The organism is Sulfitobacter sp. BSw21498, from assembly GCF_006064855.1.
In the GTDB taxonomy this organism is placed as follows: Bacteria; Pseudomonadota; Alphaproteobacteria; order Rhodobacterales; family Rhodobacteraceae; genus Sulfitobacter.
Genome location: NZ_CP040753.1, coordinates 1 through 109,733, shown reverse-complemented (window position 1 = coordinate 109,733; position 109,733 = coordinate 1). Strand labels below are relative to the sequence as shown.

126 protein-coding genes, 1 tRNA gene and 1 pseudogene (1 of these 128 running past the window's edge) are annotated in these 109,733 nt (G+C 58.2%); 37 read left to right on the top strand and 91 right to left on the bottom strand.

Annotated elements, in window-relative coordinates:
• Positions 1-850, top strand: the 3' portion of a protein-coding gene (locus E5180_RS00640) for an acetyl-CoA C-acetyltransferase (protein ID WP_093731875.1). It extends 326 nt beyond the left edge of the window; 850 of the gene's 1,176 nt are visible here — the last part of the coding sequence; the start codon falls outside the window, past its left edge; its stop codon occupies positions 848-850.
• A gap of 182 nt (positions 851-1,032) precedes the next feature.
• Positions 1,033-1,755 (top strand): acetoacetyl-CoA reductase, encoded by a 723-nt coding sequence (gene phbB, locus E5180_RS00635; protein ID WP_138922701.1) that lies wholly within the window; start codon positions 1,033-1,035, stop codon positions 1,753-1,755.
• A gap of 93 nt (positions 1,756-1,848) precedes the next feature.
• Here the strand turns inward: phbB and E5180_RS00630 are convergent, their stop codons facing one another.
• The 3 genes from E5180_RS00630 to E5180_RS00620 form a co-directional block, all read right to left on the bottom strand.
• Complete coding sequence (locus E5180_RS00630; RefSeq protein WP_138922700.1) at positions 1,849-2,013, bottom strand: YdcH family protein; 165 nt, start codon at positions 2,011-2,013, stop codon at positions 1,849-1,851.
• A gap of 112 nt (positions 2,014-2,125) precedes the next feature.
• A complete protein-coding gene (locus E5180_RS00625; protein WP_138922699.1) occupies positions 2,126-2,875 on the bottom strand; it encodes a tRNA1(Val) (adenine(37)-N6)-methyltransferase in 750 nt (249 codons plus the stop codon).
• 5 nt (positions 2,876-2,880) lie between these two features.
• Positions 2,881-3,102 carry a putative signal transducing protein gene (locus E5180_RS00620; protein WP_093731946.1) on the bottom strand — a complete coding sequence of 74 codons (222 nt, stop codon included), beginning with the start codon at positions 3,100-3,102 and terminating at the stop codon, positions 2,881-2,883.
• A gap of 59 nt (positions 3,103-3,161) precedes the next feature.
• Here E5180_RS00620 and E5180_RS00615 point away from each other — a divergent pair, with 59 nt between their 5' ends.
• The gene (locus tag E5180_RS00615; RefSeq protein WP_138922698.1) at positions 3,162-4,160 is read left to right on the top strand and encodes a polyprenyl synthetase family protein; all 999 of its coding nucleotides are present in this window, start codon (positions 3,162-3,164) and stop codon (positions 4,158-4,160) included.
• On the opposite strand, the gene E5180_RS00610 is transcribed toward E5180_RS00615, so the two are convergent.
• The 3 genes from E5180_RS00610 to E5180_RS00600 form a co-directional block, all read right to left on the bottom strand.
• Complete coding sequence (locus tag E5180_RS00610; protein WP_138922697.1) at positions 4,157-5,014, bottom strand: 4-(cytidine 5'-diphospho)-2-C-methyl-D-erythritol kinase; 858 nt, start codon at positions 5,012-5,014, stop codon at positions 4,157-4,159. The two genes, E5180_RS00615 and E5180_RS00610, sit on opposite strands and share 4 nt — an antisense overlap.
• Positions 5,011-6,729 (bottom strand): tetratricopeptide repeat protein, encoded by a 1,719-nt coding sequence (locus E5180_RS00605; protein ID WP_138922696.1) that lies wholly within the window; start codon positions 6,727-6,729, stop codon positions 5,011-5,013. The genes E5180_RS00610 and E5180_RS00605 overlap by 4 nt, the downstream gene beginning before the upstream one ends.
• A 166-nt stretch (positions 6,730-6,895) precedes the next feature.
• Positions 6,896-8,545, bottom strand: a complete 1,650-nt coding sequence (locus E5180_RS00600) for an electron transfer flavoprotein-ubiquinone oxidoreductase (RefSeq protein ID WP_138922695.1) — start codon at positions 8,543-8,545, stop codon at positions 6,896-6,898.
• A gap of 318 nt (positions 8,546-8,863) precedes the next feature.
• Here E5180_RS00600 and greA point away from each other — a divergent pair, with 318 nt between their 5' ends.
• Positions 8,864-9,334, top strand: a complete 471-nt coding sequence (gene greA / locus E5180_RS00595) for a transcription elongation factor GreA (RefSeq protein ID WP_138922694.1) — start codon at positions 8,864-8,866, stop codon at positions 9,332-9,334.
• Positions 9,335-9,349: 15 nt separating this feature from the next.
• Positions 9,350-10,381 (top strand): hypothetical protein, encoded by a 1,032-nt coding sequence (locus E5180_RS00590; protein ID WP_138922693.1) that lies wholly within the window; start codon positions 9,350-9,352, stop codon positions 10,379-10,381.
• A 3-nt stretch (positions 10,382-10,384) separates the two neighbouring features.
• Here E5180_RS00590 and E5180_RS00585 read toward each other — a convergent pair whose 3' ends face one another.
• Genes E5180_RS00585 through E5180_RS00570 form a run of 4 tightly spaced genes read right to left on the bottom strand, consistent with a single transcriptional unit; the run spans position 10,385 to position 14,431 of the window.
• A complete protein-coding gene (locus E5180_RS00585; RefSeq protein WP_171048878.1) occupies positions 10,385-12,460 on the bottom strand; it encodes a molybdopterin-binding protein in 2,076 nt (691 codons plus the stop codon).
• On the bottom strand, positions 12,457-12,948 hold the full coding sequence (gene mobB / locus E5180_RS00580; protein ID WP_138922692.1) for a molybdopterin-guanine dinucleotide biosynthesis protein B: 492 nt from the start codon (positions 12,946-12,948) through the stop codon (positions 12,457-12,459). The genes E5180_RS00585 and mobB overlap by 4 nt, the downstream gene beginning before the upstream one ends.
• Positions 12,945-13,547, bottom strand: a complete 603-nt coding sequence (gene mobA, locus E5180_RS00575; protein WP_138922691.1) for a molybdenum cofactor guanylyltransferase MobA — start codon at positions 13,545-13,547, stop codon at positions 12,945-12,947. Before mobA ends, mobB begins: the two co-directional genes overlap by 4 nt.
• Entirely contained in the window at positions 13,544-14,431 is an 888-nt protein-coding gene (locus E5180_RS00570) for a formate dehydrogenase accessory sulfurtransferase FdhD (RefSeq protein ID WP_138922690.1), read from the bottom strand. Before E5180_RS00570 ends, mobA begins: the two co-directional genes overlap by 4 nt.
• Positions 14,432-14,479: 48 nt before the next feature.
• Between E5180_RS00570 and E5180_RS00565 the strand changes: the two genes are divergently transcribed.
• Together E5180_RS00565 and E5180_RS00560 are read left to right on the top strand one after the other, a co-directional pair.
• A complete protein-coding gene (locus E5180_RS00565) occupies positions 14,480-15,214 on the top strand; it encodes an AzlC family ABC transporter permease (RefSeq protein ID WP_138922689.1) in 735 nt (244 codons plus the stop codon).
• On the top strand, positions 15,214-15,546 hold the full coding sequence (locus E5180_RS00560) for an AzlD domain-containing protein (protein ID WP_138922688.1): 333 nt from the start codon (positions 15,214-15,216) through the stop codon (positions 15,544-15,546). Before E5180_RS00565 ends, E5180_RS00560 begins: the two co-directional genes overlap by 1 nt.
• Here the strand turns inward: E5180_RS00560 and E5180_RS00555 are convergent.
• The 5 genes from E5180_RS00555 to E5180_RS00535 all read right to left on the bottom strand — a co-directional run bounded on the left by E5180_RS00555 (position 15,535) and on the right by E5180_RS00535 (position 19,646).
• Positions 15,535-16,137, bottom strand: coding sequence for a hypothetical protein (locus E5180_RS00555; protein WP_138922687.1), 603 nt, complete (start codon positions 16,135-16,137; stop codon positions 15,535-15,537). The two genes, E5180_RS00560 and E5180_RS00555, sit on opposite strands and share 12 nt — an antisense overlap.
• Before the next feature lie 31 nt (positions 16,138-16,168).
• Entirely contained in the window at positions 16,169-16,303 is a 135-nt protein-coding gene (locus tag E5180_RS00550; protein ID WP_005849635.1) for an aa3-type cytochrome c oxidase subunit IV, read from the bottom strand.
• An 89-nt stretch (positions 16,304-16,392) separates the two neighbouring features.
• Positions 16,393-16,878, bottom strand: coding sequence for a DUF6173 family protein (locus E5180_RS00545; protein ID WP_138922686.1), 486 nt, complete (start codon positions 16,876-16,878; stop codon positions 16,393-16,395).
• A gap of 3 nt (positions 16,879-16,881) precedes the next feature.
• Positions 16,882-17,931, bottom strand: coding sequence for an MBL fold metallo-hydrolase (locus E5180_RS00540; protein ID WP_138922685.1), 1,050 nt, complete (start codon positions 17,929-17,931; stop codon positions 16,882-16,884).
• A complete protein-coding gene (locus tag E5180_RS00535) occupies positions 17,931-19,646 on the bottom strand; it encodes an acyl-CoA dehydrogenase (protein ID WP_138922684.1) in 1,716 nt (571 codons plus the stop codon). Before E5180_RS00535 ends, E5180_RS00540 begins: the two co-directional genes overlap by 1 nt.
• Before the next feature lie 151 nt (positions 19,647-19,797).
• Here E5180_RS00535 and E5180_RS00530 point away from each other — a divergent pair, with 151 nt between their 5' ends.
• Complete coding sequence (locus E5180_RS00530; RefSeq protein ID WP_138922683.1) at positions 19,798-20,742, top strand: L-threonylcarbamoyladenylate synthase; 945 nt, start codon at positions 19,798-19,800, stop codon at positions 20,740-20,742.
• A gap of 15 nt (positions 20,743-20,757) precedes the next feature.
• Here the strand turns inward: E5180_RS00530 and E5180_RS00525 are convergent, their stop codons facing one another.
• The gene (locus E5180_RS00525; RefSeq protein ID WP_138922682.1) at positions 20,758-21,318 is read right to left on the bottom strand and encodes a YqgE/AlgH family protein; all 561 of its coding nucleotides are present in this window, start codon (positions 21,316-21,318) and stop codon (positions 20,758-20,760) included.
• 129 nt (positions 21,319-21,447) lie between these two features.
• Between E5180_RS00525 and E5180_RS00520 the strand changes: the two genes are divergently transcribed.
• Positions 21,448-22,245: a protein-disulfide reductase DsbD domain-containing protein gene (locus E5180_RS00520; protein WP_254700501.1), complete on the top strand. Its 798-nt coding sequence runs from the start codon at positions 21,448-21,450 to the stop codon at positions 22,243-22,245.
• Here E5180_RS00520 and E5180_RS00515 read toward each other — a convergent pair whose 3' ends face one another.
• The 5 genes from E5180_RS00515 to E5180_RS00495 all read right to left on the bottom strand — a co-directional run bounded on the left by E5180_RS00515 (position 22,246) and on the right by E5180_RS00495 (position 29,172).
• Entirely contained in the window at positions 22,246-25,647 is a 3,402-nt protein-coding gene (locus E5180_RS00515; protein ID WP_138922680.1) for an efflux RND transporter permease subunit, read from the bottom strand.
• 3 nt (positions 25,648-25,650) lie between these two features.
• Entirely contained in the window at positions 25,651-27,111 is a 1,461-nt protein-coding gene (locus tag E5180_RS00510) for an efflux RND transporter periplasmic adaptor subunit (protein ID WP_138922679.1), read from the bottom strand.
• 147 nt (positions 27,112-27,258) lie between these two features.
• Entirely contained in the window at positions 27,259-27,801 is a 543-nt protein-coding gene (gene moaB / locus E5180_RS00505; RefSeq protein WP_138922678.1) for a molybdenum cofactor biosynthesis protein B, read from the bottom strand.
• Positions 27,798-28,406, bottom strand: coding sequence for a LysE family translocator (locus E5180_RS00500; protein ID WP_138922677.1), 609 nt, complete (start codon positions 28,404-28,406; stop codon positions 27,798-27,800). The genes moaB and E5180_RS00500 overlap by 4 nt, the downstream gene beginning before the upstream one ends.
• A complete protein-coding gene (locus tag E5180_RS00495; RefSeq protein WP_138922676.1) occupies positions 28,399-29,172 on the bottom strand; it encodes a uracil-DNA glycosylase in 774 nt (257 codons plus the stop codon). Before E5180_RS00495 ends, E5180_RS00500 begins: the two co-directional genes overlap by 8 nt.
• Before the next feature lie 156 nt (positions 29,173-29,328).
• Between E5180_RS00495 and E5180_RS00490 the strand changes: the two genes are divergently transcribed.
• The 7 genes from E5180_RS00490 (at position 29,329) to E5180_RS00460 (ending at position 34,085) form a co-directional block, all read left to right on the top strand.
• Complete coding sequence (locus E5180_RS00490; RefSeq protein ID WP_138922675.1) at positions 29,329-30,276, top strand: aspartate carbamoyltransferase catalytic subunit; 948 nt, start codon at positions 29,329-29,331, stop codon at positions 30,274-30,276.
• Positions 30,273-30,713 (top strand): hypothetical protein, encoded by a 441-nt coding sequence (locus E5180_RS00485; RefSeq protein WP_138922674.1) that lies wholly within the window; start codon positions 30,273-30,275, stop codon positions 30,711-30,713. Before E5180_RS00490 ends, E5180_RS00485 begins: the two co-directional genes overlap by 4 nt.
• On the top strand, positions 30,710-31,225 hold the full coding sequence (locus tag E5180_RS00480) for a hypothetical protein (RefSeq protein ID WP_138922673.1): 516 nt from the start codon (positions 30,710-30,712) through the stop codon (positions 31,223-31,225). Before E5180_RS00485 ends, E5180_RS00480 begins: the two co-directional genes overlap by 4 nt.
• A complete protein-coding gene (locus E5180_RS00475; RefSeq protein WP_138922672.1) occupies positions 31,222-31,758 on the top strand; it encodes a hypothetical protein in 537 nt (178 codons plus the stop codon). Before E5180_RS00480 ends, E5180_RS00475 begins: the two co-directional genes overlap by 4 nt.
• A gap of 155 nt (positions 31,759-31,913) precedes the next feature.
• On the top strand, positions 31,914-33,194 hold the full coding sequence (gene pyrC, locus E5180_RS00470) for a dihydroorotase (protein ID WP_138922671.1): 1,281 nt from the start codon (positions 31,914-31,916) through the stop codon (positions 33,192-33,194).
• 2 nt (positions 33,195-33,196) lie between these two features.
• On the top strand, positions 33,197-33,808 hold the full coding sequence (plsY, locus tag E5180_RS00465; protein ID WP_138922670.1) for a glycerol-3-phosphate 1-O-acyltransferase PlsY: 612 nt from the start codon (positions 33,197-33,199) through the stop codon (positions 33,806-33,808).
• 4 nt (positions 33,809-33,812) lie between these two features.
• Entirely contained in the window at positions 33,813-34,085 is a 273-nt protein-coding gene (locus tag E5180_RS00460) for a hypothetical protein (RefSeq protein WP_138922669.1), read from the top strand.
• On the opposite strand, the gene E5180_RS00455 is transcribed toward E5180_RS00460, so the two are convergent.
• The 3 genes from E5180_RS00455 to E5180_RS00445 all read right to left on the bottom strand — a co-directional run bounded on the left by E5180_RS00455 (position 34,082) and on the right by E5180_RS00445 (position 36,860).
• Positions 34,082-35,452, bottom strand: a complete 1,371-nt coding sequence (locus E5180_RS00455) for a glutamate--cysteine ligase (RefSeq protein WP_138922668.1) — start codon at positions 35,450-35,452, stop codon at positions 34,082-34,084. The genes E5180_RS00460 and E5180_RS00455 overlap by 4 nt on opposite strands.
• A 60-nt stretch (positions 35,453-35,512) precedes the next feature.
• Positions 35,513-36,040: a hypothetical protein gene (locus tag E5180_RS00450; RefSeq protein WP_138922667.1), complete on the bottom strand. Its 528-nt coding sequence runs from the start codon at positions 36,038-36,040 to the stop codon at positions 35,513-35,515.
• A gap of 97 nt (positions 36,041-36,137) precedes the next feature.
• Complete coding sequence (locus E5180_RS00445) at positions 36,138-36,860, bottom strand: 16S rRNA (uracil(1498)-N(3))-methyltransferase (RefSeq protein ID WP_138922666.1); 723 nt, start codon at positions 36,858-36,860, stop codon at positions 36,138-36,140.
• A 12-nt stretch (positions 36,861-36,872) separates the two neighbouring features.
• Here E5180_RS00445 and ubiA point away from each other — a divergent pair, with 12 nt between their 5' ends.
• The 3 genes from ubiA to E5180_RS00430 all read left to right on the top strand — a co-directional run bounded on the left by ubiA (position 36,873) and on the right by E5180_RS00430 (position 40,137).
• Entirely contained in the window at positions 36,873-37,847 is a 975-nt protein-coding gene (gene ubiA, locus E5180_RS00440) for a 4-hydroxybenzoate octaprenyltransferase (protein WP_138922665.1), read from the top strand.
• A gap of 63 nt (positions 37,848-37,910) precedes the next feature.
• Positions 37,911-39,809 (top strand): OmpA family protein, encoded by a 1,899-nt coding sequence (locus E5180_RS00435; protein ID WP_138922664.1) that lies wholly within the window; start codon positions 37,911-37,913, stop codon positions 39,807-39,809.
• A gap of 1 nt (position 39,810) precedes the next feature.
• Entirely contained in the window at positions 39,811-40,137 is a 327-nt protein-coding gene (locus E5180_RS00430) for a hypothetical protein (protein WP_005849689.1), read from the top strand.
• Positions 40,138-40,153: 16 nt separating this feature from the next.
• Here E5180_RS00430 and E5180_RS00425 read toward each other — a convergent pair whose 3' ends face one another.
• The 10 genes from E5180_RS00425 to E5180_RS00380 form a co-directional block, all read right to left on the bottom strand.
• Positions 40,154-40,597, bottom strand: coding sequence for a molybdenum cofactor biosynthesis protein MoaE (locus tag E5180_RS00425; protein WP_138922663.1), 444 nt, complete (start codon positions 40,595-40,597; stop codon positions 40,154-40,156).
• Position 40,598: 1 nt separating this feature from the next.
• A complete protein-coding gene (moaD, locus tag E5180_RS00420; protein WP_138922662.1) occupies positions 40,599-40,844 on the bottom strand; it encodes a molybdopterin converting factor subunit 1 in 246 nt (81 codons plus the stop codon).
• Positions 40,844-41,509, bottom strand: coding sequence for a CDP-diacylglycerol--glycerol-3-phosphate 3-phosphatidyltransferase (gene pgsA / locus E5180_RS00415; protein WP_093731835.1), 666 nt, complete (start codon positions 41,507-41,509; stop codon positions 40,844-40,846). Before pgsA ends, moaD begins: the two co-directional genes overlap by 1 nt.
• 121 nt (positions 41,510-41,630) lie before the next feature.
• Positions 41,631-43,496 (bottom strand): excinuclease ABC subunit UvrC, encoded by a 1,866-nt coding sequence (gene uvrC, locus E5180_RS00410; RefSeq protein WP_138922661.1) that lies wholly within the window; start codon positions 43,494-43,496, stop codon positions 41,631-41,633.
• Positions 43,497-43,780: 284 nt separating this feature from the next.
• Positions 43,781-44,560 (bottom strand): SDR family oxidoreductase, encoded by a 780-nt coding sequence (locus E5180_RS00405; protein ID WP_138922660.1) that lies wholly within the window; start codon positions 44,558-44,560, stop codon positions 43,781-43,783.
• Between the two features lie 11 nt (positions 44,561-44,571).
• Positions 44,572-45,525 carry a calcium/sodium antiporter gene (locus E5180_RS00400; protein WP_138925075.1) on the bottom strand — a complete coding sequence of 318 codons (954 nt, stop codon included), beginning with the start codon at positions 45,523-45,525 and terminating at the stop codon, positions 44,572-44,574.
• A 173-nt stretch (positions 45,526-45,698) separates the two neighbouring features.
• Positions 45,699-46,496 (bottom strand): S49 family peptidase, encoded by a 798-nt coding sequence (locus tag E5180_RS00395; RefSeq protein WP_138922659.1) that lies wholly within the window; start codon positions 46,494-46,496, stop codon positions 45,699-45,701.
• A 52-nt stretch (positions 46,497-46,548) separates the two neighbouring features.
• Complete coding sequence (locus E5180_RS00390; protein WP_138922658.1) at positions 46,549-47,310, bottom strand: ABC transporter permease; 762 nt, start codon at positions 47,308-47,310, stop codon at positions 46,549-46,551.
• Positions 47,307-48,236 carry an ABC transporter ATP-binding protein gene (locus E5180_RS00385; protein ID WP_138922657.1) on the bottom strand — a complete coding sequence of 310 codons (930 nt, stop codon included), beginning with the start codon at positions 48,234-48,236 and terminating at the stop codon, positions 47,307-47,309. The genes E5180_RS00390 and E5180_RS00385 overlap by 4 nt, the downstream gene beginning before the upstream one ends.
• A 65-nt stretch (positions 48,237-48,301) precedes the next feature.
• Positions 48,302-48,826, bottom strand: a complete 525-nt coding sequence (locus tag E5180_RS00380; RefSeq protein WP_138922656.1) for a CoxG family protein — start codon at positions 48,824-48,826, stop codon at positions 48,302-48,304.
• Positions 48,827-48,931: 105 nt separating this feature from the next.
• On the opposite strand from E5180_RS00380, the gene E5180_RS00375 reads away from it, so the two are divergent.
• Entirely contained in the window at positions 48,932-49,912 is a 981-nt protein-coding gene (locus E5180_RS00375) for a DMT family transporter (RefSeq protein WP_138922655.1), read from the top strand.
• On the opposite strand, the gene E5180_RS00370 is transcribed toward E5180_RS00375, so the two are convergent.
• The 6 genes from E5180_RS00370 to E5180_RS00345 all read right to left on the bottom strand — a co-directional run bounded on the left by E5180_RS00370 (position 49,909) and on the right by E5180_RS00345 (position 55,652).
• Entirely contained in the window at positions 49,909-50,871 is a 963-nt protein-coding gene (locus E5180_RS00370) for an NADPH:quinone oxidoreductase family protein (protein ID WP_138922654.1), read from the bottom strand. The two genes, E5180_RS00375 and E5180_RS00370, sit on opposite strands and share 4 nt — an antisense overlap.
• 115 nt (positions 50,872-50,986) lie before the next feature.
• Complete coding sequence (locus E5180_RS00365) at positions 50,987-51,097, bottom strand: DUF2474 family protein (RefSeq protein WP_093731825.1); 111 nt, start codon at positions 51,095-51,097, stop codon at positions 50,987-50,989.
• Positions 51,097-52,104 carry a cytochrome d ubiquinol oxidase subunit II gene (cydB, locus tag E5180_RS00360; protein ID WP_138922653.1) on the bottom strand — a complete coding sequence of 336 codons (1,008 nt, stop codon included), beginning with the start codon at positions 52,102-52,104 and terminating at the stop codon, positions 51,097-51,099. Before cydB ends, E5180_RS00365 begins: the two co-directional genes overlap by 1 nt.
• A 10-nt stretch (positions 52,105-52,114) precedes the next feature.
• The gene (locus E5180_RS00355; protein ID WP_138922652.1) at positions 52,115-53,530 is read right to left on the bottom strand and encodes a cytochrome ubiquinol oxidase subunit I; all 1,416 of its coding nucleotides are present in this window, start codon (positions 53,528-53,530) and stop codon (positions 52,115-52,117) included.
• A gap of 110 nt (positions 53,531-53,640) precedes the next feature.
• A complete protein-coding gene (locus E5180_RS00350) occupies positions 53,641-54,984 on the bottom strand; it encodes a sensor histidine kinase (protein WP_138922651.1) in 1,344 nt (447 codons plus the stop codon).
• The gene (locus E5180_RS00345; protein ID WP_093731821.1) at positions 54,981-55,652 is read right to left on the bottom strand and encodes a winged helix-turn-helix domain-containing protein; all 672 of its coding nucleotides are present in this window, start codon (positions 55,650-55,652) and stop codon (positions 54,981-54,983) included. The genes E5180_RS00350 and E5180_RS00345 overlap by 4 nt, the downstream gene beginning before the upstream one ends.
• 157 nt (positions 55,653-55,809) lie before the next feature.
• Between E5180_RS00345 and E5180_RS00340 the strand changes: the two genes are divergently transcribed.
• Positions 55,810-56,928, top strand: a complete 1,119-nt coding sequence (locus E5180_RS00340) for a Do family serine endopeptidase (RefSeq protein ID WP_138922650.1) — start codon at positions 55,810-55,812, stop codon at positions 56,926-56,928.
• A gap of 156 nt (positions 56,929-57,084) precedes the next feature.
• Here E5180_RS00340 and E5180_RS00335 read toward each other — a convergent pair whose 3' ends face one another.
• From E5180_RS00335 to E5180_RS00305, 7 genes are all read right to left on the bottom strand, one after another.
• Positions 57,085-58,230: an iron-containing alcohol dehydrogenase gene (locus E5180_RS00335; protein ID WP_138922649.1), complete on the bottom strand. Its 1,146-nt coding sequence runs from the start codon at positions 58,228-58,230 to the stop codon at positions 57,085-57,087.
• Between the two features lie 5 nt (positions 58,231-58,235).
• A complete protein-coding gene (locus E5180_RS00330) occupies positions 58,236-59,612 on the bottom strand; it encodes an aldehyde dehydrogenase family protein (protein ID WP_138922648.1) in 1,377 nt (458 codons plus the stop codon).
• A gap of 3 nt (positions 59,613-59,615) precedes the next feature.
• Positions 59,616-60,977, bottom strand: a complete 1,362-nt coding sequence (locus E5180_RS00325) for a glutamine synthetase family protein (RefSeq protein WP_138922647.1) — start codon at positions 60,975-60,977, stop codon at positions 59,616-59,618.
• 73 nt (positions 60,978-61,050) lie between these two features.
• A complete protein-coding gene (locus E5180_RS00320) occupies positions 61,051-62,088 on the bottom strand; it encodes a TRAP transporter substrate-binding protein (RefSeq protein WP_138922646.1) in 1,038 nt (345 codons plus the stop codon).
• Positions 62,089-62,155: 67 nt separating this feature from the next.
• Positions 62,156-63,481 carry a TRAP transporter large permease gene (locus E5180_RS00315; protein ID WP_138922645.1) on the bottom strand — a complete coding sequence of 442 codons (1,326 nt, stop codon included), beginning with the start codon at positions 63,479-63,481 and terminating at the stop codon, positions 62,156-62,158.
• Entirely contained in the window at positions 63,471-63,992 is a 522-nt protein-coding gene (locus E5180_RS00310) for a TRAP transporter small permease subunit (RefSeq protein ID WP_138922644.1), read from the bottom strand. The genes E5180_RS00315 and E5180_RS00310 overlap by 11 nt, the downstream gene beginning before the upstream one ends.
• Positions 63,989-64,756, bottom strand: a complete 768-nt coding sequence (locus E5180_RS00305; protein WP_138922643.1) for an N-formylglutamate amidohydrolase — start codon at positions 64,754-64,756, stop codon at positions 63,989-63,991. Before E5180_RS00305 ends, E5180_RS00310 begins: the two co-directional genes overlap by 4 nt.
• Positions 64,757-64,870: 114 nt before the next feature.
• On the opposite strand from E5180_RS00305, the gene E5180_RS00300 reads away from it, so the two are divergent.
• From E5180_RS00300 to E5180_RS00290, 3 genes are all read left to right on the top strand, one after another.
• Positions 64,871-65,731, top strand: a complete 861-nt coding sequence (locus E5180_RS00300; RefSeq protein ID WP_138922642.1) for a MurR/RpiR family transcriptional regulator — start codon at positions 64,871-64,873, stop codon at positions 65,729-65,731.
• A 132-nt stretch (positions 65,732-65,863) separates the two neighbouring features.
• Positions 65,864-66,958 carry a carboxynorspermidine decarboxylase gene (locus E5180_RS00295; protein WP_138922641.1) on the top strand — a complete coding sequence of 365 codons (1,095 nt, stop codon included), beginning with the start codon at positions 65,864-65,866 and terminating at the stop codon, positions 66,956-66,958.
• 30 nt (positions 66,959-66,988) lie between these two features.
• Positions 66,989-68,236 carry a saccharopine dehydrogenase family protein gene (locus E5180_RS00290; RefSeq protein ID WP_138922640.1) on the top strand — a complete coding sequence of 416 codons (1,248 nt, stop codon included), beginning with the start codon at positions 66,989-66,991 and terminating at the stop codon, positions 68,234-68,236.
• Between the two features lie 208 nt (positions 68,237-68,444).
• Here the strand turns inward: E5180_RS00290 and E5180_RS00285 are convergent.
• From E5180_RS00285 to E5180_RS00270, 4 genes are all read right to left on the bottom strand, one after another.
• Positions 68,445-68,521: transfer RNA gene (locus tag E5180_RS00285), tRNA-Arg, on the bottom strand.
• A gap of 68 nt (positions 68,522-68,589) precedes the next feature.
• On the bottom strand, positions 68,590-69,984 hold the full coding sequence (locus E5180_RS00280) for a sensor histidine kinase (protein WP_138922639.1): 1,395 nt from the start codon (positions 69,982-69,984) through the stop codon (positions 68,590-68,592).
• 11 nt (positions 69,985-69,995) lie between these two features.
• On the bottom strand, positions 69,996-71,414 hold the full coding sequence (locus tag E5180_RS00275; RefSeq protein WP_138922638.1) for a dihydrolipoyl dehydrogenase family protein: 1,419 nt from the start codon (positions 71,412-71,414) through the stop codon (positions 69,996-69,998).
• Positions 71,411-72,145, bottom strand: a complete 735-nt coding sequence (locus E5180_RS00270) for a TVP38/TMEM64 family protein (RefSeq protein ID WP_138922637.1) — start codon at positions 72,143-72,145, stop codon at positions 71,411-71,413. The genes E5180_RS00275 and E5180_RS00270 overlap by 4 nt, the downstream gene beginning before the upstream one ends.
• 298 nt (positions 72,146-72,443) lie before the next feature.
• Here E5180_RS00270 and rpmH point away from each other — a divergent pair, with 298 nt between their 5' ends.
• From rpmH to E5180_RS15850, 11 genes and pseudogenes are all read left to right on the top strand, one after another.
• On the top strand, positions 72,444-72,578 hold the full coding sequence (rpmH, locus tag E5180_RS00265; protein ID WP_093731806.1) for a 50S ribosomal protein L34: 135 nt from the start codon (positions 72,444-72,446) through the stop codon (positions 72,576-72,578).
• 46 nt (positions 72,579-72,624) lie between these two features.
• Positions 72,625-73,035 (top strand): ribonuclease P protein component, encoded by a 411-nt coding sequence (rnpA, locus tag E5180_RS00260; RefSeq protein WP_138922636.1) that lies wholly within the window; start codon positions 72,625-72,627, stop codon positions 73,033-73,035.
• Positions 73,032-73,253: a membrane protein insertion efficiency factor YidD gene (yidD, locus tag E5180_RS00255; protein ID WP_138922635.1), complete on the top strand. Its 222-nt coding sequence runs from the start codon at positions 73,032-73,034 to the stop codon at positions 73,251-73,253. The genes rnpA and yidD overlap by 4 nt, the downstream gene beginning before the upstream one ends.
• Before the next feature lie 112 nt (positions 73,254-73,365).
• On the top strand, positions 73,366-74,193 hold the full coding sequence (gene ttcA / locus E5180_RS00250) for a tRNA 2-thiocytidine(32) synthetase TtcA (RefSeq protein WP_138922634.1): 828 nt from the start codon (positions 73,366-73,368) through the stop codon (positions 74,191-74,193).
• Positions 74,194-74,538: 345 nt separating this feature from the next.
• Positions 74,539-75,363, top strand: a complete 825-nt coding sequence (locus E5180_RS00245) for an EAL domain-containing protein (protein ID WP_441351453.1) — start codon at positions 74,539-74,541, stop codon at positions 75,361-75,363.
• Positions 75,364-75,477: 114 nt separating this feature from the next.
• The gene (gene yidC / locus E5180_RS00240; protein WP_138922632.1) at positions 75,478-77,286 is read left to right on the top strand and encodes a membrane protein insertase YidC; all 1,809 of its coding nucleotides are present in this window, start codon (positions 75,478-75,480) and stop codon (positions 77,284-77,286) included.
• Positions 77,286-78,026, top strand: a complete 741-nt coding sequence (locus E5180_RS00235) for an MOSC domain-containing protein (RefSeq protein WP_138922631.1) — start codon at positions 77,286-77,288, stop codon at positions 78,024-78,026. The genes yidC and E5180_RS00235 overlap by 1 nt, the downstream gene beginning before the upstream one ends.
• Positions 78,027-78,029: 3 nt before the next feature.
• Positions 78,030-78,680 (top strand): ribosome biogenesis GTP-binding protein YihA/YsxC, encoded by a 651-nt coding sequence (yihA, locus tag E5180_RS00230; protein WP_138922630.1) that lies wholly within the window; start codon positions 78,030-78,032, stop codon positions 78,678-78,680.
• Between the two features lie 29 nt (positions 78,681-78,709).
• On the top strand, positions 78,710-79,573 hold the full coding sequence (gene argB, locus E5180_RS00225; RefSeq protein ID WP_171048877.1) for an acetylglutamate kinase: 864 nt from the start codon (positions 78,710-78,712) through the stop codon (positions 79,571-79,573).
• Positions 79,574-79,667: 94 nt separating this feature from the next.
• A pseudogene (locus tag E5180_RS15855) lies at positions 79,668-79,895 on the top strand (SixA phosphatase family protein); the annotation flags it as partial.
• A gap of 36 nt (positions 79,896-79,931) precedes the next feature.
• Positions 79,932-80,165, top strand: a complete 234-nt coding sequence (locus E5180_RS15850; RefSeq protein WP_254700585.1) for a hypothetical protein — start codon at positions 79,932-79,934, stop codon at positions 80,163-80,165.
• Between the two features lie 36 nt (positions 80,166-80,201).
• Here the strand turns inward: E5180_RS15850 and E5180_RS00215 are convergent, their stop codons facing one another.
• The 27 genes from E5180_RS00215 to rpmC all read right to left on the bottom strand — a co-directional run bounded on the left by E5180_RS00215 (position 80,202) and on the right by rpmC (position 99,822).
• Positions 80,202-80,972, bottom strand: a complete 771-nt coding sequence (locus tag E5180_RS00215; RefSeq protein WP_093731797.1) for an amino acid ABC transporter ATP-binding protein — start codon at positions 80,970-80,972, stop codon at positions 80,202-80,204.
• Positions 80,973-80,987: 15 nt separating this feature from the next.
• Positions 80,988-82,283 (bottom strand): amino acid ABC transporter permease, encoded by a 1,296-nt coding sequence (locus E5180_RS00210; protein ID WP_138922627.1) that lies wholly within the window; start codon positions 82,281-82,283, stop codon positions 80,988-80,990.
• A gap of 1 nt (position 82,284) precedes the next feature.
• Positions 82,285-83,499: an amino acid ABC transporter permease gene (locus tag E5180_RS00205; protein WP_138922626.1), complete on the bottom strand. Its 1,215-nt coding sequence runs from the start codon at positions 83,497-83,499 to the stop codon at positions 82,285-82,287.
• Positions 83,500-83,623: 124 nt separating this feature from the next.
• Entirely contained in the window at positions 83,624-84,640 is a 1,017-nt protein-coding gene (locus E5180_RS00200; protein WP_138922625.1) for an amino acid ABC transporter substrate-binding protein, read from the bottom strand.
• Positions 84,641-84,825: 185 nt separating this feature from the next.
• Positions 84,826-85,539, bottom strand: coding sequence for an ATP12 family chaperone protein (locus E5180_RS00195; protein WP_138922624.1), 714 nt, complete (start codon positions 85,537-85,539; stop codon positions 84,826-84,828).
• Entirely contained in the window at positions 85,536-86,585 is a 1,050-nt protein-coding gene (locus tag E5180_RS00190; RefSeq protein WP_138922623.1) for an RluA family pseudouridine synthase, read from the bottom strand. The genes E5180_RS00195 and E5180_RS00190 overlap by 4 nt, the downstream gene beginning before the upstream one ends.
• Positions 86,582-86,962, bottom strand: coding sequence for a fluoride efflux transporter CrcB (crcB, locus tag E5180_RS00185; RefSeq protein ID WP_093731791.1), 381 nt, complete (start codon positions 86,960-86,962; stop codon positions 86,582-86,584). Before crcB ends, E5180_RS00190 begins: the two co-directional genes overlap by 4 nt.
• A gap of 31 nt (positions 86,963-86,993) precedes the next feature.
• On the bottom strand, positions 86,994-88,301 hold the full coding sequence (locus E5180_RS00180; protein ID WP_138922622.1) for a replication-associated recombination protein A: 1,308 nt from the start codon (positions 88,299-88,301) through the stop codon (positions 86,994-86,996).
• A gap of 4 nt (positions 88,302-88,305) precedes the next feature.
• Positions 88,306-89,676, bottom strand: a complete 1,371-nt coding sequence (locus tag E5180_RS00175; protein WP_138922621.1) for a trypsin-like peptidase domain-containing protein — start codon at positions 89,674-89,676, stop codon at positions 88,306-88,308.
• Positions 89,677-89,814: 138 nt separating this feature from the next.
• Complete coding sequence (gene rplQ, locus E5180_RS00170; protein ID WP_005849785.1) at positions 89,815-90,234, bottom strand: 50S ribosomal protein L17; 420 nt, start codon at positions 90,232-90,234, stop codon at positions 89,815-89,817.
• Positions 90,235-90,366: 132 nt separating this feature from the next.
• Positions 90,367-91,383: a DNA-directed RNA polymerase subunit alpha gene (locus E5180_RS00165; RefSeq protein ID WP_093731788.1), complete on the bottom strand. Its 1,017-nt coding sequence runs from the start codon at positions 91,381-91,383 to the stop codon at positions 90,367-90,369.
• A 116-nt stretch (positions 91,384-91,499) separates the two neighbouring features.
• Positions 91,500-91,889 (bottom strand): 30S ribosomal protein S11, encoded by a 390-nt coding sequence (rpsK, locus tag E5180_RS00160; RefSeq protein WP_008226467.1) that lies wholly within the window; start codon positions 91,887-91,889, stop codon positions 91,500-91,502.
• 15 nt (positions 91,890-91,904) lie between these two features.
• Entirely contained in the window at positions 91,905-92,273 is a 369-nt protein-coding gene (rpsM, locus tag E5180_RS00155) for a 30S ribosomal protein S13 (RefSeq protein WP_138922620.1), read from the bottom strand.
• 311 nt (positions 92,274-92,584) lie between these two features.
• Positions 92,585-93,232 (bottom strand): adenylate kinase, encoded by a 648-nt coding sequence (locus tag E5180_RS00150; protein WP_138922619.1) that lies wholly within the window; start codon positions 93,230-93,232, stop codon positions 92,585-92,587.
• Positions 93,229-94,593 carry a preprotein translocase subunit SecY gene (gene secY / locus E5180_RS00145; RefSeq protein ID WP_138922618.1) on the bottom strand — a complete coding sequence of 455 codons (1,365 nt, stop codon included), beginning with the start codon at positions 94,591-94,593 and terminating at the stop codon, positions 93,229-93,231. Before secY ends, E5180_RS00150 begins: the two co-directional genes overlap by 4 nt.
• 120 nt (positions 94,594-94,713) lie before the next feature.
• Positions 94,714-95,196, bottom strand: a complete 483-nt coding sequence (gene rplO, locus E5180_RS00140; protein WP_138922617.1) for a 50S ribosomal protein L15 — start codon at positions 95,194-95,196, stop codon at positions 94,714-94,716.
• Between the two features lie 245 nt (positions 95,197-95,441).
• Positions 95,442-95,630 carry a 50S ribosomal protein L30 gene (gene rpmD / locus E5180_RS00135; protein WP_005849797.1) on the bottom strand — a complete coding sequence of 63 codons (189 nt, stop codon included), beginning with the start codon at positions 95,628-95,630 and terminating at the stop codon, positions 95,442-95,444.
• Between the two features lie 2 nt (positions 95,631-95,632).
• On the bottom strand, positions 95,633-96,214 hold the full coding sequence (gene rpsE, locus E5180_RS00130; protein ID WP_093731783.1) for a 30S ribosomal protein S5: 582 nt from the start codon (positions 96,212-96,214) through the stop codon (positions 95,633-95,635).
• Between the two features lie 109 nt (positions 96,215-96,323).
• Complete coding sequence (rplR, locus tag E5180_RS00125; RefSeq protein WP_138922616.1) at positions 96,324-96,683, bottom strand: 50S ribosomal protein L18; 360 nt, start codon at positions 96,681-96,683, stop codon at positions 96,324-96,326.
• 11 nt (positions 96,684-96,694) lie between these two features.
• On the bottom strand, positions 96,695-97,228 hold the full coding sequence (gene rplF, locus E5180_RS00120; RefSeq protein WP_093731781.1) for a 50S ribosomal protein L6: 534 nt from the start codon (positions 97,226-97,228) through the stop codon (positions 96,695-96,697).
• Positions 97,229-97,238: 10 nt separating this feature from the next.
• Entirely contained in the window at positions 97,239-97,631 is a 393-nt protein-coding gene (gene rpsH, locus E5180_RS00115) for a 30S ribosomal protein S8 (protein ID WP_138922615.1), read from the bottom strand.
• A 12-nt stretch (positions 97,632-97,643) separates the two neighbouring features.
• Complete coding sequence (gene rpsN, locus E5180_RS00110; protein ID WP_007118851.1) at positions 97,644-97,949, bottom strand: 30S ribosomal protein S14; 306 nt, start codon at positions 97,947-97,949, stop codon at positions 97,644-97,646.
• 19 nt (positions 97,950-97,968) lie between these two features.
• Entirely contained in the window at positions 97,969-98,532 is a 564-nt protein-coding gene (gene rplE / locus E5180_RS00105; RefSeq protein WP_093731779.1) for a 50S ribosomal protein L5, read from the bottom strand.
• Positions 98,525-98,836, bottom strand: coding sequence for a 50S ribosomal protein L24 (gene rplX / locus E5180_RS00100; RefSeq protein ID WP_138922614.1), 312 nt, complete (start codon positions 98,834-98,836; stop codon positions 98,525-98,527). Before rplX ends, rplE begins: the two co-directional genes overlap by 8 nt.
• A complete protein-coding gene (gene rplN / locus E5180_RS00095; protein ID WP_093731777.1) occupies positions 98,836-99,204 on the bottom strand; it encodes a 50S ribosomal protein L14 in 369 nt (122 codons plus the stop codon). The genes rplX and rplN overlap by 1 nt, the downstream gene beginning before the upstream one ends.
• A 156-nt stretch (positions 99,205-99,360) precedes the next feature.
• Positions 99,361-99,600, bottom strand: a complete 240-nt coding sequence (gene rpsQ / locus E5180_RS00090) for a 30S ribosomal protein S17 (RefSeq protein WP_008224956.1) — start codon at positions 99,598-99,600, stop codon at positions 99,361-99,363.
• Positions 99,601-99,615: 15 nt separating this feature from the next.
• Positions 99,616-99,822, bottom strand: a complete 207-nt coding sequence (rpmC, locus tag E5180_RS00085; RefSeq protein WP_093731776.1) for a 50S ribosomal protein L29 — start codon at positions 99,820-99,822, stop codon at positions 99,616-99,618.
• Positions 99,823-99,983: 161 nt separating this feature from the next.
• Here rpmC and E5180_RS00080 point away from each other — a divergent pair, with 161 nt between their 5' ends.
• Positions 99,984-100,604, top strand: a complete 621-nt coding sequence (locus E5180_RS00080) for a TIGR02466 family protein (protein ID WP_138922613.1) — start codon at positions 99,984-99,986, stop codon at positions 100,602-100,604.
• On the opposite strand, the gene E5180_RS00075 is transcribed toward E5180_RS00080, so the two are convergent.
• On the bottom strand, positions 100,601-100,813 hold the full coding sequence (locus E5180_RS00075) for a hypothetical protein (protein WP_138922612.1): 213 nt from the start codon (positions 100,811-100,813) through the stop codon (positions 100,601-100,603). The genes E5180_RS00080 and E5180_RS00075 overlap by 4 nt on opposite strands.
• Positions 100,814-101,027: 214 nt before the next feature.
• Here E5180_RS00075 and E5180_RS00070 point away from each other — a divergent pair, with 214 nt between their 5' ends.
• Positions 101,028-101,492, top strand: a complete 465-nt coding sequence (locus E5180_RS00070) for a hypothetical protein (RefSeq protein ID WP_138922611.1) — start codon at positions 101,028-101,030, stop codon at positions 101,490-101,492.
• Between the two features lie 105 nt (positions 101,493-101,597).
• Here E5180_RS00070 and rplP read toward each other — a convergent pair whose 3' ends face one another.
• From rplP to tuf, 12 genes are all read right to left on the bottom strand, one after another.
• Positions 101,598-102,011: a 50S ribosomal protein L16 gene (rplP, locus tag E5180_RS00065; protein WP_138922610.1), complete on the bottom strand. Its 414-nt coding sequence runs from the start codon at positions 102,009-102,011 to the stop codon at positions 101,598-101,600.
• Positions 102,012-102,024: 13 nt separating this feature from the next.
• Entirely contained in the window at positions 102,025-102,732 is a 708-nt protein-coding gene (rpsC, locus tag E5180_RS00060) for a 30S ribosomal protein S3 (protein ID WP_093731771.1), read from the bottom strand.
• A complete protein-coding gene (gene rplV, locus E5180_RS00055) occupies positions 102,732-103,112 on the bottom strand; it encodes a 50S ribosomal protein L22 (RefSeq protein WP_093731770.1) in 381 nt (126 codons plus the stop codon). Before rplV ends, rpsC begins: the two co-directional genes overlap by 1 nt.
• A 3-nt stretch (positions 103,113-103,115) precedes the next feature.
• On the bottom strand, positions 103,116-103,394 hold the full coding sequence (rpsS, locus tag E5180_RS00050; RefSeq protein ID WP_005849833.1) for a 30S ribosomal protein S19: 279 nt from the start codon (positions 103,392-103,394) through the stop codon (positions 103,116-103,118).
• A gap of 3 nt (positions 103,395-103,397) precedes the next feature.
• A complete protein-coding gene (gene rplB, locus E5180_RS00045; RefSeq protein ID WP_138922609.1) occupies positions 103,398-104,240 on the bottom strand; it encodes a 50S ribosomal protein L2 in 843 nt (280 codons plus the stop codon).
• Positions 104,241-104,512: 272 nt separating this feature from the next.
• The gene (locus E5180_RS00040; protein WP_138922608.1) at positions 104,513-105,388 is read right to left on the bottom strand and encodes a DUF1206 domain-containing protein; all 876 of its coding nucleotides are present in this window, start codon (positions 105,386-105,388) and stop codon (positions 104,513-104,515) included.
• A gap of 204 nt (positions 105,389-105,592) precedes the next feature.
• Positions 105,593-105,889, bottom strand: coding sequence for a 50S ribosomal protein L23 (locus E5180_RS00035; RefSeq protein WP_093731768.1), 297 nt, complete (start codon positions 105,887-105,889; stop codon positions 105,593-105,595).
• Complete coding sequence (rplD, locus tag E5180_RS00030) at positions 105,886-106,503, bottom strand: 50S ribosomal protein L4 (protein ID WP_093731767.1); 618 nt, start codon at positions 106,501-106,503, stop codon at positions 105,886-105,888. The genes E5180_RS00035 and rplD overlap by 4 nt, the downstream gene beginning before the upstream one ends.
• Entirely contained in the window at positions 106,500-107,342 is an 843-nt protein-coding gene (gene rplC, locus E5180_RS00025; protein WP_138922607.1) for a 50S ribosomal protein L3, read from the bottom strand. The genes rplD and rplC overlap by 4 nt, the downstream gene beginning before the upstream one ends.
• Positions 107,343-107,360: 18 nt before the next feature.
• A complete protein-coding gene (rpsJ, locus tag E5180_RS00020; RefSeq protein ID WP_005849850.1) occupies positions 107,361-107,678 on the bottom strand; it encodes a 30S ribosomal protein S10 in 318 nt (105 codons plus the stop codon).
• A gap of 207 nt (positions 107,679-107,885) precedes the next feature.
• Positions 107,886-108,416, bottom strand: coding sequence for a hypothetical protein (locus E5180_RS00015; RefSeq protein WP_138922606.1), 531 nt, complete (start codon positions 108,414-108,416; stop codon positions 107,886-107,888).
• A gap of 137 nt (positions 108,417-108,553) precedes the next feature.
• Entirely contained in the window at positions 108,554-109,729 is a 1,176-nt protein-coding gene (tuf, locus tag E5180_RS00010) for an elongation factor Tu (RefSeq protein WP_138925245.1), read from the bottom strand.
• Positions 109,730-109,733: the final 4 nt, after the last annotated feature.

Below are 109,733 nucleotides of genomic sequence, written 5' to 3'. Positions count from 1 at the left end.
CGTGGCCGCAGGTGGGCAGGAAAACATGTCGATGAGCCCCCACGCGCAAAACCTGCGTCCGGGTCAAAAAATGGGCGACATGCAGCTGATTGATACGATGATCCGCGACGGCCTGTGGGATGCGTTCCATGGCTACCATATGGGCCAAACCGCAGAAAATGTTGCAGCAAAATGGGAAATCAGCCGCGACGCCCAAGACGAGTTTGCAGTCGCCTCGCAAAACAAGGCCGAGGCTGCGCAAAAAGCCGGTAAGTTCCAAGACGAGATCGTGCCTTTCACCGTCAAAACTCGAAAGGGCGAGATTATCGTCGATCAAGACGAATACATCCGCCATGGTGCCACCATGGAAGCCATGCAAAAGCTGCGCCCCGCTTTCGCCAAAGACGGATCTGTCACAGCGGCCAACGCGTCGGGTCTAAACGATGGGGCGGCAGGCGCGTTGCTAATGTCGGCAGATAATGCTGAAAAACGGGGTATCACCCCGTTGGCGCGCATCGCATCCTATGCCACCGTCGGCCTAGACCCAACGATCATGGGGGCCGGTCCGATTTACGCGTCGCGCAAAGCATTGGAAAAAGCCGGCTGGAAAGCAGAAGATCTGGACCTCGTCGAAGCCAACGAAGCTTTTGCCGCTCAGGCCTGTGCAGTTAACAAAGACATGGGCTGGGATCCTTCGATCGTGAACGTCAACGGCGGCGCAATTGCTATCGGTCACCCGATCGGCGCATCCGGCGCGCGCATTCTCAATACGCTTTTGTTTGAAATGCAGCGTCGCGGCGCGAAGAAAGGGCTCGCCACTTTGTGCATTGGTGGCGGCATGGGCGTCGCGATGTGCCTTGAGCGCCCATAACGCTCCATAATCAAGCTCTCGTGGCGCGCGCTAAGCGACTTCACGCGCCACGAGAAAAACAAATGCTCTTTCCTTGCGTAAACTGTTGCAAAGAAATCCAAGCGTGACTACAAATTCCTCACGTAATTTAATTACGAATTTACTACGGCAAACGAAACAACATTGCCACTAGGGAGAGTTTTATGTCACGTGTTGCACTTGTAACCGGAGGGAGCCGCGGGATCGGGGCGGCTATTTCCACAGCATTGAAAGACGCCGGATATACTGTAGCGGCGACTTATGCCGGCAACGACGATGCTGCCGCGCAATTCACAGAATCAACCGGGATCAAAACCTATAAGTGGAACGTCGCAGACTACGAGGATTCCAAAGCCGGAATCGCCAAAGTCGAAGAAGATCTAGGCCCCGTTGAGGTGGTTGTTGCGAACGCGGGCATCACACGCGACGCGCCTTTCCACAAAATGACACCCGACCAATGGAACGAAGTCGTTGGCACAAATTTGACCGGCGTTTTCAATACCATTCACCCAGTTTGGCCCGGTATGCGCGACCGGAAATTTGGTCGGATCGTGGTCATAAGCTCGATCAACGGGCAAAAAGGCCAATTCGCACAGGTAAACTATGCGGCGACCAAAGCGGGTGACCTCGGCATTGTGAAATCCTTGGCTCAGGAAGGCGCGCGCGCCAATATCACTGCGAACGCAATCTGCCCCGGCTATATCGCAACGGATATGGTGATGGCCGTGCCGGAAAAAGTGCGCGATTCCATCGTGGCGCAAATTCCGACAGGCCGCTTGGGCGAACCGGAGGAGATCGCGCGCGCTGTTGTATTCCTTGTCAGCGATGACGCGGGCTTTATCAACGGGTCGACAATTACCGCGAATGGTGCCCAGCACCTGGTCTAGGTACCCGTCGTAGAAACGCGAAAGACCAGTGCATTCAGCACTGGCCTTTCTGCCGTCGGCCCATCGGGCACGCCGGTCAAACGTATAATTATATCAGCTGGAAAGCCGGGTAATTTCCTCTTTCAAACGCAGCTTTTCTTTTTTCATATTCGCAACCTTCAGGCCGTCGATACTCGGCGATCGTTGAGCCTGTTCTACAGCGTTACTCATTGCCAAATGCTTGCGTTTCAGAGCATCCAGATGTGCGTCAAAAGACATGTAACTCTCCTTAGGTTATGTTGCGTAGGAGGAGTGAAGCACGAAATATTTCACCTGTCACGCGGCACCGCAGCAAAACTATCGACAAGTTGAGATATCGGCGGGAGGTTGCTTAGAACGGCAGCGCCGCGCCCTCGCGCAGGACCGCCCGGATTTGCAGCACATAGCTGTCGCCATCCGCCATATGCCGAGGACCCTCGTGCATCACGAGCGGCGCATTCAACCGAAATGCACCCCGCCCGCTTTTGCGTGCCCGTAAGATCACCAGCTCGGCCAGCCGTCCGATGCGCGGCGCGATCGGCAGCACTTCGATACTGCCCATATCATGAGGTAACGCGCGGATAAGATCGGGCAGCCGTTCGGCGCGATGGATGAAATGTGCCTGCCCCTTGGGGGCCAGGCGTTTGGCCGCAATCTTGACCCATGTTTCCAGCGGAGTAGCCTCGCCCAGTGCCGTCTCGCGACCTAAATTCGTCGCAGCAATAGAAGCGTGACGATCGAAATACGGCGGGTTGGCAAGCACGTGGTCAAATTGTCGCTGCCGCAGCGCCAAGGGCATGGCGTCGATGTCGGCTTCGACCACTTCGAATGTAGGATCGTTCAGCCGTGCGAGCGCGGCATAGGCCGGCTGGATCTCGACTCCTGTCAGCTGCAACCCCGATACACGCGCGCCCAAACAAAGCGACGCAGCCCCCACCCCGCACCCAAGCTCCAGCACGCGCTGGCCTGCCCGCGCAGGGATGGTTGCAGCCAATAAAACAGGGTCCACACCCGCGCGATATCCTTTGCGTGGCTGCCACAAGCGCAATTTCCCGCCAAGGAAAGCATCCCGCGTCAGCGTGTCTGGGCCGAAGCTATCCATCGTCGTTAGTCGGGCAGTCCGGTGGGGATGTCATTATCGCGCAGCACCCGTGTCGCGGCACCGTGATCATCGTCATGCACCATCAAACGACGGGGGAAAATACCGATCCCGCCCTCAAGCACGCTCATGTTTACGTCGAGCGGAAAGCAGTCTATATCCTCGCCCTGAAGAAGGGCGCTGGCAAAGGCGATTATTGTCGGATCGGTTGTGCGTAAAAGTTCCTTCATAACAGAGATGTAAGGGCAATCGACGTTGATTGTCGAGCCTTCCAATTAAGGTCGTGTAGATGACGAGCGAAAACACCCAGAAACCGCATGATCAAATGGCGGCCTATCTGAGCGCAGATATGACTGCCGTGAATGACCTGATCCGCGACCGCATGGCGTCTGAACATGCACCGCGCATCCCGGAGGTCACCGCCCACCTGGTCGAAGCAGGCGGCAAACGGTTGCGCCCGATGCTCACGCTCGCGGCGGCGCGGCTGTGTGGCTATGACGGCCCTTACCATGTGCATCTGGCAGCCACGGTAGAGTTTATTCACACGGCAACGTTGCTGCACGATGACGTGGTCGATGAAAGCGCGCAGCGGCGCGGACGACCGACGGCGAACCTGCTTTGGGATAACAAATCTTCGGTGCTGGTGGGCGACTACCTGTTTGCGCGCAGTTTCCAGCTGATGACCGAAACCGACAATATGCGCGTGCTGGCGATCCTTGCGAATGCCTCTGCCACGATTGCCGAAGGCGAAGTGCTGCAACTGACGGCGGCCCAGAATTTGGCGACGGACGAAGGTATCTACCTGCAGGTCGTGCGCGGAAAAACCGCGGCGCTGTTCTCGGCGGCGACGCAGGTGGGCGGGGTCATCGCCTCAGCCCCCGACGCGCAGGTCCAAGCGCTGTTCAACTACGGTGACGCCTTGGGCATCGCGTTCCAGATTGTCGACGATTTGCTGGATTACCAAGGCGATCCGAATGCGACCGGCAAAAACATCGGTGACGATTTCCGCGAGCGCAAGCTGACCCTGCCGGTGATCAAAGCGATTGCCAAAAGCGATGCCGAAGAGCGCGCCTTCTGGGCCCGCACCATCGAAAAGGGGCGGCAGGAGGAAGGCGATCTGGACCACGCCCTGTCGCTGCTGCACAAACATGGCACGCTGGACGAGACCAAATCAGAGGCGCTGGCGTGGGCGGAGAAGGCCAAGACCGCGCTCGACACCCTGCCCGATCACGACCTGACCCGGATGCTGCGCGATCTGGCCGATTACGTCGTGGCGCGTATCAACTAGCCTAGCACCGGCGCGGCGACCACCCACCAACCGGGATGCTTGTCCGCGACACGGGCGGCGGCGCGTTGTGCAAACGCTTGGGTCTCGTACAGGCCGAAACAGGTGGCTCCGGATCCAGACATACGGGCCAGCAACGCATCCTGAAGGCTGTGTAGGCACGTCGCCACCTCTGGCACCAGTTGGACCGCTGGAGCCTCGAGGTCATTGCGCTGCGTCGCCAGCCATGCGGCGAATGCGGTGGCACTGGCGAATTCGGGCAGCTCTTTCGGCATCGGCGCATTGGCGCGGGCTTCGAGTCGCGAGAATACTTCGGGTGTGGCGGCAGATTTATTCGGGTTGATCAACACCAGCCAACAGGGCGGCAACTTGGGCGCAGGTGTCAAAACCTCGCCGATCCCCTCCATCCGCTGGGGCGTGTCATACAGGCAGACCGGCACATCCGCCCCAAGCCGGGCGATATCATCGGGTACGGGCAGCCCCCAGTGGGCCGATAGTAAATGGAGCATCGCGGCGGCGTCTGCTGATCCACCGCCGATCCCCGCCGCAGCAGGCAGATTTTTCGTCAGGTGCAGCCGCGCCCCTCTGCCAGCGCCAGCGTCGAGCAGGCGCGCAGCACGCACGACGAGGTTGCGGTCATCATTGGGGGCAGCGGCACCATATGGGCCATCGATGAACAGCTCAAGCTGGTCGGACGGCGTTACCGTGATCCGATCACCGACGCCGGCCCGTACCACAAGGCTGTCGAGCAAGTGATACCCGTCACCGCGCTGCCCTGTGACGTGCAGCGTCAGGTTCACCTTGGCCCAAGCGCTCCGGTTGCTGGCAACCCCGAGGGATGCGGCCTTGGCGGTCATTTTTCAGCGGAGGCTTTGCTAAGCGGTTCGGCCCCTTCTTCGGCCAATACAGCATCCAGTCCGACCTCGAGCTTGCGCCGCATGCGTTTCGGGTCCGCCTCGCTGTCCTGATCTTCGGGATCGACGAAAGACAGGGCGCGGCGCCATTGGAATTCGGCCTCGCGTTGACGACCCACGGACCAATAGACATCACCCAAGTGGTCGTTCAGCACCGGATCCACCGCAACGAGCTCTACCGCGCGTTCCATCTGGTCTACGGCCTCTTCGTAGCGTCCCAGCCGGTAAAGCACCCAACCAAGAGAATCGACGATATAGCCGGAGTCCGGGCTGGCTGCGACGGCGCGCTCAATCATGTTCAGCGCCTCGTCCAGATTGCGACCTTGTTCAACCAACGAATACCCTAGGTAGTTCAGTACTTGCGGTTGGTCGGGATTGATCTCGAGCGCGGTGCGGAAATCGCGTTCGGATGCTTCGCCGTTGCCCAGGCGTTCTTCGGCGATGCCACGCGCATAATACAATACCCAGCGTTGCGGGTTGCTGTCAGGTGTCAGTTCAATCGCCTTGTCGTAGGATTTTATCGCGGCCTTGAAATCGTCCTGTGCCCGCAGCGCATCGCCCAAAGCGGAATGGACCGACGGGAGCGTCCCATGGCTACGCGTCAGTTGTTGCAGCACCTCGATCGCCTGCTCAGGCTTGTTAGACCGCCGCAACGCCGCCGCGCGGCCCAGTTCAGCCGCATGGTAAGCGGGGTTGTCGGCGGGCACGTCTTGCAGTTCCTGAATTGCCAGCTCGTACTGGCCGATGTTTTCCAGCAGGTCCGCCGTCAGCAACAGATCGTCGATGTGATCGGGGCGCAGGTAGCGCGCGATGCGCGAATACAGCAGCACATAGTAGTCACCGGCGCTTTCGTTGCGCAGCACAGCTGCGAAGGTAAAAAACACTTCGGCGATTCCGGCCTTAGCATCGGGGATCTGGGTAAAGGCAACCTGCCCGTCCCCTTGCAAGGCCGCGACCAGATCATCAAGTTCAGGGTCACTGTTGGCACCGAAACTGTCGGTCAGCAGCGCGAGCGCTTGTTCGTTCCGCCCCAACTGGCCCAGAATTTCGACCCGCGCGATCACCCCGCGTCGGGTCTGCCCGGCGGACCCCGCTTGGCTCGCGGCAAAGATTGCCTCTGCCCCCTCATAATCGCCGACAGACGCCAACGCCAAAGCCTTGTGGTACATCACAAACCCCTGCATCCCAGCCTCTGTGCTCAGGGCATCGAATTGGGCAAGGGCGGCGGTCATATCGCCGACGCCCATTTGTGCCCAGGCTTTGACCAGCCCGTCGACCCAAGGGCCAATCCCACCTTCGTCTGCCGATTGCGCGATCAGGCCGGCATAGTCTTCTTCTTGTGCCATGCCTGCGGTGGTTACCAGATAGGCAATTTGCCCGGGTTGATCCGACGCCGCCATGACCCGCGCCAAGGGCAAAGCGCGTTCGATATTTCCGAGCGACAAAAGCGCCAGTACCGTGCTTTCAAGGAATTCAGGGTTTTTGGGATCAAGCGCCAATGCCTCGCCATAGTATCTCGCGGATTCCGCAAAATCGCTACGTACCGCAGCATGTCTCCCCGCGAGATAGGCACCGGCTGCCGATTGCGCCTGTGCGGGCATCGAAACAGCACCGGTCAGCGCCAAAACGCTAGCGGTCAACAATAGGTTACGGATCATACTGGCACGCCTCATTTATATTTAGGCGCAAGGCTAACAGGTTCGCGTCCAAGCGCAATGCCGCCTATCCAAAGGAGCATACCGCTTACCCTCTATCGGCGGAACCTCGCATGAAAAAAGGCGCGCCGAAGCACGCCTTTGATCGAATTCGTCCCGTAAGCGACGCTTACATGTTGGGGTAGTTCGGGCCATCCCCACCCTGCGGCGTGGTCCAGACGATATTCTGCGTCGGGTCCTTGATGTCGCAGGTTTTGCAATGCACGCAATTCTGGAAGTTGATGACAAAGCGCGGGTCCTTGCCGTCTTCCTCGACGAATTCATACACCCCCGCAGGGCAATATCGCGCCGAAGGGCCCGCGTATTCTGGCAGGTTGATGTTCACCGGCACCGATGGGTCCTTGAGCGTCAAATGCGCAGGCTGGTTTTCATCGTGGTTGGTGAACGAGAACGCCACGTTGGTCAGACGGTCAAAGCTCAGCTTGCCATCGGGCTTGGGGTAATCGATCTTTTTGTGCTTGGCGGCCTTTTCGGTCGCCTCGGCATCAGATTTCCCATGCCCCAACGTCCCCAACAGCGAGAAGCCGAATGTGTTGGTCCACATGTCGAACCCACCCACGGCGAGCGACGTCATGAGGCCGTATTTGCTCCACAATGGTTTGACGTTACGGACCTTTTTCAGGTCTTGGCCGATTTCGCCGTTGCGTACATCGTCCTCGTAGGCGGTCAGCTCGTCGCCTGCGCGGCCTGCCTGAATGGCTTCATAGGCGCGTTCGGCTGCGGCTTTGCCCGACAGCATCGCATTGTGGTTGCCCTTGATGCGCGGCACGTTGACCATGCCGACAGAGCAGCCCAGCAACGCCACACCCGGTGCAACCATTTTGGGCATGGACTGATAGCCGCCCTCGGTGATCGCACGCGCGCCATAAGCGATACGTTTGCCGCCTTTCAGCAGCTCGGCTACCATGGGGTGATGCTTGAACCGCTGAAATTCCATGTAAGGGAAGACATGCGGGTTCTTATAGCCGAGGTGAACAACGAAACCGACATACACCTGATTGTTTTCGATGTGATAGATGAACGACCCGCCGCCCGCGTTCTTGCCCAAGGGCCAGCCCATCGTGTGCGTGACGGTGCCCTCTTTGTGCTTGGCGGGGTCGATCTCCCAGATTTCTTTCATGCCAAGGCCGTATTTCTGCGGCTCTTTTCCGGCATCCAGATCGTATTTCGCGATCACCTGTTTCGACAGGCTCCCGCGGACGCCTTCAGAGAGGAACACATACTTACCGTGAAGCTCCATACCGGGTTCATAGCCGTCGCCCTTGGTGCCATCAGCGCTGATGCCGAATTCACCGGCCACGACGCCTTTGATCTCGCCGTTGTCACCATACACCAGTTCAGAGCACGCCATCCCGGGGAAGATCTCTACGCCCAAGGCTTCAGCCTGCTCGGCCATCCAACGACAGACGTTGCCCATGGAAACGATATAGTTGCCGTGGTTATGCATCAGCGGCGGCATGGGGAAGTTCGGCACGCGGATCTTGCCCGCCTCGCCCAGCATATAGAAGTTGTCTTCTTCGACCTTGGTCTTGATCGGCGCGCCTTTTTCTTTCCAATCCGGCATCAAAGCGTCCAGACCGACCGGATCCAGAACCGCGCCGGACAGAATATGCGCGCCCACTTCGGAGCCTTTTTCCAGCACGACCACATTGCAGTCGGCGTCCAGTTGCTTCAGACGGATCGCGGCGGACAGCCCGGCAGGGCCCGCACCGACGATAACGACGTCATATTCCATTGCTTCGCGTTCAACTTCGGCCATTTGGGGCTCCTCTTCGGGCAGAAAACGGTTTGGATTTCGCTAAACCAGCACAGTAGGTATTGCAATCGCAACACAGCGTAAATTAGCGCACCCACGACAGTTTGCATCATATATATTGCAGGTGCAGCAATATTGTTTCGCCACGTAAAATAGCGCTTCCCAACGGCTTGCCAATATGGACGTGCGGATTGCCGCGCTCCGGCAGACACCCCCTTGCATTCGCAGGGCAGTTTGGGTCAGGTAAGGATCAATTCAAATCGGTTGCACCCTCGGACATCAATTCGCGGGCTGTGACCCTCATTGCGTGGACGCCCCCCGATGGAAAAAATCCCCATGACCCGCGCCGGTCACACGGCTTTGGAAACCGAACTGAAGCACCTGAAGTCGGTTGAACGCCCTACCATCATCAAGGCCATCGCCGAAGCCCGCGAGCACGGCGATCTGTCCGAAAACGCAGAATACCACTCTGCCAAGGAAAAGCAGTCGTTCATCGAAGGCCGCATCAAAGAGCTTGAGGGTGCGATTTCCCTTGCTGACGTGATCGACCCTAAAAAGATGTCCGGCGCGATCAAGTTCGGCGCGAGGGTGACTTTGGTTGACGAGGACACCGACGAAGAAAAGACCTATCAGATTGTCGGTGAATACGAGGCCAATATTGAAAAAGGCCTGCTGAATATTAGATCCCCCATCGCCCGTGCCCTGATCGGCAAGGAAGAAGGCGACAGCGTCGAAGTGCGGACGCCGGGGGGGGACAAATCCTATGAGGTTCTCAAAATCGTCTACGCATAAGCCGGGGACAAACTGATGACCGAAAAACTGCAGCTGAACCCGAACGCACCGCGCCAATCCGCGCGGTCGACCCCGTTCGGCGTTTATTCGCGCCCCAGCGACGGCGGTGGCTTTAACATCGAGATCATCGCAGCCGCGCTCACAGTGGTCTGGCTACTAGGCTCCGTGATTTTCTTCATGGTGCTGCCGTCGGACGAGGCTTCTGACAGTGGGGCCGGTTTGCGCGTATTGATGACCATGCTTGCGGTCGTCATGCCCGTGGGCATGATCTGGGTTGCCGCCATCGCTGCCCGCTCCAGCCGCGTCATGCGCGAGGAAAGCAAACGGTTGCAGACTGCAATTGATGCGATCCGACAGGCCTACATTTCGCAGCAGCAGGGGCAAAGCCCTGGTGCCGATGCGACCGTCGCGCGCAAGCTCGATGAAATTGCCGCCGCCGCGCGCAAGACCGAAAGCACGCTGGCCACCTTCCAAAGCCGCCGCGACGCAACCACCCGTCTTGCGCCTCTTAAGCCCGTCGTCGTTGACGATCAGCCTGTTTTGGCGCTTGGCACGTCGGCAGCGGATATGACGCAGCCGCTCTCGCACGAGGATTTCATCCGCGCTTTGAACTTCCCCGAAACGGCAGACGATACCGAAGGCTTTTCTGCGTTGCGCAAGGCGTTGAAGGACCGCAATGCATCCCAGCTGGTTCAGGCGTCCCAAGATGTGCTGACGCTGCTGAGCCAGGACGGCATCTATATGGATGACCTCGCCCCCGACCGCGCCCGCCCCGAAATCTGGCGTCAGTTTGCGCAAGGTGCACGCGGCCGTCCAATTGCGGCATTGGGTGGCATCCGTGACCGGTCTTCGCTGGCGCTGACAAGTGCGCGTATGAAACAAGACCCGATCTTTCGCGATGTTGCGCATCACTTCCTGCGCCGCTTTGACCGCGCCTTTGCTGCCTTTGAAGCAGAAGCATCTGACGCGGACATCTCTGCGCTGACAGACACACGCACAGTGCGGGCCTTTATGTTGCTCGGGCGTGTGGCAGGGACGTTCGACTAGGGCCTAGGTGACCCCGAAGGATCCATAGGGGATATAGCGCACCAGATCGCCCGGCTGAACGTCGGCTGCGGCGTCTGGTAATTCTATCAGACCCTCGGCCCAAGACAGCCCGCTGATCCGGCCCGACCCTTCAGAGGCAAACACCTGTACCCGACCGTCGCGCATCCGCGCGCGCAGATACTCGCGTCGGCCCGGTTTCTTGCGTTTGCTGAAATCTGCGGGCACGTCAAAGCCTTGTGGCACAGGCCAGTCCTGCCCCGCCAACCGCGCCAACGCAGGGCGCGCGAATATCAATGTGCAGACCATTGCGGCCACGGGGTTACCCGGCAAGCCAAAAACAGGCGTGCCCTGCCACATGCCAAGCGCCAATGGCCGCCCCGGTTTGACCGCGATACGCCACAGATCCAGTGCTCCGGCTTCTGAAAGCAAGGCGGACACGTGATCCTCGTCGCCCGCCGACGCACCACCGCTGGTCAGGATCGCATCGACCTCGCCCTGCGCCGCATCAAGCCGTGCGCGCAGCGCCTCACGGTCGTCGCCTACATGGCCCAGATCGACGCCCCGATGCCCGAACTGCGCCAGCAACCCCAACAGCATCGGGCGGTTCGCATCGAATATCTGCCCCTCCGCCGCGGTTTGCCCCGCCTCGACGATCTCGTCGCCTGTCGACAGCACGCCAACCCGCAACTGTTTATGAACCAACACAGATGCGGTGCCGGTGGCCGCCAACAAGGCAATATCCGCCGCCGTGATCCGCCGCCCTGCGGCAAGCGTCACCGCGCCTGCCGTGACGTCCTCGCCTGCTTTGCGTGTGTTAGCGCCTTGCTTGACCGGTCCATTGAACCGCAGCGTGTCACCAACAATCGTCACGTCCTCTTGCAGCACCACGGTATCGACACCTGCGGGCAGCGCGGCCCCCGTCAGCACACGTATCGCATAACCGGCGGGCAATCTCCCCGGCGCATCCCCCGCGGCTGCGCGGCCTTCGGCCAGCGGCAGCGCATGCGCACCGGCAGCACGTCCGCCCGCGAACCCGTAGCCGTCTACTGCGGTATTCGGCAGTGGCGGGTTCGCACGCTGCGCCAGCACGTCGGCTGCTGCAATCCGCCCCAACGCATCGCCAAGGCGCACCTCTTCGGCAGGTAGCACCGGATGCAGACGCGCGCGTAGCTGTTCCAGCGCATCGTCCACGGGCGTCCAATGCACGCCCGGCGGCAGGGCAAAACAATCATTGCGCAGCGGCGGTGGTGCCTTGAGCAGGTGTTCGACCCCCATCCCCAAGATCCACCCTTCTTCCGGTGCCTGCACGTCAAGCACCTGCGCCAGTTCAGCAGGGGCCAAAGCCGAGACCTGCCGCGCAAGTTCCTGCACCTGCCACGCATCCTTGATCATCTCGTCCGGGGCAGGCCCGACGGTCAGTGACGGCCAGACTTCAACAAACGCAACCGGGGCATCAGGCTTCTCGAACGGCCAGACCGCGACGCGCCCGGCAAAACGGGCACGCAGGCGCGAAAGGACAGGCAGACCCATGACCACCTGCGACCCGACAGCCCCTGCCCCCGCCAGTTGCCAGCAGGTAAAGCTGCCCTTGGCCTGCACTTCAGCTGCACGTTTCTCGGCAAAGGGATTTGTATAATCGGCCTTGGTACGGGGCAGTCCCGTGACGTCACGGTTCGGCAGGCCATTGGCCCAAAACGGCCCCAGACCGTCGCCCAGACCCAGATTAATCTCTCCGGCCAGATCGAAACGGTTGTTGGCTTTTGGCGCGTCTTCAACCCGCGCCTCGAACCATTCCCACACAGCGAATGGATCGGTACTGCCCGTCAGCGCTTCGGCAAAGCCTGCGGGGTAGCCAAAAGGAAAATCGAACCCGACCATCACACGATGGCCCTGCGCCAGCTCTGCGTCGATCAGCGTGGCGATCCAAGCCTCTGCCTCTGACCGGTTGCGCAGATAGACGGGGGCATCTGATACGCCCCCCCGCGACACACCCAACCAGATCGCGTCCTTGCGCGGGGTCGGGCCGGTGTCGTTGCCGCCGGACCAATCGACCATGACGATGGTGTCAAATGCGCTCACAGCCCGACCTCGGACAGGATGAAATCGGCGATGGTGCCTGTGTCATTCAGATCGAACACGGGGCGATCCAGTGTCATTGGTGTATCGCTGGCAATGGCCTTGATCGTCGGATCCTCCGGCGCGATCAACGCGTTGCCCGTTTCCGCCCGATGCGCTTCGACCTTGGCGTGACCGTCACGCTTGTATCCCTCGACCAAGACCAGATCGACAGGGGCCAGCTTGGCTAGCAGCGCGTCGAGGGACGGTTCGTCCTCGCCGTGCAATTCGTGCATCAGGGCAAAGCGGTTACGCGATGCCAGCAGGACTTCGCGGGCACCCGCGACACGGTGACGGTGGCTGTCCTTGCCCGGATGATCGACGTCGAAACTGTGATGCGCATGTTTCACGGTAGACACTGAAAATCCGCGCCCCGTGATTTCGGTCACAAGGCGTTCCATCAACCCTGTTTTGCCTGCGTTCTTCCAGCCGACAACGCCGTAAACTCTCATAGCATCTCCTGTGCACGGGCCAGATCCTCGGGGGTGTTGATGTTAAAGAACGCGTCTTCGTGGGGGAACAACGCCTCGCGGCCATCATGGATCTGTGTCCACATCACGACCTTGCGCAACCCGCCCTGCAAGGCGGCACGCAGATCGTCACGCAAGGCCACAGGCCAAAGGCCAAAGGTCGGATGCCGCGCGGTGCCGCGCTTGGCATCGGGCGTGGCGGCCAACACCAGCGGGTGGGTCATTCCCTCGCTTGCCAGCAACAGTTGCGGGACCAGATCACCGGGGAAGAACGGCGTATCGGCGGCAGCAGTCACAATCGTATCAGCGCCATGTGCGGCAGCCCAATCCAGCCCAGCCAACACCCCCGCCAGCGGTCCGGCAAAGCCGTCGATACTGTCGGGCAACACCGGCAGTTTCAGCCCCGCAAACCGCGCGGCATCGCCATTGGCATTCAACGCCACACGCGCCACCTGCGGCGTTAGCCGTTCGATCACATGGTCCAGCACGCTTTGACCGCCAAGCTGCAGCAGCCCCTTGTCGCCGCCGCCCATCCGCGTCGCCTGCCCCCCTGCAAGGATCACCCCAAGTGGCTGTTTCATGCGCTGCCCTTTCGGCCTGATCGTTTAGGTTCATCCCTGATCTGGTCGGGGTCTGCATCGCGGATCAGCCGGTCTTCGCCCGCAAGGCAGATAAAGCGTTTGCCCTTCATCCGCCCGATCAACGTCAGCCCGACCTGCTGCGCGATCTCTACCCCCCACGCGGTAAAGCCGGAACGTGACACCAGCGCGGGGATCCCCATCATCGCGGTCTTGATCACCATCTCAGAGGTCAGCCGCCCAGTGGTATACAGTAACTTATCCTCGGCAGAGACCCCTTCCGAGAGCATCCAGCCGGCGATCTTGTCCACCGCGTTATGACGCCCCACGTCCTCCATATAGACCAGCGGACGGTTGCCCTGACACAGCACCGTGCCGTGGATCGCCCCCGCCTCTAGGTACAGGCTCGGCGTGCGGTTGATCTGTGCACTTAGGTCATAGATCCACGAGGTCCGCAGCGGGGTCGACGGCAGGGTCACGCCCTCAAGACCCTCCATCATATCGCCAAAGACAGTGCCCACAGCGCAGCCACTGGTGCGGGTCTTCTTGCGCATTTTGTCTTCGTAGTCGGTTTTGCGGGCGGTGCGGACGATGACGACTTCAAGCTCTTCGTCATAGTCGACGCTGGTGATATCCTCGCCGTCGCGCAGCATACCCTGATTGCGCAAGAACCCGAGCGCGAGGTATTCGGGGTAATCGCCAATCGTCATCGCGGTGACGATTTCCTGCGCATTCAAAAAGATCGTCAGCGGGCGTTCCTCGACGACGTTGATCGTTGTCTCGGTCCCCGAATGATCCCGTCCGACGACGGCGCGTGTCAGCCGCGCCAATCCCGGCTGCGGTGCGATCAAATAAGCATCGGTGTCTGTCTTGACGGACAATTGCATCCCCCCAAAGCGGCAGTTAAGCATGTCCCGGCAATCTAGGGGGAACGCATGGCCATCACCACCACGAAATCGGCCTTTCGCAAAGGTCTTGCCGACGCAGCACCCTTTATTCTGGTGATGATCCCGTTTGCATCGCTGTTCGGCATTCTTGCCACCGAAGCAGGGCTGAACGTGTTCGAAACTCTCGCCTTTTCGGTCGTGGTCATTGCGGGCGCTGCGCAGTTTACAGCGCTGCAACTGATGCAGGAACATGCGCCGACGGCGATCGTGCTGGCCTCTGCGCTGGCGGTAAACCTGCGGATGGCGATGTATTCGGCGTCGCTGACACCCTACATCGGGTCCGCGCCTTTGTGGCAGCGCGCGCTGGCCGCCTATCTGACAGTTGACCAATCCTACGTCTGCGCGATGGCGCAATATGAGAAAGAGCCGGATATGACCATCCCGCAGCGGATGGCCTATTTCTTTGGCTGTGTGACCCCGATTGTGCCGTTGTGGTATCTTTTCACCCTGGTTGGCGCGATGGTCGGGGCACAAATTCCTGACAGCTGGGCGTTGGATTTTGCCCTACCCATCACCTTTCTCGCAATGATCGCGCCGATGTTCCGCACCTCGGCACATATCGTCGCGGCGCTGGTGGCATCCCTCGCGGCGCTGTTGACGGCGGGTGTGCCCTATTCGCTGGGGCTGATCCTGGCGGGGCTGGCGGGCATGATCGCCGGTGCCCAAACCGAACTTTGGCTGGAACGACGCCAGCCCCACCACCCTGAACAGGACGCGGCATAATGAATGATATCGACACCGGCACGCTTTGGTTCGTGATCATCGCCCTTGGTCTTGGCAGCTTTGGGCTGCGCTTTGTCTTTACCGGACTGGTGGGGGACCGCGAAATGCCCGCGTGGCTGTTGCGACACCTGCGCTATACGGCGGTGGCGATCCTGCCCGCCCTTGTGGCCCCGCAAGTGATCTGGCCCGCGGCCACGGACGGGCAGCTTGATTTACCGCGTATGGCAGCTGCGGCAGCAGCACTGACTGTGGGGGTGCTCACCAAAAACGTGCTGCTCGCGATTATCAGCGGCGCAGCAACGCTTTATGGTTTGCTTTGGTTACTGGGCTAGAAGCGAAGCCTGTACGGCATCAATCACGTCGCCTTCGTCGTTTTCATAGTATTTCGTCGTCTTCACGCCGGGCAGGCTGGCGAATTGTTCGCTGAGCTTGGCAGGGTAGAACGTCTTCGAGATGCTCTCAAAGCCCTGAACCTGCGTCAGGATATCAGAGGTCGCATTGGCGCAGAACGCCCCCGCTACCTGACCGTTTGACATCACAAGCTGCAATATCTGTTCTGCCTGTGCGTCGCTGACCTGCAATTCCTGGCTGACGACATGGTAGGTGCTGCGCGCATGAGAGGATTTGTACCCCTGTATCCACTGGGGCGTCATGCCGTAAAGCACATCACCGCGTTCGATCACACGAGGGTCGCGGAACGATCCGGCGGGGTCAAAGATCACCTGCTGCGACCCGTTGACCACCAGTGCCGTATGGCCGCCGCTGCCGGTGCGGTTGTTGATCATCGTCACCAACGTGATGGATTTTGGTCCCGGTGCCACATAGGCAGCCGCCGCGACCTCTGCGGGGGTATTGTCGATACCGGTATCATTCGCACAGGCCGCAAGCAGCCCGACGCAGGCCAGAGCCATCCAAACGCGCATAGAAATATCCTGTCGGTTAAGTGTGCGTGCCTTAGCGCGCGAAGATCGCCATAAAGACCAGAATGGCAATAATCACGATGCACGACCATTTGACGAAGTTCATGAAGCTGTCAAAAGTCTTCTCGTGCGTGCTGGTGTCCATCGAGCCGTGTTCATGTTTGGCCATTTGCGCGATCCTTGTCTTAACGTGCGTATGATTTGGTCTGGGGAATACTGTATTCATTTGCCTATGTCACGGCATCAAAATGCGCGTGGTCAGGTGTTTTCGCCTGCGGGAGGCTGCTCTTGTGTCTCGAGGTCTTCGATCAGACGAAAACCGATGCGATTCGCGGGGGCTTCTTGCACCGCTTTGGGCAGCGCCCTCAGGGCCACGTTCAACTGTGTGACATGCTGCACAAGCTGCATCCGCGCGCCGGTGTTGTCCTTGCCATAAAAGGTCACGATATCAGGATCGAAATAGCCCATCCCCTCGATCCGCAGCACGCCGGCGTCACCGCCTGCAAAACCCATAGCGACCTCGTGATCACCGTCGAGCTGTTCTTCGAAGTTCTTGAGGTACAGCACAACACGCTCGTAGGCCCATTGCGCAGCTGATTTCTGCGCGGCAGGTTTCTGAGTGATCCCTTTGGGCACAGGCTGGTCCGAGGCGTTGCGGCTAGAGGGGTCCGAATGCACCTCGTAAAGCCGTGGCAACGCGTCTGCTTCGATGGCTTCGGCAGCAGTCTTGATCTCGTTATCCATCGCTCAATCCTTTGACTGATATACCCACGCCCCGTCCTGCGCACGCAAGCTGCGCGTGGCGCGGCCCGTCTGGTACAGATGGCTAAGATGCGCCACCGCTTCGACCAACGCCAGACCGTATTCGCCCTCGCCGATGTTGCGTTTGAACAGGGTCGAAAAACATTCGGAAGCAGATTTGGGCTCTGCAATCGCTTTTTCCAGACGGCGCAGGGCGCTGTGGTGGTTCTCGATCAGCTGGCGCATGCGGGTGGGCAGACCGGTAAACGGCAGCTTGTGCCCCCCCAATACCAGGTGATCTTCGCGTGATAGCAGTGACAGCCGGTCGCATGCCTCGATCCATTCGCCAATGGGATCGGCCATGGGTTCGGTGGCATAGACCCCGACGTTGGGGCTGATCGATGACAGGATCTGATCGCCCGCAATCACGAGGTTGTCGTCACGGCTCCAGAAGGTAGCGTGTTCGGGGGCGTGACCGTTGCCCATATGTACATCAAAGACGCGGCCACCGATGGTGATCTCGTCGCCCTGCTTGATCCGCGTGAAGCCCAAAGGCAGCGGCGAGACGATGTCGGCAAAGTTGAAGGGCCGCTCGGAGGCGCGTTTTTCATACAGCGCGGCGTCCATACCCGACAGCTTGTAGAACGCCAGCGCTTCGGCCGACGGTGTCTCTTGCGGGTCCAGCGTCAGCATCCGCGCGGTAAGCCATGCGGTGCGCGTCGTCACCAGCTCTGCCCCGTGTTCGGTCTGGAACCAACCCGCCAATCCGATGTGATCGGGGTGGTGGTGGGTCACGATCACCCGCGACACCGGCTTGCCGCCCAACGGCCCCGCGATCAGGTCCGTCCACAGCGCCTTGGACTTTTTCGACGCAAAGCCGGTGTCGATGATCGTCCAGCTGTCGCCTTCGTCGAACGCATAGACGTTGACGTGATCCAGCTTCATCGGCAGCGGCAAACGCAACCAAAGAACGCCGGGGGCGACCTCAATCGCTGCATCATGGGCGGGCGGCGTTTCCCAAGGGAAACGCAAACCGGTGGGTGCGGTATCCGGCATCAGGCGGCCAGTTCGTCAGCGGAAAGCGCGAAAAGATCGGCCTCGCCCGCTTGGGCATGGGCCAGCAGACCGATGTGTTCTGGCAGCAACCGCAGGATATAGAAACGCGCCAGCTTTTCACGCGCGCCGCCTTTGTCGGCCAAAGCGGCCTTGAGGTGCAGATGCGCCCCAAGCACCCGCGCAAAGGCCCGCAGGTAAGGCACCGCTCCGGCAAAGCGCGTGTCCATGTTCGATTGCTCGTTCAGCCAATCGGTCGCTTCGCGCAGCGTCTCGGACGCCTGCCACAGGGAGTCCGCCATATTCGGGAACGTCTCGCGGGCCGCTTCGGCATCGGCTTCGATTTCATCCAGCAGACGGTTCGCTGCCTCGCCGCCGTCCATCATCTTGCGCGCCACCAGATCCATTGCCTGAATGCCATTGGTGCCTTCGTAGATCGCGGTCACCCGCACGTCACGGCTGTACTGCGCGGCCCCTGTTTCCTCGATAAAGCCCATGCCGCCATGCACCTGAACACCCATTTCGGCGACGGCCATACCTGTGTCGGTTCCAAAGGCCTTGGCGATCGGAGTCAAGAAGGCCGCCCGGGCTTTCCATTCGGACTGACCGGTGGCGCTCGTCATGTCGATCGCCTTGGCACAGCACAGCGCAATGGCGCGGGCGGCAAAGGTTTCGGCCTTCATCGTCATCAACATACGGCGCACATCAGCGTGATCCACAATCGTGCCGGTGCCATCGGGGCGCGATGTTTTGCCCTGTTTGCGGTCCAGCGCATAGGCCAGCGCGTGTTGATAGGCCGCTTCGGCGATGCCGATGCCCTGCCCGCCCACACCAAGCCGTGCGTTGTTCATCATTGTGAACATGGCTGCCATACCGCCCTGTTCGGCCCCAACCAGCCAGCCCGTCGCCCTGTCATACTGCATCACGCACGTCGGAGACCCATGAATCCCCAGTTTGTGTTCCAGACTGACGACGTTCAGCGTGTTGGCATTCCCAAGGCTGCCGTCCTCATTGGGCAGGAATTTCGGAACGAGGAACAGGCTAATGCCTTTCGTGCCGGCGGGCGCACCGGGCAGACGCGCGAGAACCAGATGGCAGACATTGCCGCCAAAATCATTGTCACCCCATGTAATATAGACCTTCTGGCCCGAAATCGCATAGGTGCCGTCGCCGTTGTCTTCGGCCTTGCTTGCCAGCGCACCCACGTCCGAGCCCGCTTGCGGTTCGGTCAGGTTCATCGTGCCGGTCCATTCGCCGCTGATCAGCTTGGGCAGATACAGTTCCTTGATCGCGTCGCTGGCGTGATGTTCAAGCGCTTCGATCTGGCCTTGGCTCATCAAAGGCGCAAGCTGCAAGGACAGGCAAGCCCCGCTCATCATTTCATTCACGGCAGTCGTCAGGGTCATCGGCAGGCCCATGCCACCGTATTCAGGGTCGGCGGACATGCCGATCCAGCCACCTTCGGCCACGGCCTTGAACCCGTCAGCGAAACCGGGCGACGTGCGCACAACACCGTTCTCAAGCTTGGCGGGCGTCTGGTCGCCTGCGCGTTGCAGCGGGGCCAGAACATCATTTGTCATCTTGCCCGCTTCTTCGAGGATCGCGCGGGTGACGTCTTCGCTGGCATCTTCAAAACGTTCGGTCTGACGCACAGCGTCCAAACCTACGACATGATCAAACAGAAAGGCAAAATCTTCGACAGGGGCGCGATAGGGCATAGTTTTCCTCCGTTAACGCGTTCGTCTGCTTGGCAAACCGAACAGCGACCTGATAAGCCCAAGACGATACTTCGGGCTGTTGCGGCGAGAATGTCGCTCAAGTCTGCGCACCGCAACCCAAAACGCGGCGTCATCCCCATAAGAGAAGCCCATGACCGACATTCTACTTCCCGACCCCTTAGGCATTTCCCGCGCCGCCGCCCTGCTGCAGCAAGGTGCACTGGTCGCTTTGCCAACTGAAACGGTCTATGGCTTGGGCGCGGATGCGCGCAACGGGACCGCAGTGGCAGGGATTTACACGGCCAAGGGACGGCCCAGCTTTAACCCGCTCATTATCCATGTCGCCGATGTCGATCAGGCACGCCAATATGGGCGCTGGTCCGACACAGCAGAGGTTCTGGCCAGCGCATTCTGGCCCGGTCCAATGACCCTCGTGCTGCCATTGGCCGAGGGGCACGGGTTATCGTCCTTGGTGACAGCGGGGCTGGACAGCATCGCCATCCGCATCCCCGCACATTCCACGGCCCGCGCCATATTGCGGGCGTTTGGCGGGCCGGTGGCGGCCCCGTCGGCCAACCCCTCGGGCAAGATCAGCGCCACCACGGCGCAGCATGTCCTGTCGGGGCTGCAAGGGCGTATTGCGGCCGTTGTCGATGACGGGCCCTGCACGGTCGGGCTGGAAAGCACGATCATCGGGCTGAACCAGCCACGCCCTACCCTCCTGCGCGCAGGCGGTCTGCCGTCCGAAGCGATAGAGGCGGCGCTTGGGGGGCCGCTGGATGTGGCCGACGGCGCAGAAATTATCGCCCCCGGCCAGTTGGCGTCCCACTACGCGCCCCATGCCAGCGTGCGGTTGAACGCCCAAGCGGCAATGGATGGCGAGGTCTATCTTGGGTTTGGCGCGGCGAAGGGGACTGGCGCGGATGATCTAACCCTGTCGGCCAGCGGCGATCTGGTAGAGGCCGCGGCGCAGCTATTCGACCAGCTGCACGCGCTTGACCGGCTGCGCAAACCCATCGCAGTGGCCTCGATCCCTGAAACGGGGCTTGGCCGCGCCATCAACGACCGTCTGCGTCGCGCAGCCGCTCCGCGTTGATCCATCTTGCGTTTGTCAGGCCCGCCCCGCTGTCGCGCTCAGCCCCAATGGGTCCACCCCGATAGAGGTCAGCGCCGCTTCCCATTTGCGTGCATCGGGCAAGGTGAACAGGATGTCGGTATCGCAGGGGCAGGTCAGCCAGCCGTTCTGCGCGATTTCGCCTTCCAGCTGGCCTGCGTCCCAACCGGCATAGCCCAGCATCATCATCGCCTGTCGCGGGCCCTTGCCGCGGGCGATGTCTTCGAGAATATCAAGCGTTACAGTCATCGCCACGCCCTGCGCGATATCGGTCGTCTTCATCACTGACCGGTATTCGGCGCTGTGCAGCACAAAGCCACGCTCTGTCTCGACGGGACCACCGACATGCACCCCCAGACCGGTGATGTCGTCCATGTCCACATCACTGAGCCGGTCAAGCACGTCGCCCAGCTTGAGATCAGCGGCAGGTTTGTTGACGATCAACCCCATCGCGCCCTCGTCGTCATGCGCACAGATAAAGATCACCGAATGATCGAACCGAGGATCGCCCATGCCGGGCATGGCCACCAAAAGCTGGCCGGTAAGATCCATTGTCATGCTGTCGTTCTTTTGCGTCATCCCCATAGCATGGCGTGCGCCCCTGCCGCTTACAACCCCTGCGGCTGCAACGTTTCATAATGCAAACGTGACTTGGCAAACGGGGGGCAGTTGGCCCATGAAAGCACCATGACCAGAAAACTCCTTGGCCTGATGGCCGCTGCCCTTCTCGCCCCGTTGCCTGCTTTTGCGATGGAGGTAATCCACGGGGAAATCCTGCAAGGTTGGGTGCTGCCCGATGGCAACCGCATGGCCGCGATCCGCATGACAGTTAAACCGGGGTGGAAGACCTATTGGCGCGCGCCCGGTGATATGGGCATCCCGCCCAGCTTTGACTGGTCCGGTTCACGCAACCTGTCGGCGGTGGACGTTGAATGGCCCGCGCCTACGGTGTTTCGCGAAACCAACCTGACGACCATCGGGTACAAGGATCAGGTGGTATTGCCGTTGCGGATTACGGTGCCGGAAAAAGGTGCCCCTGTGACCATGAACACCACGATTGATCTGGGCGTGTGCAGCGACATCTGTGTGCCCGCCTCGCTTGAGCTCAGCGGCGTTATCAGCACAACCACGACCCGCGCCGATCCTGCCATCGCGGCCTCGCTTGCGCAGCGCCCGTATTCGGCGAAAGAGGCCCGCGTATCGGATGTGACCTGCACCATTGGCAGAACCGGCGAAGACCTGACACTGGACGCTGCTATCACGGTGCCGCCCTCGGGTGGGCAAGAGCTGGTGGTGATTGAAACCGGCAACCCCGATCTATGGGTCAGCGAGGCCGATACGACGCGCAAAGGCAACACGCTGCACGCGCGCGTGGACGTAGGCCATGTCAGCGGCGGCCCTGTGGCGCTGAACCGGTCGCATATCCGAATGACGGTTTTAGGCCGCAATCAGGCCATCGATATCGTCGGGTGTAACGCGGGCTGATCAGCCCGCTGCTTTCCTGCGCGACAGCGCATAGATCACGGCCCCCATGGCATAGCCCGCCAGCGCGATCGCTGCGGCACCTGCCAGAAACAGCAGCAGTGCTGCGCTTCGTTGTGACAGCGCCCCCATCGTGGGCAACATCTTAGCCAGCGCGGGATGCAAGCCACCAGTCACCGCGACCCACCCCAGCGTAGCCCCGCCCCAGAGCAGCATCAGTAGCCATAGCCCCAAAATACCGGTCCTCAGCCCCCCAGCCCGCGCCCGCATGGCGCGGCGCATCGCACGGATTTGACGGCCGATATCATGCTGTGCCGCGACCAGCGCAGGCACGACCAGCAGCACCAGGAACATGCCAAAGCCCAGACCATAGACCAGCGTGATCACAGTGGGTTTCAAAAATTGCGCCTGCTGGCTTTGTTCATATAGCAGCGGCGCCATCCCAAGGACCGTCGTCAACGTGGTCAGCATCACCGGACGCAACCGATCCGCAGCGCCGTCGATGATCGACGGGATCACCCCGCGCGTGGCACCATATTCGTCGATTGTCCCCACCAGCACGATGGAATCGTTGATGATGATCCCCGTCATCCCTAGCAGGCCAACAACTGTGAACATGCTCAACGGGACCTCCCACAGGGCGTGGCCATAGATCGTGCCCACCAAGCCGAACGGGATCACCGCCATCACCACCATGGGGCGCGTCCAGCTGCCGAACACCCAAGCCAGCACAAGATAAATACCCGTCAGCACAAGGATCAGCCCGGTCAGCGCATCCGACAGGAATGTGTTTTCCTGCTCGCTCAATCCGCCGATGCGGAAATCAACCTGACGTTCAGAGGCGATGCGCGGCAGGATATCCTCGCGCAGGGCCGTCGTGATCTCGGTCGCGCGGACGGGGTCATCTTCTGAAATGTCGCCGGTTACGGATATCAGCCGGATACCGTTCTCGCGCCGTACCGTGCTGAACCCCGTACGCCGGTCCACGCTGACGATATCGGCCAGCGGCACATATTGCCCGCCCGGCGTACGCATCTGGGTACGCTCAAGGAAATCCGCCGTCAGCTCGCCCTCGGGTAGTTCCACGCGAATGGTGGCCGATCGAGGGCCATCGGGATAGGTCGCGGCCTCGATCCCGCCAAGACGGTGTCGCAACACCCGCCCCAACATATCAATCGTGAACCCGAGCGCTTGGCCCTGCGGTGTCAGATCGAGGATCAGCTCTTCTTTGTCATAGGCTAGATTGTCCTGCACAGCGCTGACTTCGGGATATTGCCGTAGCGCATCCTGCAAATCCTGCGAGGCGGTTTTCAACACCTGTGTGTCGGCCCCATAGAACTGCACATCCAGCGCATCGCCGCCAGGACCGGAACGCCAGCCGCGAAAGCTTACGGTTTCTGCAAGCGGATGGTGGACCACGGCATCCTGCAACGCCGCCACGAAGGCAAAGCTGGAATAGGGCCGCAGGTCCGCGTCGATCAGCTCGATCGAGATACCGCCCAGCAGATCACCGTCCTTGCTGTCAGCCCCGTCGAGCCCGCGACCCGCGTTGCCCCCGACCTGCGCAATGACATAATCGATCGGATTGGTGCCATGCTCCTCGGCATATTCCGCGCCCAGCGCTTCTGTCGCGCGTTGCATTTCGCGCATCATCGCCAGCGTATCGGCACGGGTGGCCCCATCGACCATGGCGAAGTTACCCGTTACCGACCCACGTTCGGGCGCGTTGAAAAAGCGCCATTGAACGTCGCCCTGAATGAACAGCGCCACCTGAGACGCCAGCACTGCGACAACGCCCGCCAGCACCACATAGCGCGCGCGGATAACTCCTGCTATGAAAGGGCGGAACAGCCGCTCGCGCCCCCAAAGGAACCCGCGATTGACCACACGGCTGGGCAGATCATACCACCGTTTCTTTGCCCCTGCGGCCATCGCATGCGCCATGTGGTTTGGCAGGATCAAAAAGCATTCGACCAGTGACGCCGCCAGCACTGCAATGACGGTCAGGGGAATATCTCCGATCAGGCTGCCAAAGCGCCCGCCAACGGCCAGCAGGCCGAAGAACGCAATGATCGTCGTCAGGGTTGCGGCAAAAACTGGCATCGCCATGCGCCGCGCGGCGTTCTCTGCCGCTTGCATCGGTGGCTCGCCCAGTTCGTTATGCCGGTAGTCGGCATGTTCCCCCACAACGATCGCGTCATCTACAACGATCCCAAGCGTGATAATCAGACCGAACAAAGAGATCATGTTAATCGTGATCCCACCCGCATACATCAGTGCAATTGCCGCGGCCATCGACGCCGGAATACCCGCGGCCACCCAAAAGGCCGTGCGCGCGTTCAGGAACAGGAACAGCAACCCCACCACAAGCGCGAGGCCCATCAAACCGTTATCAATCAGCAAATCCAGCCTGCCGGTAATTGCCTCGGCGCGCGTGCGGATCAGGTTGATCGCCACCCCCTTGGGCAGCATCACCGCCATATCGGCAGCGACCCCTTCGACGCTTTGCTGAATACCAATGGCATCCCCCCCGTCAGAGCGGTCAATGCGCACCGATATTGCCGGATCGTCGCCGACAAAATACCCCACCTCGCGGTCAGAGCCCTGTTCGATCACCCGCGCCACATCGCCCACCAACAGTGACGATCCATCGGCATTGCTGCGCAAGACGACACGCGACAAGGCGTCGGCACTGCGCTTGGCGGTCCCGGTGCGCACGCGGGCATTGGCACCTGTTACGTCACCAGCGGGGCTGGCATCGACCTCAGCAGCGATCGCCGCCGCGATCTCGGCCATGGTGATATTATAACGGATCAACCGGAGCGAGGGGACCTCGATCAAGGTCTGCGGCGCAGCGACCCCCTGAATGGTGCTGCGGGTGACCCCCGCCGCGAAAAGACGCGTGACAAATTCATCTGCAAAACGGCCCAGCTGTTCCGCACTGATCGGGCCGGTGATCACGACATCGGTGACGCGGTCACGCCAGATGCCACGGCGCACCACAGGGTCTTCGGCATCTTCGGGTAGTGTGGTGACGGTATCCACGGCGGTTTGCACATCGGTCGCAGCGCGGGCCATATCCCAGTTCGGCTCGAACTCCAGCGAAATGGTGGCACTGCCCTCACGCGACGCGGCGGTAGAACTCTCCACCCCTTCCACAGCCAGCAAGACAGGTTCAAGCACCTGAACGATGGCGTTGTCGACATCATCCGCGCCGGCCCCCTCCCAAACGGTCGAAACCGAGACACTGTCGATAACCACATCGGGAAAGAATTGCGCCCGCATGTTGGGCGCAGCAGCCGCCCCGCACACAAGCAGCACCACGAGCAACAGGTTCGCCGCCGTCCGGTGACGCGTGAAATACGACAGGATTCCGCCTGCGGGGCCGGACATGCTACGGGCCATAGATCAGCCCCCCATCCGGCTTTCGATGCGTTCGATCACCCGCGCAGGGACCTGTGGCTCAGCCAGTTGCGCCAGAACCCGTGCTTTAGCATCCTGCGGCATCCGCGTGTTCCCCTCGACAAAGGCGACAAGCTTTGCCCGACGTTCCTTTGTCAGCGCGATCATTGCGGGCGCATCTACCTGCGCCGTGTCCCGAGCCCCCGAGCGCAACGGCTTTACCGCAATACCGGCCCCCAGCAGTGGCGAACGGGCCTCGACGACATCGCGGCCCTCGATTGGTCCCCGCACCAAGACCTCATCCCCCACGCGACGCAACACAGAGACCTGAACGCTTTCAAGCCGGTTTTCCGGATCCAGCACCAACACCGCCCCCTGCGCATCCAGCGCCGAGCTGGGCAGCCGAATGACGTCGTCCAATGCCGGTTCGCCCACCCGTACCATCGCGAAATCCCCCGGCTTGAACCCCGGTGCTTGCGTCAGCGTAGCAAAGATCAACCGGCCACTGGCCCCCTCACCCGCCGCAGCACCTGCACGGGTAATCTGTCCATGTGCGTCAAGGTCGGCCCCCGCAACGTCAAGGCTTGCCGTAACATCCGCCTTGATCAACCGGCCCTGCGCATCCAGCAAGCGCGCGTATTGTGTGGTGGAAATGCGAAAAGAAATCTCGAGATCATCCGGGGCAATCAACTCCGCCAGCCGTTCGTTCGGTGAGACAAGGCGCCCCTCAACAACTGAAGTCTCGCTCAGCGCCCCATCGAAAGGCGCGGTGATCGTGGTTTCCTCTAACGCGCGCTGTGCATCGGCCAACGCGATCTGCGCATTGGACAACAAGCGCACAGCCTGATCCACGCGGGCCTCGGTTTGGGTCACCACCTGACGTCGCGCCAGAACGGCTTGGCGGGCGCTTGATGCCGCAAGCTCTGCTGTCTCTGTCGCCGTCGCGGTCCCGACACCCCGTTCACCCAAATCGCGTTGGCGTTCAAAGGCACCGATGCGCAAGGCGGCCTGTTCTTCGGCGACAGCCAGTTCGTCCCGCCCCAAGGCCAGCGCACGGTCGGCATCAGGCCCCTCTGCCTCTGCATTGCGCACAGCGCTTTGTGCCCGTGCGACTTCGGCCAAAGCGTCCGATCGATCAAGACGGACGAGAACCTGCCCCGCGACAACCCGGCCGCCGACCTCGAATTCAGGCGCAAGCTCGACCACGCGCCCCCCGACGGCGGCGCGCAGCTCAAGTGTCCGGCGGCTTTGCACGGCCCCAAAGCTTTGCAAGATAGGCACTTCGGTGCCTGACACGGCGCGCACAACATTGACCGAAAACACCCGTTCACGCGGGGCGCGGTCAGGCGGCGCGTCGGTCAGCCGTTGCTGGACAGCCCCGCCGATAAGGTCCGCTGCCAGCAGCAAGAACCCTAACGTCGCGGCCGCCAGAAACAGCCCAATCATGCTTTGCCGTAGAAATCGCATCTTGCCCCGATCTTATCCATCTGTGGCAGCAGTTTACCCCGCACGCCCACAAAGAACAAAATCACAGTTGAGACAACCACGCACGGCCTATCATACGCAGGCCCAGGCGGTTTCCATCGTTCTTCGTCCTAGAAATCGCAAAGGCCGCTATTTCCGGCGCTGGTGTTCGTCTAGCCGGGGCATGATTTCGACAAAATTACAGGGCCTATGGCGGTAATCGAGCTGCTTGACTAAAATCTCGTCCCACGCATCCTTGCAGGCACCCGGCGATCCGGGCAGCGCGAACAGATAGGTGCCTTGCGCGACCCCGGCAGTGGCGCGGCTTTGCACCGCAGAGGTGCCGATCTTTTGCATCGAGACGATGGTGAATACCGTACCGAAGGCGTCGATCTCTTTCTCGTAGACATCCCGATGCGCCTCTACGGTGACATCGCGGCCTGTCAGCCCCGTGCCACCGGTACTGATCACCACATCAATCTCGGGGTCGGCACACCAGTCGCGCAGTTGCGCTGCTATCTCGGCCTGTTCGTCCCGTATGATGGTGCGTGCGGCAAGCGCGTGACCTGCATCGGCAATGCGCGCAACCAGCACATCACCTGACCGATCCTCGGCCAGGCTGCGCGTGTCTGACACCGTCAGCACGGCAATGCGCACAGGAATAAAATCAAGCTTGTCGTCGATCCGGCTCATGTCCGCTCCAATACTGCTAGCCGTGCGGCGAGGGCTATGAAAATACCGCTACTGATCCAGCGCAGAGTTTGCCCGCCCCCGACCATCCGGCGGCCCAAACCGCTGGCAAACACACCGACCAAAGCGTTGATGATAAACCCGCCCAGCGACAGCACCGAGCCGAACATCAAGAACTGCAGCAGCACCGGTCCCGCCTCTGGGACCACGAATTGCGGCACAAAGGCCAATACGAACAAGATCACCTTAGGGTTGGTCAGGTTCACGATCAAACCGCTGCGAAACGCCGATTTCGGCGCAAGCGAGACCGCAGGTGCCACCCCGCTACTGCGCCAGGTCTGCACAGCCAGCCACAGCAGATAGCAGACCCCGATCCAGCGGATCACGTCAAAGGCCCAAGGCAGCGCAGCGACCACCGCACCCAAGCCCAGACCGGCCAGCGTGACATGTACCATCCCGCCAAGCGCGACCCCGGCACTGGCCGCGACCGACGCCCGCGGACCAAAGCGCACGCCCTGCCCCAGACAGAACATCATATCCGCACCGGGCGTGAGGTTCAGCGCCAGCGCAGCGGGTACAAAGGCCAGCACCGTAATCGGATCAACCATTCTTTAATTTCGCTTTCAGTGACAGCAAATCGGCCCAGGCCTCGCGTTTGAACTCGGGGCTTCGCAACAGATAGGCGGGGTGGAACATGGGCAGTGCGGGCAGACCCTCGGCCTGCGTCCACTGCCCGCGCAATCGGGTGATTCCACGTTTGCCCAGCAACGCCTGCGCTGACCAATTACCAACGATCACCAGAACCTCTGGCTTGGCCAAGGCGATATGCCGTGCAAGAAACGGCTTCATCATCGCGATTTCATCAGGCTTAGGGTCGCGGTTCTGCGGCGGCCGCCAAGGCAGCACATTGGTGATATATACCGGCGCAGTCTCATGATGCCGCCCCATATCGATCGCCGCCAACATCTTGTCCAACAGCCCGCCGGCGCGCCCGACAAAGGGTCGCCCCTCGCGGTCTTCGTCGCGGCCCGGAGCCTCGCCAACAATCATGACGCGGGCCCCCGGCGTGCCGTCCGAAAATACCAGGTTGCGGGCCCCACGCTTGAGCTCGCAATGCTCGAACGCCGTCATCGCGGTGCGCAATTCATCTAGCGTGGTTGCTGCCGCTGCGGCACGTGTGGCTTCCGCGACCCCATCAGGGCCAGAGGACGCAAGCGGCACAGGCCCCGTCTTGCCCTTTTGCGCCTTCGGTTTCTCGACCGCTGCGGGCACTTCGTAGCGGTTCACCGGCGCGTCACAAATCGCCTCGGTCGCGCCAAGTTCAATCTGCCAGTGCAAAAGTGCAAGCGCCTGATGATAATCCACTGATTCCATGTGCCCAACTTACGCGCTGACGCGGGCAATAAAAATGCCAAGTTCCAAATGGCCTTAAATCCAACTCCACCCCCGCCTCGGGATGACGCCCCCCGACGACTTGCCCCGCCCTGCGCTGCCGCCTATAACGCCAAAAATAACGTGGGGTCCGCCGTCATGAGTTTCGCACACCGCCATCTTCTGGGCATTGAACACCTGTCCCAAGACGACATTACCACCCTTCTTGATCTGGCGGACACATACGTCGATTTGAACCGCCAGCCTCATAAACACAGTGATGCGCTGAACGGGCTGACGCAGATCAACATGTTCTTCGAAAACTCGACCCGCACGCAGGCGAGCTTTGAGATCGCGGGCAAGCGGCTTGGCGCGGATGTCATGAACATGGCAATGCAGGCGTCGTCGATCAAAAAGGGCGAGACGCTGATTGATACGGCGATGACACTAAACGCGATGCACCCCGATCTTCTGGTTGTGCGCCATCCCCAATCTGGTGCTGTCGATCTGCTGGCGCAGAAGGTGAACTGCGCCGTGTTGAACGCGGGCGACGGGCGTCATGAACACCCAACCCAAGCCTTGCTGGACGCGTTGACGATCCGCCGCGCCAAGGGGCGTCTGCACCGCCTGTCCATTGCCATCTGCGGCGACATCGCACACAGCCGCGTGGCACGGTCCAACATCATGCTTCTTGGCAAGATGGAAAACCGCATTCGCCTGATCGCCCCCCCGACCCTGATGCCGGCGCAGATCGGCGAATTTGGCGTCGAGGTGTTCGACGATATGAAAGAAGGGCTGAAAGACGTCGATGTCGTGATGATGCTCCGCTTGCAAAAAGAACGCATGGATGGCGGCTTTATCCCCAGCGAACGTGAATATTATCACAGATATGGTCTGGATGCTGAAAAACTGGCCCACGCCAAGCCCGACGCGATTGTCATGCACCCCGGCCCGATGAACCGCGGCGTAGAAATTGACGGAACGTTGGCAGATGACATCAATCGCAGCGTTATTCAGGACCAGGTAGAGATGGGCGTGGCCGTGCGCATGGCGGCGATGGACCTGCTCGCGCGCAACCTGATCGACAGCCGCAAGGCAAACGCATGACCGCACTCCCGCCCGAAGAACACGACCTGCTACACTGGCGTATTTCGCCGCGGGCGTTCTTTCGGCGGTGCATGGCATTGGCTGTGCTGACCATGCTGTTCTGTCTGCCGCTGCTGATCTGGCTGGACCCGATTACGTGGCTGCTCGCCTCGGTTCTGATCGCGGTTTTCTACATGTGGGTGTTTGACGAATTCCAGATCTGGTACAGCAACCGCAAGACGGTTTGGCGTCTCACCGACCGCGCAATCCACATCAACACCCCCGACACCGCAGAGCCGCTGGTACTGCCGCTGACCGATATCCGGTCGATCGGGAAACTGTCGCTGTGGTCGATCACCCTTGGCTTGCCGGACGGCCAGCGCGTCACCCTGCCGCTGGTGCCGCAGCTGCGCGAGACCAAGGCGCGTCTTGTCCAAGCGATAGAGGCCACGCGATGACCGACAAATTTTGGCAAGACCTGCTGGAGCCGGACGAAGATCTGTTGTGGACAGGTCGCCCCAAGCCAAAGCTTTCACTGCGCAATTTTCAGTTGCTCGGTCCCTTTGTCGGCGCAATCGGTACCGTTATCGCAGGTGCCTTTGTGCTGCAAGGCAACAGCTTGCCTGTGTCGCAATCGGTGGTCGTCGCGGTGATCGTCGCCCTGGTGGCCCTGTCGCTCTTGCGCGGGATGACCCGCCTGACCGATCTGCGCCGCACCCGCTATGCGCTGACCAACCACCGCGCCTTGTTTTTCAAGCTGACCCGCGACGGCACCCGCGCCAAAGCTTTCCCCCGCAGCGCCGAGACAAAGCCCGATCTGCGTCCGACCAGCCCGCCCTCCGTTTTCTTTATCCGGCATGAACAAGCCGACAATCCCGCCCGCACCGCGCATCTAGGGTTTGAATATATCGAAGACAGCGACAGATTAAGTGCATTGACGGTAACTGCTTACAAAGGTGCACCCCGATGACACAACTTGAGATCCCCAATGGCGAAATCGGCCAGATCCGTCTGTTTGCCGTAAACCGCCCGATTGACGAACTGGCCCGCGATCTGCGCGATGGCAGCAAGGAAGCGTTGATCGCCGATCTGCTCGGCCGTTCAGTACTCGAAGGCTCGGCCGAGCTTTTTCCCGTCTCCGACCTAACGGGCGTGGGGCTGGCGCGCTATCTGAATGATGGCTACGCCGTGCCCCCTGACCAGATCAGCCGCGACCGCGCCCGTTTGGATGCGCTGGACGGCTATGTGCTGTTGCTGTTTTCCTCGGCCTTTGAGGGGCACGAGACGGCGCTAAAGCTTGGACCCGACCTGACCATGATCGGCACATACGGCGAGACCCAACCGGATATGTCCGTTATCCCGCTCGAGGCTGAATCCGCGCAACCCTACACGGGTGCTGCGGACATGACTCCGAAATCCCCGCCCGAGGGCGGGGCTGGTGGTATGATGGTGCTGCTGGCAGTTATCGTGCTGATCGGTCTTATTCTGTGGTGGCTGCTGTGAAAGAACCCAAACCTGATCCCAAAATGTCTGGCCGTATCGCCATGATCGCCTTGCTTGTCGCCTTTGGTGTGGCAGGCATGATGGTGTGGATCGGGTCCTGATCCGACCTGCCGCCGCTGCTGCGCCTCTGTTTCCTTAACTACGAAAGCCTCTCCATGACCCTGCATTTTATCAACGCGCAGCTGATCGACCCCGAAGCAGGCACCGTCACCCACGGCACGCTCAAGGTCGAGAATGGCAAGATCGCGGCGATACTGGACGCGAACGCTTCGATACCGAGCGATGCGCAGATTGTGGATTGTCGTGGCAAGTACCTTGCCCCCGGGATTGTCGATCTTGGGGTCAAGGTCTGCGAACCCGGCGAACGGCACAAGGAAAGCTTTCGGTCCGCAGGATTGGCGGCGGCAGCAGGCGGGGTCACGACAATGGTCACGCGCCCTGACACCAACCCCACCATCGACAGCCCCGAAGTGCTGGAGTTTGTCACCCGTCGCGCCAACGAGGCCGCGCCGGTCAACGTCGTGCCCATGGCCGCCCTGACCAAAGGTCGCGAAGGCCGCGAGATGACCGAGATCGGGTTTCTGATGGATGCCGGTGCCGTGGGCTTTACCGATTGCGACCGTGTCGTGACGGACACCAAGGTGTTTTCCCGTGCGCTGACCTATGCCCGCAGCCTTGGTGCGCTGGTCATCGCCCACCCGCAAGAACCGATCCTGAGCAAAGGGGCGGCGGTGACCTCTGGCAAATTCGCGTCGTTGCGCGGGCTGCCCGCCGTGTCGCCCATGGCCGAGCGCATGGGGCTGGACCGTGACATCGCGCTGGTCGAAATGACAGGTGCGCGGTACCACGCGGACCAGATCACCACCGCCCGCGCCCTGCCCGCACTGGAGCGCGCCAAGAACAACGGGCTGGATATCACCGCAGGTGTCGGCATTCACCACCTGACGCTGAACGCGCTGGATGTGGCCGACTACCGCACCTTCTTCAAGCTCAAGCCACCGTTGCGCGACGAAGAGGACCGCATCGCCGTGGTAGAGGCCGTGGCCTCGGGGTTGATCGACATCATCTGCTCCATGCACACGCCGCAGGATGAGGAATCCAAACGCCTGCCGTTCGAAGAAGCCGCATCGGGGGCCGTAGCACTGGAAACGCTGCTGCCTGCGGCCCTGCGACTGGTCCACTCAGAGATGATCGACATCGCGACGCTGTGGCGGGCGCTGTCGTTCAATCCGGCGAAACGTCTGGGCCTGCCCGGTGGGCGCATGTCGGTGGGTGCCCCTGCCGATCTGGTGCTGTTCGACGACGGTGCGCCCTTTGTCATGAACCGCGAGACATTGCAGTCGAAATCGCGCAACACCCCCTTTGATGGGATGCGCATGCAAGGTAAGGTCTTGGAAACTTACGTTTCTGGCACCTGCATCTATAAGGCCTCCTGATTATGCCCCTGATCGATTCCACCCTATTCGTGCTCTTGTTCTGGGCTATTGCGGCCTATCTGGTCGGGTCTATCCCCTTTGGCATGGTGCTGACCCGTGCGATGAACCTAGGGGATCTGCGCAGTATCGGGTCGGGCAATATCGGCGCCACGAACGTGCTGCGCACGGGCTCCAAGAAAGCGGCCGCGCTGACCCTGATACTGGATGGCGGCAAAGGGGCCGTCGCGGTGTTGCTGGCGCGGCTCTTTGCAGGCGAAGACGCCGCACAGATCGCAGCACTGGCCGCGATGCTGGGGCATTGCTACCCGGTATGGCTGGGGTTCAAGGGCGGCAAAGGCGTAGCGACCTTCCTTGGCGTGCTGTTGGCATTGGCATGGCCCGTCGGCATCGCGAGCTGTCTGGCATGGCTGATCGCTATGGCCGTGACACGTACGTCCTCCATCGGCGGGCTTGCCTCGGCGGCGGCATCGACCTTCTTTATGATATTCCTGGGGTACGGCAGCGCCCTGCTGTTGGGCATCGTGCTCACCCTGCTGGTGTTCTGGCGGCACCGTGAAAACATCAAACGCATCCGTGCGGGCACAGAGCCCAAGATCGGTGCCAAGAAAGACTGACCCGGTGACGGCCACCGTAGACGCGCGCTTTTTGGCCGCGTTCCACGCGCTGCCCGACGGCACCCACACCGGCAGATATCGAACCCGCCGCTATGTCTGGTCAAAAAGCAGTTTCAATACAGGTAAAAGCTGGAAATTGGTTGCCGAGGAGTTGGGCGGTTCGGACTATATCAGTCTGAACCTTTATGCCCTCGCCAGCGGTACACGGCTTTACCCGTGCGAGATGCCCGCGGCCAAGGTCACTGCCTTTATCCGCGGGCTTATCATCGAAGACTAGTAGGAATAGTCGGCGTATATCCGGCTGAGATCGCCATTCCATTTGCCGTTATAGTCATCCAAAAGCTCGTCGGCAGGTACTTTGCCCGTCTCGATGCTTTCCTTCAGAGTGTTCAGGAAATGGGTTTCGTCCGGAACCATGCCACCTGCGCCGCTGCGTGCGCGTGCTTTCAGGCCGTGCTCTGACAAGGCCACGGCTTCGCGCGCAATATCGTGCATGTTCACGCCGCCAACCTTGGCCTGCAACCCGTCAACAGACGCCGCCACGCGTAATGCTTCGCGGGTTTCGGCATCCCAGTCTTTGACCAGATCCCAAGCACCGTCCAGCGCCTGCTGGTCATAGGTCAGACCCACCCAAAACGCGGGCAGCGCGCAAAGCCGGCGCCACGGGCCACCATCGGCACCGCGCATTTCGATAAACTTCTTGATCCGCGCCTCGGGGAAGGCCGTGGTCAAGTGGTCCGCCCAATCGCTCAAGGTCGGGATCTCACCCGGCAGTGCGGGCAGCTTGCCCTTCATGAAATCACGGAATGATTGCCCCAAAGCATCAATGTATTTGCCGTCGCGGTAGACAAAATACATCGGCACATCGAGCGCATATTCCACCCAACGCTCGAATCCCATGCCGTCTTCGAATACCCATGGCAACGTGCCAGTACGCGCCGCATCCAGGTCGCGCCACACACGGCTACGCCAGGATTTATGACCATTGGGCTTGCCCTCGAAGAAGGGGGAGTTCGCAAACAAGGCCGTCGCCACTGGCTGCAACGCCAGCGCCACACGTAGTTTCTTGACCATGTCGGCCTCTGACCCGAAGTCGAGGTTCACCTGCACGGTGCAGGTCCGACGCATCATGACCCGGCCCATCGTACCGACTTTGGTCATGTATTCGTTCATTAGTTTATAACGCCCCTTGGGCATCAGATCCATCTGGTCATGTGACCATTCAGGCGCAGCGCCCAGACCAATGAAACCGGCCCCGATGCGGTCTGCTACATCGCGCACTTCGCGCAGGTGCGCATTCACCTCGTCGCAAGTCTCGTGGATGGTTTCGACAGGGGCACCCGACAGTTCCAGCTGGCCGCCCGGCTCAAGCGAGACATTGGCCCCGTCCTTGACCAAACCAATCAGCTTGCCGCCTTCTTCGACAGGGTCCCAGCCGTGACCGTCGCGCAGGCCTTCGAGCATGGCGCGGATGGAACAGTCGCCCTCATAGGGCAACGGCAACAGCGTCTCTTTGTTATAGCCGAATTTCTCGTGCTCGGTACCGATGCGCCAATCTTCTTTCGGCTTGCACCCGTCTGCGAGGTAATTGACCAGTTGGTCGTAACTTTCGATCGGGCCGCCGCCGGATTGAGGGATGGACATGTGGGGTGGCTCCGAATTCAATTTCTGTGGTCTTAGGGATGGTGCGATTTCTGCGGGGTGTCAATGCAGCAGGGTCGAAACCGGGCGCATCGACCGACGTTCCCAAATCACCACCGACAGGGTCTTGTCGTCTGCCAATTCCGCCAACATGCGTTCGGTGCGCAGTCCCGGCAGCGCGGCAAAAGCGTCAAACAGCGCGTCTGCGCCCGCCGCATCCACGGGGATCATCACGGGATTTTGTCCGGGTTGTTCCAGTTTCCAATGGGCCGGATAGGCACCGCGCTCAAGGCTCAGCCGATCCATCTCGCGCAGGGCGATGACCCCGCCTGTCAACGGTCCGAAATAGGCGATCTGCCCCTCGTCCACCTGCACTGCGCCCGCGCCAAGCCCAGTTTTGCGAAACCTTACCCGCTGGCCGCCAATCCAGACAAAGACCACCCCGGCCAGGATCAACGCATACCCCGGTATCGCCAGCAGCAGCCCCGGCCCCATCACCAGCCAAAGCCCGACCAGCGCAACCGTGATGCCGCCCAGAACCTCACGCCAGCGCCAAAGTTCTGCCTTTGCCTCAGGTCGCAAAAAACTCATCGTTCTCTCCCGATACCAGCTTCATTTTGCCCGCTAAACTCCACGGGGGCGTGGGGGTGTGAAACCCCCACTTCGACACGCGACACATACACGGCACTCACGTCCAATCCCCCAAGGTTTTCTGCCACAAAGTCATCGCCGCCACCGCAGCGGTATCCGCCCGCAAAATCCGAGGTCCCAACGCCACGGGACGGGACCATTCTACCCCGCGCAAGCGTTTGCGCTCAGTGTCTGAAAATCCGCCCTCCGGCCCGATCAGAATGGCCCAGGGACCAGGCTGCGCGGATGCCAGATCGCCCTCTTCGCCGGCCAGTGCTTCGTCACAGAACATCAAGGACCGCTCAGGCTCCCAGCTGTCGATCAACCGATCCAGACGGACCATTTCAGCAACCTCGGGCACGAAAGTACCGCCGCATTGCTCTGCTGCTTCTACCGCATGGGCCTGCAACCGGTCGCGCTGCACACGGCCTGCATTGGTAAACGCGCTTTGTACCGGCACGATACGACGTGCGCCCATTTCAGCGGCTTTCTCGACGATGAAATCAGTGCGCGCCTTTTTGATGGGCGCAAAGATCAGCCACAGGTCAGGTGGCAATTGCAGCGGTTTGGTCTGCTCGGCACAGACCAGCACGCCACCGCGCTTGCCTGCCTCGGCGACCTCGGCACGCCATTCGCCATCGGTGCCGTTAAACAGCAAGATAGACGCACCGACCGCCTGGCGCATCACGCCAAAGAGGTAATGCGCCTGCGCCTTATCCAAAGGAACGGATTGCCCCTGCCCCAGTGGATGATCTACATAAAGTCTGATTTTAGCGTTCATGGGCTTAGATATATGCACGACACCTCGCCGACACCAGATGGCAATGATGCGGCACGCGTCGTCGATGCCCCTGCGGACAATTGGGTCGACCGCTCTGCCCCGCGTTTCACCCGACCTTTCTTGCGGCTCAGCCGCGCGGATCGCCCCATCGGGACGTGGCTTTTGCTGCTGCCGTGTTGGTGGGGACTGACGCTTGCGATGCTGTTTGACCAGCAGCCGCGCTGGTTCGATCTGTGGATTTTTATCGGCTGCGGTGCGGGTGCATGGTTGATGCGCGGCGCGGGTTGCACATGGAACGACATCACCGACCGCCATATCGATGGCAAGGTTGCACGCACCCGGTCGCGGCCGATCCCATCGGGGCAGGTCAGCGTCAAAGGCGCGCTGGCCTGGATGATCGCGCAAATGCTGATCGCGCTGTGTATCCTGCTGTCCTTCAACGGGGCTGCGATTGCACTTGGGGTGCTGGCCCTGCTGCCGGTCGCAATCTATCCCTTTGCAAAGCGCTTTACGTGGTGGCCCCAGGTCTTTTTGGGCATCGCCTTTAACTGGGGGGCCTTGCTGGCTTGGACCGCCCATACCGGTAGCCTCGGCGCACCTGCGGTTGTGCTTTATGTCGCTGGTATCGCGTGGACGCTTTTCTATGACACGATCTATGCCCATCAAGACAAGGAAGACGACGCGCTGATCGGTGTGAAATCCACCGCCCGCCTGTTCGGTGACAACACTGCCCAATGGCTGCGCCGGTTTTTGATGGGCACCGTGGGCCTGATGGGTCTGGCGGTCATCTTTGCGCTGCGTGATTCTGCATCGTTTCTGGCGCTGATCATCGCGCTTTGCGGTCCGTGGGCAATGGGCTGGCACATGGCATGGCAGCTGCGCAGCATCGACATCAACGATAACGACAAACTTCTGCGGTTGTTTCGCGTTAACCGCGATACCGGCATGATCCCGCTGGTATTTTTCGCCGCCGCCCTTTTGGCCTGATTGCACCCGTGCCCTCGCAGGCGTATCAAAGCCTTCAATATCAACGGTCTCAGAAACGAGTTTATGCGCCTATCTGTACTCCTGATCATTGCGATGACCTTTACCGCTGCCGCATCCGTCTCTCTGGTGGCGGCAAGCTTTTCAGTCACATTGATCGAGGAGAACTCCGAGATCGGTGTTCGCGATGCCCTTGATGTAAAGGAGATGACATGGGCGGAGGTTGAGGCAGACGGGCTTCAGGTCACGCTGTCGGGCACTGCACCGAACGAAGTCGCCCGCTTTAATGCGCTAAGCACGGCTGGCACGATTGTTGACGCCGCGCGTGTCATTGACCAGATGGACGTGACGGCTCAGGCCGCCATCGCCGCGCCGAAATTCTCGGTCGAGATTCTGCGCAACGATTCCGGCGTGTCCATCATCGGGTTGATTCCCACCACCACGGACCGCGACGCTGCCATTGACCGTTTCAAATCTATCGCTGGTCAGGACCATGTGGCTGACCTGCTGGAATCAGCGAACTACCCCGCCCCCGACGGCTGGGAGGACGCCTTTGATTTTGCCATCTCCGCGATGGAGAAGCTGCCCCGTGCCAAAGTTTCTGCCGCGGCAGGTCGCGTGGCGATCACCGCCATCTCCGACAGCGCCGAGGCCAAGGCGCGTCTTGAAAACCAGCTAAACCGCGCGGCCCCTTCGGGGGTCGTGGTCACGCTGGACATCGCCGCCCCCCGCCCGGTGATCACACCCTTTACCCTGCGCTTTCAGATTGACGAAGACAGCGCCGGGTTTGACGCCTGCAGCGCGGACACCGAACAGGCCAGCGCCCGCATCCTCAAAGCAGCCGTCGCAGCCGGGGCCCCCGGTTCTGCCCGTTGTACCGTGGGGCTTGGTGTCCCAAGCCCACGTTGGGCTGAAGCGGTAGAGAAAGCGATTGGCAGCCTTGCCAAGATCGGCGGCGGATCGGTCAGCTTTGCCGATGCCGACATTAGCCTGATTGCCGCCGAAGGCACCGAACGCGCCGTATTCGACCGCATCGTCGGAGAGCTGGAGAACGCCCTGCCAGACGTCTTCGCGCTGAATGCACGCCTGCCCCAGGCCGTAGACCCCGATGCGGGACCGCCTGAATTCGTCGCCACCTTGTCGCCCGAAGGTCAGGTGCAGCTGCGCGGCCGCCTCAGTGACGACGCGCTGCGCGAACTGGCCGACAGCTACGCCAAGGCAAGCTTTGGCTCCGACAAGGTCTATACCGCCGCCCGCATCGTGGATGATCTGCCCGCCGATTGGCCGACCCGCGTCCTGTCCTCGCTGGATGCGCTGTCCAAGCTGGCGAACGGCACCGTGATCGCCACCCCCGACAGTGTCAGCGTCACCGGCAACACCGGCAACCCTGATGCCAGCACACAAATTGCAACGCTGCTGGCGGGCAAACTGGGCGAAGGCAAGGACTACGACGTCAAAGTCGTCTATCAGGAAAAGCTGGACCCTGTTCTGGGCCTGCCCACGCCGCAGGAATGCGAGGCCGAGATCGCCAAGGTCGTCGCCCAAGGCAAGATTAACTTTGAACCCGGCAGTGCCACGATTGATTCGTCGGCCCTTGGGACGATGGATAAGATTGCTGAAATCCTGAAAGATTGCCGCGACATCGCACTTGAGGTGCAGGGCTATACCGACAGCCAGGGCCGCGAGGAAATGAACCTTGCGCTCAGCCAGTCGCGCGCGCAATCGGTGTTGAACGAACTGCGTGCCCGTCGCGTGATTACCGGCTCATTCGTGGCCAAAGGCTATGGCGAAGACGCCCCTGTCGCCCCTAATGACAGCGAAGAGGGCCGCGAAGCGAACCGCCGCATCGAATTTAAATTGATCAGTGAACAAACGACTGGGGATTCTGATGAAACAGCGCTGGAAAACGGCGCGGATACAGGCGATACAGGCACACCATCCGACCAGACCCAAGAAGGCAACTAACATGAGCAGAACCGAATTTGTCATCGCAACAGCGATTATCCTATTCGTCGCCTTCTGCCTTGGATGGTTCGCCAATTGGCTGCTGCACCGATTCACCCGAGTTGCCGCAGACGATGTCGCGCAGCTTGACCGGATGAGCCAGGAATTGCACGAGGCAGAAGAGACACGGGATCAGGCGATCACCTATCTGCAACAGCGCGAGGCCGAGCTGACCAACCAGCTTAACCAGACCGAAGCAGAACTGCGTGCCGCCATGGACGGGTTACGCGATGCACGCCACGAGGCGGAAGAAATGCGCGCCTATATTGATCGCCAACAGGCCAGCTAAGCACTCGGCGGGCCAGCTACCAGCGGGCCAGCGCGTCTTCGTCCTCTGATTTGGACGCCACCCAATCCGCACCCTTTTCGGTAATCTCGCGCTTCCAGAACGGCGCGCGCGATTTCAGGTAGTCCATCAGAAACTCTGCGGCCTCAAACGCATCCTTGCGGTGCCGCGCAGCAGTGGCGACCATCATGATCGTCTCGCCGGGCAGCAACCGACCGAACCGATGAATGACCAGTGCATCCCCTAGCGAAAAACGGGCCATCGCGGTCTCTGCCATCTCGGTCAGGGCCGCTTCGGTCATGCCGGGGTAATGTTCGATCTCCATCGCCTTTAACGGATCATCGGGCAGATCCCGCACGATTCCCGTAAACGTCACAATCGCGCCCATATCACGGTGACCGGCGGCGAACGCCTGCGATTCTTGTCCCAGATCGAACGGGGCGTCCTGAACCGAGATTTTCATCCTAGCCCCCTGTCATCGGCGGAAAAAAGGCCACTTCGCGAACACCTTCCAACGACGCGTCAAAATCGGTCAGCTGCTGATCCACTGCCACCCGAAGGCCAGCAAGATCGGAAAACGCGACAGCATAGCGTTCCTCGCGGGCGCGCAATTCGTCGACCAACTCCGCGACAGTGCGGGCAGTTGTCTCTACCTTCTCGCGGGGAAGACCGATGCGTTCGCGCACCCACGCAAAGTACAAGATATTCATCAGCGGGGCTCCACCAGATGGGGCAGGGATTTGCGAAGGTAATCATAGCCGGTGATCGCCGTCAGAGCCGCCGCAATCCACAACAGGACAAGCCCCACACGGCCGGCCCAGATCATTCCGTGGAACTTCCACGTCAGCCCCAGAACGTCTTCTTCCTCGCCCGAAAGAATAGCGCTGACCATCGCGTTATCCATGCCGAAGATCGACATGCCAAAGTAGTGTTCAAACAGTCCCTGTCCAAACAAAACCGCAATCGCAACCATCTGTGCGGTGGTCTTCCATTTGGCCAAGGCCGTCACTTTCAATGTGCCCGACACATCACCTAGAAACTCGCGCAGGCCGGAAACGAACACTTCGCGGAACAGGATCACGGTGGCGGGCAAAACCAACCACGGCGACCAGCTTGAGAAGGCGACGATCACCATCAGCGCGATCACCACCATCGCTTTGTCTGCAATCGGGTCCAGCATCGTGCCAAGCTTGGTCTCTTGCCCCCAAGCGCGCGCCAGATAGCCGTCAAACCAATCGGTCACCGCTGCGGCGATGAACAGGAACATCGCCAAAGCGTCCGCATAGGGTCGCGTAAAATACAAGAACATCACAGCCACGCTCGGGGCTGCGACAAGACGCATCAGCGTCAGGATATTTGGGATATTCCACTTCATTCTGTCACCCTACAGCGCCAAGACGACAGGGGAAAGTGCCAAGACATCGCCTTCATTTTGCAAAATAAACTCCCCGCGGAGCGTCCCGCCCTTACCGCCACCCGCAGGCCGAAACCCCAAACTACCCGCGTTCATGGAAAAACGCATAAATTCGTTCAGCCAAAGCCACTGACACGCCATCGACAGCCTTCAAGTCGCTCAGGTTGGCGCGCCCCACCGCCTTGGCAGACCCGAAATGTGCCAGCAAGGCCCGCTTGCGCGCGGCACCGACACCAGGCACATCGTCCAGTGGCGTTGCGCCAACGGCTTTCGCGCGTTTCGCGCGGTGTGTGCCGATGGCGAACCGGTGGGCCTCATCGCGCAACCGTTGAATGAAATACAGCACCGGATCGTTGTGCCGCAGCGCCATGGGCCGTTGTCCCACACGGTAGAATTCCTCTTTGCCCGCGTCGCGGTCCACGCCCTTGGCGACACCCACCATCGGAATATCCTCGACCCCGTATTCGCGCATGATCGATGCGACTGCGCTCACCTGCCCTGCCCCGCCGTCGATCAGCAGCAGGTCTGGCCACATGCCAAGGCTGCGGTCTGGATCCTCCTTCAACAGCCGTTTGAACCGGCGGGTCAGCACCTCTTTCATCATGCCAAAGTCGTCCCCCGGCGTCAGGTCATCGCCGCGGATATTGAACTTGCGGTACTGGTTTTTCATCATCCCTTCGGGGCCGGCGACGATCATGCCCCCGACGGCGTTTGTGCCCTGAATGTGCGAGTTATCGTAGACTTCGATCCGCTGGGGCGGTCCCGGCAGAGTAAAGGCGTCGGCAATGCCTTTCAGAAGGTTCGTCTGGGTCGCCGTCTCTGCCAATTTGCGCGCAAGGGATTCGCGGGCATTGCGCAGTGCCCCGTCCACCAGTTCCGCCTTCTCGCCGCGTTGTGGCACCACGATATCAACCTTGCGCCCCAGCTTGCCCGACAGCGCCTCGACCATCAGGTCAGGGCTTTCGATCTCATTCGACAAGATCAGCTGCCGCGGCGGCTCTCGGGTGTCGTAAAACTGGCCGATAAAGGCCTCCAGCACTTCGGCGGCATCCACGTCGGGCCCGACGCGGGGGTAGTAGTCGCGATTCCCCCAGTTCTGGTTGGCACGGATAAAGAAGACCTGAACGCACGCCTGCCCCTGATCCAGATGCAGCGCGATTATATCGGCTTCGGCCACCCCTTGCGGGTTGATACCTTGGGCTGTCTGTACTTGCGTCAAGGCTTTGATGCGGTCCCGCAATGCGGCGGCGCGTTCAAACTCCATCGCCTCAGAGGCCTGCGACATTTCAGAAGCAAGCCGCCCCTGAATATCAGTCGATTTGCCGTTCAGGAATTTCTCGGCGTCCTGCACGGTTTTGCGATATTCGTCGGGCGAAATCTTACCCACGCAAGGGGCAGAACAGCGTTTGATCTGGTGCTGCAGACAGGGGCGCGAACGGCTTTCGAACATCGCGTCGGAACAATCGCGCAGCAGAAACACCCGTTGCAGCTGATTAAGCGTCCGGTTGACTGCACCGGCGCTGGCAAAGGGGCCATAGTAATTGCCTTTTTCCTTCTTGGCCCCGCGGTGCTTTTTGATCTGCGGATAATCATGGGTCGCCGTCACCAGAATATTGGGAAAGCTTTTGTCGTCGCGCAGCAGCACGTTGAACTTCGGCTTGAGCTGCTTGATCAGATTCTGTTCAAGCAGCAGCGCTTCAGTTTCTGTTTTCGTGGTTAGAAACATCATCGAAGCGGTGTTCGAGATCATCCGCGCGATCCGCCCCGAATGCCCCGAAGGACGCGCGTAATTGCTCACCCGTGCGCGCAGGTTCCGCGCCTTGCCCACATAGAGCACACGGCTTTCCGAATCGAGCATGCGGTACACGCCGGGCGATCCATCAATCGTTTTGAGGTACGATTGAATCACCTGATGGCCGGTCTTCGGGTTTTCGTTAGCGTCTGACATTGATTCGAGTGTCCGGAACTTTTGGCTGCAACAGTGTTAACGGCGAAACAAGGTTAAACATACCCACCACTCTTGTGGATAACCTTGCATATAACTTTCATAGAAATCCGAAATCCCCATGTATCATTGGGCCTTCCGGTGTTTGCCTAAAATTTAGGCACACCTGCAAGGCATTGAAATATATGGATATTATAATTAACACTTTGCAACCCACTGATAACGCGTTCCTTTTTGTAACAGTTTCGCTTCGGCTGTCGCGACAGTGCAAAACTTTACCGGAAAGCCTATTCGAGCCCTTGCACGTCGGGTGTTTTCCAGCCTAGGTGCTGCCCCCCGTCGGTGCAAATTAACTGCCCCGTTACCGAAGGTGCATCAAGGAAATAGCCTAAGGCAGCGGTGATATCCGCGGGATTTGCCCCGCGTTCAAGAATCACCTTCGCGCGCTGACCGGCGAAATGAGCGTCAGTCTGCTTGGCCCCTTTCAGGGTTGGCCCCGGACCAATGGCGTTCACCCGTATCACTGGTGCAAGTGCTTGCGCAGATGTCTGCGTCAACGCCCACAGCCCCATTTTGCCGATGGTATAGGTCATGAACTCTGGCGTGAGCTTGCGCACCCGTTGGTCCAACATGTTAACGATCAAACCCGCCGCGAAAGGTTCACCTTGCGCATCGGTCTTGGCCTCTAGGTGTTGGGCGGCCATGGCTTGGGTCAGGACAAAGGGCGCACGCAGATTGCTCCCGATATGCCGGTGCCAACTTTCCTCGGTCGCGGTCGAGATATTGTCATATTCAAAGATCGACGCGTTGTTCACAAGGCAGGTAATCGGTCCGCCAAGCACCTCTGCCGCACTGGGAAGCAGCGCCTGCGTGGCTGCTTCATCCAGCAGATCAGCCTGCAAGGCCACGGCGCGTTGGCCTTTGGCTTTCAGCTCAGCTACGACCTCATCCGCAGCTACGGATGAACTGTTGTAGTGCACCGCGACATCATATCCGCGATCGCCCAGATACAGCGCCATCGCACGTCCAAGGCGCGCACCTGCTCCGGTTACCAACGCATGTTTCATATCGCACCTCTTTAGAGCAGAATCGCCGCCATATACCCTGCATAAATCGCACAAAGCAGGATGCCCCAGAGGCGGGTGATATCACGCCCCAGATAAACAAAGGGGATCAACATAAGGGACGCACCCAACATCACCCACAGATCAATCCGCAGGAATTCCGGATCAACAGTGATCGGCCCCACCAGGCTGGCGACTCCGATGATGCCGAGAAGATTGAAAAGGTTCGACCCGATCACGTTCCCCAAAGCGATATCAGCCTGACGCCGGAGCGCGGCCATCACGGTCGTCGCAAGCTCTGGCATAGAGGTACCGATGGCCACGAGAGTCAGACCGATGACCGTATCGCTCACACCATACGCCCGTGCGATGATCGACGCATTGTCGACCAGCAGCCCTGCACCAAGCGGCAGCCCCACAAGCCCGAGCACCAGAAACACAGCGATACGCCAGCCCGGCATGTCAGGGTCTGCCCCCTCGGGCTCTTCCAGATCACCGGCGTCAGCGCCCTTGCAAGCTTGGCGGTGCTTTCTGCTGTCACGGTACATATCGAACAGGACAAAGACCAACGCCCCCAGCAGGATGAAACCGGCCCACAGATCAAACACACCGCGCATGGCAAGTGCGATAAACATCAGCGAGGCGAGGATCATCATGTTGAAGGTTTTGCGGGTGTTGCATTCAGATGTGTGCATCGTCGCCAACAAGGCCGGCACGCCCAGCACCAACAGAATGTTCGCCGTGTTCGACCCAACAACGTTGCCCAGAGCGATCCCCGGAGCGTTATCCAACACCGCTTTTATCGACACCAGCAGTTCAGGCGCAGACGTCCCGAAAGCGACAATCGTCAGGCTGACGATTAAAGCGGGCACGCCAAGGCGCAAGGACAGGTTCACTGCCCCTTTTACCAGCGCATCCCCGGCCAGCAACAAAATCACCAGCCCCAAAACACTTAGAACCCAAGGCATAATCATCCGCGTTTACCCCCGCATCCGCAGGGGGATTTCCCAATGCGATAGCGACCACAATTGTTACATTTCGTCTGGCTCAGACGCTTGCCGCCCAGCCAGTGCATTTTTCCGAACCATGCAAGCGTGCCCATGGCGACCAGAAACAATAAGACAATTTTAAAAATCATGTGTCAGAGTCCAAACCGCGCATAGGTCGCGCGTTCTTCGATACTGTCTAGTGCGTCGCCGATGATCTGCGCGCCAAAGCGGGACAACAGCCCCTTCTTCGTGCCGTAGCGGTTGAATTTCACCTTGTCGCCAAAGCGTTGTTTTATCATCGGCCGAAGATGCCCGATGCCATCGATCAACCCCAGTTCGGTTGCACGCTTCGCCAGCCATACCTCGCCAGTGAAAAGGTCGGTATCAGGGGCCAGTTTTGCGCCGCGACGTGATTTTACGTGACCAATGAAATTCTCGTGGATGTCGTCCAGCAGTTGTTTCAGCCGCACGACGTCCTCGGGCTTTTCGGGGCGGAAAGGGTCCAGCATCGATTTAGACTGACCAGCGGTGTAAACCCGCCGTTCAATACCATGCCGCTGGATCAGCTCGTCTGCGCCAAAGGATGCCGAAATGACACCGATCGACCCCAAAACCGAGCTGGGGTCGGCATAGATTTCATCTGCCGCCGCAGCCAACCAATATCCGCCAGATGCCGCGACATCTTCGACAAAGGCGATGACAGGGATGTTCTTTTCCTCGGCCAAGCGACGGATACGTGCGCCTATCAACGAAGATTGGACAGGGCTGCCACCGGGGCTGCTGATCTCAAGCACGACAGCAGCGGGCTTACCACGATTGAATGCTTTATCGATTGCAGGGCCGATGCCGCTGTCGTTGAGGCCACCGCGCGTGTGGCCACCAATCACACCAGACAACCGCACCACGGAAACCGTCGGGCGGGACGTCAAAAAGGGAAGGTATTTTCTCATACCTTCCCATGTAGAGTGCACCCTGCCGGCAAACAAGGAGGCCACGCGAGACTTACTGCCTAATCCGCCAACCGGTCCGGAAAATCCAGCCAATCACCGCCAAACACAGCGCCGTAAAGCCTGCAATGGCAAACAAGCTGGTCACAATCGGCACATCTGCCGATCCGAAGAATGCCCAGCGAAAGCCCGAGATCAGATAGACCACGGGGTTGAAATGCGAGATCACCTGCCAGACCGGCGGCAGCATGGAGATCGAATAGAATGACCCCCCAAGGAAAACCAAAGGCGTCACGATCAGCAACGGGACAAGCTGCAACTGTTCAAAGTTGCCTGCCCAAATACCGATGATGAATCCCATCAACGAAAAGCTGATGCAGGTCAGCACCAGAAAGGTCACCATCCAGAATGGATGCTGAATGGTGATATCTACAAAGAAAAACGCTGTGATCAGAATGATCACCCCGATAAACAACGCCTTGGTCGCCGCTGCCCCGACATATCCGCAAACAATTTCGATAAAGTTAACTGGCGCAGATAAAAGCTCGAACACCGTGCCGATAAACTTGGGGAAATAGATCCCAAAGGACGCGTTTGAGATCGACTGCGTGATGACGCTCAGCATGATCAAACCGGGCACGATAAATGCACCATAGCTGATGCCCTCAACCTCTTGGATACGGCTGCCGATGGCGGCACCAAACACCACGAAATACAGCGATGTGGACAGCACGGGCGAGATCAAGCTTTGCGTGATGGTGCGAAAGAAGCGCGCCATTTCAAATGCATAGATGGATTTGACTGCGATCCAGTTCATGCCGCGTCCTCCTTTACCAGATCGACGAAAATATCCTCGAGACTGCTTTGCGAGGTCTCTAGATCTGACAGAACCAAGCCCGCAGCCGCCACGTCAGATAGGAGCTTCGTAATCCCCGTCCGCTCTGCCCGCGTGTCATAGGAATAGATCAATGCGTGCCCGTCGTCGGACAGGGTCAGCGCATCAGACGCAAGGCTTGCGGGAATTGCGTCAATCGGCTGGGTCAGCTGGACGACCAGTTGCTTTTTGCCCATGCGCGACATCAGCTTGTCTTTATCCTCGACCAACAGCAGCTCGCCGTGGGCAATCACGCCGATCCGGTCGGCAATCGCCTCGGCTTCTTCGATGTAGTGGGTTGTCAGAATGATGGTGACGCCACTGGCCTTCAAGTCGGCGACGATGTTCCACATATCGCGGCGCAGCTCGACGTCGACACCGGCGGTGGGTTCATCAAGGAACAAGACGCGGGGTTCATGCGCCAATGCTTTGGCGATCAGGACGCGCCGCTTCATCCCACCGGACAAGGCACGGATCTGACTGTCTTTTTTGTCCCACAGCGACAGCTGCCGCAGGATCTTTTCAATCGCAGCATCATCTTTGGGCTTGCCAAACAACCCGCGCGAGAAACGCACAGTGCTGATGACTTTCTCGAAGGGTTCAAGGTTGATCTCCTGCGGGACCAGCCCGATCATCGAGCGTGCGCCACGGTATTCGGTGACCGTGTCAAAACCGCCCACCGTAACGCTGCCGCCTGTGCCGGTTGTAATTCCACAAACCGTTGAAATCAGGGTCGTTTTGCCTGCGCCATTGGGGCCAAGCAAGGCAAGAATCTCGCCCTCACGGATGTTCAGCGACACGCCTTTCAGCGCCTCGAACCCATCTGCATAAGCCTTGCGCAGGTCGGTAATCTTTACGATGTCAGGCATTGGCGTCTCCGGTGTTGTTGGCCGGAAACTAGACTGATTACGGCAGAGTGAACAGGCCCAACCCGTCAGCTTTTGCTGCGACCGAACCAGCCCTTTTTCTCTGCAGGTGCCTCCGCCCCTTCAACGGCCTCGGCAGATACCGCCTCCGCGGGGCCTTCAAGTGTCTCTTGCAGGTTATTAAAAAACTGATCCGCCATTTTTTTGGCAAACCCGTCAATGATCCGGCTGCCAAGCTGCGCCAGTTTGCCACCCACCTTGGCTTCGACGTCATAGGTCAGCGCGGTGCCGCCATCGACAGGGGCAAGCGACACGTCCGCCGCGCCCTTGGCAAAGCCCGCGGCCCCGCCCTTACCTTCGCCGCTGATCTTGATCGACTGGTCGGGCACCATATCGGTCATGGTGACCTGCCCCTTGAACGTCGCTTTGACGGGGCCGACCTTTTGCACAACCGTCGCCTCGAACCCTTCCTCGGGGGAGCCCGTGACTTCGGTCGCCCCCGGCACGCATTTGATCAACATGTCAGGGTCCAGCAGCGCGGCGTATACCTCGGCCGGGCTGGCTGCGATCTGGCGGGTCTCTGACATTTTCATGGGGCGCGCTCCGTTGATGGTTCTGCCACAGCCTAGCGCAGTTCAATTGACGACGCCAAGGCGAAACGCGCTGGACAGGATTTCGCGACATGGTAGAGCGGTGAAATGGAAGTACACGTACAAAACCGCGCCGGTGCCGCGATCGCTTTTGTCCTTGCGGGGGTATTTGCGATTTCGATCAACGACATGCTGATCAAGCAACTGTCAGGGGGCTATCCCCTGCATGAAATCGTCTTTGCGCGGGCCCTGATCGGCATCATCGTTGGGTTGGCTTTGGTGCAGGTCGAGGGCGGCTGGCGCATCTTGAAAACCCGTCAGGCCCATTGGCACGTGCGGCGCGGATTGCTGGTGGTGATCGCCAATATGACCTTCTTTCTTGCCCTCGCCGCCCTGCCCTTGGCGGATGCCACGGCGCTGTTCTTTGTTGCCCCGCTGTTTATCACGCTGTTGTCGATCCCGATCCTTGGCGAAAAGGTCGGCGTCATGCGGCTAAGCGCGGTGGCCGTCGGATTCGTCGGCGTGATCATCATGCAGCGCCCTTGGGCCGATGCGCAGTCACTACAGGCCTCGCGGTTGGTGCTGTTGTTGCCCGTGGTGTCGGCGTTGACCTATGCGCTGAACCAACTGATGACGCGCAAGCTGGGGGTGCATAGCAAGGCCTCGGCCCTGTCGGTCTATATTCAGGGGGTCTTCTTGTGCATGTCGCTCGGCTTTTTCTTGCTCGCGGGGGATGGCAGCTTTGTCACGACCGACAGTACGCCGTCGATGGTGTTTCTGCTGCGCGCTTGGGTTTGGCCTGCCGCAGGTGACGCATGGATTTTCCTCGCCCTCGGGTGCAATGCGGCGGTCATCGGATACTGCCTAAGCCAAGCGTACCGCATCGCCGACGCCGCCACAGTCGCGCCGTTTGAATATATCGGTCTGCCGCTGGCCGTGTTCTGGGGGCTGGTGATTTTCGGCGACTTGCCCGTGTGGGAGGTCTGGGTTGGCATCGGCCTGATCCTCGGATCTGGTCTGTTCGTGTTCCTGCGCGAACGGCAGAAAGCCAAGGTCGCGGTCAAGTCACCGACGGGGCGGCGCCACTAGCTGACCTGCACGATAACCTTGCCCGTCGCCTTGCGCGTGCGCAGCAAATCCAGCGCTTCGTTCGCCTGATCCAACGGCAATACATGGCTGACATGGGGCTTTATCTTGCCCGCGCTATACCAGTCGATCAGCACCTTGAAGCTGTCGGTCAGCACCTGCGGTTTAAAGTTCTTGTACCCGCCCCAGAAAAACCCCAGCACATCGATGTTTTTAACCAACAGGATATTGGCGGGGATCTGCGGCACCTCGCCCGAGGCAAACCCAAGCGGCAGAATACGTGCTTCGGGGTTGCAGGCACGCAGGGCGGCTTTGAACTGGTCGCCCCCGATAGGATCATAGACCACATCCGCCCCCCCCAAGGATTTGACCACCTCGCGGATGTCATCCGTTTCTGAATCAATCAGATGATCCGCACCGGCGGCGCGGCAAATCTCTAGCTTGGCGGCCCCACGGGCGCAGGCGATGACCTCTGCCCCCATCAGCTTGCCCAGCTCAACCGCGGTCAGACCCACCCCGCCCGAGGCCCCCAGCACCAGCAGTCGTTCACCAGGTCTCAGCCGCGCCTTATAGTCCAGCGCCACATGGCTGGTGCCATAGGCCACAAGAAAGGCAGCGGCATCCTCTGCGGGCATGTCATTGGGAATCGGCACGCAAACATTGGCGGGAATGGCCGCATACTCCGCCAGCCCCAGCAGACCACTATACGCCGCGATACGCTGACCGACGGCAAGATCGGTAACCCCTTCGCCCACGGCGGCAACGCTGCCCGCCAGTTCCATCCCCAGTGTAAAGGGCAGATCGGGCTTTTGCTGGTATGTGCCTTTGATCATCAACAGATCGCCAAAGTTAAGGCCGCAGGTTTCGACCTTGATCAGCACCTCGCCAGCGGCGGGCACGGGCATTTCCAGCTCTTGCTCTGACAAAGGCTGATCATAAGCGGTGACTTGCATGGCACGCATGGGGGGCTCCTTGGGTTATTCAACGCAAAAGGGCCAGAGCGTCGGCGGCTTTGCAACCCCCTGCTCCGGCCCTCGCGAAATTACCCAACGGCAAATGCGCCCCGTCTTCAGCCCCTCAGGGGATGACCATCAACCTGATACCGTAAGCCACAACCCCAAGCGCTGCGACGCTCAGCACCCAGATCAGTACAAACCAGCCTGTGCGTGCCATCCAACTGCGTCGCATCAGTGGTATCCCTCTTCGGGGTCGATTTTCCCGCGAAAGACCCAGTAGGTATAGATCGTATAAGACAGTATCATCGGCAGCAGAACCAACGTGCCCACCAACGCGAATTTTAGGCTGCTGTCGGGGGCAGCGGCTTCGACGATGGTCAGCGAAGAGGGCACGATATAAGGGTAAAAGCTGATCCCGATCCCGATAAAGCCCAGCACGAACAGCGCTAGCGCACACAGAAACGGCGTCACATCCCAATGGCGTTGCAACCCGTGAAACAGGCCATAGATCGCCGCGGCTACGAGACCGGGCACCAGAATGCTGAAGATCGCCGTCGGAAAGGCGAACCAGCGGCCAAAGAACGCGTCATTCAAGAAGGGCGTCCAAAGGCTGACCAGCCCCATGAACACCAGCGTTGCGATGGCAAACGGCCAGGCCAACCGCCGCATATGCGCCTGAATACGCCCTTCAAGCTTCATGTTCAGCCATGTGGCACCCAGCATCGCGTAGCCCACGGTCACGGCGAAACCGGTCAGCACGGAAAACGGCGTCAGCCAGTCCCACCAACCGCCCGCATAGGCCCGGTTTTCGATCTCTATCCCCTGGACCAAAGCCCCAAGCGCGATCCCCTGACACATGGAGGCCACCAGCGATCCGCCGAAAAACGAGATATCCCATAACGGTTTACCCCTGATGGTACGCCAGCGATATTCAAAGGCGACGCCGCGAAAGACCAGCCCCAATAGCATCAGGATAATCGGCATATAAAGCGCGGGCATCACGGTGGCATAGGCCAGCGGGAACACGGCGAACAAGCCGCCCCCCCCCAAAACCAGCCACGTCTCGTTCCCGTCCCAGATCGGCGCGACAGAGTTCATCATCACGTCACGCTCGCCCTCGTCCTTGGACAGCGGGAACAGCAGCCCGACCCCAAGGTCGAACCCGTCGAGGATGACATAAATCAGCACCGCAAGCGCGATGATGCCGGCCCAGATAAACGAAAGTTCTAATCCAAACATCTGCTGTCTCCTACTCTGACGTTGCCATATCTTGGGTCTTGTCCTGCGCCACAGTGGTGGTACCCGCAGCCCGAACGGGGCCGTCGGTGATCTCTCCCTTGGCACCCACATGAGGACGTTTGCGCATCAAACCGAGAATATAGAACACCCCCGCCCCGAAGACGAAGAAATAGACCACGATGAAAGCGATCAGCGACGCGCCAACCGCAGGTGCGCTGACTGGCGCAAGGCTGTCGCTGGTGCGCAGCAGACCATAGACGGTAAAGGGCTGGCGACCGACTTCGGTTGTGATCCATCCAGCCAGCACCGCAACAAAGCCCATCGGCCCCATGACAATCGCCGCACGATGCAACATCCGCGCGCTATGCAGTTTGCCGCGCCAGCGCGCGAATCCGCCCCAAAGGCCCAACCCCAGCATGGCAAAGCCCAAGCCCACCATTACACGGAACGAAAAGAAGACGATTGCGACGGGAGGTTCGTCCTCGTCGGGGATCGTGTCCAAGCCGTCCAGCGGTGCGTTCAAGTCGTGTTTGAGGATTAAAGACGACAGCTTCGGCACTTCGATCGCATAATCGACCCGTTTTTCTGCCTGATTGGGGATGCCAAACAGGATCAGTGGGGCACCGTCGGGGTGGCTGTCAAAGTGCCCCTCCATCGCCATGACCTTGGCAGGCTGATGCTCTAGCGTGTTGATGCCGTGAAAATCCCCCGCCACAATCTGCAAGGGCGTGACCAACAGCAGCATCCACATCGCCATAGAGAACATACGCCGCGACGCCGGCCCCTGATTGTCCTTGAGCAAATGCCACGCGCCCACGGCCCCCACGACCAGCGCCGTGGTTAGATAGGCCGCCAGCACCATGTGCAGCAAACGGTAGGGGAAGGACGGGTTGAACACGATCTTCCACCAATCCAGCGGAATGAACTGCCCCACATCATTGATCCCATAGCCCGCGGGGGTCTGCATCCAGCTGTTCACCGACAGGATCCACGTGGCCGACAGCAAGGTGCCAAAGGCGACCATCGCTGTGGCAAACATGTGCAACCCCGGTCCGACGCGTTTCAGGCCAAACAGCATGATCCCCAGAAAACCGGCCTCGAGGAAGAAGGCGGACAACACTTCATACGCCATCAACGGTCCGACCACCGGCCCCGCCTTGTCCGAGAAGACCGACCAGTTGGTCCCGAACTGATACGACATGACAATGCCTGACACGACGCCCATCCCAAAGGCGACCGCAAAGATCTTTTTCCAGTAGTCGAACAGCACCCGATAGGTCTCGTCCTTGGTCCAAAGCCAAAGCGCGTTCACGACAGCCAGAAAGCTGGCCAACCCGATCGAGAATGCCGGAAAAATAATGTGAAACGAAACGGTAAAGGCGAATTGGACCCGTGCCAGAACCTCGGCGGAAAACCCATCAAGCATGTCGTACCTCGTAATGTATGGCCAAAAACAAGGGGTTTGGCCCTTACACCCTAGATAGCGCTGCACCGGGCATAAGTCACATGCTCAAATCGCCGCACAAGGACGAGGGGTTAAAGCGTGATGCGCACACGCAGCCCCGGCGCATTATCGAGCAGCGCAATCTGTCCGCCGTGCAGCTTGACCACGCCTTCAACAAGGCTCAGCCCCAAGCCGTTGCCCGGCGTGTGGCGGCTGGCGTCCAGACGGTACAACCGCTGCAGCACCTTGGTGCGGGCGTGTTCGGGGATGCCGGGGCCATTGTCAGCGACTTCGATCACCGGCCGGTCGTTGGCGCGGTAAAGCGATAAGGTAATCTCGCTGCCCGCAGGGGTGTGGCGCATAGCGTTTTCCAGCAAGTTCGACATCATCTGCCCCAACAGGTTCTTGTCCCCCTCCACGGTCAGCTGCGCGGCGGGCACAACACTGTCTAATGTCTGCTCTTTTGCAGCGGCGGCAGGTTCATAAACCTCAGTCAGGGTCAGGCAGAGCCGGTTCAGATCAACGGGGGCAAAATGCGTCTTGGGCGACCCTGCCTCGACCGAGGCAATCTGAAGCAGCGACTGGAATACCGAAGCGATCCCCGCGACCTCGTCCTGCGCTTTGGCCAGCAAGGCCCCTTCGTCCGTGTCTTCGGGCAGGGTACGGGCCAGATCATGCAGATGCACAGCCACCCGCTGGATCGGGGTCTTTAGGTCATGGGCGATGTCCGAGGACACCTGTCGCAGCATCTGGGTCTGCGCCTCTTGCGCGCCCGCCATCTGGTTCACCTTGCTGCCGATGCGCTGCAAATCATCCGCCCACCCCGACGACACGGCCACGCGTGCCGCAAGGTCGCCGGTCGTCAGATCATCAAGCGTACGCCCGATGACATCCACATGCCGCTTGCTGCGCCGCGCCAGATAGAGCCCCCCCGACAAGGCGACCAGCACCGTGGGCAGCAGGCTGATCAGCAGGATGTTCAGAAACACCACGCGCAACCCTTCGATTTGGGCGCGGCTACGCGCAACCGTCAGCTGGCCCCCATACAGCGGCGTGGTCAGCGACAGATAGACCCCGTCATATTCCGCCCGCCCTTCGGCCAACGACACGATGTGATAGCCTTCGTCATCACGGGCGATGGCCCCGTTGCCATAGATGCGACCGGAGGGGGTGATATAGCTCAGCACCACGCGGCTAGGATCCGCATCACGCGATTCAGCGTCGACCAGCAGGGCCACCGCGCGGGCATTGGGGGCGGCGCGAAACCCCGCGATATCCTGTTCGAGATCCGCACGGATTGCGGCTTCAAACGAATTCTGCGTCACCGCATAGCTGGCCGCCAATCCCATCAGACTGACGGTCGAGAACAGCAACACCAGCAGCAGCGCCAGCCGCACCGGCATAGACCGCCAGAGCTGCGCCAGCCGCGACCTCATCCGTCAATCCGGTAGCCAGCACCGCGCACGGTCTGGATCAGCTCGCGGTCAAATGGTTTGTCAACCTTGGCACGCAGCCGGCTGATGTGGGTTTCGACAACGTTGGTCATCGGGTCAAAGCTGATGTCCCATACCGCTTCCAGCAGCATGGTGCGGGTCTGCACCCTGCCCTTGCGGCGCAGTAAATGTTCCAGCAAGGCGAATTCCCGCGGCAGCAGGTCGATTTCCTGTCCGGCACGGGTCACCTTGCGGGTGATCAAATGCATTTCAAGGTCGCCTGCACGCAGCACGGTTTCCTGCTCCATTGCCTGCGGACGGCGGGCAAGAGCGGTGACACGGGCAGAAAGCTCGCCAAAGGCAAAGGGCTTGACCAGATAATCGTCCCCTCCCGCGTTCAGCCCGCTGATGCGATCGTCAACGCTGCCCATCGCAGTCAGAAACAGCACCGGTGTCAGGTTCCCCGCACCGCGCAAGGTCTTGACCAACGTCAGCCCGTCGATCTCGGGGAGCATCCGGTCAACAATCAGCACGTCATAGCTGCCGGAGGTCGCCTGTATCAGCCCTTCACGCCCTTCGGCGACAAGGTCGACGGTATGCCCCTCTTCGCGCAGACCCCGTGCGATATAGGATCCGGTGGTGGCATCATCTTCGACGACAAGCAGTTTCATAAGCAGGGGTCCATTGCAGCGTTGATCCTTGGATACCTGATATAGGGCGCGCTGCCACCCGCGAGAGGCAAGTTAACACATTTGTATAGCTGACAGAAACGCGCTGTTAGAATGGGCTGCCATTTGGGTGTCATCCCTGAAGACGAAGGAACCCCAAATGACATCTCTCTTTTCCTCCCCCCGCCGTGCCGCACCGTTTGTACTGGCGGCGGCCCTTGCCTCAACCTCGGCGGTGACGCTTGCACCCACAGCCGCGTTGGCCGTACCCGCTGGCGGCTATGCCGATCTGGTCGAAGAAATCTCGCCCGCCGTCGTATTCATCGAAGTGACAGGCACCGCGGAACAAGCCAACGCGCAAGTGCAACTACCCGAAGGCATGCCCGAAGAACTTCGCAAACGGTTTGAACAACTGATGCCGCAAGGGCCGGCCAGTGCGCAGCCGATGCACGGGCTTGGGTCCGGTTTCATCGTGTCCAAGGACGGGGCCATCGTGACGAACAACCACGTTGTTGCAGGGGCCGATACCGTTAAGGTCAAACTCGCCGACGGGCGCAGCTTTGATGCCAAAGTTGTCGGCAGCGACGTGCTGACCGATATCGCCGTGCTCAAGGTCGAAGCAGACGTGGACCTGCCCGCTGTCAAATTCGGGTCGTCTGATGACATGCGCGTCGGCGACGAGGTCGTCGCTATGGGCAACCCCTTTGGTCTGGGCGGCACTGTCACCACTGGCATCATCTCGGCCAAATCGCGCAATATCAACGCGGGCCCCTATGACGACTTCATCCAGACGGATGCCGCAATCAACCGAGGCAACTCGGGTGGGCCGCTGTTCAACAACGCCGGCGAAGTGATTGGCGTGAACACAGCGATCCTGTCACCTGATGGCGGATCCGTGGGCATCGGCTTTTCTGTGCCTTCCGATCTGGTGCAAGCCATCGTGGCCGACCTGTCCGACGACGGCGAGATCACCCGTGGCTGGCTTGGCGTGCAGATCCGCCCGATGACGGCAGAGGTCGCGCAGGTGTTGGGCTATGACGCACCGAAAGGTGCCGTGATCGAAGCCATCGGCGATGACAGCCCCGCTAAGAAAGCAGGTCTTGAGAAAGGCGATATCATCCTGTCCTTCAACGGCACAGAGATCAAAGAGCTGCGGGACCTGACCCGTGCGGTCGCCGAGACCGATCCCGATGCAAAAGCCGATGTGGTTGTCTTGCATAAGGGCAAAGAAGTGACACGCGCTGTCACCATCGGCACGCTCGCGGATCAAAAGGCGTAAACCTTTTCCAGCAAGCTTACCTCGTTCCTTGCTGGATCTACCCGCCCGCGTGCCCCAACGCGGCGGGTGCGCACCACACGTCCCCATGGTGCGGCAGACCACCCCCGACGGCGAACCGTCGGGGGTGGTTTTCGTTTAGTTAATGCCCGAACCGGCTTAGATCGTCGCCTCGAACAGCGCCCGCAGATTGTCGGACGTCAGGGTAACGGGATTGCCGCCGCAAGACGGGTCTTCCAACGCCATTGCGACCATATCGTCGATGCGGTCTGCAGACACGCCCATGTCGGACAGTTTGCGCGGGATACCGAAGCTGTCGTTGAATTCCTGCACAAAGACACGGAACCCGTCATAGCCGCCGTCGATCCCCAGATACCCCGCCGCGCGGTCGAACCGTTCGCGAATCTCAGGCTCGTTCAGGTCCAGCACAGCGGGCATGCAGACCGCGTTGGTGGTGCCGTGGTGCGTGTTGAACACCGCGCCAATCGGGTGGCTCATGGCGTGGATCGCACCCAGACCTTTCTGGAAAGCAGTCGCCCCCATCGCCGCCGCCGCCATCAACTGCGCACGCGCTTCGATGTCGGTGCCATCCGCATAGGCGCGTGGCAGATAATCGATGACCAGCCGCATGCCTTCTAGCGCGATGCCCTGCGACATGGGGTGAAAATGCGGGCTGCTAAACGCCTCGACGCAGTGGGCAAAGGCATCAAGTCCCGTGCCTGCGGTGATATGTTTGGGCATGCCCACCGTCAGCTCGGGGTCGCAAATCACGACACTGGGCAGCACTTTGGGGTGGAAGATGATCTTTTTGACGTGGGTTTTCGAATTGGTCAGCACCGACGCGCGGCCCACTTCGGACCCTGTACCGGCGGTTGTGGGTACGGCGATGATCGGCGCGATGGCGTCCGCGTCGGCACGCGTCCACCAATCGCCCACATCCTCGTAATCCCATACGCCGCGCGACTGCCCTGCCATAAAGGCGACCATCTTGCCCAAATCCAGACCCGATCCGCCGCCAAAGGCGATCACGCCGTCATGCCCGCCCTCGCGGTAGACCTTCAGGCCCGCCTCTAGATTGATCTCGGTCGGGTTAGCGTCCACTTCGGAAAACATTGCGCGACCAAAGCCAGCGCGGTCCATGAGGTCCAGCGTGCGGGTCGTGATCTCCATCGATGCCAGCCCCTTGTCCGTCACCAGCAGCGGGTTTTTCACCCCTGCGGCCACGCAGGCCTCTCCGATCTCGGAAATGCGGCCTGCGCCAAAGCGGATGGCGGTGGGGTAGGACCAGTTGTTTTGCAGTGCCATAAAGATCAAGCCTTTTTCAGGTGGTAAGATTTGGGACGCGTAAGCGCCTGATAGCCAAGCTCAGAGAGGCCCGCGCCCTGCCCGGTGTCTTTGCAGCCCGTCCAGCACAGGGCCGGATCCAGGTAATCGCAGCGGTTCATGAACACGGTACCGGTTTCCAGCTGCGCACCGATGGCGTCAGCAGCGTCCGCGTCCTTGGTAAAGATCGCGGCGGTCAGGCCGAACTGGCAATCATTCATCAGCGCGATTGCTTCGGCGTCGCCCTTGACGGGCATGATGCCAACGACAGGGCCAAAGCTTTCGTCGCGCATCACGCGCATATCATGGGTGACGTTTGTCAGAATCTGCGGCGTGAGGTACGCCCCGCCGTCATCGGCATCAAACGTGTCGATTAGCGTGGTGGCACCGGCGGCGACGGCCTCGGAAATCTGGGCACGGACTTCGGCGGCGAAACGCACGTTGGCCATGGGGCCGATGTCTGTGGTCGTATCGAGCGGATTCCCGAGCTTCAGCGCGTTGACCCAAGCCACGGCTTTTTCGACAAACGCATCATACAGGCTTTCGTGCACATAAATCCGTTCGATCCCGCAGCAGCATTGCCCTGCGTTAAACATCGCCCCGTCCATCAACCCGTCAACGGCAGCATCGACATCTGCGTCAGCACGCACATAGCCGGGGTCTTTGCCCCCCAGTTCAGTCGCGACGGGGGTGAAGGTGCCTGCGGCTGCGATCTCCATCGCTTTGCCGCCCCCGACAGAGCCGGTGAAGTTCACAAAGCCGAACTGCCGTTCAGCGATCAGGGCCGAGGTCGTGTCGTGATCCAGAAAAACGTTCTGGAAAACATCGTCGGGGATGCCGGCCGCGTAGAAAGCCTCTGCTAGTCGCTCGCCGACTTGCAGGGTTTGCGTGGCATGTTTCAGCACCACGGCGTTACCCGCAATCAAGGCTGGCGCGACAGTGTTGATCGCCGTCATATAGGGATAGTTCCACGGGGCAATGACTAGCACGACACCGCGCGCCTCGCGGGTGATCTTGCGGGTGGCTTTGCCGCTGTCTTCAACGATCGTGGGGGCCAGCGCCTTTTCCGCGATGTCGGCCATGTAGTTCCCGCGTTCGGCAAAGCCGTTAAATTCGCCGCCATAGCGGACGGGACGACCCATTTGATGTGCCAGTTCCTGCGCCATGCGGTCAGTGGTTTTGCCCACTTCCGCAATGGCCGCGCGGACCAGTTGGATACGGTCAGCCAAAGGTCGAGCGGCCCATGCGGACTGTGCCGCCTTGGCGCGGGCGCAGACAGCGCGTGCCGCATCCAGCGACAGGACCGGACGTTCAAGGTAAACCGATCCGTCGATCGGTGAGATACATTTCAGAGTGTTTGTCATGGTTTATGCTCGCTCAAATCCGCGGTTGATTTCCCAGTCGGTCACGACCTTGTCGTATTCCTCCTGCTCCCATTCGGCTGCGCGGGTGTAGTGGTCAACCACGTCGTCGCCAAGGGCCTCGCGCAGCATGGCAGAGTTGCGCAGTGTTTGGGTCGCGGCGCGCAGGGTGCGGGGGATTTCAGTGACGTTAGAATCCTCATAGGCGTCGCCTTTTGTCGGCTCTTGCAAGGGCAGCTTTTCCTCAATGCCCTTGAGGCCCGCCGCCAACAGCACAGCCTGCGCCAGATAGGGGTTCAGATCAGAGCCACCGATGCGACATTCGACGCGAATACCCTTGGTGCCATCGCCACACAGACGGAACCCCGCGGTGCGATTATCAACGGACCAGACGGTCTTGGTCGGGGCAAAGGTGCCTTTGGCAAAACGCTTGTAGCTGTTGATGTACGGGGCGAAGAAATATGTGATATCAGGGGCGTAGGCGATCAGTCCCGCCATGAAATGCTGCATCATTTGCGACATCCCCAGCTTGGCCTCCTTGTCATAGAACGCCGGTGCGCCGTCTTTCCAAAGCGACATATGCACATGGCTGGACGAGCCGACCTTATCCGCCGACCACTTGGGCAGGAAGGACGCAGAGAACCCCTGCTGATAGGCGATCTCTTTCACGGCCTGCTTGGAGATTGTGTGGTGATCGGCACAGGCCAGCGCGTCGGCGTAGCGGATGTTCAGCTCTTGCTGGCCGACTTCGGCCTCGCCCTTGGTACATTCAATCGGGATGCCAGCGCCCACCAGATTGTTGCGCAGCGGCTGCAGGAAGCTTTCCTCCTTGGTGGTCTGGAACAGGCAGTAGTCTTCGTTGTGACCGTTCAGCGGCACGAGGTTGGCGTATTTCTCTTTTTGCAGGGTGCGGTAGTCGCCTTCGAACAAAAAGAACTCAAGCTCGGTCGCCATCATCGCGTCAAAGCCCATCGCATCCAGACGGGCGATCTGCTTTTGCAGCATGGCGCGCGGCGAATGGGGCACGGGTTCATGGGTGTGGTGATCCAGCACATCGCCAAGCACCAGCACGGTTTTGTCCAGCCACGGCACATGGCGCATGGTCGACAGATCGGGGCGCAGCACATAATCGCCATAGCCGGTTTCCCAGCTGGTCGAGGCAAAGCCCTCGGGCGTGGACATCACCAGATCGGTCGCCAGCAGATAGTTGCAGCAGTGTGTTTCCGCGTGGGAATGGTCGATAAAATTCATGACGTGAAAACGCTTGCCCATGAGGCGGCCCTGCATGTCCACCAGTGCCACCAGCACGGTGTCCACCTCGCCCTTAGCGGCCAGGTCCTTGAGCGTGTCGAAAGTAAGGTTGCCCATCTGCAAACGTCCCTTTTGATGTGAGGGGGCGGCACAGATGCGCCGCCCCGATGTTCATGATGTCAAACTAGGCTCAGCCGAAAATATAGGGCGGGCCCGCTTTCGAGATGACGTTGTTATAGTCGCGGAAAATCTGCACGATTTTGGCAGCTGTTTCGCCTTCTTCCGCCATCTCGTCCCAGAATTTCACGGCGGCTTCCTCGACCACTTTCCATTCTTCTTGCGGCACGGATGTCAGTTCCAGCTTTTCACCGGACGCGCGCAAGCGGGCCTCGCCGCCCCAGTACCACTGGTTGCGATAGGTGTGGCTGGCCTCGATTGCGGAGTTCACGATCTGCTTGAGGTGATCTGGCAACTCTGCCCATTTTTCGGCGTTGACAAAGAACGACCCGATCCACGCACCAGAGATGTTATTGGTACAGAAGTAGTTGGTCACATCAGCCCAGCCCACGGTGTAGTCTTCGGTGATGCCTGACCACGCCATGCCGTCCAGCTCGCCTGTCTGAACCGCGACTTCGGCGTCTTCGTACGGGATGTTGACCGGCACGACACCAAATTGCGATAAAAAGCGGCCCGCTGTCGGGAAGGTATAAAGCTTGAGCCCGTCCATATCGGCCAGCGATTTGATCGGCTTGACGGTGTTGAAGTTACAAGGGTCCTGCCCCGCCGCGGATAGCCAATGCACGCCGACCTTGGCGTATTCCTCGCGCCAGATGTCTGCCAGACCGTATTGATTGAATAGCACCGGCACGTCGAGCGCGTGTTTCGTGGCCAACGGGAAATACCCGCCGAAAGACCGCACAGGTGTCGGCGACGCCATGGAGTCGTCATCCGAATGCACGCCGTCGATGGTACCGCGTTGCAATGCTTGGAAAAGCTCGCCCGTGGGGACGATCTGGTCCGCATAGAACAATTCGATCTCAAGCTCGCCTTGTGCCGCGGCGTTGATCGCGTCGATGGCGGGTTTGGTCACCTCTTCCCCGAGCGCAGACCCCGCATAGGTCTGGAAACGCCAGCGGATCGGCTCTTGGGCGTGCAGGATCGACGGGGCGGCAAGGGTCGCAGGGCCGGCAATGGCGGCACCTTTCAGGAACTTACGTCTCGTTGTCATGTCTCATACTCCTTGTTGGGGTTGGGTTGAAACGGGCCAGTTGCTCTGACCACTTGGTTGGTAATGCTTATTTCGCGTAGACATAGTTCGGCAGCCAAAGCGCGATCTGCGGAAAGATCATGACGACCGCGAGCGCCAGTACCATCACGCCGACAAAAGGAATGATCGACCGGTAAATGTCGCGAATCGTGATCTCTGGCGGGGCCATGGCGCGCATCAGAAACAGGTTATAGCCGAAGGGCGGCGTCATATAGGCGATCTGGCAAGTGATCGTATAAAGCACACCATACCACACCAGATCAAAACCGAGTGCGCCAACCAACGGCACATAGAGCGGGGCCACAATCACCAGCATGGCCGTGTCATCCAGAAACGTCCCCATAACCAGAAACGACAGCTGCATGAGGATCAAAATCACCCAAGGGTTCAGGCCCCATTGTTCGGTAAACAGGCTTTCAATTGCTTTGACCGCCCCCAGCCCGTCAAACACCGCGCCAAAAGCCAAGGCCGCGAGGATGATCCACATGAACATACAGGTGATCGCAAGGGTCTGGCGCACCGAGTTTTCAAAGACGGTGCGCGTCATCCGCCCTTTCAGCACAGCCGCAACAAAGGCGGCGATAGCCCCAATGGCAGAGCTTTCGACGAGCGAGGTCCATCCATTCACAAACGGCACCATCATCACGGCAAAGATCACCACAGGCAGCAGGCCCGCACGCAGCAGACGCAGCTTTTCAGGCCAGCCCACATCGCGTTCCTCGGCAGATAGCGCCGGCCCCAGCTCAGGGTTCATCCGGCAGCGGATGGCAATATAGATGATGAACATCGTGGCCATCATCAGCCCCGGAATCGCGCCCGCCAGCCACAGCTGACCCACGGGCTGTCGCGCGATCATCGCATACAGCACCAGCACGACCGAGGGCGGCACGAGGATGCCAAGGCTCGACCCTGCCTGAATGACCCCGGTCACCATCAACTTGTCATAGTTTCGCTTCAACAGCTCGGGCAGCGCAATTGTTGCACCGATCGCCATGCCCGCCACCGACAGGCCGTTCATGGCGGAAATCAACACCATCAGCCCGATCGTCCCGATGGCCAGCCCGCCACGCAATCCGCCCATCCACACGTGAAACATTTTATATAGATCGTCGGCAATTTTACTTTCCGACAGCACATATCCCATGAAGATAAACATCGGCAGGGTCAGCAACGGGTACCAGCGCATCAGCTTGATCGCGGCAGAAAACCCGATGTCATAGCCACCCCGGTCGCCCCACAAAAATAGGGCGGCCATCACCGCGACAAAGCCGATCGCCCCGAACACACGCTGCCCCGTCAGCAACATCAGCATCATGGTCGAAAACATTAGAATGGCGATCAGCTCATAGGGCATCGCGTGTGTCCTCTGCGGATTTGAGGAAAAGGATGTCCTTGAACAGTTCAGAGACAGCTTGAAGCAGCATTAAGGTGATGCCGATGCACATGGTCACTTTGACCGGCCACATATAGGGCCGCCACGCGGTCGGGCTGCGCTCGCCCCCGTATTTAAAGGAATACATCGTGGATTCGATACCGCCCCACAGCAGGATCACCAGATAGACCAGCAGGAACAATACAGTGATGCAATCGGTCCACGCCTTTTTGCGCGGGGTCAGCTCGGCATAGAACAGATCCATCCGCACATTCGCGCCCATCTGCAGCGCATAGGGCCCGCCAAGGATGTAATACCCCACCATCACAAACTGCGCCATTTCCAGCGTCCAAAGCTGTGGCGATGCAAAGGTTTTGTTATACGACGACCACAGCAGGATCCCCATCAGGACGAAAATCCCGTACATCATGATCCGGCCAAGGCCATAGTTAAAGCCGTCCACTACCCGAATGTATCTGCGCATCGCGTTCATTTGGTGGCCTCGCTGTCGGGGACGGGAAAGGCTCGGGTCAGGCTCTCGGCCAGATGCCCTGCCATGGCCTGCGCCTTTTCTGGCGTATCAATCAGATCATTGCGGATCTCGATCATCACGGCCGGAAGACCCTGCGTTTCGCCATGTTTTTCCAGAGTATAGGTCACGCCGTCTGTCGCTGCATAGGGTTCGTTCAGCGCTGAGGCATAGCGCCCGCGCGCCTGTTCGACCGCCAGCAACGCCTGCGCCGCGGCAGGTTGAGTGTGGTATAGAAACCCCAGTTCGACGGCGCGGGTCGCGCCGTTATAGACCGGCGTAAAACTGTGGATCGTGACCAACACTGGTGCTGCTTGGGTCGGCTGCCAACTGGTGCGCACCTCGGTGACCGCATCATGGAACGGCGTATGCACCTGAACATAGCGCTGCTGCCGGCCAGCATCATCCAGCCCCGCATTACCGGGGATATCATAGACTTCGCTGCGCGCCGGAATGCAGTCGGGGGCTGTTAGCGGGCGGTTGCAATCATAGACCAGCCGCGAAATATCGCCCGCGACCAAAGGCGCGTCCAGCGCATCCGACAGCCCATAGGCCACGTCTAGCGCGCCGATGTCCCAAGCCGCATGCGACCCGCCCGCCGCAGATGACAGCCCCAACCCGCCCAACGCATCAGGGATCCGGCGCGAGGCGTGTTCACACACCAGCAACCAGCCCCCCTGCCCCTGCGGGTTTACGATGTTTACGGCATTCCAATCGGTGTCAGTCACGGTGACCCTGTCAATTTGTTGCCTCACAATCACTACAGAATTTTCTAGCCTGTCAAGATTTTTTCTGTAATCTTTGCTTCACGCCTCCACGCGCTGTACCGAAAGGAACATGACTTGCATAAAAAAGTACTGGTCCGCGACCTGCTGAAAGAAAAGCAGGCCGAGCTGACGGCGGCAGAACGAAAACTGTCGGCCGTTTTACTGGACGACCAGCTGCTTACGGGGCTGCAATCTATCAACCGTCTCGCTGAGTTGGCCGAGGTATCATCGCCAACGATCGTTAGGCTTGCACGCAAGCTTGGGTTCGACGGGTACTCTGATATGCAAGACGCCATCCGCGGTGAAATCGGCGCACGGATGAAAAAACCACTGGCCAAGCTCGAGACCCCCAGCGACAGCAGCGATCACATGGTGTCACGCTTTATTCAGGCTGTGTCAGGCAATGTGAACCGTACACTGGAACGGCTTGATCTGGCCGAGTTTGACGAGGTTGCTGCGCTGCTCTCTGATCCCTCGCACCGGCTTTTCCTCTTGGGTGGACGCATCACGCGGTCCAACGCGCATTATTTTTTCAATCACCTGCAGATCATTCGACCGCAGGTTACGCTGCTTGATTCTTCCCCCAGTGCATGGCCGCAATCCTTGCTCGATATGGACGCAGGCGCGGTGCTGATCGTGTTCGACATCCGCCGCTACGAGAAAGAGCTCGAAAAGCTGGCGGATCTCGCGGTGAAGCAGGGGGCGACCATCGTGCTGTTCACAGACGCATGGGGATCGCCCATCGAAAAACACGCCCGCCACTGTTTCCGCGCCATGGTAGAGGTCCCGTCGAGCTGGGATTCAACGCTGGCGATCAACTTTTTGATCGAAGCGCTGGTCGCCGATGTGCAATCGCGCAGCTCTGACCAAAGCGCAGAGCGGATTGCAGCGCTTGAACAGATGATTGGCGAATCCCGTATCTTCCGCAGCAATTGATCTGGCGCTGAAGTAGGGCCGATCACGGTCCTTTCGTGATAGTCGCGCGACACATCAGAGTTTGCGTTGGACGGCAACATCCCCTAATCGGAACGCGCACCGCGTCTGCGCACTCTAGCAAAGGATTTTGCCATGAAGACCCCGTATTATCTGATCGACAAAGCCCGTCTTCAGACCAACATGGAAAAAATCGCCTGGCTGCGCGAGGCTTCGGGCGCTAAATCCCTGCTGGCGCTGAAATGTTTTGCCACATGGTCAGTCTTTGATTTCATGGCGCAATATATGGACGGGTCCACGTCTTCGTCGCTTTATGAGGTCAAGCTGGGCTTCGAGAAATTCGGCGGCGAAACACACGCTTATTCGGTCGCCTACGCCGATGATGAAATCGCCGAGGTTCTGGCCAACAGCGACAAGATCATCTTCAACTCCATCGGGCAGCTGGACCGTTTTGATGCCGCATCGTCAGGCCATACCCGCGGGCTGCGGGTGAACCCCGGTGTGTCGACATCCGAGTTCGATCTGGCCGATCCCGCCCGCCCCTTCAGCCGTTTGGGCGAACATGATCCGGCGCAGATCGCCGCTGTGTCCGACCGCATTACGGGTCTGATGTTTCACAACAATTGCGAGAATGGCGACTTCGACCGGTTCGCGGATATGCTGACGTTGATCGAAGACCGCTTTGGCGACACGATCCACCGGATGGACTGGATCAGCCTTGGCGGCGGCATCCATTTCACCGGCGAAGGCTACCCGTTGGACCGTCTGGCCGCGCGACTGAAAACCCTGTCCGACACCTATGGCGTTCAGGTCTACCTTGAACCCGGAGAGGCCGCGATCACCGGCGCTGCGACGTTAGAGACGACCGTGCTTGATACCCTGCATAACGGCAAGAACCTTGCCATCGTCGACAGCTCTATCGAGGCGCATATGCTGGATCTATTGATCTACCGCGAGCCCGCCAAGGTGGCCCCGAACACCGGTGCCCACGACTGGATGATCTGCGGCAAATCCTGCCTTGCGGGCGATATTTTCGGCGAGTTCAAATTCGACGTCCCGTTAAAACCCGGTGACCGCATTTCGTTTCAGGACGCTGCGGGCTATACTATGGTCAAGAAGAACTGGTTCAACGGCGTCAAGATGCCCGGCATCGCCATTCGTGAACTTGATGGAACGATCACATCGGTCCGGTCATTCGACTATGAGGATTTCAAATCCGCCCTCTCCTAACCCTTTCCTTACAAGAGGTGTAATGAATACATGAAACGCAATGTTCTTATCATCGGTGCCGGTGGCGTCGCGCAGGTCGTGGCGCATAAATGCGCGCAAAATAATGACGTGTTGGGTGACCTGCATATCGCCAGCCGCACAGTTTCAAAATGCGAAGCGATTATTGAAAGCGTGCATGCCAAAAGCGCGATGAAACAGGACGGCGTTTTTGATGCCCATGCGGTTGATGGTATGGATAGCGACGCGGTAGAGGCGCTGATCAACAAGCTTGGCGTGCAGATCGTGATCAATGTCGGTTCGCCCTTTGTGAACATGACCGTGCTTGAAGCCTGCATTCGCACCGGCGTCGCCTATATCGACACGGCCATTCACGAAGACCCGACCAAGATTTGCGAAACGCCGCCTTGGTACGGAAACTATGAATGGAAGCGCCGCGAGGATTGCGCCAAGGCCAACACCACCGCAATTCTGGGCGCGGGCTTTGATCCTGGTATGGTTAATGCATTTGCCCGTTTCGCCGTGGACGAGTTCATGGACGACGTAAAATCCATCGACATCGTCGACATTAACGCAGGCAATCATGGCAAGTATTTCTCGACCAACTTCGACCCCGAGATCAACTTTCGCGAGTTCACCGGCACGGTCTACAGCTGGCAGGAAGGCGCGTGGCAAGAGAACAAGATGTTCGAGGTCGGACGCGAATGGGACTTACCCGTCGTCGGAAAACAAAAGGCCTACATGTCTGGCCACGACGAGGTGCATTCGCTCGCTGCGAATTACCCGCAGGCAGACGTGCGCTTCTGGATGGGCTTTGGCGATCACTACATCAATGTCTTCACCGTGCTGCAAAACCTTGGCCTATTGTCCGAACAGCCCGTGGTCACCGCCGAAGGGCTTGAGGTCGTGCCACTGAAGGTCGTCAAAGCCGTGCTGCCCGACCCGTCGACCCTCGCGCCGAACTATACCGGCAAGACCTGTATCGGCGACTTGGTCAAAGGCACCAAGGACGGCAAAGATGTAGAGGTGTTCGTCTACAACGTCGCCGATCACAAAGACGCGTTTAATGAGGTCGGCAGTCAGGGCATTTCTTATACTGCCGGCGTCCCGCCCGTGGCGATGGCGATGCTGATTGCGGATGGCACCTATGACACCGGCACGATGGTTAACGTCGAAGAACTGGACCCCAAACCGCTGTTTGCCCTGCTCGACACCATTGGCCTGCCCACGCGTGTAAAGCTGGCCGATCAAGACACAGGCTGGGACGAAGCCATCGCCTGAGCCGAAGTAAGGCACTTAGAATAATGACCCGCGCGTGCCATAGGCACAGTGCGGGTCATCCCGCCTCGCAAGGCGATAAATCCGCATGAGATCAATTATTTAAACGAAAAAAATCCCAGCACGCAAAATGCGACTGGGGTGTATTAATTGACGGCACAAGTTCAACCTTGTGTCCCCGCCAATCTCAAAATTTAGTGATATTTGAAAGTGGCGGACCGAGGAGGATTCGAACCCCCGACCCCCTGATTCGTAGTCAGGTACTCTATCCAGCTGAGCTATCGGTCCGTTAAGGCGGGGTTTAGTTCTGGCCGCGGGGGTTTGCAACCCCTTCTTTTGCCGAACGCGAATTTTCTTTAAACAAATTTGAAAGAGCCATCGCCCTTGGGCAATGTCAGGGTAAACACGGTGCCCGAGCCGCCCGTCTCTGACAGCTCCAACGTGCCGCCGTGACCGCGCACCAGCTCTGCCGCGATGGCGAGCCCCAGACCCGATCCGCCTTTGCGTGCACCGCCTTTGAATGCTGTAAACAGATGTTCACGCGCCTTAGGAGGCAACCCCGGGCCGTTGTCACTGATGCGGATGATCCAATCGCTAACTTCGTCCCTTGCGGTGATCAGAATTTCGCCCTGCTGCCCGGTGCCGATTATTGCCTGACGTGCATTGCGCACGAGGTTCGCAAGAACCCTGAACAAATGCTCTGGGTCGGCACGCACATGCAGATCAGGCGGCACGTCACAGGTGAATGTCAGATCCGCCCCGTTAACAGCCAACCGTTCGCTATCAACGACATCATCTACAATACGCAGAAGCGGCGTCACTGTCAGCGTCGGGCTTGGTTCTTCAGCGCGCCCGAATGCCAATGTGGATTCGCATAGATGCACGGCGCGGGTGATGGAGCTAACAAGCTTGGGAGCCATACGTTTGACCGTCGGATCCTCGGACATTTCGATGCGATCCGTAAACAGCTGCGCTGATGTGAGAATATTGCGTAGATCATGGCTGATCTTGCTGACCGCCTGACCCAGCTGCGCCAAACGTTCCTTTTGCCGCAGGGCTTGGGTCAATTCGGTTTCCAGCTTCATCAACGCTTCCTCGGCCTCGCGCACCTCTGTGACGCCGGCAGAGGGTGTAATGATCCGCCGCGCGTCTTCGGGGGCGAGCGCGTAATTCTGCATGTGCCCCACCACGCCCTTGATCGGCTTTAGAAGGAAAGCCCGCATCGTCAAGAACAGCAAAAAGGCAGTCATCATAGAGATCGCCGCCGACAGAACGAGAATCCGGATGCCATAGTCGATCATGGCAGTACGCAGAGACGCTGCCTCCATCGTGATTTCGATCAGCAAGCCTGCATCTTGCACAGGGGCACCGATCACCCGGATCACCCCCGGCTCTGGTTCCGCCAACTGGCGAAAGGCGTCGCGAATCAGCACCCAGGCAGAGGCGTCGCGCAGATCGTAAGTCTCTTTAATCGTCTGTGACATCGGGGATGACAGCGCTAATTGGCGAATCCGGTCCCGCCGCAGCACCACGTTAAAAACCTGCGCAGTACGCAGCAATTCTGCCTCGAGCTCGGGGTCGATCATATCGCTAGCCAGCACGGTGAGCGATGCGATTTGCGCCCGCTCCAGCCGGTTCATCATGTATTCTTCGCGAAACCGCGCGATAGAAGGCACAAAGATCAACACTTCAGCCAGCATCACAAAGATGGTGGTCAGAATAAGAAGCCGGCCAGAGAGAGATTTCAGCATTAATGCGCGCTTTATGGGATGAACCGCTGCACCAACCGAACGACAGTCTTGACCAAATCGCTTTCGAACAGCCGCGGGCTGAAATATGCCCCTGCCGCACGTTTGTTGATTTCGCCGATGGTAGGGTAAGGTGCAACCATAGAGGCAATCTGGCTCATTTTCATGTTATTTGCCAGCGCCAAAGCCCATAGGTTGATCAACTCCCCTGCTTGGTAGCCCACAATGCTTGCGCCCACGGGACGCCCCTTGACCACCATGACCTTGATCAGCCCCTTGGTTTTGCGTTCAGCAATAGCGCGGTCGTTGTGGTTATAGTGAAACCGGACGACCTCAAGCTTGTCGCCGTGCTTTTCCTTGGCTTGCGCCTCGCTCAGGCCGACCTGCGACAATTCAGGATCAGTGTAAGTGGCCCAAGGGATATGCGCCGTTTTCGCCTTGGCCGGCAGCGCGAACATTAGCGAGCGGATCACGACCCCCCCGTGGTAGCCAGCAACATGCGTAAACTGCATCCCACCGGCAACGTCGCCAATCGCATAGACCTTGCGATTGGTGGTGCGCAGGGAATCGTCCACCTTGATCCCGTTTTTGATTGGCTCGATGCCTGCTTTATCCAGGTCGAGCCGATCCGTGTTCGCTTTGCGGCCAACAGCGACCAAAAGATGCGACCCTTTGAAAACGCGCCCGTCCTTGGCTTCGACCTCGATCGCGCCGATGTCGCCCCGGATTTCGGCGGCCTGTGCGCCCTCGGCAATCTCTACGCCCTCATCCTTAAGGGTTTGCAACACGATCGCCGCGAGTTCCGGATCATCCTTGGACAGAGCTTTGTCGCCTTCGATCACGGTGACTTTAACACCCATGCGAATATGCGCCTGCGCCATCTCCATGCCGATGGGACCGCCACCGATGATCAGCAGATGATCGGGCTTTTCGCGCAAATTGAACAGCGTCTCGTTCGTTTCATACGGCGTTTTGTCCAAGCCCGGAATTGGTGGTACTAGTGGCGAAGACCCCGTCGCAACGACGATGCGTCGCGCTTTGATGATCGTATCACCGGCCTGCACCTCATCATCCGAAATGAAACGCCCGTATTCACGGATGACCTTAACGCCAAAGCCTTCGAACCGCTCTTGGCTGTCAACTGGCGCGATCTGCGCGATCACATCTGCCACATGGTCCTTGGCCGCGGCATAATCGACCTCGCCGCTCGCGTTGGTCACGCCAAATTGCGCACTATTTTGCTGGCCATATGCTGCCTTGCCCGTGGCGATCAACGCCTTTGACGGCACGCAGCCAAAGTTCAGACAGTCGCCGCCCATCTTATGCCCTTCGAGCAGGACAACGTCGGCCCCCATTTGCGAGGCCCCCGCCGCGACGGACAGTCCACCAGAGCCTGCGCCGATGATCAATAGGTCGGTCTTAATGCGATTCATTTCAAAAGTTCCTTTTTGCCGGTGACAGCTTTCAACACGACGGGCAGCACCGACAAAGCGCAAAGCCCTAGAATAGGAAGTAGAATATGGGGTTCAAAGATAATACCAAAGTCCGGCGTTGCACCCTGTGCAAACACCGCCCCCAGCCCTGCCCCGATCGAGGTGAACACTAGCGAGCCTGGGATAATACCCAAAAACGTAGAAATTACAAAGCGATGGATCGGCACGCCGAGGAATGCAGGAATAAGATTCGCCACGAAGAACGGCACCACAGGGACCAGCCTCAAAAAGAACAGCATCGACCATTGGTTGTCGTCGATACCCGCCTTGATCTTGCGCACCAGCCCGTCAGATGCGTCCATTCGCGCCTTTAATGTCGCCCCCAGCCCCATGCGCGCGGCAAGGAAGATCACAACAGCTCCCAATGTCGCGCCGGTCACATTAACCAGAACCCCGAACACTGTCCCAAAAAGAAAACCGCCGGTGATCGTTGCGATGCTAGCCCCCGGAAGAGAGAACCCGACAATCGCAATATAAATGCCCAGAAAAACGAGAACCGTAAGCCCATAGTGCGAGTCGCGAAATGCGATCAGCGCCTCGCGATTGTCGCGCAACGTCTCGAAAGAGAGATAGTCGCGCAGGGCAAAGAATCCGAACACTGCGACCGCCACGATGCCTACAAAAGGTAGGTAGCGAAACCATGAAGGTTTTTCAGAGGCTTGTGCGGGCATATTGTCGGGTCACTTTCAAAACATTATAAGCTGCTCCCTATTAGATGGGTCAAATATTGCCAGTCAGATAGGGTGCTCACGGGTGGTTGATGTGAAGCCGGCTTTTATGACCATGTCACGGCAATTCCCAAGAAAACTGTAACATTGGGCAGATAAGCTGGCTTAATTTGTTGCAAAGGTCGAAATAACGGCTCCAAGGGTTTGACTTGCCTGTGCTGCAGCTTTAGGAGCAGGGCTTGAAATGACGGTGACGCGCCGAATCTGGTGGCGTGCTAAAGTATAAAGTGGAGTCGGAGCGATGAAACGCACCTATCAACCTTCAAACCTTGTGCGCAAACGGCGCCACGGTTTCCGCGCACGCATGGCAACCAAAGCGGGTCGTAAGATCATCAACTCGCGCCGTGCACAAGGCCGGAAGGAACTGAGCGCGTAATACGCGACTTCGGTTTTTAAAAGATATGACACCGTCGGAGGCACCTATGGATGGCAGAAGCGCCACACCAGAGGAAACGCTTCCGACGGTTTCTTTGCGTTTGGAAACGCTGAAAAACAGACCGGACTTCCAGCGCGCTTCCCGCGCCCCTCGGGCAGCGATGCCCGGCTTTATCCTTCAGATGCGCAGACGCGCAGAGGGCGAAGCAGAGGGCATACGCGTGGGCTTTACGTGCTCCAAGAAAGTCGGAAACGCCGTCGCCCGCAATCGCGCTAAAAGGCGCCTGCGCGAGCTTGCCCGTCTGACGCTCCCGCATCAGGGGCGCGACGGTATGGATTATGTGCTCGTGGGCCGCGGCGGTGCCACTGCATCGCTTCCCTTCGATAAGCTGCAATCGGATTTCGTCAAAGCTTTGGGTATTCTGCATGGCAAGCAGCGCACCGGACCTCAAAAGTGACCCCATTGGCACGTCTATTGGCACTGCCTATAAAGGGGTACCGCCTAGTTTTCAGCCCGTGGGTCGGCCATAACTGCCGATACCACCCCACGTGCAGCGCCTACGCACTAGAAGCCCTTTCGAGACACGGCGCCGCCAAAGGGGGCTGGCTTACCCTAAGGCGCATCGCTCGCTGTCACCCATGGGGGGACAGTGGCATCGATAACGTACCTGACTGAGCTGGCCACTGTACTATCGCCTAGCACTAAAGTTCGCCCTGCTCGGCGTTGTAGTATCGATAGCAATGCACCGACGCTTGATCGGCCAACACAGTTGCACTAAGGCACCTATATGCTTGATCATCCCGAAGATATTCACCCGCTTTTCCATGGTGCACCGCAAGGCACCGAGTTCCGAAAACTGCGTAAACGGCTCGTGCGGCTAACCCGCGAGGCAATTGAACAATATGGGATGGTCGAACCCGGCGGTAAATGGCTGGTTTGCATGTCTGGCGGGAAAGACAGCTATACACTTTTGGCCATTCTACACGAGCTACAATGGCGTGGGCTCCTCCCAGTAGAGCTTATCGCGTGCAACCTCGACCAAGGTCAGCCCAATTTTCCAGCTACGGTCCTGCCTGCGTTCCTCGAGAATATGGGGGTGAAGCACCGTATTGAATATCAAGACACCTACTCCATCGTTATGGACAAGATCCCCGCAGGCCGCACATTCTGCGCGTTGTGCAGCAGGCTCCGCCGAGGGCATCTTTATCGAATCGCACGCGAGGAAGGCTGCACCGCCGTGGTTCTTGGCCATCACCGTGATGACATCCTAGAAACCTTCTTCATGAATTTGTTTCACGGCGGGCGCTTGGCGACCATGCCACCAAAACTCCTAAACGAAGAAGGCGACTTGTTCCTATATCGTCCGCTGGCTCTTGTCGCCGAAGCCGATTGCGAAAAATTCTCTACTGCCATGAATTATCCAATCATTCCGTGTGATCTATGTGGCTCGCAAGACGGTTTACAACGCCAGCAGGTAAAAGCGATTTTGGACGGCTGGGAAGCAAACAGCCCCGGGCGCCGTCAGGTGATGTTTCGCGCACTTATGAATACGCGCCCCTCGCATCTTTTGGATCCGAAGTTATTTGATTTTGCGGGACTCGAACGGGGCAAGTAAACCCTGAAACTCTTCGGAATTTTAAACAGATTGTATAGACCAAAAGGCGAACATTAACCTTTTCGTTAGACATGCCTCCTATTGCTTTCACCGGTAATCCGTCAGTCGGGGGCTGCTTTGAAACAAGACGATAACAATGGGTTCGCCAAATCTTTTCTGCACAAAGGCAGGCACGTTTTCGCGCCCGCAGGCTTCACAATCGGGACTGCCTTTGCATTGGCAATCCTGTGGTTCGGGTGGCAGGGGTTCGCCTTTGTTGGCGCGGTCTTGCTCCCGCTAATATATCTATTCTTAGGACGGTCCCGCGCTGTCGCTCAATCAACCTATGCCTCGCGGCAAGATGCAGTGAGGCCCGTCGCAGCGCCTGTGATCAATAGCATATCACGTTCACGTCCGGCCCGGCACCAGCATGATCCAATGCTATTCCAACCACAAATTTCGACGCACTCGGGTGAGGTAAGTGGTTTTTGCGCAATACGCGCTTCATGTGTCGATTCGATCATACCTCATCAACAACATGGCACGTCGATGGGGGCACCAAGTGAGACGGATAGCGAGCCACTTTTATCCCTCTCCACAATTCTTTTGGAAGCAAAGAAGCTGTCGCGCACCTGTCGTTCTTCAGTTCAGATAATCTACAACCTCGCGCCTTCACAGATGGATGATCCACTACTATTACAGAAGGTAGAATGGGAACTTGAGCGGCTCAATCTCCCTCCCCGCTTTTTGCGCATCGCGCTCCCATCATATCTTTGTCAGCGCCAACCCGGGCCACCGGTGATCATGCTTCTTCGGAAGCTTCATGAGCTGGGCAGCCAAACCGGATTAAATGGATTCGGCAGCGGCCCCCGTTGTGTAGAGATCGTTCAGAGATATGGTATAAACGTCGTAGCGATCGATCCATCGCTAACGAACGGAGCGAACTTAAGCACCAACCGTCGACTCATTTTGTCCACTGTCCTCGCAATGGCACAAGATCTGGGCACCGAAACTCTTGCTTGCGGTGTGCAGACCTCAGGAGAACATGAACTGTTGTCGCAACTTGGTTGCGACAACGTTCAAGGTCCCGGAATCGCGCAACCTATGCCCCCCGAACAGGTCGTCGGCTGGATGCATACGCACATTGAAAAACTCGATTATCTGCCACGGGCCTTCGGTGACATTGCCTGACAATAAGATCCACTTTACGGGAAGCGCTTGGATGCAGGGGCCGAATTTACTTGACCTTTGGTACCTTACTCTGTTGAACCCACGCTGATATTACAGGCATCAGGTGACGGTCAAATGGACGATCAAAACAAGAATCTCATTTTTGCGACGGTTCTCAGTTTCATAGTCATCCTAGGGTGGTTCGTTTTATTCCCGCCTCAGGAAACCGAAACCCTCTCCGAGCCTCCGCTGCAAACCAGTGATGCAAACGCGTCAGAGGCTGTTGTTCCAGCGAACGCTGGGTCGGCGAGCATACCTGCCGAAGACAGCGCGTCTACCACAAAGGCCCTCGATACAGCGCCGCGTATTGCTGTCGAGACGGCCCGTATCGCTGGCTCTATATCGTTGCTTGGGGGTCGGGTGGATGATCTGTACCTAAAGGATTATAACACAACGATTGAGGAAGACGCGCCTACCGTCAGGTTGCTATCTCCTGCAGGCTCCACTGACGCCTATTACGCGCTCTATGGTTGGGCTCCTGGCGCGGGTATCTCACCCGAGCAAGTCCCTGGCCCGAACACCCTCTGGTCTCACAGCGACGGTGAAACGCTGTCGGTCGACGCCCCCGTTACGCTAACTTGGGATAATAAAGCCGGCCAGGTCTTTTCGCGCACGATTTCGATCGATGAAAACTATATGTTCAAGATCGACCAAACCATTACTAACTCATCCGAAAAATCGGTTTCGCTTGCACCCTACGGCCTCATCGCACGTCATGGTATCCCTAGCGACGCGCAGAACTTCTTCATTCTGCATGAAGGTCTAGTCACCATGAATAATGGTGAACTGATTGAAACCGCTTGGGACGACATACCCGATCTAGATGTTGTAAATGGCGTGCCCTCCAAACGCATTGACGGTGTTACCAATGGTTGGATCGGCTTCACAGGTCACTATTTCATGACCAATCTCATTCCCGATCCGGCCCAGCCAACACGTCTGACGGTTAAATACCTGCCGCGAACTGAAATTTTCCAGACCGAAGCTGTGATGCCTGCACAAGTTGTTGGCAGCGGCCAATCTGCCACTGTTTCAACGCAACTTTTCGCCGGTGCCAAAGAATGGGAGATCCTGCGCGCCTATGAAGCTCAGGGTGTTTATAAATTTATCGACTCCATCGACTGGGGTTGGTTTTTCTTCCTGACAAAACCGATCTTCTGGGTTCTGCACCACCTCAACTTGTTGATCGGAAATATGGGCATCGCGATCATCGGGTTGACGCTTTTGATCAAGGCTCTGCTCTTCCCGCTGGCGTATAAATCATATGTGTCGATGGCTAAGATGAAAGAACTTCAGCCGCAGATGGAGAAACTAAAAAAGGATGCCGGTGACGATCGCCAGAAGCTTCAGCAGGGCATGATGGAGCTTTATAAGAGGGAGAAGGTAAACCCCGCCGCAGGGTGTCTCCCGATCCTAATGCAGATCCCGATCTTCTTCTCTCTCTACAAAGTAATCTTTGTGACGCTAGAGCTGCGCCACGCGCCCTTCTTCGGCCCCTTTCAAGATCTAAGTGCACCCGACCCGACATCGATCTACAACCTGTACGGCCTTTTGCCATGGGGCGCTCCCGAAGCTGGGACAGTTCTGGCACTTGTCTTTATCGGCATTCTTCCACTGTTGCTCGGTATTTCAATGTTCTTGCAGCAAAAACTTAACCCGGCCCCCACCGATCCCACTCAACAGATGATCTTCGCCTGGATGCCTTGGGTGTTTATGTTCATGCTCGGCGGGTTTGCGTCCGGTCTTGTTGTTTACTGGATAGCAAACAACACGATCACCTTTACGCAACAATATCTGATCATGCGAAGCCAAGGATATAAGCCTGATATTCTTGGCAATATTAAAGGTAGCATGAAGGTCGGACGTAAAGGCGACCCGAAATAATGACGGCGGTTGCCCGGCTTTATCGCTACCCGCTCAAGAGCCATGGTCGCGAAGAGCTGGGCCACACGACCCTCACCGCGGGGCAGTCTATGCCATGGGACCGGACCTGGGCCGTCGCGCACGACGCCGCACACACCGACGGAACCGAGTGGGCGCATTGCGTCAATTTCAGCACCGGGTCCAAAGCGCCAGCACTGATGGCAATAACAGCGGTCTTTGACAGCGCGAGCGAACTGCTTACGTTGCACCACCCAGACCGCCCCTCACTTACCTTCCATCCCGATCATGAAACCAGCAGATTTCTGGAATGGGTTGCGCCGCTTGTCCCCGAAAACAGAGCACAACCAAGTGCAATTTTCAGGTTGGATGGGCGCGGGTTTACCGACACCCCCTACCCGTCCGTAAGCCTATGTAATTACGCGTCCTTGCGCGCTGTGTCGGATACGGTAGGAACACCGGTTTCGCCCCATCGCTGGCGCGGCAACGTCTGGTTTGACACGGGAACCCCGTGGGAAGAACTAGATTGGGTCGGTAAAGAGGTCGCGATCGGCAGCGTGGTACTACGTATCCGCGAACGCACGGAAAGATGTCGGGCTACAACCGCGAATCCACAGACTGGGGAACGCGATATTGAAATGTTACGCATATTGAAGACTTGGGGTCACCAGGATTTCGGCGTATATGCCGAGGTTATTGAAACGGGTCCCGTATTTATCGGTGACCAGGTAAAGGTACTTTAACATATGCAAGTTCAGTTCAGCATCGCCGAAGAGCCTGATGCGCACGCGCTCGAAAAAGGGCGCATGCTGTTCGCAGGCGAAACCTTGTTCGTAAAGGGCGTTGTCGCCATGGACGGTCTACCACCTGCTGACCGAATGGAGGTTTGTTTTGCAGGCCGCTCTAACGTCGGGAAATCTACACTTATAAATGCGTTAACCGGTATGAAAGCTTTGGCACGCGCATCGAATACCCCCGGTCGCACACAAGAAATCAACTTTTTTACAGCTGCCGAGGAGCATTACCTCGTCGACCTACCTGGTTATGGCTATGCAAATGCGCCTCTGCCCATTGTTGAGAAATGGCAGCGATTGCTAAAGCAGTATTTATCCGGTCGCCAGACTTTGCGACGTGCCTTCGTGCTGATTGATGCACGCCACGGCGTTAAAAAGGTTGATGACGAAATCATGTCATTGCTGGATAGCTCGGCCGTAACATTTCAATGCGTGCTGACGAAAGCGGACAAAGTTAAAGAAGTCGAACGAGAAAAAATTCTAGAGCAGGTGCGCGGCGCGCTTGCCAAACATCCAGCGGCTTACCCTGAAATCGTAGTAACCTCGTCTGAAAAGGGCTGGGGCATTCCTACGCTCCGTGCCATTATCGCTACGTTGGAGTAACGGTATCTCCGCGTTTACCGAGGCAGAGAATGAGAAAACGAGAAATGAACCGCGATTGGATCGCCACCGCGCGCACCCTGAGCCAAGCGCTCCCTTATTTGCAACGTTACGCTGACGCCACTGTTGTCATCAAGCTTGGCGGCCACGCCATGGGCAGCGATGACGCCATGGAAGAGTTCGCGCGTGATGTCGCCCTTATGCGCCAGGTCGGCGTGAACCCTGTTATCATTCATGGTGGTGGGCCCATGATCAATGATATGCTGGGTCGGCTGAATATCACATCCGAGTTTATCAACGGTAAACGCGTCACCGACGCAGCGACGATGGAAGTCGTCGAAATGGTTTTGTCGGGATTGGTCAACGCCCGTATCGTTCAGGCAATTACAGCGCAAGGCGGGCGCTGTGTGGGTGTATCGGGTAAGGATAGCGGGCTTATCATTTGTGACCAAGAAGACCCCGAGCTTGGTTTGGTCGGAGCACCGACTGAAGTGAACCCACGCTTGCTGCGCGATCTGGCGGATAAAGGTATTATTCCAGTGATTGCCCCCCTTGGTATGGGCCGGAATGGCGAAACGTTTAACATTAACGGCGATACCGCTGCTGGCGCTATCGCCGCTGCGCTAAAAGCAGATCGGTTGCTTCTTCTCACAGACGTTGCAGGCGTGAAAAATGCCGACGGGGACGTACTGACAGAGCTCACTGCGACGCAAATCCGTCAGATGGTTTCAGACGGCACTATTGCTGGCGGCATGATTCCCAAGACACAAACCGCGCTTGACGCAATCGACGGTGGCGTACGGGCAGCCGTCATTCTGGACGGGCGAGCCCCGAACGCCTGCTTGCTTGAGCTGTTCACCGAACATGGTGCTGGGAGTATTATCCGCGGTCAATAGCGGACCATTTATCAGTGTGTTACATATCGCTGTCTCCCCTGCTGTAGACACTCTGCCCCCTTGTTTATGCGACCGATAAATTAAGGAAACGTTGATGCGACGGCTTATTTTAATGCGCCACGCTAAAGCTGGCTGGCCGGCAGGGGTATCCACTGATTTTGATCGCCCTTTGGATGATAAAGGGCGACAAGACGCCGTAGCAGTTGGCCAGTGGCTCGTTGCAGAGGGCTACAGGCCAGATCTTGCGCTTTGCTCAGCATCTCGGCGTACGTCGGAAACGCTCTCTCTTTTGGACATCCCGACTGATGTTAAGCGAATCCTCACAGACCGCCTTTATCTCGCACATACGGAACGTTTGATGGCGTCCATACAGGGCGCTAAGGGAACCACAGTGTTGCTGGTCGCGCACAACCCCGGCGTGGCCGAGATGGCGAACCTGCTGCCCCGTGAGGGCCTTACAGCGCAACATTCGGGTGCCACTCCTCCTGGTGCTACGCTGGTGTTAACGTTCGACGTGGGCGATTGGAAGGATGTGCATTGGCATAGCGGCGAGATAGAGGCGCACATCACGCCCCGTATACTTGCACGGTAAATACAGAATGGGCGGGGGAAATCCCGCCCTTCTAGCTTAGTGCCCTAGAATCTGGCTAAGAAACAGCTTGGTCCTCGGGCTTTGAGGGTTGTTAAAGAACTCTTCAGGTTCATTCTGCTCAACGATTTGGCCCTCATCCATAAAGATGACCCGATTGGCGACCTGTCGCGCGAAACCCATTTCGTGCGTCACGCACAGCATGGTCATACCTTCTTCGGCAAGTTCGACCATCGTATCGAGCACTTCCTTAATCATCTCAGGATCCAGGGCAGACGTCGGCTCATCAAATAGCATGATGCGGGGACGCATGCACAAGCTACGTGCAATGGCGACCCGCTGCTGTTGGCCGCCGGACAGCTGACCGGGGTATTTGTCTGCCTGATCAGGAATTTTAACCTTTTCGAGGAAATGCATTGCGATTTCCTCGGCTTCCTTTTTTGGGGTCTTTCGGACCCAAATGGGTGCCAATGTACAGTTTTCGAGAATTGTCAGATGGGGAAACAGGTTAAAGTGCTGGAAGCACATCCCCACTTCGGACCGGATTTTATCGATATTCTTGACATCAGAAGACAGCACGGTGCCATCCACTTCAATTCGGCCTTTTTGGTGTTCTTCCAATGCGTTGATGCATCGGATCAACGTTGATTTCCCCGACCCCGACGGCCCAGCGATAACAATGCGTTCCCCACGATAAACGGTCAGGTCGATATCCCGCAGTACGTGAAACGTACCATACCATTTATTCATGTTTTCGATGCTGATCGCGACCTCGTTCGAGACATTCAGCGCTTGTGCTTGTTCAGCCATGATTAAAGTCTTTCCTTAATGGTGGTCGGTCTGGAGTTGACGTTCCAGCCATTGTGAATATTGCGAGATGCCGTAGCAAACGACGAAGAACAGAAGGGCAGCAAATCCCCAAAGTTCCCAATAAACGCCGTTCCAATCCGTAGAGGCTAGGATAGGACCGCGGATCATCCCCACGAGATCGAACATCGAAATGATCGAGACCAGCGTGGTATCCTTGAACAGTCCGACGGCCACGTTCACGATACCCGGGATCGAGATTTTCAGTGCTTGCGGCAAGATGATCAGGCGCATCGCCTGAGCATAGTCGAGCCCCAGGCTATCCGCGGCTTCGTATTGTCCCCGTGGCAACGCTGCCAACCCGCCCCGGATCACCTCGGCAATATAGGCCGACGCGAACATCGTGATCATGATGATAACACGAAGGATCAAGTCAAAGTTTGTGCCCGGTGGCAGGAAGTAGGCCAAGACCACGTTAGCAACAAAGAGGAGCGTGATCAGTGGCACGCCACGGATAAACTCGATGAAAACAACGCAGATCAGCTTGATAATAGGAAGGCTCGATTGACGTCCAAGCGCCAGCAGGATTCCCAAAGGCAATGAAAGGGATACACAAATCACGCCCAGTATCATGTTGAGCATAAAGCCCCCCATGTTCCGCGAGGCGACCGGTTCGAGTGCCAGCACCCCCGAGAGTTGTGGCGTGATGAAGCTGAAGACCACCCACGCCACGCCGCCCGCAAGAAGACCGGCAAAAAATGCGCCAGCAAAGCTTTTCTTAACGATTCTGCTGTAGATCACATACCCGATAAGAACCGCCAACAGCGCTGACAGCGGCACGAAAAGGGATCCGCCCCATATCAGCCAGAATGCGATGAAAGGATATAGAACGGTAAAGAGGATAAGCCCGCGCGGCAAATTGCCAAACAGCACCGGTGCCACGGCGACAAACAACAGCACAAAGGCCGCCGTCGGGCGCCAGTACCCGTCTTGGGGATAGGCAATCCCGAAAAGCAGTTGGTTCCAGCGCTCAGTCAGGACGGAGAAGCACCCTGCCTGCGCCCCATCCAACACTTCGCGACATTCCCGGATATTGGAGGTCGTCCAAACGCCCCCCAGCAACCAGGGCAGGAAGCCGGAAAGGATCAGATAGATGACATAAAGCGCTGCGAGCGTCAGGATTGTATAAGGAATCGAAGAAAACAGACTTTCTCGAACCCATTTGACAGGCCCCTGTGCGGTCGAAGGGGGCGCGTTCTGTGGCAACATAGTGTCCCGCACATAAGGGACAGAGGCGGCGTGTGTATCTGACATCCTACCGTTCCTTCAAGCTGACAGAATTGTTGTAAACGTTCATTATTGCCGAGATCGACAGCGAAATCGTGAGGTAGAAGAGCATCAGCAAAAGCACGCATTCGATCGCGCGACCCGTCTGGTTAAGGGTGATCCCCCCCAACGTCGCAGTGATATCGGCATACCCAACAGCGATCGCCAAGGACGAATTTTTGGTGATATTGAGGTACTGGGAGATCAGCGGTGGGATAATTACCCGAAGCGCCTGAGGCAAAACCACGAGGTTCATGACACGCTTTGGACGTAGCCCGAGTGAAGACGCAGCCTCAGTCTGACCTTTAGAAATTGCCTGAATACCGGCGCGCACGTTTTCGGCGATGAATGCACCAGTGTAGACCGACAAAGCCAACCACAATGCGATCAGCGGTGCGCCGATCTGCAAACCGCCGCGAAAGTTGAACCCTTTAAGCTCGGGGTAATCTAACGCAATAGGGCTACCCATCACGAAGAACATTAAGATAGTTGGGACGAGTAGGATGGCGATTGTTGGCCAGCCCGTCGGCAATAGCTTGCCTGTCCGGAATAGAAGGCTGACGGCGTAGCGGCGGTAAATAACCATAGCAATGAACGAGAGGACAAAGGTCGCCACGACGATCATTGATCCAGGCCCCCAAACGGGCGCGGGGATGTAGATACCGCGGTTGGTAAAGGCGAAGGCGTCAAACAGCATGCTTGAAGTGGCGTTATCGCCGCGGAATTGATTTGGCGCAGGCAAAACGGCGGTCATCAAAGTGTAGATCATCAGAATCCAGATCAGCACCGGGATATTACGGAAAATCTCAACGTAAACCGACATCAATTTTGAAACGAGCCAGTTCTTGGACAAACGCGCCACACCGGCGATCACGCCGAGAATTGTCGCGGTTATGCAGGCCAGAAACGCCACAAGAAGGGTGTTGATGATACCGACCATCGCCGCACGCAGGTTCGACGATTGGCTGTTATAGTCGATTAATGATTGGTTGATGTCATACCCGGCAGGTACATTCAAAAACCCGTAAGAGATGTTCAATCCAGCTTCAGCAAGATTTCGCACCAGGTTAATGCCCAGAAAAGCCATCAACGCGATAAGCAAGATCAGCGCGATAAACTGAAAAGTATAGGATCTATAGCGGGTGTCGTTTAGCAACATCGACAGCCGGAACGAGCCCCGTTGAGGGTCGGACATTGTCGTCATCAGATTTTCCCTGTGTGCCGGACCTGTTATTCACGCATCATTCGATGTCGCGGGCCGGGTTTATTTTTGGCGTCTTAGAGGCGCAGAGGGCGCGGAAATGCTCCGCGCCCTCTGACGAATGTGTTTAGCGGAAAGGAGGCGCGTACATCAGGCCGCCATCTGTCCACTGAGCGTTCAGGCCACGTGCCAGACCGATTGGGGTTTCTTCGCCGATGTTCTTGGCAAAGATTTCACCATAGTTACCCTGGGAAGCGATAGCTTTCTTCGCAAAGTCAGCCTCAAGACCCAGCATCTCACCTAACGTACCTTCGGTGCCAAGAAGACGAGCAACCTCTGGGTTGGTGGTGTTTGTGGTCATCTCTTCGACGTTTGCCGATGTGACGCCCAGTTCTTCCGCCGCGATCAGAGCATACAGTACCCAACGGGTGACGTCGCCCCAATCGTTGTCACCGTGACGCACCAATGGGCCCAGAGGCTCTTTGGAGATGATCTCGGGGAGGATGATGTGCTCGCCTGGGTTCTCGAAGGTCGCGCGTGTCGCGGCCAGACCTGACGCGTCGGTTGTATAGGAATCGCAAGCACCGGCCAGATATTGCTGCTGGCCTTCGGCGTTTGTCTCGACAGGTACAGGCTCGTAGCTGATGTTGTTGTTGCGGAAGAAGTCCGCGAGGTTCAGCTCGGTCGTGGTGCCGGTCTGGATACAGACAGTCGCGCCATCCAGATCCTTGGCGGAAGAAACGCCAAGCTCTTTCGGTACCATGAAGCCTTGACCGTCATAGTAGTTAACGCCGATGAAGTCGAACTTGAGGTCGACGTCGCGGCTGAAGGTCCAGGTGGTGTTACGCGCAAGGAAATCGATCTCGCCCGAGGCCAGCGCGGTGAAACGGGTTTTACCGGTTGTGGGGACGAATTCGACAGCGTTCGGGTCACCCAGTACAGCGGCGGCAACCGCGCGGCAAATTGCGACGTCAAAGCCTTCCCACTCGCCATTGGCGTTGGGAGCGGCAAAGCCCGCCAGACCTGTGGTAACGCCGCAGTTCAGCTTGCCGCGCGCTTTGACATCGTCAAGCGTTGACGCAGCAGCAGCGCCAGCCGCAAGGCCGGCTACTGTTAGCGCACCAAAAAATACGGATTTATTCATTTTAACCTCTTCCTGATTTTCCGCCACGTTTTAGGGCGGCTCAACCGGCACCTTTTCGGTCCGGAGATATTTTGGCGGGGTTATCCCCGTCAGTGGAAGAGAGTTTGGGCGATGTTACGCCGGAACGTCAAGCCGCTGCGCCTAAAAAACGCTCACAACCGTTCGGATTGGGGTCACCGTGAAACCTATTCGGGCAAGCTCAGGTCAAACATCAACTTGGCGTGTAGAAAACTAGCCTTTTTCACTGCGGCCAACGCGTCGGCTTCGTCGTCATTGCCCCATTGTTCGGCCTGCCAAAGCTCGTCCAGGCGCGAAAGGTCCCAAATTGATTCCGCTTCCCTTGCGTCAAGCGCTGCTGCAAACCCCAAGATCAGCGATCCTGAAAGGCTGACAAGATCATGAAACGCCGCCAATTGGAAATTGTCGAGCGAATGGGTCCGTTTAGACAGGCTCGCCACATCTGATGGTGACTGCGGCGCGTGCATAATTCCTATTCGGGTCTGCAAGCGCACGCCTAAAACATCCTGCGCCCAACCTAGCATCGGGTCCCATCGTTCGGCCTGACGCGTCGCGAGTTCGGCCGGACTATCCGCACGATAGCACAGCAGGTCACAGTCCCCATATGCCGCCAACATATCCGCCACTTCAGCGTGTTGGGCCGCGACCTTATCGATCGCGGCATTGGCGGTTTTCGTCGCCGGCATGGTATCAGGTTTGATCACCCCGTCTTGCGCCTGCCATTCGTCAGCGATCTTCTCTGCCATGGCACGGGTCGGGATCACCAGCAAACGCTTCGCCGGTGTCTTGATCCCGCGCCCGTCCAATTCGACGGTAAAGCCACCGTCAGCTTCGAGGACGGCAGCGTCTTGCCAGAAGCGTTTGACCTTCCAGTCGCTCACCCCCAATCCTCCTCGAACGGGTCGGCGGGCACATCAGAAGGCACCCACTGGAAGGTGTCCCAGGTACGCGCCATATGATCAGGCAACGGCGCAGTCAGGTTCAAACGGGCCTTCGTTACCGGATGCTCTAGCGTCAAAGACCGTGCGTGCAGGTGCAGCTTCTTAGAGATGTCGCCCCCCAGTTGCGCGCCCCAGCCATCGCCCATGTTTTCCTGACCGGATCCGCCATATTTTCCATCCCCAACAATGGGATGCCCAATTTCCGCCATATGCGCACGCAGCTGGTGCGTCCGGCCCGTTACCGGGATCAGCGCCATCCAGCAGGTCCGTTTGCCAGCCTGCGCGAGGGTCGCATAATCGGTGGTGGCACGTTTGGCACCTTCGGTGGTTTCCATGTCTTTCGGATGCACGCAGTACATCTTTTCACCCTCGCCCCGGGCCCCGTGACCAAAGGCTTTGACCAAACCGAATTTGATCGTTCCGTTCCTCGGATGCGGCACGCCTGCGACGGCGGCCCAGTAGATTTTGCGGGTCTCGCGGTGACGGAACGATGACGTCAGGGACGCAGCAATCGACCTTGTCCGCGCCATGATCAAGACGCCCGAGGTATCCTTGTCCAAGCGGTGCACAAGGCGCGGCTTTTCATCAAGCTCGAACATCAGCGCATCGGCGAGCGCGTCAACATGGCGGTCTGACTGGCCAGACCCGCCTTGCACGGGCAATCCGGGCGGCTTGTTCAAGGCAATGATATGATCGTCGCGATATATGACGCAGGACCGGATAAATTTGGTGTCCGCGTCAGAAATACGTGTCCGCTTGGGCGGCGGTGGTGCCTCTGCGTCGGGCAGCGGTGGGATGCGCACGGTTTGCCCCACTTCTAGCCGGGAGGAGGCTTTGACCCGCCCACCATCAACGCGAATATCGCCCTTGCGGCACATCTTTTCAATCAGCCCTTGGCCAATCAGCGGAAACGTCCGTTTGAACCAGCGGTCCAACCGCTGATCCCCGTCGCCTTCTTCTACGTCCAGATGTTGAACCCGGCTCATGCAAATACCCCTCTGGCCATCATAAGGCCCAGCATTAATCCCAGCACTGATAGCCCGACGGACAGTGCCATATATATCCCTGCCGCCCCGATCTGGCCGCGCTCGATCAACGTTACCGTCTCAAGCGAAAACGACGAAAAGGTCGTAAAGCCGCCAAGCACACCGGTCATCACAAAAGGGCTAAACTGCGTGAGCCCTTTGTGTGCAGCAAACACTACAAACAGGCCCATAATAAACGACCCGATGATGTTGACCGTCAAGACCGCCAGCGGAAAATCGGACGGCCCGGTCAGCCGCATCGCTGCGACACCGAACAGATACCGCAGGGAGGCGCCGATCGCGCCACCCATGGCTACAAGTGACAGGGTTGAAATCATCTGCGGTCTCTCACGGTTCACGCCCCGAATGTCAAGTTTTCCGCGTTGCCCGCAGCTTTTCGAAATAATCGACCCGTTTTTTCAGATCCCGTTCAAAGCCGCGTTCGACAGGTTGGTAAAGCTGCGGCCGCTCCATCCCGTCAGGAAAATAGTTCTGCCCCGAGAACCCGTCCTCGGCGTCATGGTCATAGGCGTAACCCGCGCCATAGCCCTGCTCTTTCATCATCTTGGTGGGCGCATTCATGATATGTTTTGGCGGCGGAGAGGACCCCGTCTGCTTCGCTGCCCGCCGCGCCGCCTTATAGGCCACATAAGCGGCGTTCGATTTCGGGGCCAGCGCCAGATAGGTCAGCGCCTGCGCGATCGCCAATTCCCCCTCGGGGGATCCAAGCCGCTCGTAGGTTTCCCACGACTGCAAACATACAGACTGCGCTTGCGGATCAGCGAGCCCGATGTCCTCGACGGCCATGCGCGTGATGCGACGCATCAGATACCGCGGGTCTTCGCCACCTTCCAGCATACGCGCCAGCCAATAAAGCGCGGCATCCGGATCGGAACCCCGAACGGATTTATGCAGCGCAGAGATGAGGTTATAATGCGCATCGCCCCCTTTGTCATACTGCGCCGCCCGCCGCATCAGCCGCGCCGACAGCGCCTTACCGTCAAGCTTTCCGTCCACCTTCCACGCGACGACCTGTTCAATCAGGTTGAGCAAGGCACGCCCGTCGCCATCTGCCATCTCCAGCAGGTTTTCCCGCGCAGGGCCGTCCAGGGGCAGCGTCCGCCCGAGCTCTTTCTCAGCCCTTTGGGCCATACGTTCCAGATCAGACAGGGGTAAACGCTCAAGCACCAGAACCTGCGACCTGCTCAGTACAGCGGCGTTCAGCTCGAAGGACGGATTCTCAGTCGTGGCCCCCACGAGCAAGATCGTCCCGTCCTCCATATGAGGCAGAAACCCGTCTTGCTGCGCCTTATTGAAACGATGGATCTCGTCGACGAACAACAAGGTGCCCTGCCCGTTTTGCCGCCGGATTTTCGCAGCATCAAAGACTTTGCGTAGCTCGGGCACGCCGCTGAATATCGCGCTGATCTGGACAAAATGCAGGTCTGTCTCATCCGCAAGCAACCGTGCGATCGTCGTCTTGCCGACGCCAGGCGGCCCCCAGAAAATCAACGATCCCAGCGACCCCGAATCCAGCATCACGGTCAACGGCGCGTCCGGGCCCAACACCTGCGACTGGCCGATCACCTCGGCCAAGCTTCGTGGCCGCAACCTGTCCGCCAGTGGGCGGTGCCCGCTTTCTACAACAGGCGCGTCAGAGCCGAATAGATCCGCCATTGTGCTACACTCGGAACTGCAGCGACAGTCGCTGCACGCCGCGCTGTACGACCATCGACACCTGACGGCTTCCTGCCATCTGGTCGCTCACGTCCGCAGGCGTTGCGACCGTTGCACCATTTACCGCGAGGATCACGTCACCCTGTCGCAAGCCGACGCGCGCGCCATAGGGCCCGCTATCCATAACTGCAACACCGGTCACCTCAAGCGGCAGGTTCAATTCAGCCATCACCGCAGGGTTGATCCGCGCGAGCGTTAACCCCGGCAAAAGGCTACTTTTATCCAGCGCCAGCGTCTGTCGCGGCGGTTCATCTGGTGCTGCGATCAAGGCCACAGCGACCTCAGCCGTTTTGCCATCCCGAAGTCGGGTAACGCTCGCCTGCGCGCCCATGCCCGCCACGCTCATGCGATAGATCATCTCGGCGGGGGTATGGACTTCTTGACTGTCAACGGCGGTGATCACATCGCCCACAGCCACACCTGCCTGCAAAAACGGGCTTGCCGGATGCATTCCCGACACGATGATGCCACCGGGGCGATCCAACCCCAAGGGGCCAGCCATATCCGCATCGACTGGCTGCCCGCTCATCCCCGCCCACGGACGGGTAAATTCAGCCGCCCCTTCGCGCGCCTGCGTCATGAACGCCGCGATCAGATTCGCCGGAATAGCAAAGCCGATCCCGTTGGACCCGCCCGACCGGGTCAGAATAGACGTATTGATCCCGATCAACCGCCCCTGCACATCTATCAAAGCACCGCCCGAATTGCCCGGATTGATCGGCGCATCGGTCTGGATGAAATACCCCTGCCCGCCGCCGTTCATCCCGCCCGATCGCGCAAGGCCAGACACAATGCCACTACTTACGGTTTGCCCGACCCCGAAAGGGTTCCCGATTGCAAGCGTAAGCTCCCCTACCTCTACCGTGTCACTGTCGCGCAACGGCAGATGGGCAAGCCCGGCCACGTCATCAATCTTCAGGATCGCCAAATCGCTTTCAGCATCACTCAGCAACACACGGGCCGAGAACTCGCGTCGGTCGGCCAGTACGATACGGATGTCGGTGGCCATACCAACGACATGATAGTTCGACACGACAACCCCGTCCTCAGACAAGATCACACCGGACCCAAGAGAGTTCTGGACACGCGGTCTCCCCGAATCAGGTCGGCGGAAAAACCGTTCAAAAAACGGATCCGCCTGCAGCGGCGTTCGGCTTTGTTCTACGATGGTACGTGCATAGATGTTCACCACAGCCGGGGCCGCTTCGTGCACCAGCGGCGCAAAGCTCAACTGTATCTGCGCGGGGGAACTTGGCACAGTCTGCGCGGCGACGGGAAAGGACAACACGGTCAACAGGATCAGGAGTATTCTCATACCCTCAGATATGCGCAGCCCTTCGCGCTTGCGCAACACCCATGTTCCAAATGGGTCTAAATCCTCGCCGCAGGCATAAAAGCAAAAAGCCCCTGCGCAGGCAGGGGCTTCTAAAATTCGCGACAAAAGCTGATGGCTTTAGTCTTCCGCAACCTCATAGGCCGCTACGCGTGCCTTATCGTTTGCACCCTTCGCGTCGCGGTCGCGATCTACGAACTCGATGATGGCCATAGGTGCCATGTCGCCATAACGGAAGCCGGCCTTCAGGACGCGGACATAGCCACCCTGACGGTCTTTGTAGCGTGGGCCCAGGATGTCGAACAGTTTGGCGACATACTGGTCTTGCTTCAGCTTGCTTGCAGCCTGACGACGCGCGTGCAGGTCGCCGCGCTTTGCCAATGTGATCATCTTTTCGATGATTGGCTTCAATTCTTTTGCTTTAGGCAATGTTGTTTTGATTTGCTCATGCTCGATGAGCGAGCCCGCCATGTTCGAGAACAACGCTTTGCGGTGTTCATGTGTACGATTCAGACGGCGGTAACCACGTGCGTGACGCATTTTCTAGTCTCCAATTTGATGCCCTCTACGGGCGGTTTTACTTTGTCTGGTTGGCGTGCGTAGCGCCAACTCTCCTTGGGGCAGGTGCCCAGTCGTATTGACGGGCGGGACCAACCCCACCCGTCAAATCTCTTAGAACGAATCCTCGAACTTCTTCGCGAGGTCTTCGATGTTGTCCGGCGGCCAGTCCTCGACGTCCATGCCAAGGTGCAGACCCATGCCCGACAACACTTCCTTGATTTCGTTCAAGGATTTGCGGCCAAAGTTCGGTGTGCGCAGCATTTCTGCTTCGGTCTTCTGGATCAAATCGCCGATGTAGACGATGTTGTCGTTCTTCAAGCAGTTTGCCGAACGGACAGACAATTCCAGCTCATCTACTTTCTTCAGCAGCAGCGGGTTGAATTCCAGACCGTCGTCGTCGTCTTGACGCGATGCGGATTCGGGCTCGTCGAAGTTGACGAAAATGCCCAGCTGGTCCTGCAGGATACGCGCGGCAAATGCCACGGCATCGTCAGGCGAGATGGAGCCGTCGGTTTCGACCTTCATCGTCAGTTTGTCATAATCAAGCACCTGACCTTCGCGGGTCGGTTGCACGTCATAAGACACTTTTTTGACCGGCGAATAGATCGCGTCGATCGGGATCAGGCCGATAGGCGCATCCTCTGGCTTGTTCTTATCTGCCGCAACATAGCCCTTGCCGGTGTTAACCGTCAGTTCCATGTAAACGTCAGCATTGTCATCCAAGTGGCAGATGACGTGATCGCGGTTCAGAATTTCGATACCGGCGCTCTCAGAGATGTCACCGGCAGTGACAACACCTGGGCCTTTAGCAGAGATCGACAGGCGCTTGGGCCCTTCGACTTCCATGCGCAGGGAAACGCCTTTGAGGTTCAGAACGATGTCGGTGACATCTTCACGAACGCCAGTAACGCTCGAAAATTCGTGCAAAACATTATCAATTTGTACGGAAGTAATGGCAGCGCCTTGCAGCGACGACATCAAAACGCGACGCAGCGCGTTGCCCATTGTCAAACCAAAGCCACGCTCGAGCGGCTCGGCAATGACAGTCGCTTGACGTGCGGGGTCATTGCCCGGCTTCACGTCCAACTGCTGTGGCTTAATCAATTCAGCCCAATTTTTGTGGATCATACGTCCCTCCATTCCTGTCCTGCGCCCCATGTCCAAATGGCGAAGAACTCCCGAGGTTTCAACAAAGCAGTAAGAGGCCGAGCGCGAACGCGCGGCCCCTTTTGTAACTTAAACTCTTAAACGCGGCGGCGTTTCGGAGGGCGGCAGCCGTTGTGTGCCATTGGGGTCACGTCACGGATGGATGTGATGTTGAACCCGGCAGCAGCCAGAGCGCGCAGGGCGCTTTCACGGCCCGAACCGGGGCCTTGCACTTCGACTTCCAGCGTTTTTACGCCGTGATCTTGAGCTTTTTTGCCTACATCTTCAGCAGCCATCTGAGCCGCATAAGGTGTCGATTTACGCGACCCTTTGAAGCCCATGGTGCCAGCGGAGGACCATGCAATTGCGTTACCCTGAACGTCGGAGATCAGGATTTTTGTGTTGTTAAAGCTGGAGTTCACATGCGCCACACCTGCGGCGATGTTCTTGGAAACCTTACGCTTCGTCTTTGTCTTTTCGCGTGCCATTGATCAGACCCTCCCTTACTTCTTCTTACCAGCAATGGCCTTTGCAGGGCCTTTGCGCGTACGAGCGTTGGTGTGAGTACGCTGACCACGAACCGGGAGGTTGCGACGGTGGCGCAAACCACGGTAGCAGCCAAGGTCCATCAGACGCTTGATGTTCATCTGCGTATCACGACGCAGGTCACCTTCAACGGTGTGGTTTTCGTCGATGAATTCGCGGATCTTCAGGATTTCGGCATCCGAAAGTTCGTTGATACGACGGGTGGAATCGATGCCAACAGCTTCGCAGATTGCAGCTGCGGAGGAGTTACCGATACCGGTGATATATGTCAGGGCGATTGGAACCCGCTTTGCAGTCGGGATGTTTACGCCGGCAATACGTGCCACGTGGGTGCTTCCTTTTCGTTGCGGGTCCGTCATACCAGACCCTTTTTTCACAACGTGAAGCCCGAGGCGTTTGTGCCGTCGGGCTCCAGCTGATCAGGTGTTCATGCGCAGGGTATGATCGGTGCCCGTTGCAATTCGATTCTCATACGAGATACGGCTGGTTATGGGGAATTAACCGGCGCGTCAACCCATAGCGACGGCAGAGCGTATGGATTGGCATAGCGATCGAATGCCCGCCTGCCCTGCCCTAAGAAACGGCAAAACGGCGCGTCGGAAAACGCGCCGTTGCCTACCATTGCTTGATGCTTGGATTATGCGTCCAAAACCTTCGTGATGCTGTCCTGAACCTCTTTGATATCGGCCAGACCATCAACGCGCGTGAGCATATTATGCGCGTAATAGTACCCCAACAGCGGAGAGGTTTTCTTGTAGTATTCCATCAAACGGTTCCGGAGGCTTTCCTCGTTATCGTCTGCACGGCGTTTGAAGTCGGATGCGCCGCATTTCTCGCATTTGCCGTCGACTGGCTGTGGCTTGGTGACGTCGTGATAGACTTCACCACAGTTGCCACAGGTGGAGCGCCCGGAGATCCGTGCGACCAGCGCTTCGTCGTCGACGCCCAGCTGGATCACGTGGTCCAATGGCTTGCCTGTCGCTTCCAGCAGCTCACCAAGCGCTGTGGCCTGCGCCAATGTCCGCGGGAACCCGTCAAAGATGAAACCACCGTGGTCGGTCGTGTCTTCGAGTTTTTCGCGGATGAGGCCGATCACAATCTCGTCGGTGACCAAATCGCCGCGGGCCATGACATCGGCAACCATATTGCCCATCTCGGTCCCGCTGTCTTTGGCTTCGCGCAGCATGTCGCCGGTGGAGAGCTGAACCATGTTACGTGTCTCTACCAAGTGACGCGCTTGTGTACCTTTACCCGCTCCGGGTGGTCCTAAGAGAATAATGTTCATCGACGTAACGGGCTCCGTTTTTTCCGTGGTTTGCCAGACTTACCACGCAGTTGGGAACGTTCAAGCAGACCTTCATACTGATGTGCCAGCAAATGGCTTTGCACTTGTTGGATGGTATCCATGGTGACCGACACAACGATCAGCACCGATGTACCGCCGAAATAGAACGGGATTGCGAACTGACCCCGCAGAATTTCGGGCAGCAGCATCACCGCAACCAGATATGCAGACCCAAGTACCAAGACGCGGTTAACCACATATTCAAGATATTCGGCTGTTTTCTTGCCGGGGCGGATACCGGGAACGAAGCCGTTCTGGTTTTTCAGGTTATCCGCGACATCATCAGGTTTAAAGCTGACATTGAAGGTATAAAAATAAGCAAAAAAGACAATCATCAAGACGAAGAATAACAGGTATAGAGGTTGCCCTGGTCCGAAATTTGCCAAGAGGACCGACATTACCGGGCCGGTGGAATTCCCAGAGAACGTGCTGATCGTGATCGGAAGCAACAGAAGCGAGCTTGCGAAAATCGCCGGGATAACGCCCGCCGGGTTCACCTTGACCGGAAGATGCGAAGATCCGCCATCGTACATCTTCTGGCCGACCTGACGGCGCGGATATTGGATGTGGATTTTACGCAAGGCGCGCTCCATGAAGACGACGAACATGATCGTCACGATCACCATGACAAGAACACCGACGATCACCGCCGGGCTGATCGCACCGGACCGGCCAGACGAAAAGAACTGAGCGATTGCGGCTGGCACCTCGGCGATGATGCCGACGAAGATAATCAATGAGATACCGTTGCCGATGCCGCGTGCGGTGATCTGCTCGCCCAGCCACATCAGGAACATGGTCCCGCCGACCAGCGTAATCATGCACGCAATGCGGAAATACATGCCCGGATCGGCGGCGATATCACCAGCTTCTAGCGATACCGCAAGGCCATAGGCCTGCAGTGTCGCCAGTGCGACGGTGCCGAAGCGTGTGTATTGGTTGATCTTCTTACGCCCCTGCTCGCCCTCTTTTTTAAGCTGCTCAAGCGCGGGGACCATCGAAGTCATCAACTGAACGATGATCGATGCGGAGATATAGGGCATGATACCCAAAGCGAAGATACCCATACGGCCAAGAGCGCCGCCGGTGAACATGGACACCATGCCGCCGATCCCTTGACCCGCGCTTTCCATAAATTGGCGCAGGGCAGTGCCGTCGATCCCGGGAACCGGAATGAACGTGCCAAGGCGATAAACGATCAACAACCCCAGAGTGAATAGAATCCGGTTGCGCAGGTCTGTCGCCTTGCCCAACGCGGACCAACTGGTGTTGGCGGCCATGCTTTCGACGGCTGATACCATGATATAGGGCTCTTTCTTTGCAAAAACGCCGCCCAGGCCGTTTTCCGGCGGGCGGCATTTGGGAAAACTCGATTGACTATGTAAGCGGGACGCGTCCCGCTCACAAGGCAAAAGGTCGGGTTACGCGTCTGCGTTTGCCGCGGAAGGTGCTGTGACGGTCAGTTTGCCGCCCGCTTTTTCGACCGCTTCAACCGCGGATTTGGACGCGCCGTATACCTGAAGATCAACCTTGGCGTTGAAGTCGCCTTTGGCCAGAACACGGATGCCGTCTAGTTTGCGACGTACCAGACCCGAAGAGATCAGTGCATCTTCGGTGATCGCAGCAGAAGCGTCGATCTTTTTCGCGTCGATGAATTTCTGGATCAGGCCCAGGTTCACAACCGCATAGGACTTCCGGTTCGGTTTGGTAAAGCCACGCTTAGGAAGACGTTGGTACAAAGGCATTTGACCGCCTTCGAAACCTTTGATCGCTACACCCGAACGGGATTTTTGACCTTTGATACCACGGCCACCCATTTTACCGGTGCCGGAACCAGGACCACGGCCAACGCGCTTGCGTTTCTTGTTGGCACCTTCGTTATCAGACAGTTCATGAAGTTTCATGTCGCTTCTCCTTTTGCCGGATGTGGCCCCCAGCGACGGGAGTGGCCAAACGCGGCGTTTCATATGATTCTCGTGGCGGATTGGTGGCCACTGGGCGGCGTATAAACGGGAGAGACGGGGCATTCAAGCCCCCTGCCCTTACCGGCACAACCCGGCTTAACGAAAAACGCCCCGCAGTGTCCTGCGAGGCGTTATAGATTGGCAAAAGGGCTTCATCGGAACCCTTCACTTTCAGGTGAAAGCGTTCAGCCTTTTTCTTCGATGATCTCTACCATGTGAGAGATCTTGCGGATCATGCCGCGAACGGAAGGTGTGTCTTCCAGTTCACGTACACGGTGCATTTTGTTAAGGCCCAAACCAATCAACGTAGCGCGCTGGTCGGCGGGGCGGCGGATTGGCGAACCAACCTGCTTGATTACGATTGTCTTAGCCATGCTTATGCCTCCTCAGCCACTTGTGCGGACGATTCAACATTGTCCTCACGCTTGGGCAGAATGTCTGCAACTTTCTTGCCGCGACGCTGAGCAACAGCACGTGGCGAGGATTCTTTTTTCAGACCGTCCATGGTGGCACGGATCATGTTGTAAGGGTTCTGCGTCCCGATGGACTTGGACACAACGTCCTTGATGCCCAACATTTCGAATACGGCACGCATTGGACCACCGGCGATGATCCCGGTACCTTCTGGTGCTGTCCGCATTACAACGCGACCGGCGCCGTGACGGCCTTCCATGTCGTGGTGCAATGTACGGCCTTCGCGCAGTTGAACGCGAATCATTTGGCGCTTGGCTTGCTCGGTGGCTTTGCGAATGGCTTCTGGAACCTCTTTCGCTTTACCTTTGCCGAAGCCTACACGGCCCTTTTGGTCGCCAACAACGACAAGTGCAGCGAAGCCAAAGCGCTTACCACCCTTAACGGTTTTGGAAACGCGGTTGATCGCCACTAGGCGGTCGGCGAATTCGGGTGTCTCGTCGCGTTGGTTGCGGCGGTTGCCACCCCGGTTGTCATCTCTTGCCATGCGGCATCATCCTTTTGGTGCTGCGCTTGCGCGCGTCATAATGTCAATCCAAGTGGGCCAAGCCCCCGGATCATCGAGGCGGCACGTGAACCGTGCCGCCTACGTTGGCTTAGATTTTCAGACCGGCTTCGCGGGCTGCATCGGCCAAAGCTTTGATTTTGCCGTGGAACAGGAAACCACCACGGTCAAAATATGCTTCCTTCACACCGGCCTTTTGAGCACGCTCGGCGATTGCCGAACCAACCTTGGTCGCTGCGTCGATGTTGTTTTTGCCAACAACACCCAGGTCTTTTTCCATCGAGGACGCGGAGGCCAGTGTGACCCCGTTTACGTCGTCGATCAGCTGGGCGCTGATGTTCTTGTTCGAGCGGTGAACGGAGAGACGAAGACGCCCCGCGTTGACCCGGCGAAGTTTGTTCCGAACGCGCAGGCGGCGTTTCAGAAACAGTTGTCTTTTGCTGTTTGCCATCTGAGCTATCCTTACTTCTTCTTGCCTTCTTTGCGGAAGACGAACTCACCCTTATAGCGGATGCCTTTGCCCTTGTAGGGCTCGGGCTTGCGCCAAGCGCGAATGTTCGCAGCGACTTGACCAACAAGCTGTTCGTCAATGCCTTCTACCACAATCTCGGTCTGTTTCGGGGCTGTGACTGTCACACCTTCAGGTGCCACGTAGTCAACATCATGCGACAGGCCCAGGTTCAGGCGCAGCGTGTTGCCATTCATGGCAGCACGATAACCAACACCCTGGATCTCAAGCTCTTTCTTGAAGCCGGCGGTAACACCGGTAACAAGGTTTTCGACCATTGTGCGGCTCATGCCCCACTGCTGGCGCGCGCGCTTGGATTTGCCGCGTGGTGTGATGGTGACCACGTTGTCTTCGACAGTCAATGTAACGTCGTCAGTCGCCTTGAAGGAACGGGTTCCCTTTGGGCCTTTGACTTCGATGGTCTGCCCGCTCACGGATGCTGAAACACCGCTTGGCAGGTCGACCGGTTTTTTACCAATACGAGACATTTTGTTCTCCTTAGAATACGGTGCAGAGCACTTCGCCGCCAACATTGTGGCTGCGTGCATTCTGATCCGACATCACACCCTTGGGGGTGGAGACAATCGACACACCAAGGCCCTGACGGACAACGGGGATGTCATTGACGCCCATGTAGACGCGACGACCGGGTTTGGAGACCCGCTTCAGTTCGCGAATAACAGGTTCGCCCTCGTAATACTTGAGGCTGATTTCGATGGCGGGATGGCCATCGGCACCAGTTTTTGCTTCGTAACCACGGATGTAGCCTTCGTCCGCAAGCACGTCCAGAACCCATGCACGCAGCTTGGAAGCAGGTGTCATGACGGTGGATTTGCCGCGCATCGAAGAGTTACGGATGCGTGTCAGCATATCTGCGATAGGATCGTTCATCTGATGCGCTCCTTACCAGCTCGACTTGACCATGCCGGGGATTTGGCCGCTCGAGCCAAGATCCCGCAGCGCGATCCGCGAAATTTTCAGTTTACGGTAATAAGCGTGTGGACGGCCTGTCAGCTGGCAGCGGTTGTGCAGACGCACAGCGCTGGAGTTGCGAGGCAGTTTCGCCAGCTTCAGGGAAGCGCGAAAACGCTCTTCCATTGGCTTGGATTCGTCGCTTACGATCTCTTTCAAGGCAGCGCGCTTTTCAGCGTACTTCTTGACCAGTGCTTCGCGCTTCTTTTCACGCTCGATCATGGATTTCTTAGCCATATCTAAATCCTCCCCGCGCTTACGATGTGAAGGGCATGTTGAATGCTTTCAACAGTGCCTTCGCTTCAGCGTCGGTTTTCGCCGTGGTGGCGATCACGATGTCCATTCCCCAAGTCTCGTCGACTTTATCAAAGTCGATTTCGGGGAACACGATGTGCTCTTTCAAGCCCATGGCGTAGTTGCCACGGCCGTCAAAGCTCTTGCCGTTGATGCCGCGGAAGTCGCGGATACGAGGCATTGCGATCGTGATCAGACGATCCAGGAATTCGTACATACGTTCGCCACGCAGGGTAACTTTCGCACCCAACGGCATGTCTTCACGTACGCGGAAACCAGCGATGGATTTTTTGGCAACTGTTGTCAGCGCTTTTTGGCCGGCAATCGTTGTCAGATCTTCCTGTGCGGATTTTGCTTTCTTGCTGTCACGAACAGCTTCAGCACCACAGCCGATGTTCAGAACGATTTTATCCAGACGCGGGATCTGCATTTCGTTCTTGTAACCGAACTCTTCCTTCAGCGTCGCACGGATCTTGTCCTTGTACTCGACCTTCAGGCGGGGTGTGTATGTTGCGTTATCAAGCATCGATCACGTCCCCCGTGGTTTTTGCAAAGCGCACTTTCTTGTCGCCTTCGATTTTGAACCCAACGCGCGTGGCCTTGCCGTTGGCATCAACCAACGACAGGTTGCTCAGGTCGACTGGCATCGCTTTGGGAATACGGCCGCCTTGTGACGTCTGGGACTGACGCGTGGCGCGGATTGCCATGTTGATACCATCTACGATTGCTTTGTTGGCCTTCGGGTCAACAGACGAGATGGAACCCGTCTTGCCCTTGTCCTTGCCAGCAAGCACGATGACTTTGTCACCTTTGCGAAGTTTAGCAGCCATTACAGCACCTCCGGCGCAAGCGAGATAATCTTCATGAAGTTTTTGGCGCGCAGTTCGCGAACAACTGGGCCGAAGATACGTGTACCTACGGGCTCGTTCGAGTTGTTCAGAATGACGGCGGCGTTACGATCGAAACGGATGGCTGTGCCATCGTCACGACGAACTTCTTTGGCTGTGCGAACGACGACGGCTTTACGCACGTCACCCTTTTTCACACGACCGCGAGGGATGGCTTCCTTGACCGACACGACAATGATGTCGCCGACGGATGCGTATTTACGCTTGGAACCACCCAATACCTTGATGCACTGAACACGGCGAGCGCCGCTGTTGTCAGCAACATCCAGGTTGGTCTGCATCTGGATCATTTGGTTTCTCCCGACCTTCTGGGGGGCGATGCGTGCCCTATCCCCAGGGTTTCGATTAAGTTGGTCCGCCCGAAATGGGCATCTCGCTCGTGCCTTTGCGCCTTGCTGCCCTCAGTGTCAAGGGAACAAGACGTTCAGACCCGAGCGAGCAGCGCCTTAAGCCTCAGCGGCTTGCAGCACTTCCCAACGTTTGGTTTTCGACTTTGGTGCACATTCGATGATGCGAACGCTGTCGCCCACTTTGAATGTGTTGTTCTCATCGTGAGCCCGGTACTTTTTGGACTTACGGATGGTTTTCTTCAGAACCGGGTGTGTAAAGCGACGCTCTACGGATACGGTTACTGTCTGTTCGTTGGCATCGCTTGTCACGGTGCCTGTTAGGATACGTTTGGGCATACTCTCAGGCTCCTATTATTCTGCAGATGCCGCGGCAGCGGCTTTCTGGTTAAGAACGGTTTTGACACGTGCGACGTCACGCTTAACGGTCTTCAAACGTGCGGCATTTTCCAGCTGGCCAGTGGCTTGCTGAAAACGCAGGTTGAAGGATTCTTTCTTGAGGTTAACAAGCTCATCCCGGAGCTGGTCCGGCGTCTTGTCGTGTAGTTCTTTGGCGTTCATCGCCTCATCCTTTCGACATCACCAGTAGGCCCCTTATGGGTGACCATGATTCTGGTGGAGTTCATGTGAAAGCTTCCTCTACATGCCCTACCCTACTTTGGCAAGCGAGGTTTCTGCAAAACCGTATCGCCACCCTGCGCTGGCTGATGTAGAACGGCCCTATGTCACAGATAGAATCCCTTTTCGTCACCCGCCTTTACCGCGCCGCTTTGTCAGAGCACGGTCAACCCGTCGACCCGTCCGAGCTTGAGGCCGCGTGCCTGTCCATCGCCGAGGATGACGAGGCCGGCCAGGAGTGGTGCGAGGAACATGATTTCCCCGGCTACACCAGCTATGCGTCGTTGACGGATCTGCCATGGCGGTTCCCGATCTTTAAGACGGTCAGAAAAGCGCTGGATAAACACGTCAAAGCCTTTGCCAAGGATCTGGCGTTTGATCTGGACGGGCGCAAGCTCAAGCTTGAAGACATCTGGATCAATATCCTGCCCGAGGGCGGCATCCATACGGCGCATATCCACCCGCATTCGGTCATCTCTGGCACAACCTATGTGGCGATGCCCGAAGGGACCAGTGCGCTCAAGCTCGAAGATCCGCGTCTGCCAATGATGATGGCAGCCCCCGGTCGCCAAAAAGACGCACCCCAAGAGCTGCGCCAGTTCGTTTATGCAAAGCCCGTCGTCGGTGACGTGCTGCTCTGGGAAAGCTGGCTGCGCCACGAGGTGCCGATGAACATGTCCGAAGAAGACCGTATTTCGGTCTCATTCAACTACGCCTGGGGTTAACCACGCTTGGGCGGTGCCGCTTTGCGCGCCGCCTCTTGCTCTTTCACGGCCGCCTTCTCTTCTTTGGTCAGCTTGTTGCCCCACTGATTGTTGCTAAGCCCCAAATCGTCCGGCATCGGCTTTGTCTTACCCTTCTTGATCGTACCACCTTTATTCAAAAACTCTTTGATGAGGTCTGCGTCGGTGGTGGGCTTGGGCACGTGTTTCATTATCAGTTCCTTTAGGCAGGCTACGCCAAGCCTATGCGCCATATGCGGCGCTGACTAGGCCCTGCAACCGCTTATTCACGAGACATCAATGTTTCAGAAACAACGCCGCGGATCACGTCACCGCGCGGTTGCCCTAATGTGACTGGGAATAGCTGTGCCGTGGTGCCATCTCGGGCCCGATAACCACGCAGATGCGCACATAAGGAAGCCCCACGTGAATACTACGAACCCAAGCCCCCTGCCCGCTCTTGCCCTTGCCGGGCTGATTGGTGAACTCACCTTCGAAGCCTATGCATGGCTCGCGTCCCCGATCCTGTTCGGCGTCAAGCTAGAGCCGGCCAATCTTGTCATTGGTCTCAGCAAAAAACTGGGGAGCGTCAACCTGCCCTATGCCGCCGCCTTTGCCATCCACTTTCTGATCGGGGCATTGGGATTTGCCGCCGTGGTTTTCCTGACCAAGCGGGTCACGAAGCTTGGATTTCTTGGCTCAGGCGTCCTTGCGGGTATTGTGTTGTGGTTTGTGGCCCAGGGTGTGCTGGCACCGCTAATGGGGCGCAGCTTTATGATGGGGTTCGGCAGCTATACGCAGTCTTCATTTGTCGGACATGTCGGCATGACAATCGTGATCGCACTGGTATGGAAAAAACTACTGAACCAAACCGCGGGTCCCTCGGCCTGAAGACGACGGAGGCAAACCCACTTTAACGAAAAAACCCCCGCTGATTACTCAGCGGGGGTTTTCCATTTTAAAGCAACATCTCCGGCGCGTGCCGGAGCGCTGGTTTTACCAATCTTCGCGAACAACGACGCGCGTTTTGATCGGCAGCTTCATCGCGGCAAGACGCAGAGCTTCTTGTGCAACGTCCTCGGAGACACCGTCGATCTCGAACATTACACGGCCTGGCTTGACCTTGCAGACCCAACGATCCACGGAACCTTTACCTTTACCCATACGAACTTCGATGGGCTTTGCGGTGACAGGTACATCCGGGAAAATACGGATCCAGACACGGCCTTGACGTTTCATGTGACGCGTCATGGCACGACGAGCAGCTTCGATCTGGCGTGCGGTTACCCGCTCGGGCTCGAGAGCCTTCAGACCGTAGGTGCCAAAGTTCAGGTCAGACCCGCCCTTTGCCAGACCTTTGATCCGACCTTTGTGCTGCTTGCGGAATTTAGTACGCTTTGGTTGTAGCATCTCTCATTCCCCCTTAGCGACGACCGCCGGCACCGCGAGGTGCTGGGCCGTCTTGCATTTCTTGTGCCTTACGGTCACGCGCTGCCGGGTCATGTTCCATGATCTCGCCTTTGAAGATCCAGGTCTTGATCCCGATGATGCCATAGGCAGTCATCGCTTCGACATGTGCGTAATCGATGTCTGCACGCAGAGTGTGGAGCGGCACGCGGCCTTCACGATACCATTCGGTACGCGCGATTTCTGCACCACCCAGACGACCAGCAACGTTCACGCGGATACCCAGGGCACCCATACGCATGGCGTTCTGTACCGCACGCTTCATGGCACGACGGAAAGAAACCCGGCGTTCCAGCTGTTGTGCGATGGATTCACCAACAAGGGCTGCGTCCAGCTCTGGCTTGCGAACTTCAACGATGTTGAGGTGCAGGTCAGATTTAGTGATCTTGGCGATTTTCTGGCGCAGACCTTCGATGTCTGCACCTTTCTTGCCGATGATCACACCGGGGCGCGCTGTGTGGATCGTAACGCGGCACTTCTTGTGTGGGCGTTCGATGATCACACGGGCGATACCAGCCTGTGCACATTCTTTCTTGATGAAGTCACGGATGGCAAGGTCTTCGAGCAGAAGATCACCATAGTCCTTCGTATCGGCGTACCAGCGGCTGTCCCAGGTGCGGTTGACCTGAAGACGCATACCGATCGGATTTACTTTGTTACCCATCAGGCTTGCTCCTCAACTTGACGCACGACGATCGTGATTTCCGAAAACGGCTTGATAATCTTGCCGAAACGGCCACGCGCACGCGGACGACCACGTTTCATGATCAGGTTTTTGCCGACATATGCTTCGGCAACGACCAGTTCATCCACGTCAAGGTTGTGGTTGTTTTCGCCGTTCGCGATGGCGGACTGAAGGCATTTCTTCACGTCCAGTGCGATCCGCTTTTTGGAGAAGGTCAGGTCCGTAAGGGCCTTGTCTACCTTCTTGCCACGGATCATCGCGGCGACGAGGTTCAGTTTCTGCGGGCTTGTGCGAAGCATGCGCAGTTTTGCACGGGCTTCGTTATCAGCCACGCGGCGGGGATTCTTATCCTTGCTCATGGCTTATTTCCGCTTCGCTTTTTTGTCGGCTGCGTGACCATAATAGGTGCGAGTTGGCGAATACTCACCAAACTTCTGACCAATCATCTCTTCGCTGACGTTTACAGGGATGTGCTTGTGACCGTTGTACACACCGAACGTCAGGCCAACAAACTGTGGCAAGATCGTGGAACGGCGCGACCAAATCTTGATCACTTCGCTGCGACCGCTTTCGCGGGAGGCTTCGGCCTTTTTGAGGACATAAGAGTCAACAAAAGGACCTTTCCATACTGAACGAGACATCTATTAACGCCCCTTCTTCTTGGCGTGGCGCGAGCGTAGGATAAGCTTGCTGGACGCTTTGTTCTTGTTGCGGGTTTTTGCACCCTTTGTGGGCTTGCCCCAAGGCGTAACAGGGTGACGACCACCCGATGTACGGCCTTCACCACCACCGTGAGGGTGGTCGATCGGGTTCATAACAACACCACGTACCGAAGGGCGGATACCCTTGTGACGCATGCGGCCCGCTTTACCGAAGTTCTGGTTGGAGTTGTCAGGGTTGGACACGGCACCAACGGTGGCCATGCATTCCTGACGCACCAGACGCAGTTCGCCCGAGGACAAACGGATCTGAGCGTATCCACCATCACGGCCTACGAATTGTGCGTAGGTACCGGCGGCGCGTGCGATCTGGCCGCCTTTGCCTGGCTTCATTTCGATGTTGTGAACGATTGTACCGATAGGCATGCCCGAAAATGGCATAGCGTTACCAGGCTTGATGTCGGCCTTGGCCGAGGAAATCACCTTGTCGCCGACAGCGATACGCTGTGGTGCCAGGATGTAAGCCTGTTCGCCGTCTTCGTACTGGATCAGTGCGATGAATGCGGTCCGGTTAGGGTCATATTCGATCCGTGCGACAACAGCGGACATGTCCAGCTTGTTGCGTTTGAAATCGACGATACGGTAAAGGCGCTTTGCCCCACCGCCTGTGCGACGCATTGTGATCCGTCCGGTGTTGTTCCGACCGCCTGATTTGGTCAAACCCTGAGTAAGGGATTTGACCGGGCGGCCTTTCCAAAGCTCCGAACGGTCGATCAGTACCAGCCCACGCTGGCCTGGCGTCGTCGGTTTGTACGACTTGAGTGCCATGTTCTCTGTCTTCCGTTTTGCTTGTCCCCGGCCCCGTCGTGATGGTGCCGAGATGGTTGTAGGGCCCCGAAGGTCCCCAATTTATAGTGCCAGACAAAGAACCCCTTTGCCGGACGTTGCGTGCGGCTAGAACCTACCAACGCGCAAAACGACACAGCCCCGGACGAATCCGGGGCACTGCCGATGGGGTCGTTTAGGGTAGGATCACCCGAGGGTCAAGGGAGCGTCGGGGAATAGTCGGCAAAAGCCCACTGACCTGACAATAACGCGTCTTATTGCGCCATCGACTTGATCTTGCGCGCCACGCTTTGCACGGACGGATCAGCCGCCTTCGGTACAATCCGGTACACTGCGTTCACAAAGCAAAACAGAGAGAACATCAGCAACCCTGCGCAGAGAAGCCCCACCAGAATGCGCCCATAGGCCTGCTGGTGCAACCATTCAAAAGCCGCATCAATGCCGCCAGCATCTGATGCATTCGCGCTCATCGCGGCGTAGACGATCAGACCGCCGATGATCACCACAACAACCCCCTGCGCGGCGACACCGATGCGCAAAACCGGGTTCCAGTGCATGGTAAAGTGGTTAGCCTCCAGATGTTCGCGATATGACTGCGAGGCTGCTTTGTAGAAATAGTAAAATCCCGTTCCCATGGTGACCAGTCCGACGCCGCCGACAACCCACACGCCGGCTGGCGTTTGAAGGAACTGGTTCAAGAGCTCTTTGCTGCTAGACCCCGATGACGACACTCCCAGCACGGTGACGGCCAAGGCACCGATTGCGCCATGGATGACGCCAGTCACCAGCATCCCCAGCCGCGCGACAATACCTTTTGCCCCCGACCCGTAAGCCTCAAGATCCCAAAAACTATCAACAGCGCGCCAGATCGCATAGGCAAACATACCCGTAGCAATTGCAAAAATCACGGCAAAGCCGGTCGCTCCGTCCAACGATTGCAGTGTAGATTTTGTGCCCTCAGCCTGCCCACCCGACAGTACGGACCACAAGGATAGCCCAGCGACCACCAGATAAACCAACCCGCGTCCGGCATAGCCGGTTCGCATGATCGGCACGGCCCAGGAGAAGTCATCGGGGTCGATGTGAGATAGAATTTCCGATCGGGTGGATTGATGGCTGTTGGCTGACATAGTGACGATATCCCTTCGCGCAAAGCCGGCACCGGAAAGCGGGGCCCCTACTTTGATGACGTGTGGGACAACAACGCACCGCCGGTCGGCAAGTTCCCGCGAATGGGCCTAAACAGGCAGCGTCACTCCAAACGCAATCGCCAAATAGGAAAAGGCCCCCCACCTTGCGGTGAGGGGCCTTTCATTTTTCGCGTCCAGTCTGACTTACAGACCGGTGGATACGTCGATGGTGTTACCCTCTTCGAGCATAACGTAAGCCTTCTTAACGTCCTTCCGGCGACCCATCTGGCCGCGGAAACGCTTTGCCTTGCCTTTGGTGATGGACGTGTTCACGGCCTTCACTTTGACACCAAAGAGAGCTTCAACAGCTTCTTTGATCATTGGCTTGTTGCTGTCGATCGCGACTTCGAAAACGACGGCGTTGTGCTCGGAAGCCATCGTCGCTTTTTCAGTGATGATCGGCTTGCGGATCACATCGTAATGTTCGTGCTTGGCGCTCATTTCAAACGGGCCTCCAGTGCTTCGATCCCTGCTTTGGTGATCACGAGTGTATCACGCTTAAGGATGTCATAGACGTTTGCACCCATCGTCGGCAGGATATCCAGACCTTCGATGTTGCGCGCGGCTTGCAAGAAGTTCTCATTTACCGAGGCACCATCGATGATCAACGCGCGTTTCCAGCCCAGGTTCTTAACCTGTTTGGCCAAAGCTGCGGTTTTCCCATCCGAGTTTACATCGTCGATGATAACCAGGCTGCCTGTTTTTGCCTTGGCAGACAAAGCGTGGCGCAGACCCAGTTTGCGGAACTTCTTGGTCAGTTCGTGGCCGTGGCTACGCGGGGTTGGACCCTTGTAGATACCACCCTTACGGAAGATCGGTGCAGAACGTGCGCCGTGGCGTGCGCCGCCGGTGCCTTTCTGACGATAGATCTTCTTGGTCGAATAGCTAACCTCGGACCGTGTCTTGACCTTGTGCGTACCCTGCTGCGCGTTGTTACGCTGCCAGCGGACAACACGGTGCAGAATGTCGGCGCGTGGCTCAAGACCGAACAGGGCCTCGTCCAAGTCTACCGAACCGGCTGCGCCGCCGTCGAGTTTGATGACATCAAGTTTCATTCGTCACCTTCCTTCTTGTCCGACTCAATGGATGCTTCGGCTTCGGCAAGGGCGGCAGCTTCGGTTGCTGCTTGCTCTTCAGCCAAGCGTGCTGCTTCGGCTTCGGCTTCTGCGGCTGCTGCTGCGGCGGCTTCTTCAGCTGCTTTAGCGGCTTCGTCTGCAGCAGATTTCAAAGCGGCAGGTAGGATTGCATCTTCGGGGAACGGCTTTTTCACCGCATCCTTAACAGTCACCCAACCACCTTTGGAGCCTGGAACGGCGCCTTTGACCATGATCAGACCACGTACGCTGTCAGTTTTGACAACTTCAAGGTTCTGAGTGGTAACACGAGCAGAACCCATGTGACCGGCCATTTTCTTGCCTTTGAAAACCTTGCCCGGATCCTGACACTGACCGGTGGAACCGTGCGAACGGTGAGATACGGAAACACCGTGTGTCGCGCGCAGACCACCAAAGTTGTGACGCTTCATCGCGCCCTGAAAGCCCTTACCGATGGAAGTGCCTGCAACGTCAACATACTGACCAGCAAAGTAATGATCGGCGATGATTTCTTCGCCGACGTTCAACATGGCTTCTGGGTCGATGCGGAATTCCGCGACCTTACGCTTTGGTTCAACCTTTGCTGCTGCAAAGTGACCGCGCATGGCTTGCGACGTCCGTTTAACCTTGGCTGTACCTGCGCCGAGCTGAACAGCTGTGTAGCCGTCCCGTTCGATGGTACGCTGAGCAACAACCTGAAGTTTGTCGAGCTGAAGAACGGTCACAGGGATCTGCTTGCCGTCTTCCATGAACAAACGGGTCATGCCCATCTTTTTTGCAATAACGCCTGAGCGCAACATAATATTACCCTCCTACGCTTATGACTGCAGCTTGATCTCGACGTCCACACCAGCGGCCAGGTCGAGCTTCATCAGCGCGTCCACGGTCTGGGGGGTCGGATCAACGATATCCAGCAGGCGCTTGTGCGTGCGGATTTCGAACTGGTCACGGGATTTCTTGTCAACGTGTGGGCCACGCAGAACAGTGAATTTCTCAATCTTGTTCGGCAGCGGGATTGGGCCGCGAACAGATGCACCGGTACGCTTGGCGGTGTTGACGATTTCTTGTGTGGACGCATCCAGCACGCGGTAATCGAACGCCTTCAAACGGATGCGGATGTTTTGGCTTTGTGCCATATGTCATCATCCCTCATTGGGGGTAGAAACGAAGAGGAAGAGACGCCTCATCACGGCCCTTCATTGCGTTTTGTCGTAAATCAAACGGGGCGCGTAAAAACGCACCCCGCTGAGACTTTCGCTCTATAGGTCAGGTCACGCCATGAGGCAAGGGGTGAATCCGTTGTTTCGCGCAAATCCGCCTTGTGGACCGCCGCTTGGCGATCGTCAAAACGGCAAAAAAGCCCAGATATGACGCAGCGCGAGCACGATAAATGACAGGACTGTTGCAGCGAGTGCCAGGATAAAACGCGCGCGTTTTTGCTCGCGTAGTTTGGACACCATCAACAGCTCATAGGCCAGCTCGTCTTCCCAATCCACCTCCGCCACGGCGGCTTTAAGCGCTTCGACCGTGGGATAGCGCGAGGTCTGCACATAAAGCGCGCGTCGCACGCCGGCTGCCCCTCCGTCCGGAACCTTCGAGACGGACCGACGCGATGGATAAAGCACATAGCCAAATAGGAACAGCGGGGCCATCACCACGGACCAGAAGACCAGTACGAACACGATCCCGGACTGTGCAGCACCGGGCAAGCCACCCACAACCGCCGCAACGATGTTCAGGGTAAACGTATATCCGATACCGACAATTTGAGCCTTTGTATCATAGCCCCGCACGGTGGCCTGCGCCTCTTCCAGCGCGATCTGAAAATACTGCCGGCGGTGCGCAGCGCTGCCGGCATCGGAGGGGGGTGTCATCGATTCGCCTTTTCGTGGGATAAATATTGCTATGCGGCCCTATACGGCTTTGAACCCCTTCGCCCGCAAAAAAGGCCGCCCCCTTACAGGAGCGGCCTTCGTTTTGTCAGCTGTCAGCGGGGTGACCCGCCAGCGGCTTATTCGTTGATCTTGGAAACAACGCCCGCGCCAACGGTACGACCGCCTTCGCGGATCGCGAAGCGCAGACCGTCTTCCATTGCAACGGGTGCGATCAGTTCAACGTCGAACTGAAGGTTGTCACCTGGCATAACCATTTCCGTACCTTCGGGAAGGTTAACGGTGCCGGTTACATCGGTTGTACGGAAGTAGAACTGTGGACGGTAGTTCGCGAAGAACGGCGTGTGACGGCCACCCTCTTCTTTGGTGAGGATATACGCCTCGGCAGTGAACTTTGTGTGTGGGTTAACCGACTTAGGCTTACACAAAACCTGACCGCGCTCAACGCCTTCACGCTCGATACCGCGCAGAAGAACACCAACGTTATCGCCAGCTTCCCCACGATCCAGCAGCTTGCGGAACATTTCAACGCCGGTACAAGTGGTTGTCTTCGTGTCACGGATACCAACGATTTCAATGCTGTCGCCAACGTTGATCACGCCACGCTCGATACGGCCGGTCACAACAGTACCACGACCGGAGATCGAGAATACGTCTTCCACTGGCATCAGGAACGGCTGGTCAACAGCGCGTGCTGGTGTCGGGATATATTCGTCAACAGCGGCCATCAACTTGCGGATGGATTCCTCACCAATTTCGGGCTGAGTGCCGTTCATTGCGTGCAGAGCCGAACCAGGAATCACAGGCATGTCGTCGCCTGGGTAGTCGTAGGAAGACAGCAATTCGCGGATTTCCATTTCCACCAATTCCAGCAGCTCTTCGTCGTCAACCTGGTCAACTTTGTTCATGTAGACAACCATGGTCGGGATACCAACCTGGCGACCGAGCAGGATGTGCTCGCGGGTTTGTGGCATGGGGCCATCAGCCGCGTTCACAACCAAGATCGCGCCGTCCATCTGTGCCGCACCGGTGATCATGTTTTTCACATAGTCAGCGTGGCCGGGGCAGTCGACGTGTGCGTAGTGACGTGCTTCGGTTTCATATTCAACGTGCGCGGTCGAAATGGTGATACCGCGTGCTTTTTCTTCGGGCGCGCCGTCGATTTGGTCATAGGCGCGGAAGTCGCCGAAGTATTTCGTGATCGCAGCGGTCAACGTCGTTTTACCGTGGTCAACGTGACCAATGGTACCGATGTTAACGTGTGGTTTATTACGTTCAAACTTTGCCTTAGCCATGGTG

What these genes read in the sequence shown, in the direction of transcription:
- rpsH (WP_138922615.1), bottom strand. Translation starts at nt 97,631, where the DNA reads ATGAACGATCCTATCGCAGATATGCTGACACGCATCCGTAACTCTTCG.
- moaD (WP_138922662.1), bottom strand. Translation starts at nt 40,844, where the DNA reads ATGAATATCTTGTACTTTGCGTGGGTGCGCGAACGCATCGGTCTTCCC.
- E5180_RS00480 (WP_138922673.1), top strand. Translation starts at nt 30,710, where the DNA reads ATGACCGACAAATTTTGGCAAGACCTGCTGGAGCCGGACGAAGATCTG.
- rpsJ (WP_005849850.1), bottom strand. Translation starts at nt 107,678, where the DNA reads ATGGCACAAAGCCAAAACATCCGCATCCGTTTGAAGGCGTTCGATTAC.
- E5180_RS00150 (WP_138922619.1), bottom strand. Translation starts at nt 93,232, where the DNA reads ATGAACATTATTCTCTTAGGACCACCCGGAGCGGGTAAAGGTACACAA.
- rpsE (WP_093731783.1), bottom strand. Translation starts at nt 96,214, where the DNA reads ATGGCAAGAGATGACAACCGGGGTGGCAACCGCCGCAACCAACGCGAC.
- cydB (WP_138922653.1), bottom strand. Translation starts at nt 52,104, where the DNA reads ATGTTTGGATTAGAACTTTCGTTTATCTGGGCCGGCATCATCGCGCTT.
- E5180_RS00600 (WP_138922695.1), bottom strand. Translation starts at nt 8,545, where the DNA reads ATGGCCGAAGTTGAACGCGAAGCAATGGAATATGACGTCGTTATCGTC.
- rpsC (WP_093731771.1), bottom strand. Translation starts at nt 102,732, where the DNA reads ATGGGTAACAAAGTAAATCCGATCGGTATGCGTCTTCAGGTCAACCGC.
- E5180_RS00590 (WP_138922693.1), top strand. Translation starts at nt 9,350, where the DNA reads ATGACCGAAAAACTGCAGCTGAACCCGAACGCACCGCGCCAATCCGCG.
- E5180_RS00380 (WP_138922656.1), bottom strand. Translation starts at nt 48,826, where the DNA reads ATGAAAATGTCAGAGACCCGCCAGATCGCAGCCAGCCCGGCCGAGGTA.
- rplV (WP_093731770.1), bottom strand. Translation starts at nt 103,112, where the DNA reads ATGAGCAAGGATAAGAATCCCCGCCGCGTGGCTGATAACGAAGCCCGT.
- E5180_RS00040 (WP_138922608.1), bottom strand. Translation starts at nt 105,388, where the DNA reads ATGTCAGCCAACAGCCATCAATCCACCCGATCGGAAATTCTATCTCAC.
- ttcA (WP_138922634.1), top strand. Translation starts at nt 73,366, where the DNA reads ATGCTTGATCATCCCGAAGATATTCACCCGCTTTTCCATGGTGCACCG.
- E5180_RS00400 (WP_138925075.1), bottom strand. Translation starts at nt 45,525, where the DNA reads ATGCCTTGGGTTCTAAGTGTTTTGGGGCTGGTGATTTTGTTGCTGGCC.
- E5180_RS00625 (WP_138922699.1), bottom strand. Translation starts at nt 2,875, where the DNA reads ATGGATAGCTTCGGCCCAGACACGCTGACGCGGGATGCTTTCCTTGGC.
- E5180_RS00540 (WP_138922685.1), bottom strand. Translation starts at nt 17,931, where the DNA reads ATGCCGGATACCGCACCCACCGGTTTGCGTTTCCCTTGGGAAACGCCG.
- E5180_RS00190 (WP_138922623.1), bottom strand. Translation starts at nt 86,585, where the DNA reads ATGAGCCGGGTTCAACATCTGGACGTAGAAGAAGGCGACGGGGATCAG.
- E5180_RS00450 (WP_138922667.1), bottom strand. Translation starts at nt 36,040, where the DNA reads ATGAGTTTTTTGCGACCTGAGGCAAAGGCAGAACTTTGGCGCTGGCGT.
- E5180_RS00455 (WP_138922668.1), bottom strand. Translation starts at nt 35,452, where the DNA reads ATGTCCATCCCTCAATCCGGCGGCGGCCCGATCGAAAGTTACGACCAA.
- E5180_RS00445 (WP_138922666.1), bottom strand. Translation starts at nt 36,860, where the DNA reads ATGAACGCTAAAATCAGACTTTATGTAGATCATCCACTGGGGCAGGGG.
- E5180_RS00605 (WP_138922696.1), bottom strand. Translation starts at nt 6,729, where the DNA reads ATGATCCGTAACCTATTGTTGACCGCTAGCGTTTTGGCGCTGACCGGT.
- E5180_RS00560 (WP_138922688.1), top strand. Translation starts at nt 15,214, where the DNA reads ATGAATGATATCGACACCGGCACGCTTTGGTTCGTGATCATCGCCCTT.
- E5180_RS00485 (WP_138922674.1), top strand. Translation starts at nt 30,273, where the DNA reads ATGACCGCACTCCCGCCCGAAGAACACGACCTGCTACACTGGCGTATT.
- rpsS (WP_005849833.1), bottom strand. Translation starts at nt 103,394, where the DNA reads ATGTCTCGTTCAGTATGGAAAGGTCCTTTTGTTGACTCTTATGTCCTC.
- tuf (WP_138925245.1), bottom strand. Translation starts at nt 109,729, where the DNA reads ATGGCTAAGGCAAAGTTTGAACGTAATAAACCACACGTTAACATCGGT.
- E5180_RS00210 (WP_138922627.1), bottom strand. Translation starts at nt 82,283, where the DNA reads ATGTCAGATACACACGCCGCCTCTGTCCCTTATGTGCGGGACACTATG.
- greA (WP_138922694.1), top strand. Translation starts at nt 8,864, where the DNA reads ATGGAAAAAATCCCCATGACCCGCGCCGGTCACACGGCTTTGGAAACC.
- pyrC (WP_138922671.1), top strand. Translation starts at nt 31,914, where the DNA reads ATGACCCTGCATTTTATCAACGCGCAGCTGATCGACCCCGAAGCAGGC.
- E5180_RS00235 (WP_138922631.1), top strand. Translation starts at nt 77,286, where the DNA reads ATGACGGCGGTTGCCCGGCTTTATCGCTACCCGCTCAAGAGCCATGGT.
- yidC (WP_138922632.1), top strand. Translation starts at nt 75,478, where the DNA reads ATGGACGATCAAAACAAGAATCTCATTTTTGCGACGGTTCTCAGTTTC.
- E5180_RS00555 (WP_138922687.1), bottom strand. Translation starts at nt 16,137, where the DNA reads ATGCGCGTTTGGATGGCTCTGGCCTGCGTCGGGCTGCTTGCGGCCTGT.
- E5180_RS00315 (WP_138922645.1), bottom strand. Translation starts at nt 63,481, where the DNA reads ATGCCCTATGAGCTGATCGCCATTCTAATGTTTTCGACCATGATGCTG.
- E5180_RS00520 (WP_254700501.1), top strand. Translation starts at nt 21,448, where the DNA reads ATGACCAGAAAACTCCTTGGCCTGATGGCCGCTGCCCTTCTCGCCCCG.
- E5180_RS00525 (WP_138922682.1), bottom strand. Translation starts at nt 21,318, where the DNA reads ATGACAATGGATCTTACCGGCCAGCTTTTGGTGGCCATGCCCGGCATG.
- E5180_RS00350 (WP_138922651.1), bottom strand. Translation starts at nt 54,984, where the DNA reads ATGAGGTCGCGGCTGGCGCAGCTCTGGCGGTCTATGCCGGTGCGGCTG.
- E5180_RS00530 (WP_138922683.1), top strand. Translation starts at nt 19,798, where the DNA reads ATGACCGACATTCTACTTCCCGACCCCTTAGGCATTTCCCGCGCCGCC.
- rpmD (WP_005849797.1), bottom strand. Translation starts at nt 95,630, where the DNA reads ATGGCTAAGACAATCGTAATCAAGCAGGTTGGTTCGCCAATCCGCCGC.
- E5180_RS00175 (WP_138922621.1), bottom strand. Translation starts at nt 89,676, where the DNA reads ATGAGAATACTCCTGATCCTGTTGACCGTGTTGTCCTTTCCCGTCGCC.
- E5180_RS00325 (WP_138922647.1), bottom strand. Translation starts at nt 60,977, where the DNA reads ATGGGCAACCTTACTTTCGACACGCTCAAGGACCTGGCCGCTAAGGGC.
- E5180_RS00320 (WP_138922646.1), bottom strand. Translation starts at nt 62,088, where the DNA reads ATGACAACGAGACGTAAGTTCCTGAAAGGTGCCGCCATTGCCGGCCCT.
- rpmC (WP_093731776.1), bottom strand. Translation starts at nt 99,822, where the DNA reads ATGAACGCCAAAGAACTACACGACAAGACGCCGGACCAGCTCCGGGAT.
- E5180_RS00035 (WP_093731768.1), bottom strand. Translation starts at nt 105,889, where the DNA reads ATGAGCGCCAAGCACGAACATTACGATGTGATCCGCAAGCCGATCATC.
- pgsA (WP_093731835.1), bottom strand. Translation starts at nt 41,509, where the DNA reads ATGAAGTGGAATATCCCAAATATCCTGACGCTGATGCGTCTTGTCGCA.
- rplR (WP_138922616.1), bottom strand. Translation starts at nt 96,683, where the DNA reads ATGGCAAACAGCAAAAGACAACTGTTTCTGAAACGCCGCCTGCGCGTT.
- rplD (WP_093731767.1), bottom strand. Translation starts at nt 106,503, where the DNA reads ATGAAACTTGATGTCATCAAACTCGACGGCGGCGCAGCCGGTTCGGTA.
- E5180_RS00570 (WP_138922690.1), bottom strand. Translation starts at nt 14,431, where the DNA reads ATGCAATTGTCCGTCAAGACAGACACCGATGCTTATTTGATCGCACCG.
- rplQ (WP_005849785.1), bottom strand. Translation starts at nt 90,234, where the DNA reads ATGCGTCACGCACGTGGTTACCGCCGTCTGAATCGTACACATGAACAC.
- E5180_RS00180 (WP_138922622.1), bottom strand. Translation starts at nt 88,301, where the DNA reads ATGGCGGATCTATTCGGCTCTGACGCGCCTGTTGTAGAAAGCGGGCAC.
- rpsK (WP_008226467.1), bottom strand. Translation starts at nt 91,889, where the DNA reads ATGGCACGCGAAAAGACAAAGACGAAGCGTAAGGTTTCCAAGAACATC.
- E5180_RS00330 (WP_138922648.1), bottom strand. Translation starts at nt 59,612, where the DNA reads ATGACAAACACTCTGAAATGTATCTCACCGATCGACGGATCGGTTTAC.
- E5180_RS00075 (WP_138922612.1), bottom strand. Translation starts at nt 100,813, where the DNA reads ATGAAACACGTGCCCAAGCCCACCACCGACGCAGACCTCATCAAAGAG.
- E5180_RS00340 (WP_138922650.1), top strand. Translation starts at nt 55,810, where the DNA reads ATGACATCTCTCTTTTCCTCCCCCCGCCGTGCCGCACCGTTTGTACTG.
- E5180_RS00425 (WP_138922663.1), bottom strand. Translation starts at nt 40,597, where the DNA reads ATGAAAATCTCGGTTCAGGACGCCCCGTTCGATCTGGGACAAGAATCG.
- E5180_RS00270 (WP_138922637.1), bottom strand. Translation starts at nt 72,145, where the DNA reads ATGCCCGCACAAGCCTCTGAAAAACCTTCATGGTTTCGCTACCTACCT.
- moaB (WP_138922678.1), bottom strand. Translation starts at nt 27,801, where the DNA reads ATGAGCCGGATCGACGACAAGCTTGATTTTATTCCTGTGCGCATTGCC.
- secY (WP_138922618.1), bottom strand. Translation starts at nt 94,593, where the DNA reads ATGGTATCAGCCGTCGAAAGCATGGCCGCCAACACCAGTTGGTCCGCG.
- rpsQ (WP_008224956.1), bottom strand. Translation starts at nt 99,600, where the DNA reads ATGCCCAAACGTATCCTAACAGGCACCGTGACAAGCGATGCCAACGAA.
- E5180_RS00215 (WP_093731797.1), bottom strand. Translation starts at nt 80,972, where the DNA reads ATGGCTGAACAAGCACAAGCGCTGAATGTCTCGAACGAGGTCGCGATC.
- E5180_RS00495 (WP_138922676.1), bottom strand. Translation starts at nt 29,172, where the DNA reads ATGGAATCAGTGGATTATCATCAGGCGCTTGCACTTTTGCACTGGCAG.
- E5180_RS00200 (WP_138922625.1), bottom strand. Translation starts at nt 84,640, where the DNA reads ATGAATAAATCCGTATTTTTTGGTGCGCTAACAGTAGCCGGCCTTGCG.
- E5180_RS00490 (WP_138922675.1), top strand. Translation starts at nt 29,329, where the DNA reads ATGAGTTTCGCACACCGCCATCTTCTGGGCATTGAACACCTGTCCCAA.
- mobA (WP_138922691.1), bottom strand. Translation starts at nt 13,547, where the DNA reads ATGAAACAGCCACTTGGGGTGATCCTTGCAGGGGGGCAGGCGACGCGG.
- E5180_RS00310 (WP_138922644.1), bottom strand. Translation starts at nt 63,992, where the DNA reads ATGAACGCGATGCGCAGATACATTCGGGTAGTGGACGGCTTTAACTAT.
- rplP (WP_138922610.1), bottom strand. Translation starts at nt 102,011, where the DNA reads ATGCTACAACCAAAGCGTACTAAATTCCGCAAGCAGCACAAAGGTCGG.
- E5180_RS00375 (WP_138922655.1), top strand. Translation starts at nt 48,932, where the DNA reads ATGGAAGTACACGTACAAAACCGCGCCGGTGCCGCGATCGCTTTTGTC.
- ubiA (WP_138922665.1), top strand. Translation starts at nt 36,873, where the DNA reads ATGCACGACACCTCGCCGACACCAGATGGCAATGATGCGGCACGCGTC.
- E5180_RS00395 (WP_138922659.1), bottom strand. Translation starts at nt 46,496, where the DNA reads ATGAGAAAATACCTTCCCTTTTTGACGTCCCGCCCGACGGTTTCCGTG.
- rplX (WP_138922614.1), bottom strand. Translation starts at nt 98,836, where the DNA reads ATGGCTGCTAAACTTCGCAAAGGTGACAAAGTCATCGTGCTTGCTGGC.
- E5180_RS00345 (WP_093731821.1), bottom strand. Translation starts at nt 55,652, where the DNA reads ATGAAACTGCTTGTCGTCGAAGATGATGCCACCACCGGATCCTATATC.
- yihA (WP_138922630.1), top strand. Translation starts at nt 78,030, where the DNA reads ATGCAAGTTCAGTTCAGCATCGCCGAAGAGCCTGATGCGCACGCGCTC.
- E5180_RS00280 (WP_138922639.1), bottom strand. Translation starts at nt 69,984, where the DNA reads ATGCTGAAATCTCTCTCTGGCCGGCTTCTTATTCTGACCACCATCTTT.
- E5180_RS15850 (WP_254700585.1), top strand. Translation starts at nt 79,932, where the DNA reads ATGGCGTCCATACAGGGCGCTAAGGGAACCACAGTGTTGCTGGTCGCG.
- E5180_RS00535 (WP_138922684.1), bottom strand. Translation starts at nt 19,646, where the DNA reads ATGCCCTATCGCGCCCCTGTCGAAGATTTTGCCTTTCTGTTTGATCAT.
- rnpA (WP_138922636.1), top strand. Translation starts at nt 72,625, where the DNA reads ATGGATGGCAGAAGCGCCACACCAGAGGAAACGCTTCCGACGGTTTCT.
- E5180_RS00510 (WP_138922679.1), bottom strand. Translation starts at nt 27,111, where the DNA reads ATGCGATTTCTACGGCAAAGCATGATTGGGCTGTTTCTGGCGGCCGCG.
- E5180_RS00500 (WP_138922677.1), bottom strand. Translation starts at nt 28,406, where the DNA reads ATGGTTGATCCGATTACGGTGCTGGCCTTTGTACCCGCTGCGCTGGCG.
- rplC (WP_138922607.1), bottom strand. Translation starts at nt 107,342, where the DNA reads ATGTTGCGCTCAGGCGTTATTGCAAAAAAGATGGGCATGACCCGTTTG.
- E5180_RS00630 (WP_138922700.1), bottom strand. Translation starts at nt 2,013, where the DNA reads ATGTCTTTTGACGCACATCTGGATGCTCTGAAACGCAAGCATTTGGCA.
- E5180_RS00370 (WP_138922654.1), bottom strand. Translation starts at nt 50,871, where the DNA reads ATGCGTGCCATGCAAGTCACCGCTTATGATCAGCCTTTGTCAGAGCAA.
- rplB (WP_138922609.1), bottom strand. Translation starts at nt 104,240, where the DNA reads ATGGCACTCAAGTCGTACAAACCGACGACGCCAGGCCAGCGTGGGCTG.
- E5180_RS00355 (WP_138922652.1), bottom strand. Translation starts at nt 53,530, where the DNA reads ATGCTTGATGGGTTTTCCGCCGAGGTTCTGGCACGGGTCCAATTCGCC.
- E5180_RS00015 (WP_138922606.1), bottom strand. Translation starts at nt 108,416, where the DNA reads ATGACACCCCCCTCCGATGCCGGCAGCGCTGCGCACCGCCGGCAGTAT.
- rpsN (WP_007118851.1), bottom strand. Translation starts at nt 97,949, where the DNA reads ATGGCTAAGAAATCCATGATCGAGCGTGAAAAGAAGCGCGAAGCACTG.
- rplF (WP_093731781.1), bottom strand. Translation starts at nt 97,228, where the DNA reads ATGTCTCGTATTGGTAAAAAACCGGTCGACCTGCCAAGCGGTGTTTCA.
- E5180_RS00290 (WP_138922640.1), top strand. Translation starts at nt 66,989, where the DNA reads ATGAAACGCAATGTTCTTATCATCGGTGCCGGTGGCGTCGCGCAGGTC.
- E5180_RS00515 (WP_138922680.1), bottom strand. Translation starts at nt 25,647, where the DNA reads ATGGCCCGTAGCATGTCCGGCCCCGCAGGCGGAATCCTGTCGTATTTC.
- rplO (WP_138922617.1), bottom strand. Translation starts at nt 95,196, where the DNA reads ATGAAACTTCATGAACTGTCTGATAACGAAGGTGCCAACAAGAAACGC.
- E5180_RS00475 (WP_138922672.1), top strand. Translation starts at nt 31,222, where the DNA reads ATGACACAACTTGAGATCCCCAATGGCGAAATCGGCCAGATCCGTCTG.
- plsY (WP_138922670.1), top strand. Translation starts at nt 33,197, where the DNA reads ATGCCCCTGATCGATTCCACCCTATTCGTGCTCTTGTTCTGGGCTATT.
- E5180_RS00545 (WP_138922686.1), bottom strand. Translation starts at nt 16,878, where the DNA reads ATGGATAACGAGATCAAGACTGCTGCCGAAGCCATCGAAGCAGACGCG.
- argB (WP_171048877.1), top strand. Translation starts at nt 78,710, where the DNA reads ATGAGAAAACGAGAAATGAACCGCGATTGGATCGCCACCGCGCGCACC.
- mobB (WP_138922692.1), bottom strand. Translation starts at nt 12,948, where the DNA reads ATGAGAGTTTACGGCGTTGTCGGCTGGAAGAACGCAGGCAAAACAGGG.
- E5180_RS00385 (WP_138922657.1), bottom strand. Translation starts at nt 48,236, where the DNA reads ATGCCTGACATCGTAAAGATTACCGACCTGCGCAAGGCTTATGCAGAT.
- E5180_RS00165 (WP_093731788.1), bottom strand. Translation starts at nt 91,383, where the DNA reads ATGATCCACAAAAATTGGGCTGAATTGATTAAGCCACAGCAGTTGGAC.
- rpmH (WP_093731806.1), top strand. Translation starts at nt 72,444, where the DNA reads ATGAAACGCACCTATCAACCTTCAAACCTTGTGCGCAAACGGCGCCAC.
- crcB (WP_093731791.1), bottom strand. Translation starts at nt 86,962, where the DNA reads ATGATTTCAACCCTGTCACTTGTAGCCATGGGTGGCGCGATCGGCGCC.
- E5180_RS00390 (WP_138922658.1), bottom strand. Translation starts at nt 47,310, where the DNA reads ATGAACTGGATCGCAGTCAAATCCATCTATGCATTTGAAATGGCGCGC.
- E5180_RS00565 (WP_138922689.1), top strand. Translation starts at nt 14,480, where the DNA reads ATGGCCATCACCACCACGAAATCGGCCTTTCGCAAAGGTCTTGCCGAC.
- E5180_RS00550 (WP_005849635.1), bottom strand. Translation starts at nt 16,303, where the DNA reads ATGGCCAAACATGAACACGGCTCGATGGACACCAGCACGCACGAGAAG.
- rplN (WP_093731777.1), bottom strand. Translation starts at nt 99,204, where the DNA reads ATGATCCAGATGCAGACCAACCTGGATGTTGCTGACAACAGCGGCGCT.
- E5180_RS00435 (WP_138922664.1), top strand. Translation starts at nt 37,911, where the DNA reads ATGCGCCTATCTGTACTCCTGATCATTGCGATGACCTTTACCGCTGCC.
- E5180_RS00365 (WP_093731825.1), bottom strand. Translation starts at nt 51,097, where the DNA reads ATGCGACGCAGTTGGATGGCACGCACAGGCTGGTTTGTACTGATCTGG.
- E5180_RS00080 (WP_138922613.1), top strand. Translation starts at nt 99,984, where the DNA reads ATGTCACAGATAGAATCCCTTTTCGTCACCCGCCTTTACCGCGCCGCT.
- rplE (WP_093731779.1), bottom strand. Translation starts at nt 98,532, where the DNA reads ATGCTTGATAACGCAACATACACACCCCGCCTGAAGGTCGAGTACAAG.
- E5180_RS00620 (WP_093731946.1), bottom strand. Translation starts at nt 3,102, where the DNA reads ATGAAGGAACTTTTACGCACAACCGATCCGACAATAATCGCCTTTGCC.
- E5180_RS00610 (WP_138922697.1), bottom strand. Translation starts at nt 5,014, where the DNA reads ATGACCGCCAAGGCCGCATCCCTCGGGGTTGCCAGCAACCGGAGCGCT.
- E5180_RS00405 (WP_138922660.1), bottom strand. Translation starts at nt 44,560, where the DNA reads ATGAAACATGCGTTGGTAACCGGAGCAGGTGCGCGCCTTGGACGTGCG.
- E5180_RS00275 (WP_138922638.1), bottom strand. Translation starts at nt 71,414, where the DNA reads ATGAATCGCATTAAGACCGACCTATTGATCATCGGCGCAGGCTCTGGT.
- E5180_RS00295 (WP_138922641.1), top strand. Translation starts at nt 65,864, where the DNA reads ATGAAGACCCCGTATTATCTGATCGACAAAGCCCGTCTTCAGACCAAC.
- uvrC (WP_138922661.1), bottom strand. Translation starts at nt 43,496, where the DNA reads ATGTCAGACGCTAACGAAAACCCGAAGACCGGCCATCAGGTGATTCAA.
- E5180_RS00615 (WP_138922698.1), top strand. Translation starts at nt 3,162, where the DNA reads ATGACGAGCGAAAACACCCAGAAACCGCATGATCAAATGGCGGCCTAT.
- E5180_RS00205 (WP_138922626.1), bottom strand. Translation starts at nt 83,499, where the DNA reads ATGACGACAATGTCCGACCCTCAACGGGGCTCGTTCCGGCTGTCGATG.
- E5180_RS00335 (WP_138922649.1), bottom strand. Translation starts at nt 58,230, where the DNA reads ATGGCACTGCAAAACAACTGGTCCTACCCCACCGCCATCCGCTTTGGC.
- phbB (WP_138922701.1), top strand. Translation starts at nt 1,033, where the DNA reads ATGTCACGTGTTGCACTTGTAACCGGAGGGAGCCGCGGGATCGGGGCG.
- E5180_RS00430 (WP_005849689.1), top strand. Translation starts at nt 39,811, where the DNA reads ATGAGCAGAACCGAATTTGTCATCGCAACAGCGATTATCCTATTCGTC.